121 protein-coding genes, 1 other RNA gene, 2 pseudogenes and 1 riboswitch (2 of these 125 cut by a window edge) are annotated in these 112,690 nt (G+C 45.7%); of the genes and pseudogenes, 59 read left to right on the top strand and 65 right to left on the bottom strand.

Features of this window, described 5'->3' with window-relative positions:
- The 4 genes from BM293_RS08210 to BM293_RS08195 all read left to right on the top strand — a co-directional run.
- Positions 1-392: the 3' portion of a SapC family protein gene (locus BM293_RS08210; RefSeq protein ID WP_093448312.1), read on the top strand. It extends 319 nt beyond the left edge of the window; 392 of the gene's 711 nt are visible here — the last part of the coding sequence; its start codon lies off the left edge, out of view; the stop codon is at positions 390-392.
- A 3-nt stretch (positions 393-395) separates the two neighbouring features.
- Positions 396-2,033, top strand: coding sequence for a ShlB/FhaC/HecB family hemolysin secretion/activation protein (locus BM293_RS08205; RefSeq protein ID WP_093448310.1), 1,638 nt, complete (start codon positions 396-398; stop codon positions 2,031-2,033).
- Between the two features lie 22 nt (positions 2,034-2,055).
- Positions 2,056-2,610, top strand: a complete 555-nt coding sequence (locus tag BM293_RS08200) for an invasion associated locus B family protein (RefSeq protein WP_093448308.1) — start codon at positions 2,056-2,058, stop codon at positions 2,608-2,610.
- Between the two features lie 143 nt (positions 2,611-2,753).
- On the top strand, positions 2,754-4,343 hold the full coding sequence (locus BM293_RS08195; RefSeq protein WP_093448306.1) for an ATP-binding protein: 1,590 nt from the start codon (positions 2,754-2,756) through the stop codon (positions 4,341-4,343).
- On the opposite strand, the gene BM293_RS08190 is transcribed toward BM293_RS08195, so the two are convergent.
- From BM293_RS08190 to metK, 3 genes are all read right to left on the bottom strand, one after another.
- On the bottom strand, positions 4,340-5,098 hold the full coding sequence (locus BM293_RS08190; protein WP_093448304.1) for a 16S rRNA (uracil(1498)-N(3))-methyltransferase: 759 nt from the start codon (positions 5,096-5,098) through the stop codon (positions 4,340-4,342). The genes BM293_RS08195 and BM293_RS08190 overlap by 4 nt on opposite strands.
- A 25-nt stretch (positions 5,099-5,123) precedes the next feature.
- On the bottom strand, positions 5,124-5,993 hold the full coding sequence (gene metF / locus BM293_RS08185) for a methylenetetrahydrofolate reductase [NAD(P)H] (protein ID WP_093448302.1): 870 nt from the start codon (positions 5,991-5,993) through the stop codon (positions 5,124-5,126).
- 185 nt (positions 5,994-6,178) lie between these two features.
- On the bottom strand, positions 6,179-7,336 hold the full coding sequence (metK, locus tag BM293_RS08180) for a methionine adenosyltransferase (RefSeq protein ID WP_093448300.1): 1,158 nt from the start codon (positions 7,334-7,336) through the stop codon (positions 6,179-6,181).
- A gap of 332 nt (positions 7,337-7,668) precedes the next feature.
- Here metK and BM293_RS08175 point away from each other — a divergent pair, with 332 nt between their 5' ends.
- Positions 7,669-9,669, top strand: a complete 2,001-nt coding sequence (locus BM293_RS08175; protein WP_093448298.1) for a TIGR00341 family protein — start codon at positions 7,669-7,671, stop codon at positions 9,667-9,669.
- 26 nt (positions 9,670-9,695) lie between these two features.
- A complete protein-coding gene (locus BM293_RS08170) occupies positions 9,696-10,250 on the top strand; it encodes a thioredoxin family protein (protein WP_093448297.1) in 555 nt (184 codons plus the stop codon).
- Between the two features lie 18 nt (positions 10,251-10,268).
- Here the strand turns inward: BM293_RS08170 and BM293_RS08165 are convergent, their stop codons facing one another.
- Entirely contained in the window at positions 10,269-11,384 is a 1,116-nt protein-coding gene (locus tag BM293_RS08165) for a 5-(carboxyamino)imidazole ribonucleotide synthase (RefSeq protein ID WP_093448295.1), read from the bottom strand.
- An 81-nt stretch (positions 11,385-11,465) separates the two neighbouring features.
- A complete protein-coding gene (gene purE, locus BM293_RS08160; RefSeq protein ID WP_200770623.1) occupies positions 11,466-11,969 on the bottom strand; it encodes a 5-(carboxyamino)imidazole ribonucleotide mutase in 504 nt (167 codons plus the stop codon).
- Between the two features lie 129 nt (positions 11,970-12,098).
- On the opposite strand from purE, the gene BM293_RS08155 reads away from it, so the two are divergent.
- The gene (locus tag BM293_RS08155; protein ID WP_093448293.1) at positions 12,099-13,799 is read left to right on the top strand and encodes an L-lactate permease; all 1,701 of its coding nucleotides are present in this window, start codon (positions 12,099-12,101) and stop codon (positions 13,797-13,799) included.
- A gap of 2 nt (positions 13,800-13,801) precedes the next feature.
- On the opposite strand, the gene BM293_RS08150 is transcribed toward BM293_RS08155, so the two are convergent.
- The 6 genes from BM293_RS08150 to BM293_RS08125 form a co-directional block, all read right to left on the bottom strand.
- The gene (locus BM293_RS08150; RefSeq protein ID WP_093448291.1) at positions 13,802-14,539 is read right to left on the bottom strand and encodes a type II secretion system protein; all 738 of its coding nucleotides are present in this window, start codon (positions 14,537-14,539) and stop codon (positions 13,802-13,804) included.
- Positions 14,502-15,440 (bottom strand): type II secretion system protein, encoded by a 939-nt coding sequence (locus BM293_RS08145; protein WP_234968947.1) that lies wholly within the window; start codon positions 15,438-15,440, stop codon positions 14,502-14,504. The genes BM293_RS08150 and BM293_RS08145 overlap by 38 nt, the downstream gene beginning before the upstream one ends.
- Positions 15,425-16,288, bottom strand: a complete 864-nt coding sequence (locus tag BM293_RS08140; RefSeq protein ID WP_093448289.1) for a hypothetical protein — start codon at positions 16,286-16,288, stop codon at positions 15,425-15,427. Before BM293_RS08140 ends, BM293_RS08145 begins: the two co-directional genes overlap by 16 nt.
- A gap of 80 nt (positions 16,289-16,368) precedes the next feature.
- Positions 16,369-17,736, bottom strand: coding sequence for a 3-deoxy-D-manno-octulosonic acid transferase (locus BM293_RS08135; RefSeq protein ID WP_093448288.1), 1,368 nt, complete (start codon positions 17,734-17,736; stop codon positions 16,369-16,371).
- Positions 17,720-18,664: a KpsF/GutQ family sugar-phosphate isomerase gene (locus BM293_RS08130; protein ID WP_093448286.1), complete on the bottom strand. Its 945-nt coding sequence runs from the start codon at positions 18,662-18,664 to the stop codon at positions 17,720-17,722. The genes BM293_RS08135 and BM293_RS08130 overlap by 17 nt, the downstream gene beginning before the upstream one ends.
- 60 nt (positions 18,665-18,724) lie before the next feature.
- Positions 18,725-19,390 (bottom strand): acyloxyacyl hydrolase, encoded by a 666-nt coding sequence (locus BM293_RS08125; RefSeq protein WP_093448285.1) that lies wholly within the window; start codon positions 19,388-19,390, stop codon positions 18,725-18,727.
- A 193-nt stretch (positions 19,391-19,583) separates the two neighbouring features.
- On the opposite strand from BM293_RS08125, the gene hldE reads away from it, so the two are divergent.
- The 13 genes from hldE (at position 19,584) to recR (ending at position 36,391) form a co-directional block, all read left to right on the top strand.
- Complete coding sequence (gene hldE / locus BM293_RS08120) at positions 19,584-21,008, top strand: bifunctional D-glycero-beta-D-manno-heptose-7-phosphate kinase/D-glycero-beta-D-manno-heptose 1-phosphate adenylyltransferase HldE (RefSeq protein ID WP_093448283.1); 1,425 nt, start codon at positions 19,584-19,586, stop codon at positions 21,006-21,008.
- On the top strand, positions 21,001-21,567 hold the full coding sequence (locus BM293_RS08115; RefSeq protein WP_093448282.1) for a D-sedoheptulose-7-phosphate isomerase: 567 nt from the start codon (positions 21,001-21,003) through the stop codon (positions 21,565-21,567). The genes hldE and BM293_RS08115 overlap by 8 nt, the downstream gene beginning before the upstream one ends.
- Before the next feature lie 28 nt (positions 21,568-21,595).
- The gene (locus tag BM293_RS08110) at positions 21,596-22,615 is read left to right on the top strand and encodes a glucokinase (RefSeq protein ID WP_093448280.1); all 1,020 of its coding nucleotides are present in this window, start codon (positions 21,596-21,598) and stop codon (positions 22,613-22,615) included.
- 32 nt (positions 22,616-22,647) lie between these two features.
- Positions 22,648-23,913 carry a glucose-1-phosphate adenylyltransferase gene (glgC, locus tag BM293_RS08105; RefSeq protein ID WP_093448279.1) on the top strand — a complete coding sequence of 422 codons (1,266 nt, stop codon included), beginning with the start codon at positions 22,648-22,650 and terminating at the stop codon, positions 23,911-23,913.
- A 33-nt stretch (positions 23,914-23,946) separates the two neighbouring features.
- Positions 23,947-25,671, top strand: coding sequence for a glycoside hydrolase family 57 protein (locus tag BM293_RS08100; protein WP_093448277.1), 1,725 nt, complete (start codon positions 23,947-23,949; stop codon positions 25,669-25,671).
- A gap of 63 nt (positions 25,672-25,734) precedes the next feature.
- Positions 25,735-27,066 carry a 4-alpha-glucanotransferase gene (malQ, locus tag BM293_RS08095; protein ID WP_093448275.1) on the top strand — a complete coding sequence of 444 codons (1,332 nt, stop codon included), beginning with the start codon at positions 25,735-25,737 and terminating at the stop codon, positions 27,064-27,066.
- Between the two features lie 14 nt (positions 27,067-27,080).
- A complete protein-coding gene (glgB, locus tag BM293_RS08090; RefSeq protein ID WP_093448274.1) occupies positions 27,081-29,282 on the top strand; it encodes a 1,4-alpha-glucan branching protein GlgB in 2,202 nt (733 codons plus the stop codon).
- Positions 29,283-29,287: 5 nt separating this feature from the next.
- Positions 29,288-30,784, top strand: a complete 1,497-nt coding sequence (glgA, locus tag BM293_RS08085) for a glycogen synthase GlgA (RefSeq protein WP_093448548.1) — start codon at positions 29,288-29,290, stop codon at positions 30,782-30,784.
- A complete protein-coding gene (locus BM293_RS08080) occupies positions 30,774-33,272 on the top strand; it encodes a glycogen/starch/alpha-glucan phosphorylase (protein WP_093448272.1) in 2,499 nt (832 codons plus the stop codon). Before glgA ends, BM293_RS08080 begins: the two co-directional genes overlap by 11 nt.
- Positions 33,273-33,386: 114 nt before the next feature.
- An RNA gene (ffs, locus tag BM293_RS08075) (signal recognition particle sRNA small type) lies at positions 33,387-33,483 on the top strand.
- 101 nt (positions 33,484-33,584) lie between these two features.
- Positions 33,585-35,384 (top strand): DNA polymerase III subunit gamma/tau, encoded by a 1,800-nt coding sequence (gene dnaX, locus BM293_RS08070; RefSeq protein ID WP_093448270.1) that lies wholly within the window; start codon positions 33,585-33,587, stop codon positions 35,382-35,384.
- Between the two features lie 54 nt (positions 35,385-35,438).
- Positions 35,439-35,768 (top strand): YbaB/EbfC family nucleoid-associated protein, encoded by a 330-nt coding sequence (locus tag BM293_RS08065; protein WP_093448269.1) that lies wholly within the window; start codon positions 35,439-35,441, stop codon positions 35,766-35,768.
- A gap of 20 nt (positions 35,769-35,788) precedes the next feature.
- On the top strand, positions 35,789-36,391 hold the full coding sequence (recR, locus tag BM293_RS08060; RefSeq protein WP_093448267.1) for a recombination mediator RecR: 603 nt from the start codon (positions 35,789-35,791) through the stop codon (positions 36,389-36,391).
- A 12-nt stretch (positions 36,392-36,403) separates the two neighbouring features.
- Here recR and argF read toward each other — a convergent pair whose 3' ends face one another.
- Together argF and BM293_RS08050 are read right to left on the bottom strand one after the other, a co-directional pair.
- Positions 36,404-37,321, bottom strand: coding sequence for an ornithine carbamoyltransferase (gene argF, locus BM293_RS08055; RefSeq protein WP_200770622.1), 918 nt, complete (start codon positions 37,319-37,321; stop codon positions 36,404-36,406).
- A 6-nt stretch (positions 37,322-37,327) separates the two neighbouring features.
- The gene (locus tag BM293_RS08050) at positions 37,328-38,500 is read right to left on the bottom strand and encodes an aspartate aminotransferase family protein (RefSeq protein WP_093448266.1); all 1,173 of its coding nucleotides are present in this window, start codon (positions 38,498-38,500) and stop codon (positions 37,328-37,330) included.
- A gap of 222 nt (positions 38,501-38,722) precedes the next feature.
- Between BM293_RS08050 and BM293_RS08045 the strand changes: the two genes are divergently transcribed.
- From BM293_RS08045 to BM293_RS08035, 3 genes are read left to right on the top strand one after another with little or no spacing between them, the layout of a single operon-like run.
- Entirely contained in the window at positions 38,723-39,652 is a 930-nt protein-coding gene (locus BM293_RS08045; RefSeq protein ID WP_093448264.1) for a branched-chain amino acid transaminase, read from the top strand.
- Positions 39,653-39,669: 17 nt separating this feature from the next.
- Positions 39,670-39,876: a zinc-finger domain-containing protein gene (locus BM293_RS08040; RefSeq protein WP_006460746.1), complete on the top strand. Its 207-nt coding sequence runs from the start codon at positions 39,670-39,672 to the stop codon at positions 39,874-39,876.
- A gap of 41 nt (positions 39,877-39,917) precedes the next feature.
- Positions 39,918-40,823, top strand: coding sequence for a hypothetical protein (locus BM293_RS08035; RefSeq protein ID WP_234968946.1), 906 nt, complete (start codon positions 39,918-39,920; stop codon positions 40,821-40,823).
- 10 nt (positions 40,824-40,833) lie between these two features.
- Here BM293_RS08035 and pnuC read toward each other — a convergent pair whose 3' ends face one another.
- The 4 genes from pnuC to BM293_RS08015 form a co-directional block, all read right to left on the bottom strand.
- Complete coding sequence (gene pnuC / locus BM293_RS08030) at positions 40,834-41,484, bottom strand: nicotinamide riboside transporter PnuC (protein WP_093448263.1); 651 nt, start codon at positions 41,482-41,484, stop codon at positions 40,834-40,836.
- Positions 41,485-41,547: 63 nt separating this feature from the next.
- Positions 41,548-41,799: a YkoF family thiamine/hydroxymethylpyrimidine-binding protein gene (locus BM293_RS08025; protein ID WP_093448261.1), complete on the bottom strand. Its 252-nt coding sequence runs from the start codon at positions 41,797-41,799 to the stop codon at positions 41,548-41,550.
- Between the two features lie 161 nt (positions 41,800-41,960).
- The gene (locus BM293_RS08020) at positions 41,961-44,183 is read right to left on the bottom strand and encodes a TonB-dependent receptor (protein WP_093448260.1); all 2,223 of its coding nucleotides are present in this window, start codon (positions 44,181-44,183) and stop codon (positions 41,961-41,963) included.
- A 68-nt stretch (positions 44,184-44,251) separates the two neighbouring features.
- Positions 44,252-44,351, bottom strand: a riboswitch (TPP riboswitch).
- 71 nt (positions 44,352-44,422) lie between these two features.
- Positions 44,423-44,917 carry a DUF302 domain-containing protein gene (locus BM293_RS08015; protein ID WP_093448258.1) on the bottom strand — a complete coding sequence of 165 codons (495 nt, stop codon included), beginning with the start codon at positions 44,915-44,917 and terminating at the stop codon, positions 44,423-44,425.
- Positions 44,918-45,162: 245 nt separating this feature from the next.
- On the opposite strand from BM293_RS08015, the gene BM293_RS08010 reads away from it, so the two are divergent.
- From BM293_RS08010 to BM293_RS08000, 3 genes are read left to right on the top strand one after another with little or no spacing between them, the layout of a single operon-like run.
- Positions 45,163-45,915 (top strand): DUF4197 domain-containing protein, encoded by a 753-nt coding sequence (locus tag BM293_RS08010; RefSeq protein WP_093448257.1) that lies wholly within the window; start codon positions 45,163-45,165, stop codon positions 45,913-45,915.
- 10 nt (positions 45,916-45,925) lie between these two features.
- On the top strand, positions 45,926-46,834 hold the full coding sequence (locus BM293_RS08005) for a diguanylate cyclase domain-containing protein (RefSeq protein WP_093448255.1): 909 nt from the start codon (positions 45,926-45,928) through the stop codon (positions 46,832-46,834).
- A 23-nt stretch (positions 46,835-46,857) separates the two neighbouring features.
- Entirely contained in the window at positions 46,858-47,493 is a 636-nt protein-coding gene (locus tag BM293_RS08000) for a hypothetical protein (RefSeq protein WP_093448254.1), read from the top strand.
- 4 nt (positions 47,494-47,497) lie between these two features.
- Here the strand turns inward: BM293_RS08000 and BM293_RS10290 are convergent, their stop codons facing one another.
- Positions 47,498-48,115 (bottom strand): cupredoxin domain-containing protein, encoded by a 618-nt coding sequence (locus BM293_RS10290; RefSeq protein ID WP_093448252.1) that lies wholly within the window; start codon positions 48,113-48,115, stop codon positions 47,498-47,500.
- Positions 48,116-48,324: 209 nt separating this feature from the next.
- Between BM293_RS10290 and vapB the strand changes: the two genes are divergently transcribed.
- From vapB to nfsB, 5 genes and pseudogenes are all read left to right on the top strand, one after another.
- Positions 48,325-48,558: a type II toxin-antitoxin system VapB family antitoxin gene (gene vapB, locus BM293_RS07990; protein WP_093448251.1), complete on the top strand. Its 234-nt coding sequence runs from the start codon at positions 48,325-48,327 to the stop codon at positions 48,556-48,558.
- Positions 48,533-48,973 (top strand): type II toxin-antitoxin system VapC family toxin, encoded by a 441-nt coding sequence (locus BM293_RS07985; protein WP_304440554.1) that lies wholly within the window; start codon positions 48,533-48,535, stop codon positions 48,971-48,973. The genes vapB and BM293_RS07985 overlap by 26 nt, the downstream gene beginning before the upstream one ends.
- Positions 48,974-49,032: 59 nt before the next feature.
- Positions 49,033-49,107: pseudogene (locus BM293_RS07980) on the top strand (DNA-binding response regulator); the annotation flags it as partial.
- 105 nt (positions 49,108-49,212) lie between these two features.
- Entirely contained in the window at positions 49,213-49,389 is a 177-nt protein-coding gene (locus BM293_RS10200) for a cell wall metabolism sensor histidine kinase WalK (protein WP_143607758.1), read from the top strand.
- 38 nt (positions 49,390-49,427) lie between these two features.
- Positions 49,428-50,081: an oxygen-insensitive NAD(P)H nitroreductase gene (gene nfsB, locus BM293_RS07975; RefSeq protein WP_093448248.1), complete on the top strand. Its 654-nt coding sequence runs from the start codon at positions 49,428-49,430 to the stop codon at positions 50,079-50,081.
- Here nfsB and BM293_RS07970 read toward each other — a convergent pair.
- Genes BM293_RS07970 through BM293_RS07960 form a run of 3 tightly spaced genes read right to left on the bottom strand, consistent with a single transcriptional unit; the run spans position 50,078 to position 51,219 of the window.
- Complete coding sequence (locus tag BM293_RS07970; protein ID WP_093448246.1) at positions 50,078-50,296, bottom strand: GDCCVxC domain-containing (seleno)protein; 219 nt, start codon at positions 50,294-50,296, stop codon at positions 50,078-50,080. The genes nfsB and BM293_RS07970 overlap by 4 nt on opposite strands.
- Positions 50,297-50,320: 24 nt before the next feature.
- Complete coding sequence (locus BM293_RS07965) at positions 50,321-50,800, bottom strand: RES family NAD+ phosphorylase (RefSeq protein ID WP_093448245.1); 480 nt, start codon at positions 50,798-50,800, stop codon at positions 50,321-50,323.
- Positions 50,797-51,219 carry a type II RES/Xre toxin-antitoxin system antitoxin gene (locus BM293_RS07960; RefSeq protein WP_093448243.1) on the bottom strand — a complete coding sequence of 141 codons (423 nt, stop codon included), beginning with the start codon at positions 51,217-51,219 and terminating at the stop codon, positions 50,797-50,799. Before BM293_RS07960 ends, BM293_RS07965 begins: the two co-directional genes overlap by 4 nt.
- A gap of 148 nt (positions 51,220-51,367) precedes the next feature.
- Here BM293_RS07960 and BM293_RS07955 point away from each other — a divergent pair, with 148 nt between their 5' ends.
- The 3 genes from BM293_RS07955 (at position 51,368) to BM293_RS07945 (ending at position 52,513) form a co-directional block, all read left to right on the top strand.
- Positions 51,368-51,631 (top strand): type II toxin-antitoxin system Phd/YefM family antitoxin, encoded by a 264-nt coding sequence (locus tag BM293_RS07955; RefSeq protein WP_093448241.1) that lies wholly within the window; start codon positions 51,368-51,370, stop codon positions 51,629-51,631.
- A gap of 8 nt (positions 51,632-51,639) precedes the next feature.
- Entirely contained in the window at positions 51,640-52,056 is a 417-nt protein-coding gene (locus BM293_RS07950) for a type II toxin-antitoxin system VapC family toxin (protein ID WP_093448240.1), read from the top strand.
- 163 nt (positions 52,057-52,219) lie between these two features.
- Positions 52,220-52,513 carry a helix-turn-helix transcriptional regulator gene (locus BM293_RS07945; RefSeq protein WP_093448238.1) on the top strand — a complete coding sequence of 98 codons (294 nt, stop codon included), beginning with the start codon at positions 52,220-52,222 and terminating at the stop codon, positions 52,511-52,513.
- A gap of 433 nt (positions 52,514-52,946) precedes the next feature.
- Here BM293_RS07945 and BM293_RS07940 read toward each other — a convergent pair whose 3' ends face one another.
- Positions 52,947-54,782 (bottom strand): methyl-accepting chemotaxis protein, encoded by a 1,836-nt coding sequence (locus tag BM293_RS07940; protein WP_093448237.1) that lies wholly within the window; start codon positions 54,780-54,782, stop codon positions 52,947-52,949.
- A 520-nt stretch (positions 54,783-55,302) separates the two neighbouring features.
- On the opposite strand from BM293_RS07940, the gene BM293_RS07935 reads away from it, so the two are divergent.
- On the top strand, positions 55,303-55,596 hold the full coding sequence (locus BM293_RS07935; RefSeq protein WP_200770620.1) for a helix-turn-helix domain-containing protein: 294 nt from the start codon (positions 55,303-55,305) through the stop codon (positions 55,594-55,596).
- Positions 55,597-55,745: 149 nt separating this feature from the next.
- Here the strand turns inward: BM293_RS07935 and BM293_RS07930 are convergent, their stop codons facing one another.
- The 5 genes from BM293_RS07930 to BM293_RS07910 are packed head-to-tail and all read right to left on the bottom strand — an operon-like array spanning position 55,746 to position 59,440.
- Complete coding sequence (locus BM293_RS07930) at positions 55,746-56,006, bottom strand: hypothetical protein (RefSeq protein ID WP_234968945.1); 261 nt, start codon at positions 56,004-56,006, stop codon at positions 55,746-55,748.
- A 4-nt stretch (positions 56,007-56,010) separates the two neighbouring features.
- Complete coding sequence (gene modC, locus BM293_RS07925; protein WP_093448234.1) at positions 56,011-57,087, bottom strand: molybdenum ABC transporter ATP-binding protein; 1,077 nt, start codon at positions 57,085-57,087, stop codon at positions 56,011-56,013.
- 4 nt (positions 57,088-57,091) lie between these two features.
- A complete protein-coding gene (gene modB, locus BM293_RS07920; RefSeq protein ID WP_093448232.1) occupies positions 57,092-57,787 on the bottom strand; it encodes a molybdate ABC transporter permease subunit in 696 nt (231 codons plus the stop codon).
- 33 nt (positions 57,788-57,820) lie between these two features.
- Positions 57,821-58,585: a molybdate ABC transporter substrate-binding protein gene (modA, locus tag BM293_RS07915; RefSeq protein ID WP_093448231.1), complete on the bottom strand. Its 765-nt coding sequence runs from the start codon at positions 58,583-58,585 to the stop codon at positions 57,821-57,823.
- 54 nt (positions 58,586-58,639) lie between these two features.
- Complete coding sequence (locus BM293_RS07910; RefSeq protein ID WP_093448229.1) at positions 58,640-59,440, bottom strand: TOBE domain-containing protein; 801 nt, start codon at positions 59,438-59,440, stop codon at positions 58,640-58,642.
- A 162-nt stretch (positions 59,441-59,602) separates the two neighbouring features.
- Here BM293_RS07910 and BM293_RS07905 point away from each other — a divergent pair, with 162 nt between their 5' ends.
- Positions 59,603-59,860 carry a helix-turn-helix transcriptional regulator gene (locus tag BM293_RS07905; protein ID WP_200770619.1) on the top strand — a complete coding sequence of 86 codons (258 nt, stop codon included), beginning with the start codon at positions 59,603-59,605 and terminating at the stop codon, positions 59,858-59,860.
- A 16-nt stretch (positions 59,861-59,876) separates the two neighbouring features.
- Positions 59,877-61,079, top strand: coding sequence for a type II toxin-antitoxin system HipA family toxin (locus BM293_RS07900; protein WP_159428470.1), 1,203 nt, complete (start codon positions 59,877-59,879; stop codon positions 61,077-61,079).
- 49 nt (positions 61,080-61,128) lie between these two features.
- Here BM293_RS07900 and arsB read toward each other — a convergent pair whose 3' ends face one another.
- The 12 genes from arsB to yrfG form a co-directional block, all read right to left on the bottom strand.
- On the bottom strand, positions 61,129-62,253 hold the full coding sequence (gene arsB, locus BM293_RS07895; RefSeq protein ID WP_369793725.1) for an ACR3 family arsenite efflux transporter: 1,125 nt from the start codon (positions 62,251-62,253) through the stop codon (positions 61,129-61,131).
- A 49-nt stretch (positions 62,254-62,302) separates the two neighbouring features.
- Positions 62,303-62,968, bottom strand: a complete 666-nt coding sequence (locus tag BM293_RS10410; RefSeq protein WP_255360091.1) for a sigma 54-interacting transcriptional regulator — start codon at positions 62,966-62,968, stop codon at positions 62,303-62,305.
- 41 nt (positions 62,969-63,009) lie between these two features.
- Positions 63,010-63,675 carry a sigma-54-dependent transcriptional regulator gene (locus BM293_RS10405; protein WP_255360089.1) on the bottom strand — a complete coding sequence of 222 codons (666 nt, stop codon included), beginning with the start codon at positions 63,673-63,675 and terminating at the stop codon, positions 63,010-63,012.
- Entirely contained in the window at positions 63,672-65,093 is a 1,422-nt protein-coding gene (locus BM293_RS07885; RefSeq protein ID WP_093448225.1) for a sensor histidine kinase, read from the bottom strand. Before BM293_RS07885 ends, BM293_RS10405 begins: the two co-directional genes overlap by 4 nt.
- Before the next feature lie 31 nt (positions 65,094-65,124).
- Complete coding sequence (locus BM293_RS07880) at positions 65,125-66,045, bottom strand: MBL fold metallo-hydrolase (protein ID WP_093448223.1); 921 nt, start codon at positions 66,043-66,045, stop codon at positions 65,125-65,127.
- A gap of 173 nt (positions 66,046-66,218) precedes the next feature.
- Positions 66,219-67,325, bottom strand: coding sequence for a porin (locus BM293_RS07875; RefSeq protein ID WP_093448222.1), 1,107 nt, complete (start codon positions 67,323-67,325; stop codon positions 66,219-66,221).
- 202 nt (positions 67,326-67,527) lie between these two features.
- Positions 67,528-68,397 carry a PhnD/SsuA/transferrin family substrate-binding protein gene (locus BM293_RS07870; protein ID WP_234968944.1) on the bottom strand — a complete coding sequence of 290 codons (870 nt, stop codon included), beginning with the start codon at positions 68,395-68,397 and terminating at the stop codon, positions 67,528-67,530.
- A gap of 16 nt (positions 68,398-68,413) precedes the next feature.
- Positions 68,414-68,821 carry a PIN domain-containing protein gene (locus BM293_RS07865; RefSeq protein WP_093448219.1) on the bottom strand — a complete coding sequence of 136 codons (408 nt, stop codon included), beginning with the start codon at positions 68,819-68,821 and terminating at the stop codon, positions 68,414-68,416.
- Positions 68,811-69,044 carry a hypothetical protein gene (locus BM293_RS07860; RefSeq protein ID WP_093448217.1) on the bottom strand — a complete coding sequence of 78 codons (234 nt, stop codon included), beginning with the start codon at positions 69,042-69,044 and terminating at the stop codon, positions 68,811-68,813. Before BM293_RS07860 ends, BM293_RS07865 begins: the two co-directional genes overlap by 11 nt.
- Positions 69,045-69,104: 60 nt before the next feature.
- Entirely contained in the window at positions 69,105-70,982 is a 1,878-nt protein-coding gene (locus BM293_RS07855; protein WP_093448216.1) for an ATP-binding cassette domain-containing protein, read from the bottom strand.
- A 27-nt stretch (positions 70,983-71,009) separates the two neighbouring features.
- A complete protein-coding gene (locus BM293_RS07850; protein WP_093448214.1) occupies positions 71,010-71,570 on the bottom strand; it encodes a protein disulfide oxidoreductase in 561 nt (186 codons plus the stop codon).
- Positions 71,567-72,250, bottom strand: a complete 684-nt coding sequence (yrfG, locus tag BM293_RS07845; protein WP_093448212.1) for a GMP/IMP nucleotidase — start codon at positions 72,248-72,250, stop codon at positions 71,567-71,569. The genes BM293_RS07850 and yrfG overlap by 4 nt, the downstream gene beginning before the upstream one ends.
- Before the next feature lie 119 nt (positions 72,251-72,369).
- On the opposite strand from yrfG, the gene nudE reads away from it, so the two are divergent.
- Positions 72,370-72,951 carry an ADP compounds hydrolase NudE gene (nudE, locus tag BM293_RS07840; protein ID WP_093448211.1) on the top strand — a complete coding sequence of 194 codons (582 nt, stop codon included), beginning with the start codon at positions 72,370-72,372 and terminating at the stop codon, positions 72,949-72,951.
- Entirely contained in the window at positions 72,948-73,772 is an 825-nt protein-coding gene (gene cysQ / locus BM293_RS07835) for a 3'(2'),5'-bisphosphate nucleotidase CysQ (RefSeq protein WP_093448209.1), read from the top strand. Before nudE ends, cysQ begins: the two co-directional genes overlap by 4 nt.
- Here the strand turns inward: cysQ and BM293_RS07830 are convergent.
- The 4 genes from BM293_RS07830 to flgA all read right to left on the bottom strand — a co-directional run bounded on the left by BM293_RS07830 (position 73,769) and on the right by flgA (position 76,004).
- Complete coding sequence (locus BM293_RS07830) at positions 73,769-74,329, bottom strand: PilZ domain-containing protein (protein ID WP_093448207.1); 561 nt, start codon at positions 74,327-74,329, stop codon at positions 73,769-73,771. The two genes, cysQ and BM293_RS07830, sit on opposite strands and share 4 nt — an antisense overlap.
- An 89-nt stretch (positions 74,330-74,418) precedes the next feature.
- Positions 74,419-74,862 carry a hypothetical protein gene (locus tag BM293_RS07825; protein ID WP_093448206.1) on the bottom strand — a complete coding sequence of 148 codons (444 nt, stop codon included), beginning with the start codon at positions 74,860-74,862 and terminating at the stop codon, positions 74,419-74,421.
- Between the two features lie 4 nt (positions 74,863-74,866).
- Positions 74,867-75,175: a flagellar biosynthesis anti-sigma factor FlgM gene (gene flgM, locus BM293_RS07820; RefSeq protein ID WP_093448204.1), complete on the bottom strand. Its 309-nt coding sequence runs from the start codon at positions 75,173-75,175 to the stop codon at positions 74,867-74,869.
- A gap of 85 nt (positions 75,176-75,260) precedes the next feature.
- Positions 75,261-76,004, bottom strand: a complete 744-nt coding sequence (gene flgA, locus BM293_RS07815; protein ID WP_159428469.1) for a flagellar basal body P-ring formation chaperone FlgA — start codon at positions 76,002-76,004, stop codon at positions 75,261-75,263.
- A 109-nt stretch (positions 76,005-76,113) separates the two neighbouring features.
- Between flgA and BM293_RS07810 the strand changes: the two genes are divergently transcribed.
- Entirely contained in the window at positions 76,114-77,070 is a 957-nt protein-coding gene (locus BM293_RS07810) for a chemotaxis protein (RefSeq protein WP_093448201.1), read from the top strand.
- On the top strand, positions 77,067-78,302 hold the full coding sequence (locus tag BM293_RS07805; RefSeq protein ID WP_093448200.1) for a flagellar assembly protein T N-terminal domain-containing protein: 1,236 nt from the start codon (positions 77,067-77,069) through the stop codon (positions 78,300-78,302). The genes BM293_RS07810 and BM293_RS07805 overlap by 4 nt, the downstream gene beginning before the upstream one ends.
- Before the next feature lie 25 nt (positions 78,303-78,327).
- Here the strand turns inward: BM293_RS07805 and hemL are convergent, their stop codons facing one another.
- The 4 genes from hemL to rpiA are packed head-to-tail and all read right to left on the bottom strand — an operon-like array spanning position 78,328 to position 81,254.
- Positions 78,328-79,608 (bottom strand): glutamate-1-semialdehyde 2,1-aminomutase, encoded by a 1,281-nt coding sequence (gene hemL, locus BM293_RS07800; RefSeq protein WP_093448198.1) that lies wholly within the window; start codon positions 79,606-79,608, stop codon positions 78,328-78,330.
- 15 nt (positions 79,609-79,623) lie between these two features.
- On the bottom strand, positions 79,624-80,007 hold the full coding sequence (locus BM293_RS07795) for a rhodanese-like domain-containing protein (RefSeq protein ID WP_234968943.1): 384 nt from the start codon (positions 80,005-80,007) through the stop codon (positions 79,624-79,626).
- A gap of 48 nt (positions 80,008-80,055) precedes the next feature.
- Positions 80,056-80,556, bottom strand: coding sequence for a TlpA family protein disulfide reductase (locus BM293_RS07790; protein ID WP_093448195.1), 501 nt, complete (start codon positions 80,554-80,556; stop codon positions 80,056-80,058).
- 32 nt (positions 80,557-80,588) lie between these two features.
- Complete coding sequence (gene rpiA / locus BM293_RS07785; protein WP_093448194.1) at positions 80,589-81,254, bottom strand: ribose-5-phosphate isomerase RpiA; 666 nt, start codon at positions 81,252-81,254, stop codon at positions 80,589-80,591.
- 137 nt (positions 81,255-81,391) lie between these two features.
- Between rpiA and BM293_RS07780 the strand changes: the two genes are divergently transcribed.
- Entirely contained in the window at positions 81,392-81,826 is a 435-nt protein-coding gene (locus BM293_RS07780; RefSeq protein ID WP_093448192.1) for a hypothetical protein, read from the top strand.
- Positions 81,827-81,839: 13 nt separating this feature from the next.
- On the opposite strand, the pseudogene lon reads toward BM293_RS07780, so the two are convergent.
- A pseudogene (lon, locus tag BM293_RS10460) lies at positions 81,840-84,203 on the bottom strand (endopeptidase La).
- Between the two features lie 147 nt (positions 84,204-84,350).
- Between lon and mog the strand changes: the two are divergent.
- From mog to BM293_RS07740, 7 genes are read left to right on the top strand one after another with little or no spacing between them, the layout of a single operon-like run.
- Positions 84,351-84,902 (top strand): molybdopterin adenylyltransferase, encoded by a 552-nt coding sequence (gene mog / locus BM293_RS07770; RefSeq protein ID WP_200770618.1) that lies wholly within the window; start codon positions 84,351-84,353, stop codon positions 84,900-84,902.
- Positions 84,895-85,854: a 50S ribosomal protein L3 N(5)-glutamine methyltransferase gene (prmB, locus tag BM293_RS07765; RefSeq protein ID WP_093448190.1), complete on the top strand. Its 960-nt coding sequence runs from the start codon at positions 84,895-84,897 to the stop codon at positions 85,852-85,854. The genes mog and prmB overlap by 8 nt, the downstream gene beginning before the upstream one ends.
- A 38-nt stretch (positions 85,855-85,892) precedes the next feature.
- Positions 85,893-86,942, top strand: coding sequence for a carbonic anhydrase (locus BM293_RS07760; protein WP_093448189.1), 1,050 nt, complete (start codon positions 85,893-85,895; stop codon positions 86,940-86,942).
- A gap of 24 nt (positions 86,943-86,966) precedes the next feature.
- A complete protein-coding gene (aroC, locus tag BM293_RS07755) occupies positions 86,967-88,076 on the top strand; it encodes a chorismate synthase (protein ID WP_093448187.1) in 1,110 nt (369 codons plus the stop codon).
- A complete protein-coding gene (locus BM293_RS07750) occupies positions 88,060-89,262 on the top strand; it encodes an MFS transporter (protein ID WP_093448185.1) in 1,203 nt (400 codons plus the stop codon). Before aroC ends, BM293_RS07750 begins: the two co-directional genes overlap by 17 nt.
- A 46-nt stretch (positions 89,263-89,308) precedes the next feature.
- The gene (gene gloA / locus BM293_RS07745; protein WP_093448184.1) at positions 89,309-89,704 is read left to right on the top strand and encodes a lactoylglutathione lyase; all 396 of its coding nucleotides are present in this window, start codon (positions 89,309-89,311) and stop codon (positions 89,702-89,704) included.
- Between the two features lie 52 nt (positions 89,705-89,756).
- On the top strand, positions 89,757-90,068 hold the full coding sequence (locus tag BM293_RS07740; protein ID WP_093448182.1) for a pyrimidine/purine nucleoside phosphorylase: 312 nt from the start codon (positions 89,757-89,759) through the stop codon (positions 90,066-90,068).
- Positions 90,069-90,082: 14 nt separating this feature from the next.
- Here the strand turns inward: BM293_RS07740 and trpS are convergent, their stop codons facing one another.
- The 4 genes from trpS to exbB are packed head-to-tail and all read right to left on the bottom strand — an operon-like array spanning position 90,083 to position 92,803.
- The gene (trpS, locus tag BM293_RS07735; protein ID WP_093448181.1) at positions 90,083-91,087 is read right to left on the bottom strand and encodes a tryptophan--tRNA ligase; all 1,005 of its coding nucleotides are present in this window, start codon (positions 91,085-91,087) and stop codon (positions 90,083-90,085) included.
- 37 nt (positions 91,088-91,124) lie between these two features.
- Positions 91,125-91,961, bottom strand: coding sequence for an energy transducer TonB (locus BM293_RS07730; protein WP_093448179.1), 837 nt, complete (start codon positions 91,959-91,961; stop codon positions 91,125-91,127).
- Positions 91,961-92,344: a biopolymer transporter ExbD gene (locus BM293_RS07725; protein ID WP_093448177.1), complete on the bottom strand. Its 384-nt coding sequence runs from the start codon at positions 92,342-92,344 to the stop codon at positions 91,961-91,963. Before BM293_RS07725 ends, BM293_RS07730 begins: the two co-directional genes overlap by 1 nt.
- 3 nt (positions 92,345-92,347) lie before the next feature.
- On the bottom strand, positions 92,348-92,803 hold the full coding sequence (gene exbB, locus BM293_RS07720; protein ID WP_093448175.1) for a TonB-system energizer ExbB: 456 nt from the start codon (positions 92,801-92,803) through the stop codon (positions 92,348-92,350).
- 194 nt (positions 92,804-92,997) lie between these two features.
- On the opposite strand from exbB, the gene BM293_RS07715 reads away from it, so the two are divergent.
- On the top strand, positions 92,998-94,005 hold the full coding sequence (locus BM293_RS07715; RefSeq protein ID WP_093448174.1) for an MBL fold metallo-hydrolase: 1,008 nt from the start codon (positions 92,998-93,000) through the stop codon (positions 94,003-94,005).
- 75 nt (positions 94,006-94,080) lie between these two features.
- Here the strand turns inward: BM293_RS07715 and serB are convergent, their stop codons facing one another.
- Together serB and BM293_RS07705 are read right to left on the bottom strand one after the other, a co-directional pair.
- Positions 94,081-94,917 (bottom strand): phosphoserine phosphatase SerB, encoded by an 837-nt coding sequence (serB, locus tag BM293_RS07710; RefSeq protein ID WP_093448172.1) that lies wholly within the window; start codon positions 94,915-94,917, stop codon positions 94,081-94,083.
- Between the two features lie 15 nt (positions 94,918-94,932).
- On the bottom strand, positions 94,933-95,352 hold the full coding sequence (locus BM293_RS07705; protein WP_093448171.1) for an RDD family protein: 420 nt from the start codon (positions 95,350-95,352) through the stop codon (positions 94,933-94,935).
- Between the two features lie 63 nt (positions 95,353-95,415).
- Between BM293_RS07705 and BM293_RS07700 the strand changes: the two genes are divergently transcribed.
- A complete protein-coding gene (locus BM293_RS07700) occupies positions 95,416-96,084 on the top strand; it encodes an energy-coupling factor ABC transporter permease (protein ID WP_093448169.1) in 669 nt (222 codons plus the stop codon).
- A gap of 70 nt (positions 96,085-96,154) precedes the next feature.
- Here BM293_RS07700 and BM293_RS07695 read toward each other — a convergent pair whose 3' ends face one another.
- Positions 96,155-96,481, bottom strand: a complete 327-nt coding sequence (locus tag BM293_RS07695) for a hypothetical protein (RefSeq protein WP_093448167.1) — start codon at positions 96,479-96,481, stop codon at positions 96,155-96,157.
- A 321-nt stretch (positions 96,482-96,802) separates the two neighbouring features.
- On the opposite strand from BM293_RS07695, the gene guaB reads away from it, so the two are divergent.
- The 7 genes from guaB (at position 96,803) to htpG (ending at position 105,928) form a co-directional block, all read left to right on the top strand.
- Positions 96,803-98,263: an IMP dehydrogenase gene (gene guaB / locus BM293_RS07690; RefSeq protein ID WP_093448165.1), complete on the top strand. Its 1,461-nt coding sequence runs from the start codon at positions 96,803-96,805 to the stop codon at positions 98,261-98,263.
- 67 nt (positions 98,264-98,330) lie between these two features.
- On the top strand, positions 98,331-99,911 hold the full coding sequence (gene guaA / locus BM293_RS07685; protein ID WP_093448164.1) for a glutamine-hydrolyzing GMP synthase: 1,581 nt from the start codon (positions 98,331-98,333) through the stop codon (positions 99,909-99,911).
- Complete coding sequence (gene tadA, locus BM293_RS07680; protein ID WP_200770617.1) at positions 99,902-100,435, top strand: tRNA adenosine(34) deaminase TadA; 534 nt, start codon at positions 99,902-99,904, stop codon at positions 100,433-100,435. Before guaA ends, tadA begins: the two co-directional genes overlap by 10 nt.
- A gap of 28 nt (positions 100,436-100,463) precedes the next feature.
- The gene (cheD, locus tag BM293_RS07675) at positions 100,464-101,105 is read left to right on the top strand and encodes a chemoreceptor glutamine deamidase CheD (protein ID WP_234968942.1); all 642 of its coding nucleotides are present in this window, start codon (positions 100,464-100,466) and stop codon (positions 101,103-101,105) included.
- 45 nt (positions 101,106-101,150) lie between these two features.
- Complete coding sequence (locus BM293_RS07670; protein WP_093448162.1) at positions 101,151-103,268, top strand: chemotaxis protein CheA; 2,118 nt, start codon at positions 101,151-101,153, stop codon at positions 103,266-103,268.
- Between the two features lie 13 nt (positions 103,269-103,281).
- The gene (locus tag BM293_RS07665) at positions 103,282-103,872 is read left to right on the top strand and encodes a hypothetical protein (protein WP_093448160.1); all 591 of its coding nucleotides are present in this window, start codon (positions 103,282-103,284) and stop codon (positions 103,870-103,872) included.
- Positions 103,873-104,002: 130 nt separating this feature from the next.
- Complete coding sequence (gene htpG, locus BM293_RS07660; protein WP_093448158.1) at positions 104,003-105,928, top strand: molecular chaperone HtpG; 1,926 nt, start codon at positions 104,003-104,005, stop codon at positions 105,926-105,928.
- Between the two features lie 192 nt (positions 105,929-106,120).
- On the opposite strand, the gene BM293_RS07655 is transcribed toward htpG, so the two are convergent.
- From BM293_RS07655 to BM293_RS07640, 4 genes are read right to left on the bottom strand one after another with little or no spacing between them, the layout of a single operon-like run.
- Entirely contained in the window at positions 106,121-106,813 is a 693-nt protein-coding gene (locus BM293_RS07655) for an FKBP-type peptidyl-prolyl cis-trans isomerase N-terminal domain-containing protein (protein ID WP_093448157.1), read from the bottom strand.
- 11 nt (positions 106,814-106,824) lie between these two features.
- Positions 106,825-107,721: a hypothetical protein gene (locus tag BM293_RS07650; RefSeq protein WP_093448155.1), complete on the bottom strand. Its 897-nt coding sequence runs from the start codon at positions 107,719-107,721 to the stop codon at positions 106,825-106,827.
- A gap of 20 nt (positions 107,722-107,741) precedes the next feature.
- On the bottom strand, positions 107,742-108,065 hold the full coding sequence (locus BM293_RS07645; protein WP_143607755.1) for a hypothetical protein: 324 nt from the start codon (positions 108,063-108,065) through the stop codon (positions 107,742-107,744).
- A gap of 53 nt (positions 108,066-108,118) precedes the next feature.
- Complete coding sequence (locus BM293_RS07640) at positions 108,119-108,778, bottom strand: RluA family pseudouridine synthase (RefSeq protein WP_093448152.1); 660 nt, start codon at positions 108,776-108,778, stop codon at positions 108,119-108,121.
- A 122-nt stretch (positions 108,779-108,900) separates the two neighbouring features.
- On the opposite strand from BM293_RS07640, the gene BM293_RS07635 reads away from it, so the two are divergent.
- Entirely contained in the window at positions 108,901-109,392 is a 492-nt protein-coding gene (locus BM293_RS07635) for a low molecular weight protein-tyrosine-phosphatase (RefSeq protein ID WP_093448151.1), read from the top strand.
- Positions 109,393-109,471: 79 nt separating this feature from the next.
- On the opposite strand, the gene hpf is transcribed toward BM293_RS07635, so the two are convergent.
- From hpf to BM293_RS07605, 6 genes are all read right to left on the bottom strand, one after another.
- Positions 109,472-109,801, bottom strand: coding sequence for a ribosome hibernation-promoting factor, HPF/YfiA family (gene hpf / locus BM293_RS07630; RefSeq protein ID WP_093448149.1), 330 nt, complete (start codon positions 109,799-109,801; stop codon positions 109,472-109,474).
- Positions 109,802-109,889: 88 nt separating this feature from the next.
- Complete coding sequence (gene lptB, locus BM293_RS07625; RefSeq protein WP_093448147.1) at positions 109,890-110,615, bottom strand: LPS export ABC transporter ATP-binding protein; 726 nt, start codon at positions 110,613-110,615, stop codon at positions 109,890-109,892.
- Entirely contained in the window at positions 110,615-111,097 is a 483-nt protein-coding gene (lptA, locus tag BM293_RS07620; protein WP_234968941.1) for a lipopolysaccharide transport periplasmic protein LptA, read from the bottom strand. The genes lptB and lptA overlap by 1 nt, the downstream gene beginning before the upstream one ends.
- Before the next feature lie 34 nt (positions 111,098-111,131).
- On the bottom strand, positions 111,132-111,728 hold the full coding sequence (gene lptC, locus BM293_RS07615; RefSeq protein WP_143607753.1) for an LPS export ABC transporter periplasmic protein LptC: 597 nt from the start codon (positions 111,726-111,728) through the stop codon (positions 111,132-111,134).
- Complete coding sequence (locus BM293_RS07610; RefSeq protein ID WP_093448142.1) at positions 111,709-112,230, bottom strand: KdsC family phosphatase; 522 nt, start codon at positions 112,228-112,230, stop codon at positions 111,709-111,711. Before BM293_RS07610 ends, lptC begins: the two co-directional genes overlap by 20 nt.
- Positions 112,231-112,248: 18 nt before the next feature.
- Positions 112,249-112,690, bottom strand: partial view of a calcium/sodium antiporter gene (locus tag BM293_RS07605; RefSeq protein WP_093448140.1) — the 3' end only. It continues 548 nt past the right edge of the window; the window shows 442 of its 990 coding nt (coding positions 549-990); its start codon lies off the right edge, out of view; it ends in the stop codon at positions 112,249-112,251.

Genomic DNA, 112,690 nt, shown 5'->3' with positions numbered 1-112,690 from the left:
TAGTTGTATGTTTTGATGAATCTTCTGGTCGTTTATCAGCGACTAGTCAGGATGAGGGTGCTCAAGCATTATTCATTGATGGACAACCATCAGATACATTAATTAGTGTTCAAAATTTTTTGGGCGAAATTAATATAATTGAAAGTAATACTGATAGTTTTGTTGCTGATCTTGTTGCAAAAAATCTTTTGAAGCCAATAGATATAAACTATAACGAAAGTGAATCCAATAAAACAATACGCGGTGCTTTTGTGATTAATGAAGAGAGACTGAATAATTTGCCAAATGAAACTTTTATTGATTTTAAAAATAAAGGCTACTTGGTTGCTATATATGCACACCTTATCTCTTTACAAGCAGTAAGCAAATTGATTAATAAGAAAGAGACGTAACCAATGCTTACAAAACATTTATTTTTGATGCCACTAAGTGTAGCGACGTTTTTCTTGAGCACATCGCTAGTTGTGGTTGCGCAAACGGTACCAGATTCAGGAAGAATTTTTCAAGATAGCATGCCACAATCAGTTCAGCCACTTGATTCTTCAACGGCTATAGACTTTGATTCTCGTCCACTCACTGAAACACAACCAGGTGGACCTAAGGTTCTTCTGAATGATATTAAATTTTTAGATAATACGGTATTTAGTGATGTTGAGTTATTAGTCGTCTTAGGGGATGTTTTAGGTCAACATTATGATTTGGCAGGACTGCGTGACTTAGCTAATAAAGTAAGTTCACATTATCGTATTAATTTCTATCCGTTCGCAAGTGCAATTATTCCTGCACAAGATATGAGTAAGGGAATACTTGTCATTCAAGTTATTGAAGGGCGATATGGCAATATTAATGCTACTGGTAAGCAAGAGCTCGCTGATTTTGCACTTCCTTATATTCGTGGCTTAAATACAGGTGATGTAATTGAATCTAGGTCACTAGAAAGGAAATTGCTTATCATTGGAGATATTCCTGGTATAGCAGTAGTTCCAGTGATGCGTCCAAGCGAAATAGTGGGGGCCGGTGATTTAGATTTACGGGTAGGTGAAGCTCCAAGAATGCAAAGATCAATTGGTGTTGATAATCATGGCAGTCGCTTTAGTGGTGAGTACCGAATTAAAGCGGATTTTAGTTATGCGAGACTATTTACTGTTGGTGACGAAGTTTCTTTAACGGCTCTATACTCTAATGAAGAATTGGTTCTTGGGCAAATAAGCTACAGTATCCCTATAGGCTATTCAGGATTGAAGGGATACACCAGTTATTCTCAAACAGAATATGAGTTAGGTGCTGACTTTGCTGCTCTTGGGGCAACTGGTATAGCTAAGGTATCAAGTTTGGGGTTAAGTTACCCTGTGTTGCGAAGTCAACAAACCAATGTTGTTGCATCGGTAAGCTATAGCTACAAAGAGTTAAAGGATGAGCGAAAAAGTTTTAATTTCATAGAAAACAAAACTGTAAAGTCTATTCCATTAGCAATTCAGTTTGATAACAGAGACAACTTTTTGGGTGGGGGTATTCTGTTTGGTAGCGTGCAGTTCACAACTGGAAGGTTACGGCAGAATAACAGTGAAGGATTTGAGGTGCTTGACTCTTTTTCCAAAACAAATTTGAACTTATCTAGAGTTCAAAGGTTGTCAAATAACACTAATTTTTTTGGTGTTTTTATCACTCAAGATACGCCTGATAGAAATCTTGATAGTTCTGAATCCTTTTCCTTAGGTGGTGTAAATGGTGTACGAGCCTTCCCTAGTGGTGAAGGTGCTGATTCAACAGGCTGGCTTACCAAGCTTGAATTACGGCACACCTTAAATCACTATCTAAGTCCTTATCTATTTTATGATTTAGGGTCTACACCAAGAGGTGGTTTAGATGATGAGAGACGTACTATTTCAGGAGCTGGGCTAGGACTTCGTTATAATTTAAACGGGTTTAATGTTGATTTTAGTTCAGCATGGAAAGTAACTGGTGGTAATGCAAATTCCGATAATAAGCAAGCTGATCCAAGGCTGTGGTTTAGTGCAAGCTATTTATTTTGAGTGTTGAATAGTGGAGATTATCTTGAAAAAATTAGTACTTTTTATGGCAGCAGGCCTGCTAAGTTTGGTGTCAGTAGGGCAAGTTTATGCTGTGAATCCTTCAACTCACATCGCCGTACCTAGCCAAGGTGCAGCGTGGACGTTGGCCAATACTTTTGGCGACTGGCAATTGGTATGCACTGAGCAGGGTGATAAGTCTTGTCGAGCACTGCAAACGTTAGATCTTGAACAGGGTGAGCAAAGTATGCGATTGCTCGAGGTGATGGTTTTTTATGCTGGTGATCAAGCTCGCATGAACATGACTTTTCCCTTGGGACTTGATTTATTGGCAGGAATCGTACTTAAGGTTGATGAGAATGATGAAATTGGCCTACCTTTTAGTACCTGTTTGGCCGATGGTTGTCGCGTAATAGGTAATATTGGTGACGATGTGATGGCGCAATTAATGGCAGGCAACGTCATGAAGGTGGGTTTCCGAGGCTTTGGTGAAGAGCAAACTTTGGTATTAGATGTATCCTTAAGAGGTTCTGCTAGTGCATTTAGAGCCGCTGAAGCGCGTCCGGTCGCTGTCAATTAAAGCCTTTTGGAGGGTTTAGGGTGTGAGGTGTGCCACTATCCTAAGGTCTAGAGTGTGATAAACACGGCCCAGGCCTGGTGAATTGGTTGTCGGGCATTGTGTTAGAATGTTGGCATTAGCTTCGCTTTATCTGGACACTTGCGATGGAAGATACTCTCAAAAAACTACCGATTGGTATTCAAACCTTTAGCGCGATTCGTGAAGACAATTATGTTTACATCGATAAAACGCCATTGGTTCATCAAATGGTGACCAGTGCCGGGCGGTTTTTTTTGTCGCGTCCGCGTCGTTTTGGTAAAAGTTTGCTGGTCGATACCCTCAAAGAACTGTTTGAAGGCAATAAGGCCTTGTTTAAAGGCTTGTATATTGAAGACAAATGGGATTTCTCTAAAACCCATCCGGTGATCCATCTTAATTTCGCTAACGGTGTTATTGAATCGCGTGCCGAACTCGACCAGGCGATTTATAACCTGCTGCGCGAAAACCAAATTCGCTTAAATATTGAATGCGCAGAGTTTACAGTTCAAGACCCGGCAGGCTGTCTGGCGCAATTGATTCAACTAGCCGCTCAACACTATGGACAAAAAGTGGCGGTGTTGGTCGATGAATACGACAAGCCGATTTTGGATAACATCGACCAACCCGAATTGGCCGCGACAATGCGTGAAGGCTTAAAAAACATTTACTCCGTGCTCAAGGCGCAAGACGCGCATTTGCGATTTGTGTTTATGACCGGTGTGACGAAGTTTTCTAAGGTCAGTTTGTTTAGTGGCATGAATCAACTCGAAGATATCACGCTTGATCGACGCTTTGCTGCTATTTGTGGCTACACTCAACATGATTTAGAGACTGACTTTGCTGAACATTTAGCCGGTGTGGATTGGGCTAAACTCAAAGACTGGTATAACGGTTATCAGTTTTTAGGCGAACCGGTGTATAACCCTTTCGATATTTTATTGTTTATCAACAAAAACAAAACCTATCGTAATTACTGGTTTGAAACCGGCAACCCCGGTTTTCTACTCAAGCTGTTTCGTAAACAGCGTTATTTTTTACCGGATTTGTCCAATCTTGAAGTGGGTGAGGATGTGTTGGATTCGTTCGATGTCGAGCAGATTAATCCAATTACCTTATTATTCCAAGCCGGGTATTTAACGATCGCTAAAACCAGTGAAAAACGTCAACGGCTACGTTTCCATTTAAAAGTACCGAATTTTGAAGTTCAGCAGGCACTAGCGGATCACTTTGCGAGTCTGTACAGTCAAACGCAATCGGAACAGCGTTTGCATCGACAAGATAGTCTTTTTGATGCCTTTGAGTCCGCCGACTTTTCTGCGATTCAACAGCAAATAGAATCCTTGTTTGCCGCGATTCCCTGGCGCAATTTTACTCAAAACGATTTGCCGGATGCCGAAGGCTATTACGCGTCCGTCTTGTATGCCTGGTTATGCAGCATTAACGCCACCATTATCCCCGAAGATATAACCCATCATGGTCAAGCGGATATAACGATTAAGCTGGGTGATCAGATTTACGTGACAGAAATCAAGCTCGACAAAAGCGAAAGCTTTCAACCGCAAACACCCAACCCGGCGCTGGCGCAGATCCAAGCTAAGCACTATGCACAAAAATATCTGGCCGAACAACAAAACGGCAAACAGATTCACCAACTGGGCTTAGTGTTCAATAAGCACGCGCGTAATCTGGTGCAAATGGATTGGCAATCGTTTTAAAAAAAATCGCCCCAGCGCGCTTGCAGTAAACTGAGGATGACCGGGGCGGCGGTTTCGGTGCGCAGAATGCGTGGTCCAAGTCGTATGCCTTGTAAACCCTGCGCTTGTGCTTGCTCGACTTCCTGGTCGGTCAAGCCGCCTTCGGGGCCGATGAGTAATGCGAGGCTTTGCGTTAAATTTGGCTTTTCGACTTCATTGAGGGTTTTTGTGCTGTAAGGATCAAGCACCAGGCCCCGCGTGCCCTTGGGGTATGGTTGGTGTGGGTTTTCAGCAAACCAGTGTTCGAGGGTAATCAGCGGTTTGACTTCCGGCACCACACAGCGGCCGGATTGTTCACAGGCGCTAATCACCAAAGCCTGCCACTGTTGGCGGCGTTTTTCAGCCTTGTCTTCATCAAGTCGGACCTCGCAGCGTTCGGTAAACACCGGTTGAATTGCGCTGACACCCAATTCCACTGCTTTTTGCAAACTATAATCCATGCGTTCGCCACGTGAAATGCCTTGCACTAACAAGGTGTTGAGCGGGGATTCGCAACCAGGCCTGGTTAGGGTGTCACCTAGCACCACTTGCGCATCACGCCGACCTATCACCTGCAGGCGAGCATCGGCTTGTTGGCCTTGGCCATCAAACACTTGAATTTGATGGCCATTTTTTAGCCGCAACACGGTCAGCGCATAGTGCGCTTGATCCTTGTCTAGCTCAATCACCAGGCCTGGTTGATAGCTCGCTGCTAAATAAAACCGTGGAATACGCATCGCTTGGCTCGATTAGATTGCAGACTTACAGCTGCATGTTGTCGTTGCGCCAGTTGAGATCGCGCACTATATCGAGTGTTGGCTGGGTTTTATTCATGCTGTAGAAATGCAGGCCGGGCGCGCCGTTATCGAGCAAGCGCTGACAAAGGCGGGTAACATAGTCCTGACCAAAGGCACGCAAACCGGCCGTGTCTTCATCAAAGCTTTCTAAACGACATTTCAACCAACGCGGCACTTCGGCGCCACACATGGCGGAAAATCGAATCAACTGCTCGTAATTGGTAATCGGCATAATGCCCGGCACAATCGGCAGATCAATGCCCGCTTTTTCGCACGAATCAATAAAGTAGAAATAGCTGTCGGCATTAAAGAAATACTGGGTAATCGCGGCATCGGCACCTTGATCGACCTTGTGTTTAAAGTGTTTGATGCCTTGGTCGCAATTGCGCGCTTGCGGATGGGTTTCCGGGTAGGCAGCGACTTCGAGTATGAACTGATCACCGGTTTCTTGGCGAATAAAGGCAACCAAATCAGCCGCGTATTTAAACTCGCCCGGGTCCATCATGCCGGAGGGCATATCACCGCGCAGCGCAACAATGCGTTTAATGCCGAGGTCTTGATAGGTTTTTAATAACGCACGAATACTGTCCTTGGTCGCGCCAATGCAGGTTAAATGTGGCACGGCGTCAAAGCGGGTGTTTTGCTGAATGTGGGTGACGGTTTCAAGGGTTTTTTCTTGGGTGGTGCCACCTGCACCGTAAGTGACGGAGATATACTCAGGGTTGAGCACACTTAACTCATCAATCACTTGGTTAAGCTTGTCACTGCCTTCTGCCGTGCGTGGCGGAAAACATTCTAGGCTAAAGCCTTGTGGGTATTGTTGTTGTGATTTCATGACTTACGTCCTGTTTTGTATGTTGCACGCCAAGTGCTCTCGGTTTATCTTTTATTTGCACACAAGGTTCTGCACCCGTCGCGTTTCACCTCTACACCAGCGACGCCTCTTTTGCGCAGCAAAATCGAAGGAGTCGGTGTAGTGGGTGAACGCGTACATCAGCCGATGACTAAACCCTTGTCAATTTATAAACCTGCGTCGGCGCGTAGGGCGTCGGCTTTATCGGTTTTTTCCCAGGTGAACTCAGGCAGTTCACGACCAAAGTGACCGTACGCGGCGGTTTTTTGGTAAATCGGGCGATAAAGATCCAGCATCGCAATCAAGCCTTTTGGGCGCAGGTCAAAGTGTTGACGCACCAACTGCTCGATTTTTTCGACCGCCATTTTTTCGGTGCCGAAGGTGTCGATGCTAATCGACGTCGGTTCGGCGACACCAATCGCATAAGACACTTGGATTTCGCACTTGTCCGCCAGGCCTGCTGCGACAATATTTTTCGCTACATAACGTCCGGCATAAGCGGCAGAACGATCCACTTTAGACGGGTCTTTGCCGGAGAAGGCACCGCCACCGTGACGCGCCATACCCCCATAGGTGTCCACAATGATTTTACGCCCGGTTAAGCCGGCATCACCCACTGGGCCGCCAATCACAAAACGCCCGGTCGGGTTGATGTGATATTGGGTTTTAGTGTGCAACCATTCGGCGGGCAGTGTCGGCTTGATGATTAACTCCATCACGGCTTCACGCAATGCCGCGTTTTCAATATCGGGGCCGTGCTGGGTGGACAAAACCACCGCATCAATTGCTACCGGTTGGCCGTTTTCATAACGCAGAGTCACTTGGCTTTTCGCATCTGGGCGCAACCAAGGCAATTCGCCGGATTTACGCACTTGCGCTTGGCGCTCCATCAAACGATGGGCATAGTAAATCGGTGCCGGCATCAACACTTCGGTTTCATTCGAGGCATAACCAAACATCAGGCCTTGGTCACCGGCACCTTGTTCGTGGTCGTCATACTCATCGACGCCCATCGCAATTTCAGCCGACTGTTTACCAATTGCGGTTAACACCGCACAGGTGTCGCCGTCAAAACCCAGGTCGGCGCTGTCATAGCCAATATCCTTGACGACTTTGCGCACCAATTCTTCTTGGTCAACCCAAGCGCTGGTGGTGATTTCGCCACCGATTAACACCATGCCGGTTTTCACAAAGGTTTCGCAGGCGACGCGCGCACGCGGGTCTTGCTGCATAATCGCATCCAGCATGGCGTCGGAAATTTGGTCGGCAATTTTATCAGGATGGCCTTCAGAAACAGATTCAGATGTAAAAACAGTGGTAGTCATGTGCAACCTCGCAATTCAAAAAATCAAAAGTGAGGTACGGAAAGAGGCGGGAAAACTCCTCGCTTTAGCCGTACTTAGTAACGCGCCCGCAAGCTGATTATCAAATCGGCGCAAAGGACGTATTATCGCAGAAAAACCGAGTCTGTCAAACTGGTGCTAATGTGTGGTTAGGCGTCACCTAAGTCCCAGCACACAAGGTAAAAGCTTAAGATCAGTGGGTTAAGATGACAGGTCGGTTACAGAAAACTCACATTAGTTGCATAAAGACTATAATGAGCGCATTTGTATCTGGCTGGTTAGCAGATGGATTGAAGACTTAACGGAGCGCATGGATGATTTCGGACCAACAAATTGATCAAGTGGTGAGTGAGAGTATTGCGAGGGCGATGACGCGCCCAAAAGATTGGGTGCTCATTGATGCGGCCTGTGCGCAAACTGAGCGCGAGGAATTAGCAGGCCTGCTCGTTGCGCAGGGGCTTGAAGTGGCGTTTTTTGACTTGGACTTTAGTGCGGATGAGTCGATCGTGAGTTTGGAAAGTCTGCCAGAAGCGCGTCGCTATTGGTTGTATTTGAGTGATGTGCAAATTGCACAATTATTACCTAGGTTGGCGCTGTCCAGTCAGGATGATCAGCAACAGACACCGCTGGCCTTGTTGCCTAATGAGCGAAATAAACATGCGCAGCGCTATTTTGGTGTCACCAAACGCTTGGCCGAAGCGATTGTTGATGGCGTCGAGACGGATCAGGCGGTGATGGGCGATTTGCTCTATTGCAATGATGAACTCGTGCTGTCGGGTGTGGCCTTAGGCGATATGGTTCATGCACGACAAACATCGCTTAAAACTGGCTTAGCAGCATGGCAGCAGGCCTGGTTGGATTGGCGTGAGACTTATCAAGAAATTAAAACCTCTACACCGAGCTTATTTAAATTGGTTACTGCCAAAAAACAGCAGCTGCAAACGGCCGCCTTGGGTATTCTAGTGGTGCCGCATTCGAGTTCGGATGCGTTAACGCGCAGTTTGGAAGAAAACTTCAATTTTAACGATGGTCGTTTAAATGCGGTTGTTTTTGCACCAGGTTCCTTGATGGGCTACGGCTGGCATTGGTTTAAGTCGCATGTACTTGGCCAAAAACAGTTGAGCTTATTAGCCGATACCTTTGGTTTAGTCCAAACCCACGAATTAACTATTAGTACGGCGAAGCCGGTCGATTATGTGATTGATGATCAAACTCGACAGGCGGCACAGATTCGGTTTGATGTGCATCCACAAGAGTTGCTAATGATTCCAGGTCGGTTGATTCGTGATGATGATATGACCTCAAAAGCCACTAAAGAAGTATTTCGTGTCCAAGGTTTAGCTCATGATGATGACGCAAAGCTCAAAGCCAATAAACCCTTACCCTTGTTTGACCAAGCGCATGAAGAAGATTACAAACATGTATTTGTAGAGTTGCGTCAAAGTGCGCTTACCACCTCGCCTTATGTTACGCTGATGATCTTATCAACATTATTGGCGACCTTTGGTTTAATGGCCAATTCGACCTCGGTGGTGATTGGCGCGATGATATTAGCGCCACTGATGGCCCCAATTGTGTCCTTGGCTATGGGATTGGCGCGCGGAGAATCGAGTTTAACGATGACCTCATCAAAAACCTTGTTAATTGGGTTAGTGTTGGGCCTGTTAAGTGCGATGGTCGCCACCTGGATTGTTGGGATTCATCATATCACTCCTGAGATTGCCGGTCGCTTGAATCCCACCCTGTTAGATTTAGGGGTGGCAGTGGTGTCGGGGATTGCCGGTGCCTATGCCTATGCTAAATCTGAAGTGGCAAAAACCTTGGCTGGCGTGGCGATTGCAGTAGCATTGGTACCGCCATTGGCGGTGACCGGTATTGGTTTGGGTTGGATGGATTGGTCAGTAATTTATGGCTCTTTTTTATTGTTCATTACCAACTTGTTTGGTATTGCGGCGGCCGCAGCGATAACTTTCTGGGTAATGGGTTACACCAACTTCGCCCGTGCGCGCAAAGGCTTTAGTGTTTCGATGGTGATAGTCGGTCTGATTACGATTCCGCTGGCGTTTTCATTTTGGCAAATGGGCCAGCAAAGTCGTTTAATCAACAATATTCAAGGCGTGGAGTTAATGGTTGAATCGGTGCCGGTGAAGCTGGAGCGCGTCAGTGTAAAATGGGGGCGCGAGCCATTGGTGCAAGTTCATGTCGTGAGTAATCAATTTTTGCCCGATGCGGGCTATGATGCATTAGTTGAGCAACTTGAAGCTATAACAGGTGTGTCGGCACAATATCGCTTTAGTCCAGAGCTGGTGCGTTAGTAAATAATCTTAAAGGAGAGAATCAGATGGTGAGTTTAACTACCCCGGTATGTGATTTTGGGCAGGCGGCAATTGATTTTGCCTTGCCCGGTGTGGATGATCAGATTTGGACGCTCGACAAAGCCAAAGGTGAGAAGGGCTTGCTGGTGATGTTTATCTGCAACCATTGCCCCTATGTGAAAGCGATTCAAGACCGCTTGGTGCGCGACTGTGCCGAGTTAAAGGCGATGGGCATGAATGCAATTGCGATTATGTCGAACGACCCGAACGAGTATGAAGAAGATTCGTTTGAGAATATGCAGGCCGTGGCGGAAAAGTGGCAATTTCCTTTTCCCTATGTGCTCGATGAAACTCAGGCGGTTGCTAAGGCGTATGGCGCGGTTTGTACGCCGGACTTTTTCGGTTATAACGCGGATTTGCAACTGCAATATCGTGGGCGTTTGGATGCATCGCGCAAGCAGGCAGCGGATGCCAATGTGCGCCGAGATTTATTTGAAGCCATGAAGCAAGTCGCCCAAACCGGCCAAGGCCCGCTCGAACAAATTCCGTCTATGGGTTGCTCAATTAAGTGGAAAGGCTAACAATTTGGTAAGCCGAGTTTAGTTCAACCAGGCCTGGAGTTGCTCAAGGGTCTGGTTAAGCGCGTCTTGACTGTCTGCTAATGCATTAATATGGCCGAGTTTGCGACCCGGGCGCTCGGCCTTGTCATACAAGTGGACATAAACATTCGGCAGTTTGAGCGCAGACGCAATATCACGGTGTTCGCCGATAATATTTACCATCGCCGCAAAGGCTTGGCGCGGTGCGGTCGCGCCGAGTGGCAGGCCGGTAATGGCACGAACATGATTTTCAAACTGGGACGTTTGCGCACCTTCCATTGTCCAATGACCTGAATTATGCACCCTCGGTGCCATTTCATTCGCCACTAGGCCTGTTTCGGTTTCAAATAACTCCAGCGTCAAGACACCAATATGATCCATCTTATCCAGTAGAGCTTGCATATAGCCTTCGGCTTGCGCTTGAATCTGCGGCGCAATGGCTTGTGCGGGCGCTAGGGTCAAACGCAAAATGCCGTCGCGGTGCTGGTTTTCCACCAGTGGATAATAAACATGCTCGTTATGGGCGTTGCGCACCGCAATAATCGACAGCTCGCGTTTGAAATGGACAAAGCCTTCCAAGATCGCCGGGCGTTCACCAATCGACAACCAGGCCTGGTGGATCTGTTCAGGCTGTTTAATGACAAACTGGCCTTTGCCGTCATAGCCTTCGGTGGTGGTTTTGAGCACCGCAGGCAAACCAATAGCGGTCACGGCCGTTTCCAGTTCAGCGAGGCTATTGACCAGTGCATAGGGTGCGCAGGGGATAGCCAGCTGATTAAACAATGCTTTTTCGCGGCCACGATCTTGGGCGTAATAGAGTGAGGTGGCGCTGGGATAGACTTGCGTGGTTTGGCTAATCTGTTTGACCAGTTCGACCGAGGTGTTTTCACTTTCAAAGGTGATGACATCGGCGAACTTAACTAGCTTGTCGAGATTCGCGGTGTCATCGGTGCTATGGGCATCAGGGGTGTGCATTTGTCCGAGCATGGCGGCGGGCTCGTCATGGTTTAGGCCGTAGAAACCAAATTTATGCCCCAAGGGATAACCTGCCATGGCGAGCATGCGGCCGAGTTGACCTGCGCCTAACACGCCAATGCGACGACTAAATGGAGTCATGGTCAGAATTCCTATGCGAATACGAAAGCGTTAGTTTACCCGAAAGCCTGCATGATATTGAACTGGATTGCGTTGGCTTGTTTAGCCTAACTGCGGATCGGGGTTGGCGAGCACATCGTCAGTTTGCGCTTGTCGCCAAGCACGTACCGCATCGCGCACTGCCGGGTTGTGATTGCCGACAATTTGCGCCGCCAAAATACCGGCGTTTTTGGCACCGGCATCACCAATCGCTAAGGTGCCGACCGGAATACCGCCCGGCATTTGCACGATGGAGAGCAGTGAGTCCTGACCGTTTAGCGCACGTGATTTAACCGGTACGCCCAACACCGGAATCAGGGTTTTGGCCGCCACCATGCCGGGCAGATGGGCCGCACCGCCCGCACCAGCGATAATCACCTGTAAGCCGCGCGCTTCAGCTGTTTGCGCGTATTCAAACATCAAATCCGGAGTGCGGTGTGCGGACACCACTTTGACTTCGTGCGGCACGTTAAATTGTGTCAGCATATCGACGGCATGTTGCATGGTCGGCCAATCACTTTTTGACCCCATAATCACCCCAACAACCGGCTGTTCAGAAACTGGCATGGCTTTGCCCTCACAGATTTGAAAAAACCGTGAATTATACCCTGCTCAATCTTGCTGTCAAGTAAAGATAAGTCGCTGATTTTTGATACAATTTAGGTTTGTCACCCTAATTCATTTGAGAAGCCTATCATGACCCTTTTTCAAGGTTTAACCGCGGCCATGCCGATTCTAGCCGTGTTGCTTTTTTTGGTGATATTGCGCATGCCCGCCAGTCGTGCAATGGGCTTGAGCATGGTGTTGGTGGCGGGTTTGGCCTGGTGGGTATGGCAGGTGCCGGGGATTCAAATTGCCGCGTCGATTTTAGAAGGCTGGGTGATTTCAGCGTCGATTTTAATTATCGTGTTTGGCGCGATTGTGTTGTTAAACACCCTTAAAGTCAGTGGCGCGGTGGAGGTGATTCGCAGCGGCTTCACCCAAATTTCGCCTGATCGCCGGGTGCAAACGGTGATTGTCGGGTGGTTGTTTGTTGCCTTTTTGGAGGGTGCGAGTGGTTTTGGCACCCCGGCGGCGATTGTCGCGCCGCTATTATTGGCGTTGGGTTTTCCGGCCATGGCGGCGGTGGTGTTGGCGTTGATTGCCGACAGCGCGGCGGTGTCTTATGGCGCAGTCGGTACGCCGGTGATTGTCGGTATCGGGCAGGGGTTGGCCGATCCGACCTATGATGAAATTATGCAAATCGCGGTGACCGCCAGCACGATTGATTTATTTGTCGCCAGTTTTTTGCCCTTGATTATGGTGCTGATTCTAACCCGATTTTTTGGCGAAAATAAAAGCTGGCGCGAAGGTTTGGGTGCGTGGAAGTTTGCCTTGTTGGGCGGGTTTTCTTTTACCATTCCGGCCTTATTGGTGGCAAAAACTTTAGGGCCGGAGTTTCCGGCGATTCTAGGCGGGTTAGCAGGCCTGGTGATTACGGTTACCGCGGCAAAAAAAGGTTTTTTAACCCCGAAAGACGTATGGCTGTTTAAAACCGATCGGTCGGAATTTTCCGCCAATGCGCTGCATGAGCAAGCACCCGACTTGGTGAAAATTCAGGGCTGCGAAAAATCACCTGCGTTATCCTGTCTCGCGGTTGAACCTAAAAAACATTCTCAACATCATGGACTGTCGCTGTACCAGGCCTGGTTGCCTTATGTATTGGTTGCGTTGGTGTTGGTATTAAGTCGGTTGGACTTTCTGCCGTTTAAAGGCTGGCTCAATAGTGTGAGTTTGGAGTTTAACGCGATTTTGGCCACCGAAATTTCGGCCAAATTGGTGCCGTTTTATTTGCCCGGCGCGCTGTTTATTTTAGTGGCCTTGGTCACTTTGGCTCTGCATAAAGTCCCGCTTAAACAAGCAGGCCTGGCGTGGGGGCGCTCGGCAAAAGTGATGTTGCCGACCATTATTGCCCTGGGGGCGTCGGTGCCGATGGTGCGGATTTTCTTAAACTCCGGCATAAATGAAGCGGAATTGCTGTCGATGCCGATGGAACTGGCGAGTTTAGCCGCCAGCACCTTCGATAGCAGTTGGCCGCTTGCCGCGCCGTTTGTCGGTGCGCTGGGCAGTTTTATTGCCGGTTCAGCAACCTTTTCCAATATGATGTTTGCCCAATTTCAAGAATCCACGGCGCTCGCCACCGGCTTGCCCACCCACTGGATTTTAGCGCTACAAATGCTCGGCGCGAATGCTGGGAATATGATTTGTGTGGTGAATGTGGTCGCCGCCGCCTCGGTAGTCAATCTGGTTGGCAAAGAAGGGCAAATTATCCGCTACACCCTGATGCCGATGTTGTTCTATGTGATCAGTGTTGGGAGTATCGTATGGCTAGGCTTGTGGTTTGGGTTAATCAGTTAGATTTAATGTGTTAAATGCCCCGTTGCTTGCAGTAGGTGCATGGCATGTAAGCTGTGCCAACTAATCAGATGTTGTGCGGGTAGGTGGATTTGGTTTTGCTTAATTAAGCAGGCCTGACGTGCTGGCCAGTGAGTGAAGTCGCATAACTGGGCAGTAGGGTGGCCCAGCCAGATTAATTGTCCCTGTGCGATCAGCTCGCCATTTTGATGTATTTGATAGCTTTGTTCGTTCGCTAAAGCTTGCGCCGGAGTATGGCGGTTAAAGCAATGGTGTTGGGGCTGATCATAGCAGGGCTGGTGATTCCAAAAACTGGCTGAGCTGGCGGGATTGTGCAGTTCATGATATTGACGCGTGCTGGCTGGCACGGCATACCAGATTTTTTGATGACTGCTCAAGCCGAGCGCTTGAGTCGGTAGGTAGCCGAGTTGCAGTTGGCAGCGCCCATCATTTTCGCGGGCTTCAGCCGCGTTTGGCGTTAGGCTAGGGCAGGGCAAATGCCCTTGCTGGCGCAGATAAAATAATAGATGGTCTTGCGCTAAATTAAGTGCGCGTTCTTGCTGCAAGTGTTGATGCTGGGTTTGTAGTTGATGCACCATCGGCCACAAGCTCAGCATCAATAATCCGATGATAGCCAGTACAACCATCATTTCAACTAGGCTGATGCCTTGTTGCTTAGCAGGCCTGCTCATTTTGCTGATGCGGTTATTGCGGCGTTGTTTGATGCCAATCAAGCTGGTCATACAATAGATCCTTAATACGATGAATATTCAGCCAGCGTAGCTGGTCGTCAAAGGTGGCGCTGATGGGGTCGAGTTGAAAGTAAGCATTGTGGTTGCAGTTCTGTTGCTCGCGTGGGTTGCGTGCAGCGCAGTTCTGCCAAGCTGTCTGTCCATTGCTGCCAAAACTGACTAATACTGCGACAACCTGATTGCCCGCGTGCTGGCTGCGAGGGGTGTTAGACCGACATTCATTGGGGTTATCTGTACAGACACGTAAGCTGCCAAGAAGTGCGGTGCTGGTGCCAAGGGGTGGTGTAAGCCGATTAAAGTAGGGTGGTTCATCGCGTGCTTGGCTAGTAGCTTGGCACCAGGCCTGGTCATTGTGTTCCTCTGGGTTATAGTGTTGTGGTTGCGTATGGTCACATTGCGCGGCGGTGCAAAACATCGCACCGGTCGGGTTTTGATAAAAGGTGTTGTTGATGGCACCTTGCTTGGCAAACACACTCGCACTCGCGCAGGCTAAGCGATGGTTGTTGGCAGCTGTGTCACTGTTGGCACGTTGATGAACGGCATAATAAATAGGCTGACCAAAACCATCATTCGCTGTCGTTAGCATCAAGGTTAAAAAGGGCAGGCGGCCATGCCTTCCTAAACAACGTCCGGTTGCATGGCGATTTTCTAAGCCATCGCCGGTGGTGTCGGGGCAGGGTAGGTGCGCATTGCGTAGTAAATAAAATTCTAATGCGCTGAGCGATTGATCTAATCGCTTTGCGGACTCTGACAGCTGGTGTTGATAGTGTTGTTGCATGCTAAATTGCCAGCCGAATTTAACCAAAATCCCCGCTAAGGCCAGTGCTAAGACCAGATCAATCAAGCTCAACCCTTGTTGCTTTTTTCGCTTAAACTTTAATTGCCGGGACATAGCAGTGCGCGCCAGTCACTGCCGGTGGGGTTGGCAGGGAGTTGATTAGGACAATCGGCTGTTGGTTGTTGTGGATTACTGCAGGCATTAAACCAGTGGGGTTGGTCAGCAGGCAGGGCGCAAAATGTGTTGGCAAGCGGCGCGATGTGCTTGTGCATTCGTTGCTGCCAATCAGCAAGTGTTAAGGCCTGTTGTAGCGGAAAGCGTTGATTAAAGGTTTGGCGTTCAGGATGCTGTGGCGCTTGTTTAAGTGCATGACGCCAAGTGTCGTTTTCGAACAGCTGATCGTTTGGAATAATGAACACGAGCGCGACACTAGCTTGTCCTTGCCAGTCGCGCAGTGCCGCTTCACCTGGCTGAGTAGGGTTGAGCGGCGCATAACGTTGAATCGGTGGGTTATGGTAATCGGCATTTTGAATGACATAACGACTATCGATAGCAAAACCTATGGTCATCGGTGCTGCATGATAAGGCGTTAAATTAAAGCTACGCGTGGCAATTTGTTGTGGCAACAGACCGATTGCAATGGCTTGGCCTTGGCCGCAGGGCGCATTGCTTTGACCATTATGATTGGTATCAGGGCAGGGAAAATAACCCGGACTGGGAATGCGGTCCGCATCATAAAAACGGCCACTGGTATTGGTTGCATAGAGTTGTGGGGTCTGTTGACTGAACTGCCAAAGCTGTTGTGCGACCCAATCAAGGTATTGACGTTGTTGATTATGCCCCTGCCATGCTCGCTCAGCTGCGGTCGGTTTTAAGCTAAGCAGTAACAGCAGGCTGACTAAGATGAGCCAAAATAGCATCAGGCTGATTATTAAGCCCTGTTGCTTGTAGGTTACAGGCATGAGGTGATTACTCGCAAAATAATAAGATATTTTACGTATATTTTTATATTTGTAAAGGTCTGGTCAATTAGCCTAAAGGGTTAGTTCAAGTAATGGCGAATCTGTTCATAATGGCGGGCTAAGGAACCCGTTTGATTGTGCAGGGCATGGAGAGCTTGCTGCCCCCAATAGGCTTGCTGTGCGGGTGAATCGGCGAGTTGAATCAGCGTCTGGGCGAGCTCGGTGGGCGATGGGCAAACTTGTAAGCCCTTATCGGCAATAAAACTGTCATAGAGCGAGGTCAGGTTTTGATAATAGGGGCCAGACAGCACCGGTTTGGCGAGGGCGGCCGGTTCTAAAATATTATGGCCACCAAAATTAACCATACTGCCTCCAATAAACGCGGCGTTGGACGCTGCAAACCACAGCAGCAGTTCGCCCATCGTATCGGCTAAATAGACCTGGCAATCTAGGATGCTACTGGAAGCTTGACTGCGCTGTTGCCAGCGGATGTTTGGGTGCTGCTGGCTATAACGGCTTAGCAGGCCTGCTACCTCGTTGAATCGATCAGCATGACGTGGAACCAAAATAAGTAGCGCATCGGGATGCTGTTGTAGCAGTTGCTGATGTGCGGCAAGCATCAGTTGTTCTTCATCATGATGGGTGCTGGCCGCTACCCAAATAAAACGTTCAGGTTGGGCGAGTTGTGCGCGCCAATCGCTGGCCTGTTGTTGAATCTGCTCAGGTAGGTTGATATCAAATTTTAAATTACCCAGCGTCTTAACGCGTTCCGGCGGCGCTCCTAGGGCAATAAATCGGGTACGATCTGCTTCAAATTGCGCCGCAATGAGTTGCGGGTGGGCTAGGGCCTGCTGCATCAAGGGTTTGGCCCAGCGTTGATAAGCCGTAAATGAACCGGCTTTTAGCCGCGCATTAATGAGCATCAGTGGAATCTGTCGTTGCGAGCAGGCCTGGTACAGATTAGGCCAAATCTCGGTTTCTACCATCAACACGAGTTTGGGTTGCAGTCGCTTCAGAAATCGCTTGACCGCAAAGGGATAATCATAGGGAATCATCTGGTGGTAAATCGGCACAGGGCTAAACTCAAGGGCTTGCAGCGCGCCTTGGGTTGAGCCACTGGTCAGCGTAATAGGTAGCGTTGGATGCTGCTGATGCAGATGCTCTAACAGCGGAAAAATCGAGCGGGTTTCCCCCACTGAGACGGCATGAATCCAGATTCCTCCAGTGGGGATAGCGGTAGGCGTGTGACCAAAGCGCGCTCGCCAGCAGGTGCTTGAACTGAGTTTGGCGCTTAGAGTGGGGTTGCGCACTTTACGGCAGCGCCGCCAAGCCGCTACCGCAACAAGTGGTAAAACGAGGAAGAGCAATGCACGATAGACTGTTAATGCAATACGGTCTAACCAGGCCTGCTGACTAACCGGCTTGGGCTGTTTAGCGGTTGAGGTCATAAATTTGAATCACGCCAACCAATTTATTTTCCTCGGTGACCAGTAGGGAGGCAATTTTAGCTTGGTTCATTAGCTCTTCTGCTTGCGAAAGTTTGGCATTGGCATCAATCGTTTTGGGGTTGGGTGTCATAATATCGCCGGCTTGCTTGGTCATCAGTGCCGCCGCATCTTGTTCAAGGTGGCGTCTTAAATCACCATCAGTAATAATGCCTTCGGCATCACCCACAATACACAAACCCAAGCGACCATCACTAATGCTGTGAATAACGTCTTTCATATTGGCATCGGCTGACACAATCGGCAGGGGGCCGCTACGCATTTCATGTTTAACCTTGGTGAGCAGCTTACGCCCTAAACTGCCGCCTGGATGGAAGCGCGCAAAGTCATGGGGTTTAAAGTTGCGTGCTTGCATCAACGCGATGGCCAAGGCATCGCCCATAACCAGTGTGGCTGTGGTCGATGAAGTGGGGGCAAGCTGCAGTGGGCAGGCTTCTTTAGGCACGGCAATATTGAGGTGATGGTTGGCGTTTTTGGCTAGGGTCGAATCGGGGCGGCCGGTCATTGCAATAATCACATTGCCGTTGTCTTTTAAGAAGGGGAGTAGCCGAATCACTTCTTCGGTTTCGCCGGAATTAGAGAGCGCAATAAATACGTCTTCAGGCGACACCATGCCTAGATCGCCATGAAAAGCTTCGCCAGGATGCATGAAGAAACAAGGGGTGCCGGTGCTGGCTAGCGTGGCCATGATTTTTTTGCCAATCAAACCCGATTTGCCCATGCCACAAATGACCACGCGGCCAGTGGAATGCAAAATCGCATCAACGCTCAGCTCAAATTGTTCATCCAGTAATAAGATCAGGTTTTCAATGGCTTGTGCTTCAATTTCAAAAACCTGTTTGGCTATAGTGAGATGGTTAGGGTGTGACATAAATTTTGCCCTGGCTCCGTTTTGACAACTTGATTAGGTGTATCGTTGATTAAGTGTTATTTAATAATTATACCCAATAGTAAGGTTGTAAAACTCGATGCCGTTGTTCTGTTCATAAATATTGTGATTTGAGTGATGCTGTATGCCTATTTGCCACTCCCAGTTTTTACGTTCTGAAAAATAGCCACCAATGGCAAATTGTTCAGAAAATGTAAAATGCCCTCCAAAATCACGGATCGAACCATCTTTGTTTTCCAGCTTGGTGGGAGCCAAAATACTTACGCCAGCACGCACATCAATAAAATCTAGGACATATAAAAAAGTTGGCCATTCAAATCTCGCGCCAGGCGCAATACCGAACACATTGCCTTTATTGGTCATATTGATATCTTCTTGCGTAAACTGCCAAGCAGAGTAGCTAATATCTAAAAAAGGTGTAATGGTGGTTTGACCAAATAGCGGTTTTGTTTCCGTTAAATCATAACGAAGGTTGGCTTCAAATTGGATGGCGTCATGTTCACCATGCGCCCCAACGGTAAAACGAAACGAGTCAGCACCAAACGGATTGGTATAAGCAATAGCAGCGATGGTTGCATAGGTAGCGCCCCGCCATAGTGCTCCACCAATTTCGTCGGCTTTTGCAGCTTGGGGCGCCATAAGCGCCGTAGCGATGATTGAAGAGGCGATAAGGGTGCGCTTAGCTGCGGCTATGGGTTGTAATATCATAAAAAATACCTAGTTATGTCAGTGCAATAATGTGACTATTATAGTGATATCTCTATCATTTTCATTGCATTATTTAGTCTGTATGCCATCGAATCCTGCTAGAATCCATTTATATATAGTTCAATAGTCCCTAATCTCCTTTGCCGTGAGGTGATGATTAGGTGGGTGTTTAAATACAAAAACTTGAAGAGTTATGACTGAAAATTTTTCCCAAGCCAAGGTGTTAGTCGTTGGCGATGTAATGTTAGATCAATATTGGACCGGTAAAGCTGGCCGTATTTCCCCCGAAGCCCCCGTTCCCGTGGTTAAAGTATCTAAAGATGAATATCGTGCTGGCGGGGCCGCCAATGTGGCGTTGAATATCGCCACCCTGGGGGCCCAAGTCCACCTGCTCGGTATTATTGGCCGGGATCGTTCGGGTGAACAGTTACAGCAGGTCTTAGCTAAGCATGAAGTGCATGCCGACTGGGTTTATTGTGACAGTGGCACCATCTGTAAGTTACGTGTGTTAAGCCATCACCAGCAATTGATTCGAATGGATTTTGAACAAACTGTCCCTGGCGCATCGGCGCAGGCGCTAGCCGAGCTGGTCGCGGATAAACTCGCAGGCTTTGATTTATTGGTCATTTCTGATTATGCCAAGGGCGCGTTAGTCGAGGTGGCTCAGATGATTGCGGCAGCGCGTCTGCTCAATATTCCGGTACTGGTGGATCCTAAAGGCTTGAATTTTGAACGCTACCGAGGGGCCACGCTGATTAAGCCTAACCAAAGTGAGTTTGAATTAATTGTTGGCGCTTGCCCTGATGATCAAACACTAATTGATAAAGCGCAGGCGTTAGTAAAGCAACTCGATTTACAAGCCCTACTCGTTACCCGTTCTGAACATGGTATGGCGCTGATTAGTGAACAGGCTAAACCCTATTTATTGTCTTCGGAAGCGCAAGAGGTCTTTGATGTGACCGGTGCCGGTGATACGGTCATGGCGACACTCGCCACGGCGATGGCTGCAGGCCTAAGCTGGTCAAAAGCAGTCTATTTAGCCAATGCGGCAGCGAGTGTGGTGGTGCGTAAAGTCGGCACGTCAACCGTCAGTCGGGCCGAATTAGATGACTATTTACAGCTCCGCCATCGTCATCAGGGCTATGTATCCCCCTCTGAAGCCGATTTGATTGCGCTGATTCAAGCTGCGCAGGCACAGGGCGAGCGGGTGGTCATTACCAATGGTTGTTTTGATATTCTGCATTCTGGGCATGTACGTTATTTAAATGAGGCCGCTAAGTTGGGTGATCGTTTGATTGTGGCGGTGAACAGTGATGCGTCGGTTGCGCGTCTAAAAGGTCTGTCTCGTCCTGTGGTTCCACTGGCTAGTCGCATGGAATTGCTAGCGGCGTTGAGTTGTGTCGATTGGGTGGTGCCGTTTGAAGAAGATACGCCTGAGCGCTTGATTTGTGCGTTGCAACCCGATGTGTTGGTGAAAGGGGGTGATTATCGTCCTGAACAGATTGCGGGGGCAAAATGTGTGTGGGCGCGCGGTGGGCAGGTTGAAGTCTTGTCTTTTTGGGATGGGTTTTCAACTACAGATATTGTGACGCGCATTAAAGGAGCTGAGCATGGTTGATTTTGTACGTGTGCAACAAGCTCATCAGCAAGCGGTTGACTCAGTATTTGCGCAACAAGAAACAATTCGTGCTATCACGACAGCGATGCTAGCCGCGTTGCAAACAGGCCATAAGGTGTTGTGGTGTGGCAATGGCGGTAGTGCGGCGGAGGCGCAGCATATGTCGGCAGAATTAATGGTGCGCTATGTACTAAACCGTCGTCCATTAGCTTCGATTGCCTTAACCACAGACACGTCGTTATTGACGGCGCATAGCAATGATTTTGAATTTGAATCCATTTTTGCTAGACAAATTGAAGCGCTGGGACAGAGTGGTGATCTGCTAATGGCGATGTCTACGTCCGGGCACAGTGCCAATATTCTGCAGGCGGTGCAACAAGCAAAACAGCAAGGTCTCACTACGGTGGCCTTAACAGGGCAAGCGCCTAATCCGTTGGCCGAGATGGCTGATTGGGTTATTTGTATTAACTCGGCGACCACCGCGCGTATTCAGGAGGCACACACCCTAGTAAATCATCTGATTTGTGAAGGATTGGACGCGCATTTTAAGCCGAATTAAAATTGACCAATACTAAAGGTGGTCTGGGATGAAGCAACAGGTATTAGTCGCTGATATTGGTGGAACAAACTGCCGTTTTCAAATTTGGCAATATGATGTTAATGCTGCTTTGCCAGCGGAGCAGGCCTGGTCATGTTTATTTAAGCAGCGATACGCTAGCGTTAATTATGCTCGCTTTGATCAACTCCTTGAACAGGTCGAATCTGCTTCTGATATCACATGTTTTGATGCGATTGTGATCGGTGTAGCAGGGCCAGTCCAAAATCAACAGGTTCAATTCACCAACCTTCACTGGTCGTTATCTCAAGCCCAGTTGCAAGCGCGCTATCCTAAAGCACTCGTCGCACTATTAAATGACTTTACTATCGCTGCCTATGCGCTTGATGGTTTAACCAAAGAGCAATATCGACCCCTTTATCAACCTGAAAAGCTGATCGCTTCTGGCAATAAACAGCGCTTACTGGTTGGAGCGGGTACAGGGTTAGGTGTCGCCCTGTTAGATGATTGTGGAGCGAATCTATCTGTTGTTGCTACAGAAGCTGGGCATGTTGATTTTGCGCCCCTCAACGATTTTGACGCACAGTTGCAGGCCTGGTTAATGCAGTCGTGGGATCATGTCTCATTTGAGCGGTTGGTATCGGGCGATGGTCTGGTGGCTATCTATCAGTTTTTGACACAGCAAGCGTGTTTTGATCCGACGCATGGGCCAACAGCTGCCACCGTGGCCGAGTTAGCTGCATCAGACGATAAAATGGCTATTCAGGCTATTCGGTTATTTTGGAGCTATTATGGCCAATTTATTGGTAATATGATCTTGTGTTGGCCGGCTTTTGGCGGGGTGTTTATCGCTGGAGGGATAGCGCCAAAACTGTTAAGCTGGATTGAAAGTTCCGCATTTTTTACGCGTTTATATCAGAAGGGTCGGATGCGAGGTATAGTTGCAAGCTGTCCACTGAATCTCATCTTAACGGATGATTTAGGTTTGTTGGGTGCACGCAATTATGCCAGCTATCAAATCCAGCAGGCCTTGAAGCAACCTACAACATAATGATTACAATGGCGACATCGCACGAGGGTACTATGAAAAACTATACAGAAACAAAAAGCAGTAATGATTTAACTCGCAAAACACTGGCCCTTGTTTTAGCCGGTGGCGAAGGCAGCCGCTTAAAAAATCTGACTGAATGGCGCGCCAAACCGGCCGTGCCTTTTGGGGGTAAGTATCGAATTATCGATTTTGTGTTGTCAAACTGTGTCAACTCAGGCATTCGCAAAATTGGCGTGTTGACGCAATATAAGTCGCACTCGCTGATTCGTCATGTGCAACGTGCTTGGAGTTTTATGCGGTATGAAGAGGGCGAATTTGTTGAACTTTTGCCGGCTCAGCAACGTATTGATAAAGAGTGGTACAAGGGCACGGCGGATGCTTTGTATCAAAACCTAGATATCGTGCGTCGTCATACCCCTGAATATGTGATGGTGTTAGGTGGCGATCATATTTATTCGATGGACTACTCCAAAATGCTCTACACCCATGCCCAGTCTGGTGCCGATGTGACGATTGGTTGTATTGAAGTGCCGCGCATGGAAGCCACTGGCTTTGGTGTGATGTCGGTTAATGATCAGTTTAAGATCACCAAATTTACTGAAAAACCAGCGGATCCTGAAGCTATGCCCGGAAAACCCGATAAAGCGCTGGCCTCAATGGGTATTTATATCTTCTCAACCGAGTTTTTATTCCAAAAGCTTATTGAAGATCATGACAACCCAGATTCTTCTAATGATTTTGGAAAGGATATTATCCCATCGATCATTAGTGAGTTTAATGTGCAGGCCTATCCCTTTGTGGATGACAAAGATCAGCCTGCTTATTGGCGTGATGTCGGAACCTTGGAGTCCTATTGGCAGGCGAGCTTAGATTTATGTTCAATAACGCCTGAGTTAAACCTATACAATCGTGATTGGCCGATTTGGACGTATCAAGCGCAAATGCCACCAGCAAAATTTGCGTTCGATGATGAAGGGCGTAGAGGACAAGCAATTGACTCAATGATTTCGGCTGGCTGTATTTTGTCTGGCGCCAAGGTGAAACGCTCGGTGATTTCAAGTGGCTGTTTTCTACATAGCTACACCATGGTTAAAGACTCGGTGTTACTGCCGCGTGTTGAAGTGGGGCGTAATTGCCGTATTCAAAATGCCATTATCGATAAAGGTTGCCATATTCCTGAAGGTACCGTGATTGGTGAAGATCCCGTTGAGGACGCAAAACGTTTTTATGTCGATGAAAAAGGGTTGGTGTTAGTGACACCAAAGATGTTAGGACAAACACTGCACTTCACCCGATAACTGGGTGAGGGTAGGATTAAAGGGGAATGTAAGGTGAGTGATTCGCCGAAAGTAAAAGTCGTGCTATGTTGGCACATGCATCAACCGCATTATCGTGATGGTCTTGATGGGCAATATCGTTTGCCTTGGGTTTATCTACATGCCATTAAAGATTACACCGATATGGCTGCATTACTTGAGCAAAACCCAGCTGCGCGGGTCGTGGTTAATTTTGCACCAGTATTGCTTGAGCAGTTAGATGATTATGCCGAGCAGCTTAAACAATGGCGGCAGGGTCAGCACCTTATGCAGGATAATTTGCTCAATTTATTGGCTGGTGCTAAACCTATCCCTTCGAGCGTTGATGCGCGTATTGAGTTAGTGCGAGCCTGTCGGCGAGCTTATGCGCCGACTATGATTGCGGCCCTCCCAGCGTTTGAACGATTACTGCATTTACTAGACGGATTGGATGAAACCTCGCCGCTCTATCGTGAAAAAATGGCTTATCTAAACGATGGTTATTTTCGTGATCTATTAGTTTGGTATCATCTGGCGTGGATGGGCGCCAGCCTGCGCACTCGTGATGAGCGCATTAAGCTGCTAATCGATAAAGAACGTGGTTACGATTCACACGACCAGGCCTGCTTGATCGCAGTTATTGAAGAAGCTATCACGGATATTATCCCGCGCTATAAAGCTTTATGGCAGTCGGGTCAGATTGAGTTGTCGATGACGCCTTATGGACACCCTATAGTTCCCTTGTTAATTGATTTTAAAAGTCTTGAGGATGCGATGCCGGATGCGGCGAAGCCGCAAGCCAGTCATTACCCTGACGGCTATACGCGAGCGCGATGGCATCTTGAGCATGGTGTTAAGGTGTTTGAGTCGCATTTTGGGCATCAGCCTAAGGGAGTATGGTTATCTGAGGGTGCGGTCAGCGAAGCAGCGGTCGGATTATTAGATGAAATGAATTTTGCTTGGACGGCATCAGGTGAGGGCGTTTGGCGTCATTCTTGTGAACGTTCGCAAATTGATCCGCATGACTTAGCCTGCAAAAAAGCGCTTTATCAGCCCATGCAGCAGGGATCAAAAAACTGCAAACTGTTTTTTAGGGATGATGGATTATCAGATTTTATTGGCTTTCAATATAAAGATTGGCAGCCGTCGGATGCGGCACAAGACTTCGCTCAGCATATGGCGAATATTGCCAATTTTTTAGGAGACGATGCGAGTGAGCATGTGGTTAGTGTGATCTTGGATGGTGAAAATGCTTGGGAGTATTATCCTAACAACGCGCAGGCATTCTTGACACAACTCTATGCTGAATTGGTTAATCACCCACAAGTTGAATTGACGACCTTTGCTGATGCGCTAGAGACCGGTGCTAAATCACGACATCTGCCCATTTTGAAAGCGGGCAGCTGGGTGTATGGCTCGTTTTCAACCTGGATGGGTGATCCGGATAAAAACCGGGGTTGGGATTTGCTCGTTCATGCCAAACAAGCCTTTGATCAGCAAGTTAGTGCCGGTGTGCTAGATGCCGCAGCTTTGCAAGCGGCAACCCAGCAGCTCGCGATTTGTGAAGGCTCCGATTGGTTTTGGTGGTTTGGCGACTACAATCCATCTGATAGTGTCAGTGACTTTGATCAATTGTATCGACGTCACTTAACCCGTTTGTATCAATTATTGAAATTGACGCCACCTGCTGAACTGGATATCCCTTTATCGAAAGGTGGCGGTAATGCCGAAAATGCCGGTACTATGCGACGTAATATTTAATAGCGCGATTAAAAAGCGCACGCAGCTGCGTGAAATTGGCTCAAGCCTAAAGTGAGGCCGTAAATGACATCAAACGCAGGACTGTTACTTCATCCCACTTCACTGCCCAGTGGTGTGCTGGATACGGATGTAGAGCAATTATTAGATTGGATGGTGCAAGCGGGTTTAACTGTCTGGCAAATGTTGCCTCTTACTCCGCCGCATGGCGATTTATCGCCCTATCAAAGCTTATCTGCCTTTGCATTGAATCCGGCTTTGTTGCCGCAGAATTGGGCGGATGATTTTAATGAACTCGCCTTTGCTGCTTACCTTGAGTCGGCGCCTAGTTGGCTGGATGATTTCGCCCTGTTTTGTGTGTTAAAAGCGCAACATCAGCAGGCCTGCTGGTCGGATTGGCCAGATCCTTTTAAGTACCGAGATGCATCGGCACTTGAAGAATTTGCACAGCAGCAGCATCAAGCAATCATTAGTATTAAACGCGAGCAGTTTGCTTTGCAGCAGCGTTGGCAAGCGATTAAAGACTATGCACAGTCTAGGAATATTCAGTTGTTTGGTGATATGCCGATATTTGTAGCCTATGACAGCGCGGATGTATGGGCGAATCCGCAGGCGTTTTTGCTCGATGAGCAGTTGCAGCCGACTTATGTAACTGGGGTGCCTCCGGATTATTTTTCGGAAACCGGTCAACGCTGGGGTAATCCGCACTACAACTGGCCAGCCATGCAACAAAATGGCTTTAAGTGGTGGTTAGATCGAATAGGTGAAAGTTTTAAGCTGTTTGATCTGGTGCGCATTGATCATTTTCGTGGTTTGGAGGCAAGCTGGTATATTCCGGCGAGTGAGTCTACGGCGATCAATGGAGAGTGGCGCCAGGTTCCAGGGCAGGCGCTGTTAACTCAGGTTGCTCAGGCTTATCCAGAAGGTTTATTAGTGGCTGAGGATTTAGGGATTATCACGCCAGAAGTCGTGGCGCTAAAAGAGGCTTTTAATTTGCCCGGTATGGCGGTACTGCAGTTTGGCTTTAGTGGACTGCCTGATAATCCTCACTCGCCATCAAGCCTAATCGCCAAATCGGTTGTTTATACCGGCACTCACGATAATGATACCAGTTTGGGCTGGTTTAATAGTTTGGCTCCTGACACCCAACACTGGGTATTGAGTCAGTTGCCCGAAGCGGGAGAGATGCCATGGCCATTAATTGCTGGAGCCATTGCATCACCGGCTGAGCGGGTGATTGTGCCGATGCAGGATTTTTTGGGCTTAAACAGTGATGCCCGCATGAATACACCCGGTACAACTGAGCATAATTGGCGATGGCGTTTTGATTGGGCCGATTTGCCTGCTGATTTAGCCAGCCGAATTCGTGGTTTGGTGGCGGCGCAGGGTCGAATTTAGATAAGGATAGGAATGTGACAGAATTAAATCCCGCGATACAAGCAGGCCTGGTTAAGTTGCACGAAGGGCGGTTACACGATCCCTTCGAATTACTCGGTTGGCACCCTTTAAATGAAATGGGTGACAGCTGGCAGCTGCGGATCTGGTTGCCTACCGCACTAGAGGTTCGGATAGGTCAGCAGTTGTGTGAACCTTTGGGCGGTCAGCATAGTGGCTTGTTCGGGTTAACCTATTCAAAGCAGCAGTATCAGCAGCAACTTAAACAAACAGCGCATCCGGTTGTTGAATGGCAAGAAGCCGATGGACGCACGCATCAGGCCGTTTTGCCCTATACCTTTGCACCACTTCTAGGTGAGTTGGATTTGCATTTATTTGCGCAGGGGCAGCATTGGCAAATTTATGATCATCTCGGTGCGCATCTAACGGAGGTCGATGGCATTCAGGGCGTGCGCTTTGCGGTGTGGGCGCCCGCGGCTGAGCGAGTGTCTGTGGTCGGCGATTTTAACGGTTGGCATGGTTTGCGCCACCCGATGCGCTGTCGTGGTTCGAGTGGTTTGTGGGAGTTATTTATCCCAGGCCTGGTAGCTCAAGACTGCTACAAGTATGAAATTCGCAATGCTCAAACCGGTGCGGTGTTTACTAAAACCGATCCCTATGCACGGGCGATGGAGTTACGTCCGGCTACTGCATCCCTGGTTTATCAGAGTGATTATCAGTGGCAGGACCAGGCCTGGCTAACTGAGCGTCAGCAAGATCAATGGGCGGCGAAGCCGATGAGTATTTATGAAGTGCATTTGGGGTCTTGGCAGCAGGATGAGCAGGGACAGTTTTTAAATTATCGAGAGCTTGCCCACCGCTTAGTGCCCTATGTGCAGTGGTTAGGGTTTAGTCATATCGAACTCTTGCCGATTACTGAACATCCTTTTGATGGCTCCTGGGGCTATCAAACATCAGGTTATTATGCGCCTACTAGTCGTTTTGGTAGCCCGGACGATTTCCGTTATTTTGTGGATTATTGTCATCAACATAACATCGGTGTCTATTTAGATTGGGTGCCGGCGCATTTTCCAAAAGACGGTTTTGCTTTGGCGCGCTTTGATGGTACGGCACTCTATGAACATGAAGACCCGCGTTTAGGTGAGCACCGCGACTGGGGTACTTATATTTTTAACTACAGTCGCAATGAAGTGCGTAATTTTCTGATAGCTAACGCGCTTTATTGGTTGGATGAGTTTCATTTAGATGGCTTACGGGTCGATGCCGTTGCGTCGATGTTGTATTTGGATTACTCGCGTAATGAAGGCGAGTGGATTCCTAATGAACATGGCGGCCGAGAGAATTTAGCGGCGATTGCTTTTATGCAACAACTAAATGCCGAAGTCCATGCTCAGCATCCCGGTGCCGTGGTGATGGCAGAAGAATCAACGTCTTGGCCGATGGTATCTCGTCCCACCTGGATGGGTGGTTTAGGCTTTTCGATGAAATGGAATATGGGCTGGATGAACGATACCCTCGATTATTTTGCCAAGGATCCTATTTATCGTCCTTATCACCATAATCAACTGACCTTTAGTCAAGTCTATGCCTATACTGAAAATTTTATTTTGCCCATTTCACATGATGAAGTCGTGCATTTAAAAGGTTCCTTGTTAACCAAAATGCCTGGCGACAGCTGGCAAAAGTTCGCGAATTTACGATTATTGTTAGGTTATCAGTGGTTGCAGCCGGGTAAAAAACTCTTATTTATGGGCTGTGAGTTCGCGCCTTGGGACGAGTGGACGGAAACCACCAGCTTACCCTGGCATTTGGAGCATCAACCCGCGCACCGGGGTGTGCAGCTGTTACTTAAGTCCTTGAATGAACTCTACCAACAGAGTAGCGCGTTGCATCAGCGAGATTTTGAGCAACAAGGCTTCGCCTGGCTTGACTGCCATGATTACCAACAATCGGTGATCAGTTTTGAGCGTCATAGTGACCAGGGGTCGCTGGTAGTTATTTTTAATTTTACCCCAGTGGTGCGTGAGCACTATCGTATTGGTTTGGCGCATCATGGCATTTATCGTGAAATTCTTAATTCGGATTCAAGTTTATTTGGTGGCAGTAATCAGGGTAATTTAGGTCAAGTGGTCAGTGAAGCTCAGCCTTGGATGGATCGTCCTGCTTCGGCTGAAATTGTGTTACCGCCTTTAGGGTTTATCGTCTTACAACAGGAATAGTGAAGTTGGCCAAGAAACAACGTATTTTATTTGCAAGTTCTGAGGTTTATCCGCTGATTAAAACCGGTGGTTTAGCAGATGTGTCAGGTGGGTTGCCAGACGCACTAGTCTCTTTGGGTCAAGATGTGCGTATCATTATGCCGGCCTATCAACAGGTGATGGATCACCTGAATAAAGTCAGTGTGTTAAGTCAGTTTGATATTGGGGCCTGTGATCGAACATTAAGAGTGAGGGTACTGCAAGCTAAAGTTGCAGATTTGAAAGCACCGGTCTGGCTAATTGATATTCCCGAACTATTCAACCGCCCTGGCAACCCTTATTTGGCGCCAGATGGTCGCGATTGGTGGGACAATGGCGAGCGATTCGGCGTTTTTTCAAAAGCCGTGGTAGAAGTGGCGATGAATCGTGCTGGTTTGCATTGGCAAGCAGATGTGGTGCATGCCAATGATTGGCAAACAGGCCTGGTACCCGCATTGCTTACCTTAGAAACGGCGGCACCTCGTTCAGTCTTTACGGTTCATAACATGGCCTATGCGGGGTTATTCCCTAAAAGCTTTTTTGATGCGATGTGGCTGCCGTGGGATTGGTGGCAGCCCGATGGCATTGAATTCTATGGCTATATGTCGATGCTTAAAGCCGGCATTCGCTATGCCGATTGGGTGACTACCGTCAGTCCAACCTATGCAAAAGAAATGTGTTATCCCGAATTTGCCTATGGATTAGAAGGTGTGCTGCAACAGCGCAGTGAACAGGGGCGCTTGCGAGGGATTCTAAACGGTATTGACGATCATGAGTGGAACCCGGCGACCGATAAATATATTTCCTATAACTACTCGGCAGCGAAAGGCCGTGTGGTCGCCAAGGCTAAAAACAAAACCCTCTTGTTAACCCTGCTAGGGCACGCAGAACCTGAAGCGATGGATAAGGTACCGCTGGTAGGCTTAGTCGGTCGGTTGGTTGACCAAAAAGGGATTGATTTAGTGTTGGATCAATTACCGCACTGGCTTGCAAAACATCAGATGATGATGGTTGTGGTCGGCACGGGGATGGCGCATTATGAGCAAGCGTTTTTAGCTTTGGCGCAGCGTTTTCCAGAGCGTCTTTTTGTGCATTTGGGTTATTCTGAAACCCTAGCGCATCAGGTCGAAGCCGGTGCGGATATGTTTTTAATGCCCTCACGCTTTGAGCCTTGCGGATTAAACCAAATGTATAGTTTGGCCTATGGTACGCCGCCGATAGTGCATCACACTGGTGGCTTGGCCGATACCGTCGTGAATGCGACCGCTGCGCATATTGCCGATAAAACCGCAAATGGGTTTGTGTTTTATGATCCAAATCCGCACGCGCTGACGGCGGCGCTAGAACATGCTATTGAACTTTATAATAAGCCAAAAACTTGGCAACAAATTCAAAAAACGGGGATGAATCGCGCGTCTGGTTGGCAAACCAGTGCGCAGGCGTATTTAAATCTATACCTTCAGGAGTTATCACATGGTCACTAAAACAAGCAAAGCCCCGTCAAAAGCTAAAAAGGCGGCTGTTAAGCAACCTGCTTTACCTAACGATAAGGCAGGATTAGAACAGGCGTTTTTGCATTATTTAGAAAACAACTTGGGGCGCGAATTGCCCTCAAGTCCCGAATACCAACTTAACGCCTTGGCGTATGTGGTGCGGGATCGTTTGATGCAAAACTGGAAAAAAACCTGGCAAACCTACAATCAAAACCCGACCAAGCGCGCCTATTATTTGTCGATGGAGTTTTTAATGGGGCGCTCATTGCGCAACAACTTGTTGAATCTGGGTTTAGATCACCCTGTTAAAGAAGCACTGGATGATTTGGGTCTGGCCTATGAAGAAATTGAGCAACAGGAAATTGATGCTGGCTTAGGCAACGGCGGGCTAGGGCGTTTAGCGGCTTGCTTTGTGGATAGTTGTGCAACCCTAGGTTTACCGGTGATGGGCTATGGTCTGCGCTATGAGTATGGTATGTTTCGCCAAATGATTGAGCAGGGCTTCCAAATTGAAGCACCTGATCATTGGTTAGGTCATGGTGATTATCCGTGGGAGTCGCAACGTCGTGAATATGCCAGAACGATTAAATTTGGGGGTAATTGTCATACCCATCATCTCGAAAATGGCGAATTAAGAGTGCATTGGGACGGTTATGAAGAAATCCTCGCGGTGCCTTTTGATGTGCCAGTACCTGGCTACAAAAATCATGTCGTCAATTCGTTACGTTTATGGCATGCTGAAGCGCCAGAAGCATTTAAGCTCAGTGCATTCAATGCTGGCTCCTATTTTGAGGCGGTGGCCGAAAAGCAGGCGGCCGAAAACCTGACGATGGTACTCTACCCTAATGACTCGAGCGAGAACGGTAAAGAGTTGCGTTTACGCCAGCAATATTTCTTAGTTTCAGCCTCCTTGCAAGATGTGGTTGCTCAATGGACTTATTCACACGGCAATGATTTTACTGAGTTTGCTAAGTTTAATGTTTTCCAGCTTAATGATACCCATCCTAGTTTAGCGGTGGCTGAGTTAATGCGCTTGTTGTTAGACGAGCATCATTTGTCTTGGGAGCAGGCTTGGTCCATCACTACGCAAACTATGGCCTACACCAACCATACCTTATTACCAGAGGCCTTAGAGAAATGGTCGCGGCATCTAATGGCGCGGTTATTACCGCGTCCGCTACAGATCATTGAAGAGATTAATCGTCGTTTTCTAATTGAAGTCGCCAATAAGTGGCCGGGTCGTACCGACAAAGTTCGTGACCTTTCATTGTTTGATGAGCATGGCATGGTTCGCATGGCCTATCTAGCCATAGTCGGTAGCTTTTCGGTCAATGGTGTGGCCGCATTGCACTCTGAATTGCTGAAAGAAGGCTTGTTTAATGATTTTTATCAGCTCTGGCCGCATAAGTTTAATAACAAAACCAATGGGGTAACGCAGCGTCGTTGGTTGGCCGCCTGCAATCCTGGTTTGAGTGGTTTGATTACCAAAACATTAGGCAGTGAAGACTGGATTACGGATTTAAACCAATTGTCTGCGCTTGAAAAACAGGTCGATAATCCCGTGTTTCAGCAGGCCTGGTTTGAGATTAAACAGGCCAATAAACAGCGTTTTGCGGACTTGATTGCCAAAGAAGTGGGCGTTCATGTGAGTAGCAACGCGTTATTTGATGTTCAAGTAAAACGTATTCATGAATACAAGCGTCAGTTGCTAAATGCGCTGCATGCGATTCATTTATATCGCCAGTTAAAAATGGGCACTACTCAAAACTGGACCAATCGGGTGATTATCTTTGGTGGTAAAGCCGCGCCGGGTTATGCGATGGCGAAAACGATTATTAAATTAATCAACAATATTGCCATGATGGTCAATAACGATCCTGATATCGGCGATAAATTAAAAGTGGTGTTTATTCCCAACTACCGCGTATCGACGATGGAAGTGATTTGTCCAGCGGCGGATTTGTCGGAGCAGATTTCAACCGCAGGTAAAGAAGCGTCAGGTACGGGCAACATGAAATTTATGATGAACGGCGCGATTACCATTGGTACTCTGGATGGCGCGAACGTTGAAATCCGTGAAGCCGTTGGAGATGATAATTTCTTCTTGTTTGGTTTACGTGCGCATGAGGTACAAGCCAATTTGGGCGAGTATTACCCGCAAAGTTATATCGACGCGGATGCTGAGTTAGCTGGGGTGGTTGAACTCTTGCGTTCAGGCCATTTTAACCCACTTGAGCCAGGTTTGTTTGATGGGTTAATAGCCAGTTTCATGGCACCGCATGATCCTTGGATGACCTTGGCAGATTTCCGTAGCTATGTCGATGCGCAAGCGCGCGTGGCACAGGCTTATCAAGATCAGCAGGCCTGGGTGAAAATGAGTATCGTTAACTCTGCGCGCAGCGGGATGTTCTCTACGGACCGTACCATGCAGCAGTATAACGACGATATTTGGCATTTAACGCCCGTAACAATAAGTTAATCGCTGTAGCTGGTCCTGTTGCGATTGCATTGGACAAGGTGTCAAATTCTGCTACAATGGCGCGCAAGTTAGGTGACTAACTTTGCGCCTCAGCGTATTTCAATATGGTAGTGCTATTCGTCCCCTCGCGACGCTAAGCTGGGAACCCCGCCAGGTCCGGAAGGAAGCAACGGTACCAGTGGCTGCGGGTGCCGAGGTCAGGCGGGTAGTGCTGCCACCTCCTTATTTTCTATATTATTTTTTCTGTTGTTCTTCTGCCTAGTATCGGTTCTAGCATGCTAAAATTCCACTCTAAATAAAAAAGAGTATGGCATGTCGTATCAAGTTCTTGCCCGAAAGTGGCGACCTAAAAAATTTAGTGAATTGGTGGGACAAACCCATGTGATGCAAGCATTAAGTAATGCACTTGAGCAGCAACGTGTCCATCATGCTTATCTGTTTACTGGTACGCGCGGCGTGGGAAAAACCACTATTGCCCGTATTTTTGCCAAGGCACTCAATTGCGAGCAGGGCCCAACCGCGCATCCTTGTGGCCAATGCTCGGCGTGTGTAGCGATTGACCAAGGCCGTTTTGTGGATTTAATTGAAGTGGATGCGGCCTCGCGTACCAAGGTTGAAGATACCCGTGAGATTTTGGATAATGTCCAATATGCGCCGACTCAAGGTCGTTTTAAGGTCTACTTGATCGACGAAGTGCACATGCTCTCAAAAAGCAGTTTCAATGCCTTGTTAAAAACGTTGGAAGAGCCGCCATCCCACGTCAAGTTTTTATTAGCGACAACCGAGCCTCATAAACTCCCAATCACCGTGTTATCTCGCTGTTTACAATTTAATTTATTGCGTTTAACTACAGTACAGCTTGAACAGCATTTAGCCATGATTTTAAGCGCAGAGCAAATCGAGTTTGAGCCGGGCGCGCTGGCGCTGATTGCCAAAGCCGCCGATGGGTCGGCGCGTGATGCCTTGAGTTTGTTAGATCAGGCGATTGCCTATTGTGCGGGTCAGTTAACTCAGCAAGCCGTGCAGGCGATGCTGGGGTTAGTCAGTCCACACCAGGTCCAGGAAGTGCTCAGCGTACTAGAGTCTAGTGATGCTAGCGCTCTTAAAACGCTGTTGGTTAACTTAGCTGCTATGGGTGTAGACTATCTAGCCTTGTTGAATCAATTGTTAGCCAGTTTTCATCAGCTCGCGCAAACTCAGTTTTTGGGTGAAGCCTTGGATAGTGGCGATTTAACCACTACGCAGTTGCAGGACTGGGCGGCACAAATTGATCCGGCCAAGCTTCAGGTTTGGTATCAAATTGGACTGCGTGCGCAACAGGATATTCGCTTGGCACCCGATTTTCGCATGGGCTTTGAAATGATGCTGTTGCGGATGTTTGCGTTTAAACCTGTTGACCCTAGTGCTCAATCTGGTCAGTCAGCGTCCAGCCAGCCAGAACCGAGTCATTCACAGCCCAGTCAGATACAAACCAGACCGTTATCAAGTCATGTTAAGGAGGTTCCAGAGGCTGAAGTGCCAATAAACAGACCGCCGCAAATCACTGAGCCGAGGCCCGCGTTGGAATTGGATGCTTTTCCAGCGCTAAAAGCCCGCATGGCTAAGATTCAGCAGCGACAAGGTTTGGCGGATGAAACCAGCGCGACTCCAAAACCAAAAATGGATGATGCCGCTATTGAGCCGCTTATTGCTCAACCGCAGCCACTAGAGGATGATTCAACCCTAGTCGCAGATCTAGACAGTTGGATGGCGATGATTACTCAGTTGCAGCCTACCGGTATGACGCTTGCGCTAGCGCAGCAGGCCTGCTGGATTAAGCGAGATGCACAGGGTTGGTGGCTTGCATTAGATGCCATGCAATTGCAGGCCAACAATCAAGTGGCATGGCAGAATCTGCAAAAATTGGTGCATGATAAGATTAACCCTAATATTACGCTTTATCGGGTTGATGAGCCTTGGCAGGGTAAAACGCCTGCTCAGCTCGCGCAGGATCAGCAGCAACAACAACAAGCTGCATTAACAGATGAATTAATGCATGATCCATCGGTATCATTTTTAGAACAGACGATTGGTATGACGCGTTTACCCAAAACATTAAAAGTGACTTATTAATTAAAGTCAGCATTTTAAATAGATTTAAACATTAACTTACAAGAGGACATGACTATGTTTGGTGGCAAAGCCGGTTTAGGAAATTTGATGAAGCAAGCGCAGGAAATGCAAAAGAACATGGAGCAAGCGCAAGCAGAAATCGCCAAAATGGAAGTGGTGGGTGAAGCGGGTGGCGGCCTAGTCAGTGTCACGATGACTGGCAAACACGAGTTAGTTGCCGTCAATATTGATGAAACCCTGATGGATGACCGTGAAATGTTAGAAGACCTTATTGCCGCTGCGGTTAACTCAGCGGTACGTCGTGTAGAAGACACTTCGCAGGAAAAAATGGGTGGGCTAACCCAGGGCATGAATTTGCCAGGCGGTATGAAGTTTCCGTTTTAAGCAGGTTAAGTGATTGAGCCATGCACTATTCACCCTTGATCCAAAATTTAATTGATAGCCTACGTGCCCTGCCGGGTGTGGGTCCCAAATCAGCGCAGCGTATGGCATTACACCTGCTTGAACGCAATCCCGATGCGGCGCGACAATTGGAGCAAAGTTTGCATCAAGCGCGTGAAAAAGTAGGGCGTTGCCAGTCCTGTCGAACTCTCACTGAGGAACCTATTTGCCACTTGTGTCGTTCAGCGCGGCGACAACGTCACCAATTGTGTGTTGTGGAGTCGCCTAGTGACCTGATGTCAATTGAACAAACCGGGGTTTACCAGGGTTTGTACTTTGTATTAATGGGGCATTTATCACCCATTGATGGTATTGGCCCCAAAGAATTAGGCTTAGAACAATTAACCGCGCGATTAGCAGAAGGCGAGGTCACCGAGCTCATATTGGCGACGAACCCTACCTTGGAAGGCCGCACCACAGCGGACTATATAGCACAGCTTGCGGCACAGCAAGGTGTCGCGGTAAGTCGATTAGCTCAGGGGTTACCAATGGGCGGCGAGTTAGAGTATGTGGATAGTGCGACCCTATCATTTGCATTTAGTGGCCGCAAAACTATTGAAGAATAAGCCTAGATAGCCCTAATGGGTTTTGGGGTTTGCCATCAAGGTTTCAAGCAGGGCTTTTTGGGCGTGTAGGCGATTTTCTGCCTCTTGCCAAACGATACTCTGCTGTCCATCAATCACTTCTGCGGTCACTTCTTCGCCGCGATGTGCCGGCAAGCAGTGCATAAAGAGTGCATCCTTATCTGCACGGTCCATTATGGCTTGGGTTACGCGGTAGCGGGATAGCGCTTGTTTTCTTAAACGCTGTTCATCTTCCTGCCCCATGCTTGCCCAAACATCCGTCACAATCAAATCGGCATTTTCTGCGGCATCCATTGGGTCACGAATAATTTCAACGCGATCTTTTGCCATCGCTAATAAATCAGCACGGGGTTCAAAACCTTTTGGGCAGGCAACACGTAATTTAAAGTCATAAAGTTGTGCGGCATTGATATAAGACTGGCACATATTATTACCATCACCAATCCATACCACGGTTTTACCTTGGATGGAGCCGCGTGCTTCATAATAGGTTTGCATGTCAGCCAGCAGTTGACAAGGATGGAAATCATCGGTAAGAGCATTAATAACCGGTACCGATGAAAACTCCGCCATGGTTTCGACAATGCTATGCTCAAAGGTTCTAACCATAATGCCATCGACCATACTGGAAATGACTCGCGCACTGTCTTCAATTGGCTCACCACGACCGAGTTGGGTATCGCGCGGAGACAGAAATAACGCGTGGCCACCGAGCTGCGTCATCCCAATTTCAAACGAGATACGTGTGCGAGTCGAAGCTTTTTCAAAAATCATCGCTAGGGTTTTATTTTTTAGCGGCTCATGAATTTCGCCTGCGTGTTGCATGGCTTTGAGTTCAATGCCACGCAAAAGTAAAGCATGAAGTTGTTCGGCATTGAAACTTTGCAGCGTTAGGAAATGTTGAATAGTCATAAATAATTATTGAGTTAGAAAAGCCTTGATGAGTTTGGTTAGGCCATTTACCAGTTGTTCGGATTGCGAATGCGTCATCACAAAAGTGGGTAGCAAACGCACGGTGTCACCGCGTGTGACATTAATGAGTAGTTTTTCGGCAAGTGCCATTTTTACCAGATCGCCACAAGGTCGATCGAGTTGAATACCGATCATATAGCCTTTGCCGCGGATATCGACTACGCCAGAGGTGTCAGCTAATGCAGTTTTAAACGCCGCTAATAATTCAGCGCCTTGTTTAGCGACTAAATCAATATAGTTGTGATATTCAAGCGTCTCTATTACGGCCAGGCCAGCTGCACAAGCAAGTGGATTACCGCCAAAGGTTGTACCGTGATTACCCGGTTCAAGAATCTCAGCTGCTTTGCCACGAGCTAAGCTTGCGCCAATAGGAACGCCATTGCCGAGTGCCTTAGCTAAACTCAGCACGTCAGGTAAGATGCCTTCATGTTGGAAGGCAAACCATTTACCGGTGCGGCCCATTCCCGCTTGAATTTCATCGATCATCAACAGTAAATCATGTTGGTCACACAGCGCGCGCAAAGCCTTAAGATAGCCAGTCTTGGGTACATGAACGCCACCCTCACCTTGGACGGGTTCAACCAAAATAGCGACCACATTGGGGTGTGCCGCAATCGCTTGCTCAACGGCATTAACATTGTCAAACGGCACTCGAACAAAGCCTTCTACCAGTGGATAAAAGCCATCATGTACTTTTGAATTGCCCGTTGCACTTAGGGTCGCCATGGTACGGCCATGGAAACTGTTTTCCATCACAATAATTTGTGCTTGGCTAATGTCTTTACTATGACCAAATTTGCGCGCTATTTTGATAGCCGCTTCATTGGCTTCGGCACCAGAGTTGCCAAAAAAGACCTTATCCATACCACTAATGGCAACAAGCTTGTCGCCTAGCTGCTGTTGTTTGGCTACGTGATAAAGGTTAGATGTGTGGATCAGGGTTTTACTTTGTTCACAGAGTGCTTGCGATATGGCGGGATGTGAATGACCTAGGCTACAAACAGCAATGCCACTTACGGCATCTAAATAGGCCTGATCCTGGTCATCAAATAGCAGCGCGCCTTCGCCATATTGGAAAGTAACCGGTAAACGACCATAGGTATTCATTAAGCTGCTCATGCTAAACCCTCAGTGGTAAAAACAAAAAAGAGCAACCGCAGGGGATTGCTCTTTTACTATAATCCTGTAAATGATTTTAGCCGAAATACGCCAAAATTCAAGTATTTGACTATATTAGCATAAAATAAGTTGTTGAGCGAAGCTAGGATTTGCAGGCAGCTTGCGCTAGAATAAATTTCTTTTTTACTAACGAATTGAATGAACAAGTAGGAGCCTAGTTGCATGCGAACCATGTCTGATCGTGATGGCCTCATCTGGAAGGATGGCAAAATGGTCCCTTGGCGTGAAGCCAATACCCATGTACTTACCCATACATTGCACTATGGCATGGGCGTATTTGAAGGGGTGCGTGCCTATGATGCCAAAGGTGGTACGGCAATTTTTCGTTTAGAAGCCCATACTGATCGTTTGTTCAATTCGGCCAAAATTATGAATATGGCTATGCCATTTGACAAGGACACCCTAAATGAAGCACAGCGTGCAGCGGTGCGAGAAAACGGTTTAAAATCAGCCTATATTCGTCCGATGGTTTATTACGGTTCAGAAGGTATGGGGTTACGTGCTGATAACCTTAAAACCCACGTGATCATCGCGGCTTGGGAGTGGGGCGCCTATATGGGTGAAGAAAATTTGACCAAGGGTATTAAAGTAGCAACCTCTTCATACACCCGTCATCATCCTAACATTACCATGACCAAAGCCAAGGCCAATGGTGCCTACATGAATTCTATGCTTGCTTTGCAAGAAGCGGTATCTCATGGTTGTGATGAAGCATTATTGTTAGACCCACAAGGCTTTGTCGCTGAAGGCAGTGGTGAAAACTTCTTTATGATTAAGGATGGCGTGATTTATACGCCAGATTTATCGGCCGCGCTCGATGGTATTACCCGTAAAACCGTGTTCCAACTCGCCAAGGAATTGGGTTACGACGTGATCGAAAGACGCATTACACGTGATGAAGTCTATATCGCTGATGAAGCTTTCTTCACCGGTACGGCTGCGGAAGTTACGCCGATTCGTGAACTTGACAACCGTCCAATTGGCAGTGGTACGCGTGGACCGATAACCGAAAAAATTCAAGCGCTTTATTTCGATGTGGTGCATGGTCGCTCACCGGCACACCAGGCCTGGTTAAGCCGCGTTGCCAATTAATTCTGAAGGGAGAAACTATGAGTCAGCAACAGTCTTGTGCGCAACGTCAAGTTGAAGTGACCTATGACGATTTGCCACTATATTGCCCAATGCCCGGTGAAACAGCTTGGGATGCACACCCGAAAGTTTTCTTGCCGATTGAAGAAACCGGTTTTGCTAAGTGTCCTTATTGCGGCACAGAATATGTACTAAAAGATTGGGATCCGTCTCGCAAAGGACATTAATCCCGTTATCGTCAGCGCGTTGGTCAAAATTGGCTAAAGCGTTGGCGTTTCCTCTTCCTCATCCTGCCATTGCTGAACCCATTGAGCAGGTATCTTGGCTAATCTCTGCCTACCCCGATGCCAGTCACCAATTGCTCTATTTACAAACCGCCCATGCCGCGTACTATTTAAAATGGCCTAAAAAGCAGGTTAAACATCAGATTTTTTGGCGGATCAGCCAGGCCTGGTTAGCGCTCGAACCGCACACTAATTATCAAACTAATTATCAAACCACGGCCTCGTCCAAGTCGATCTGGTCACAGCTTGCTAGCCTAACGCCATTGCATTGGATCGAGCCGCTAGATGTTAGCCCAGTTACTCGTCCAATCGCTTCATCAACCGCAAGGCTTTATCTGCTCACGCCTGCGCTAGCCAATGAAGGAGCACCTGAAAATTTATCTAAGCAGACATTAGCCAAACTACGCGCGCATTACCAAGCTATGCAAGGCTTAACAAGAAGTCAGTTTGGTAGCTTGGTGGATCCTTTATTTGCCATCGAACAGTGGTATGGGCGTTTGAAAAACTGTTTAGAGGCCACCAACTTGCCGGTTCATTTAGTCACAGCTGCGTTAGTCAAAGCGGTTGATTATCCGGAAACAGCCTGCGTGCCACTCATGTTGGATTGGCGCTGGGATCAGTTAACTTGGCAACAGGGCCTGCCGGACACCATTATTGATTTGGATGCCTGGATTTGGGCACCCGATACGCTTAATTGGGTGATGCTGGAATACCTATTAGCAGAACAGTCTGCGGCTGACATATCCTGCTGGGTGCGGGATTTAAATGTGGATCAAGTCCAGCTTAATGCTTGGCGTGATGCTTATAGATTGTTGTTGTTTGCGATGAACTGGCAGGGTGCGACAGACTTGCAGGCCTGGTTAAACGCGCCCCGGTTATTTCAGTGCTAACAATACTAACTTAAGCGGCTGTTGCGGTGTTCGTTTGTGCTCGAAAGCGCAACTGCCATTTAATCATGCCGTACCAAGCTAAGCCCATATAGGCAACAAACATCATTGCGGTAAGTGGGTAACCGGTTTGCCAATAGAGTGCGACTGCGAAGGTGTTAATCACAATCCAATAAAACCAGCTTTCCAAAACCTTGCGAGCCATTAAAAAGGTGGTCATCATCGAAAAGACCATGACGCCCGCATCCAAATAAGGCATTTGGCTGGCTTCAAAAAGCGTGAGTAGGCCACCAAAACTGAAGGTCAGTAGGATGCCCAAACCAATCCACAAGGCATGACGTCCCATGCCCCAGGTATGAATAGCCAGTGGCTGCACATCGGTATTATTTGCGGCGGCTTCACGACTGGGCTGTACCTGCCACAACCACCAACCATAGGCGGCCATACCCATATAGAAGAGATTAAGCGCCGACTGCATCGGCAAGTTGCCTTCCCAAAATATAATCATATAGATAGCGGTACTGACAAAGGCCGCTGGCCAAGCCCAAACAATTTCCTTGGCGGCCATCAGTACATAGGCTAAACCTAGCGCCACCGCGATGGCTTCCCAAATTGAAAAATGCTGTAGTTGTAGGTTAAACAGTTCGGCCAATTGTCCGTCCATAATGGCTGTCCTTTGTATTGTTAGCGTTTAGTCAGATAAGAATCATATCAGATTAATTAAGATTTATGCGGGCGCACGATTTTGTCCGACTAATTTTAATACAAATACCGATTCAGGTTGTTCACTAAATACCTGGGCGATTTCTTTGGTCATCAGTTGCATAATCTGATGGAAGTCACCAAAGACTTGGGTGCTGAGGGTGTTGCGTACCACTTTAATGCAGGGTTCGGCTTCGAGCTGGCTGATAAAGGTCAGGATAGCTTGAGCATAGTCAGCTTTAAGGGGGTAGAGACTGATATCGAGTGAAACCTGCATAATGATCCTTTTTTAGGCTTGGATTTTGAGGAAAAAATGCCAATTTATGCATCGACTCCTTCGGCTTTTTTCTGCGAAAAAAGAGGTGTCGCTGATGCATAAGTTGGCATCTAGGGTCGTTAAATTATGTGTCTCTTTTTAAACTTTGACACGCGTTGCCACTAAAAAAGCAGTCGGGTGGTGATGCCCAGTTGTCTCGGATCACCGAGGCGAACATATTGGCGCTTACCATCGCCATCAGCGTGGTCAAAGAAATAACCGCGAGTGGCGTAGCGTTCATCGGTCAGGTTTTTGGCCCAAACATAGACTTCGAAGTTACCTGTTTCATAACCAACTCGGCTATTGACTAGGGTATAGGCGCCTGATCGTTCGTTATGGACGTTATCAAAGTAAAATGCATCCATTCCTTGCACTTCTAGGCGCGCAAACCAACCATTACCATGACGATATTGTCCGCCTACGAGGTATTGATAGTTGGGGGCGTGCGCCGCTTCGCGGCCATCAAGGGCAAAGTTAGCAGCTTGTGGGGTACCTGAAATGTCGGTTTTTAGTAGGCCTAGATGGGCAAATAAATCTAGCTTGGGGTGGGCTTGCCAATCGAGCTGGGTTTCTACACCGTAGTGATGTGCTGCATCGAAGTTTTCAGTAAAAAATACAAATAGCTCGTTAATTTCGTCATAACCATCAAACTGCGGATTTTGGCGATCCATATAAAACAAAGTCGTTGCTGTTCGAAGGTTACCGTAGTTTGAGCGCAAGCCGATCTCATAGTTATAAAGGGTTTCGGCATCAAATTGCGTGTTCTCATTGTCACCCAGACCGGTATTGAAGCCACCCGCTTTAAAGCCACGAGTTACGCTAGCAAATGCGGTATGGCGCTCATTGTAGCGATGGGTATAGGTGATTGAACCACCCCAAAGGGTTTCAGTAGGGGAGAATCTGTCATTGATGTCAAAATTGTAGGGTGCATGAGAACCTGGAATTCGGTTGCCATCAGCGTCATATTCAAATGCAGCACCAAATTCGCGTTTAGTTTGGCGGAAGTTTTTACGATTTTGTTCAACTCGCAGTGCATAGGTTAGAGTTTTGTTTGCCGTGATAGATTGGTCTAATTGTCCGTAAAGACCTAGTTTTTGGTTGGTAAATTGACTTGTGGTATCGGCATTGAAAATGTCCGGCCCCTCGGTAGGACATGGTCCATAAAAATGGACGTAACAACTTTGAAAGCGCTCCTGTCGTTTATTATCCTCTTCTAAATAAGCCAGGTTTAATCCAACTAACCACGCAGTGGTGTTGTTGAATAATTGACTTGCCTCCGTTGATTGCCAGCGAAAATCTTGATTAAAATTTTGCCGTTGCTGGTTACTTTGATAAGAGGCAATACTATTCTGTTCAATATTATTGACTAACCAATCACCATCATAATCATAATTAGCATCGGTATCGGCATAGCTAGTAATGCTGGTTAACTGGTAACTCGGGTTGCCTGTCCAAGTCACCTTAAACGCACCGGCCAGGGTTTTTTGCGTGTCACGGCCCGGTTCGTCAGAGCGCGTGGTGAAACTATTGTCACGCGAGAAGGCATCATAGCCATTGTTTAAATTGGCGTAGAGCAAGTTCAGGTCAAATTGGGTGTCGCTATTAGCCCACCAGCGCAAAGCACCACGCGCTTGGGTTTCATCTCGGCCATTGGTGTCGGTACGATTCAGGGTTTTATTGGTCCGAAAGCCATCGCTGTCATGTTTAAACAGACTAAAGCGATAGAGCGGGGTTAGATCACCTCGGTCAATGGCGCTCAAGGCACCACTATTGGCCAAACCGATTTCTCTTAGTCGATCGCTACCTAAGGTGGTTTCTAATAGGGTTTCGCCAGCTGCGGTTGGCTCGTTGGATTGGATGTTCACCAGGCCTGCTATGGCGCTTGCTCCGTAGCGGGTGCTTTGTGGGCCACGCAAAATTTCAACCTGTTTCACATCAAACAGACTGCCCGCCATGCCAATACCGCTTAAATCAATGCCATCAATCGCAAAACCAACACTGGGATTGGGCGCACCGGTGTATTCATCACGCTCACCCATGCCGCGAATTTGTAGATGGCGCGGACGCGATGATTGACCCGAAAAATTGACGTTTGGCGTTTGTAGCAGCACATCGCCAAAATGGGTGGCACCGCGATCTTGCAGCTCCATTTCATCAAGAATAGTTGCGCTAGCAGTTAGCTGTTGCTGATCGACTTGGCGAAGATCGGCATTAACCGTAATCGGCGCAAGGGTAGATGGGGTGTCTGCTGCGAAGCCTAGTGGGGTAAGCAGCAGGCCTGGTAGGCTGCTCAGTAGCGCCAGCTGCAGCGGTTTAATCTTAAAGCGTGATGATGGGTAAGACATGGTGTTTCCTTTTTCAAGCCAATTTCATTGTCAATGGGTTGTAAAAAGGACAGGAGTGCAGTGCAAATTTTGCAGTTTGGCGCCTGTCCCTACGCTGGTATGATCCAGATCAGGTTCAAAGGGTTTTGCATACGCAATCTCAGGCCGAAGCCACCCCTTGGCAAGGTTGTTGAATGTTCGTAATTCAACAAGGGTACAGATTGTAGCATAAGGTGTTGATTAAGAAGGTTTAGTAACCGTTATTTGAGCAAGTCAGCAAGGATTACTTCTGTATCTGTGGCTGCTTTTTGCATAACCTGATTAATCACGCCACCAAAGGGTATAGCCATCAGGTTGCTGTTCATACGTCCAACATAGGTCACGCCATCACTTTTTTCGTAGAAGGCAATTCGGCAAGGCATCATGGGTGAAACTATGCGTGCATCATCAAGCTTTAAAATTTTGGCTGAATACTGTGATGAGCATAGCTCGTAAATTTTGACCGGCATCACATCGTGGCCATGACTTTTTAGAATAGCTTGCATGTCATGGACGGTTACCACTGACCAGCCGGCATCTTCAACCTTTTGTTCAAACAACTCAATGGTGGTGTCAAAGTCATGCGGGCTCGCATCTTCAAGCATCATCAAGCTTGGAAGGCTATAAAAACCAATAATGCCGGTGAGGATAACACCCACAATAAAAGCAGAGATACTACTGCCACTAAGTATTTTTTTATTTTGTTTGTCTGTCATAGCGTTACCCCTTGGTTGTGTATTAGAGTTTTATTATATGACAAAACGCAAACTTTCTGGGCATTTGAAATGTTTGAGTTTGACATGTTTAGTCTGTTTAATGGGGTTAAAGACAGCGTGATTTAATAAGAGTGTACTGCTGATAACGAGGTTGACCAGGCCTGTTTAGTTTTTTATTTTGTGCCAGTGGTTTTGTTAGCCATGTATAATCAAAGGAGCAGGTGGCTATTTAAAAGGAACTGAGGATGATTAGTAACGTTAAGCTGGTTTTGATCGTTGGGTTGACTAGCTTTGCGATGACTGCACAAGCTAATTGGTGGTCGAAAGCAAAAGAAGCAGCCTCAGAGTTAATTCAACCTCAAGACAGCAGCCAAGCGGCCAGTCAGTTAACCGGTTTTTCGAATGAAGAATTGGCGCAAGCATTTCGTCAAGCCTTGAATATCGGCTCAGAAAAAGTGGTCGCGCAACTCGGTACGGCAGGGGGTTATACCCATGATAGCCTGGTTCGGATTCCGTTACCTGATCAAATGAAGCGCGTTGACAGTGTGCTTTCAAGGGTTGGAATGGGGCGTTATACCGAAGAGTTGGAGCTTAAGCTGAATGAAGCGGCGGAGTTAGCCGCGCCACAAGCTAAGGCCTTGTTTGTTAATGCCATCTCGTTGATGACATTTGAGGATGTGCAGGCGCTTTATCATGGCCCGAATGACTCAGCAACTCGGTTTCTACGAGAAAAAACCAGTGATGACTTGCAACAGCAGATGCGCCCGATTATTGAACAAACGCTAAACGAAGTAGGTGCGGTCAGGGCGTATGACCAAGCGATGGCGCAATATAAAAAGTCACCGTTCGTGCCGGATATTAAAGCGGATTTAATTGGCCACACCACCGAAAAAGGCATGGAGGGTTTGTTTTATTATCTTGGACAAAAAGAGGCCGAGATTCGTGAAAATCCGCTTGAGCAAACAACCGATTTGTTAAAAAAAGTGTTTGGCCGTTGAGGTATTAATTATGTATTTAGAAAAAAAACCAGTCATTTTGATTGTGGATGACGAGGCTGCCAATGCTACCCTGCTTGCTAATGCGTTTGAGCAAGAAAATTTAGTACTCATTGCTCATTCTGGAACTAAAGCGCTCAGCATTGTTAATGAACGAGATGATATCGATATTATTATCCTAGACATAATGATGCCTGATATAGACGGTTTTGAAGTTTGTAAGCGTATTAAGAACAACCCGCACAGGTCGGATATTCCTATTGTATTTGTTAGCGCCCTAAGTGAAACAGTAGATGAAGAAAAAGGCCTCAACCTAGGTGCATTAGACTATATTGCTAAACCTTTTTACTTGCCTGTGGTGAGGTCTCGGATCAAAAACCACCTTGCACTAAAACGTAAAAATGATTTGCTAGCAGAAATGTCGCAAATTGATGGTTTAACCCACATTGCAAACAGACGCTTATTTGATGAAACACTCGCTCGTGAAGCCTTGCGTTTAATGAGAGGCAATGCTCAGCTTAGTTTAGTTATGCTTGATATTGATAGTTTTAAATCTTACAACGATTATTATGGACACGGGTTGGGTGACATTTGTTTGCAAAAAGTTGCCAGTGTTTTTGGTTCGGTTATAAAACGTCCCAGTGATTTACTAGCAAGGTATGGCGGTGAAGAGTTTGCAGTCATATTGCCTGAAACGGATAAGTTGGGTGCGCAGGTGGTGGCCGGTAAATTACTCGAGTCTGTCGCTGCATTGCAGATTAAGCATGAACACTCTGTGGTTGCTAAACACGTCACTGTGAGCGCAGGAGTGGCATCCGGCTCAATCAAATCGTATGATGATGCGTTACCCCTACTTCAACGCGCTGATGAAGCCCTTTATCTTGCAAAAAAACAGGGTAAAAATTGTGTTGCGGCAGTGTAATTTAAATTTTGATTGGGTTGGATATGAAAGACTTTAAGTATGGTAAAAAACGCGTCGAGTTCTGGCAGGTTACGGGTGAAGTGTTAGGGAGTGACAAATATAGTGAAACCTATGTTTCCTCCAGTGGTGGTGGGCCTGATTATGCACCTTCAATCCATTCAGAAACAGTAACAAATCATGAGTTTTGGATTAAAACCGAAGAGGGTCTTGAAAAAGACATTAAATTGCGTGGCATTGATGTGCCATTGCGGGTAGGTCAGAAAATAACCCTTGTGTCGGCTGGTTTAAAAGGCAAGGATAATGGTTGGTATAGCTTGTTAATAAACCATAGTGCGGGCAAGCACTGGTTTATTAATAATGGCGTGGATTTAAACAATAAACTAAAACTAGAAAAATACACTGGCATAGGTTTGTTGTGGGCCATTGTCATTTATCTAGGTGTTGCGATTTACACCATGCCGATGAGTATTGCTAACTTTGATATTGCGTTCTTGGACTGGTATTTGAGCCATGCGAATTTACAAATGGCAACAACAGCAGCTACGGCCTATTTAGTGTTGGCATTTTTTTGGAAACGTTCTAAAAAAGCACGGGTGGCTAAAAAGCTAAAACAGCATCTTGAGGATATAGCTCAAGATGCTTATCAAGTTCAGAAGTAATTTTTTAGTTACTGACAATTATTTTGCCAATCATTCCGGCTTCGTAGTGGCCGGGTTCTAAACAGCCGTAATAGTAGGTGCCGGGTTGATCGAAATGCCAAATCACCGCGCCGCGTTGACGTGGGTTTAGGCTAATCATATTCGGTTCACTGTGATCCATGTGCGGATGATGCTGATGGCCTTGGTGCCCATGATTGCCGTGCGAGCCATGACCACCATGATTACTGTGGCCGTGATGATGCCCTTCGCCGTGACCGCCATGACTATGAGTATGCGCCCAACTAGCGGCGGGTAATAAAGCCAAGGCACTGGCGCCAAATATAAATTGTCTGCGTGATAAATTTTTCATGTTCATACGCCTGGTATTCCTTTGCTGTAGACTAAAACCAAAAACTAATCCCCGCCACCCACTTTGTTGTGTGGGTTGACGCGGTTGACTGATGATTTGCCTTGGCCATATCGGCCGTTTCGCTGAATCAAGCTGTGATACACGGCGAGAATGGTCGTGCGCGTGTGTATTAGCGTGAGCAGATGCAGCCTGAGTCGGCATCCAAGGTGCCAAGGCCACGGACGAACTAGACGCAGCCCCGGCCTGTAAAAATTGACGACGTGTTAAAGCCATGTTGAACCCCTTTATCTGTGAGCTACCTTAAAGACAGGTTCAGAATAAAAAGGACGTCCTAACCACAAGCTGACAGCCAAATTACAAATTTGTAATCTAAGTGGGGGATGGAATAAAGTGGCTCATATATGCATCTATACATATGCTTGACATATGCCTGCAGCATTGGGTAGTAAATTAAACATAATACCTAATTGGGATAGCCTGTTATGAGAACCGTTGCAATATTTAAAAATGCCAAGAATCAAGCGATACGTTTACCGAAAGATATGGAATATGAAGGGATTAGTCAGCTTGAAATCATCAAGAATGGTGATGAGATTATCCTTCGTCCTGTGCGCCCTAACTGGTTATCCTTTTCTGAGGTTGAAAAAGCCGATGATGACTTTATGCTAGAACGCCAGCGTTTTGTGGTTGATGAGGGGCGTTTTAACTTTGAGTAAAAAAAACGATTACATGTTGGATACCTGTATCTGTTCGTTCATTATGCGAGAACAACCCCGCTCTGTGCTTGAGAAGCTACAAGCTGTTGTTATGAATGGACATAGGGTGGTGATTTCAGCGATCACTTATCAGGAAATGCATTATGGTTTGCTGGGCAAAAAAGCATCGCCTAAACATGCTTTACTGGTTGCCGAATTTCTAAAACGAATTGATGAGATACTGGCTTGGGATAAGCAAGCGGTTGATGCGACGGTTCTCGTTCAAAAACAGCTTATGGCCGAGAGCCTGATGATTGGACACAATGACACAGCCATTGCAGGTCATGCCATCTCAACGGGCAGCATTCTTTTCACAAATAATACTCGCGAGTTTGTTAGACTGGCTGGGCTAACTTTTGAAGATTGGGTTCGTTAAATCCATCTAGCGTCATGATCTCATTATGCTGACACTCCCATATAAACCTGGATACTCCGATGAAAATTCTGCTGGTTGAAGACGAAACAAAAACAGGCGATTATCTTAAGCAGGGCTTGAGTGAGGCGGGCTTTAATGTCAGGTTGGCGCAGACCTTAATCGCGTATCAAGCTGATTCATACCGTTCGCGGCATGGGTTATATACTTGAAGCAGCACCCCAAACTGAGCGTGCAAAACCATGAATCTGTCGATTGCCAGTCGGTTAATTGGGTTTTTTACGCTAATCAGTCTGTTGGTGTTGTTGCGTGGGTTGTTGGCAATCAGCCGTGCTATTGTTCACGCCTATCACGGTACCATTCGCGCCACATCTCAGGACAATCATACCTGTTTTAAGATTAGTCTAAATAAGCTATAGTGCCATAAAATTTTGGTTTTTAGTTTACGGGGAAATAGATGAATATTATAGAAACTGCTATGCGACGTTATTCGACTAAAAAGTTTGATGCCAGTCGTGTGCTGACGCCTGCACAATTGTCGGACGTGAAAGCTTTGTTGCGTTTAAGCCCATCCAGTGTCAATTCACAACCTTGGCATTTTGTGATTTCAGATACCCCGGAAGGCAAGGCACGGATTGCCAAAGCGGCCGGGGGACAATATGTTGCGAATGAAAGCAAGATTTTAGATGCCGCTTTCTCGGTGGTGTTCTGTGTTAAAACTGATTTCACCGACGAGTATTTGGAGGCCTTGCTGGAGCAAGAACAGCAGGATGGTCGGATTGACTCGGAAGAGATGAAGGCCAAGGTTAGAAAAGTACGCGCATTTTATGCCGATTTGCATCGAGTTGAATGGCAGGATACTCAGTGCTGGATGGAAAAGCAGGTTTACCTCAATATCGGTGCTTTTTTACTCGGTGTCGGCGCGATGGGGTTAGATGCGGTGCCGATTGAGGGGGTGGATACCGCGATTTTGGATGCCGAGTTTGGCTTAACCGAACAAGGTTATAAAGCCTTGGCGGTGGTTGCGGTCGGTTACCAAGCTGAGAATGATTTTAACGCCAAGCTGCCAAAATCGCGTTGGCCGGAATCCATGCTATTCAGCGAAGTTTAACCGCAGCAAGATCCTTGTGCGCCGCTTAACTGAATCGGCGGGCAAGGCACATCCCCATAAGAACAATAAACACAACAATCACCCGCTAGAGGTTTAAGTAATGCGCCACAAAAAGTGCATTCATAAAAATACTGACAGGCATCCGTCGGCATTTGCTCGGTTTTACGTTGACCGCAGTTTGGGCAGGTCAAGGTCGATTCCAGTTTTATGTCCATTGGTGCCTCCGCTATTCAATAAATCTAATGTTTAAGTCGCTGGTCAAATCTAAAATCAAATGATTTCGCAGCCGTCACGACTTCTTGAAATCGTAAATGGTTTGGATTGAGAAGGTAGTTGGTTTCGATTTTGTATGGGCTTATTACACTGGGTATGGCAAGAGCCAGGCCTGAATTGACATCCTTAAGCCACTTATCCCCTATATCCGCCAATTCGACCGGGGCAGGATATTCCTCCCAATTATCAGGGAGTTGTTGGTCAGCGAGCTTGTCTATTTGGTCAATCGGTATGCTTACCTCAAACAAGGTGTAAGCCAGTATGAGGGCCTCTTTATTGAGGTGAACCAGCATTTCCAGTTGTGCCAAGGAGGGTGAATTAGCGAGATAGACACAGGCCTGTCCCACTGAGTTCCAACGACCCCCATTGATTTTAGCGCCTTGTCCATTGAAAGCGGTTTCAGCACGTTTGGTTTTGACGATGCGATAGGCCTTGATGTGACTCAAGTGAATACTCCATCCTCAAGACGACCGATAAGGCGCAATACCATTTCAGAGCCGGCTTGCGTTTTAATCAAGTCAATAGGTGCGCGATCCCCCAAGCCTTTTACCGGCGATTGCAGCCAGTTTTTAGCGGCGAGTTTATCACCTTCAAAGAGCTCAATCGCGCTCGACAAAACCTCGGTGAAACGATATAGCCTGTCGCTTTCATCTTGATTTAGCCTGCCGACACTCGCACGCCTGTTATAAGTCGACCGATTTAATCCTAAGCTTTCTATCAGTGACTGTTGAGACACACCGGAATATTCAGCCACGCGTTTTAGCGTGCTATGCTTGAATCCGCGTTCAACTTCATTCAGTAAGCGAAGCCCGCCGCGCGGGATGTCCGCAACAGACCAAACGCTTGTATCAATAACTGTACCCATAAGCCTGCTCCAAATAAAACAACTACATGTTTCAAATGATATACCTGTGCACGCAATAGTTCAAGCACGGGGCTATTAACTTAGTCACCAAGGCACCTGAATTTAATAATGCGTAAACTGGTCATTAATCTAGTCAGAAGGGGGTTTTATGCACACTTGGCCGGTACAGGACGCCAAAGCGCGTTTTAGTGAGTTTTTAGAAACTTGTTTACATGATGGTCCGCAAATGGTGTCAAAACGAGGCCGTGAAGCGGCGGTTTTGGTGCCGATTGAAATGTGGCGTCAACTACAAGCTTCCGCTAAACCCAGTTTAAAAAGCTTACTTTTGACTGATGAAGCGCGGGGGGATTTGATTTTGCCGCAACGTGGACAAGCGCGTCGTCGTGAAGTGACGCCGTTAGAGAGCGAGTGAGGGATCTTATGTACCTTCTCGACACCAATGTTATTTATGAATTACGCCGAGTTAAACCGCATGGCGCGGTGGTTGAATGGATTCAAGGGGTTGAAGATCATCAGCTTTTTATTTCGGCGGTCAGTTTAGGCGAAATTCAGGCTGGTATTGAATTAACGCGACAACAAGACCCGCAAATGGCAAAGGAAATTGAGGCTTGGTTAAACCGAGTGGCGGAAAGTTACAACATTCTAGCGCTAGACGGCAAGGTGTTTAGGCAGTGGGCTAAATTGATGCACGGCACGTCCAATACGCTATACGAAGATGCCATGATTGCCGCCACCGAAAAAGTCCATCGTCTAACCGTGGTAACGCGCAATGTCGCCGATTTTAAAACGCTCGAAGTTGACTGGCTAAACCCGTTTGACGGAACGCGTTCGGAATAACGCATAAATTAAATTAACTTTAGTACCAATTGTTTGCACCAGGCCTGGTTGTAAGTCTAAAGCGCGAATGTTCTCTTTTGTCGGATGACGAGTCTAGCTTAAAGTGCTATTTTATACACATTAACTCGTTTTATTAGGCTTAGTGTGAACTATTGAGGACTTTATGGGGTTTGAAGCTAAATCAGCTGCGGCGGTTGCAGAAGCATTGGGTGAGCGTTTAAAACAAGCGCGTTTAAACCAAAATAGGACTCAAGCAGAAGTTGCAATGTTCGTGGGGGTTTCGAAAAAAACCATCCTGAACGCTGAAAAAGGCAAAGCCCAGCTAGATGTGTTTGTGGCCATTTTACAAGCGCTGGATTTGGTCGAACAGCTCGATCGTTTTTTACCGCCACAACTTATTTCCCCGATTCAACTTGCGAAACTGCAAGGCCAACAAAGACAACGCGCCTCCGGTTAACGAAGCCAACATGACAAGGATAAGCTCGAATGGTAATGGAAGTTGTTAATCTAAGGACCGACCTCGATTTCACCAGAGACGACTATTATTCGAGGGAAAAAACAGTGTCATTTTTTTCTGCAACAAAACCACTGCGACAAAAGGTTGACTTAGGTCGCTTTTAAAGTTTGTCTGACTTGTAGATGGTTTTATAATTTATGCGAGGTTAATAGTGATACACATCACAAAATTTTGAATGGAGGGAGTGGTAGTGCAGGATATCGAGATTAAAGGGTGGTTTATAGCCGTAACGATTATAAGCATTATCATTGCATTTGTGATGAGCTATATTAGTGGCTCTAGACAATTTGGCGATCGCTATATGGCGGTTATTATGGGTAGCTGGGTTTACCGGTAGGGCTGGTATTTACCTCGGCATTGTCTGGAACACCATTTAAAAATCCTCCCATTCGTTTACGGATTTTTTGTCTTTTGTGCTTGGAATGTTCATTACAATTGGTTTCGGTAAAGCCTTGTTGTTTTTAACCGGTTTCTGTTCAATTTGATTGAGTTCAGTCCCTGTTTTAAAAAAGTGCATTTCTTGTTGCATCGTTACGGCTTGCTGACTTAATGCATCGGCGGCGGCGCTGGTTTGTTCAACAAAGGCCGCGTTTTGTTGGGTCGCGCTATCAATTTGGTGGATAGCTTCCTTGACCTGTTTAACGCCTTCAGCTTGTTCTTCAGCCGCAGAAGCGATTTCGTTAATCATGTTCGTAACTTGATCAACTGCAACTTGAATTCGATCAAGTGTTTTGCCTGTTTGATTGGCAAGTTCAGAACCATTTTTAACGCGCTGGTTTGTTTCATCAATCAGCGTTTTAATTTCTTTTGCGGCTTGGGCTGACTTTTGTGCTAAGGCACGCACTTCTCCTGCAACAACAGCAAAGCCTCGTCCATGCTCTCCAGCTCTTGCGGCTTCAACGGCGGCGTTTAACGCAAGTAGATTTGTTTGAAATGCAATGCCATCAATCAGACTCACGATTTCGACAATTTTTCGGCTTGATTCCTCAATTGATCCCATGGCTGTTATGGTGTTGCTCATAACACTCATGGTGTCTTTTGCTTGGGTGTTTACATCATTTGAAAGCTTCGCCGCCTGGTTTGCATTGGTGGTTGTACTTTCTAGTTGGCTAGTCATTTGTTCCATTGTTGCCGAGGTTTCTTCAATTGTGGCCGCTTGTTCTTGAATTCGCTGACTTAATCCTCTGGCGCCATCAGCCACTTCATTGGCTGAGGTGCGGACACTGTTCGAAGACATTTTCACCACGGTAACTTTGCTGGTAAGTTCTTTGGTTAAGCGTTCCAGTGTTGTTTTGATGTCCGCCGTTAATGAGTCAAACATGGTTTCATAATTAACAGTGACCCAGTTAGGTGACGAAATCAAATCCCCTTTCGAAAGGTTGGTCATGGCCGTAAGGGTTGAGTTCACAACAGACTGTAGCTGATTGATGCTCGGGTTAGAGCCCAGGTCAACCGCGAACTTAATCACCTTTATGACTTTGCCCGTATCATCAAATATAGGGTTATAACTTGCTTCAATCCAAAGAAGATCGCCGGATTTCTTAATGCGTTTAAATGTGCCGGTGTTAAACCGACCACTGGCTAAGTTAGGCCAAAAGGTTTTGTATTCAGCGGAGTTTTGATAATTTGGGTCAAGAAAGATGCGGTGGTGTTTTCCAATGATCTCAGGTTCTTGATAGCCTACCGCGTCACAAAAGTTTTTATTTGCTTTGATAATCGTGCCGTCAGGCTGAAACTCAATGATTGCCATGGTTTTATCGAGTGCACTGATTTTTCCGGTCGCATCTAGTTCAAACGCGACTTTGTCCGTGATATTCGTTGCCGCTTTGATCACGCGCACTACCTTTCCACGACTGTCTAAAATGGGGTTGTAGTTTGCTTCAATCCACACCGTCTCACCTTGTTTGGTGATGCGTTTGAAGCGGCCTTGAAATATTTCACCCTGCGCGAGTTTTGACCAGTGTGATTGGTACTCGGTAGAACGCTTTATTTCCTCGGGAAGAAACATCGAATGATGTTTGCCTACAATTTCTTCAAGTTGATAACCCAAGGTGACCAAAAAGTTTTTGTTAGCTTGAATGATCGTGCCGTCCGGTTCAAATTCAATAATCGCCATCGAACGATCAAGCGCATCATATATAGATTGAATTTCACCAAGTTTTTGTTCAGTGGCGTAGAGTTTATCCTTGAGTTTTTTGCTTTGAAACACGGCATCCCCCTAAAAAAAATAGCATACAATTAATGCAAGCTAGCATAGTGTTCGAAATTGAAATCAGTATTAAATTCCTGCCGCTGCTCATTGCTCATTGCTCATTGCTCATTACATGATAGAAAAGTTTATTAAATTATTCATTTTATATTAATTGCGTGTATTAGACCCTTTACTCAAAGACGAGTGCATCAGAAAACGAGAAGCACTAGTGAAATACAGCGTAACTAAAAAAGCCAAGAAATAAAGTTAATTCAAAATACACTCTAATTAATCATTTCGTGATTAAGTGCCGTTTTACAAAGAATGTAAAAAGGGAACCTCGATTAACCCATCTTTACTGAAAAAATCGAGTTGTAACTTATTGATTTTACTTGGTAGTAAATTTTTAAAACTAGGTTAATCGAAGAGCCCAAAAGATAAAATTCAGGCTTTAGCTGCTTACCTACCTATGGATAGGTGAATGAAAATGATTTTAGCACAACTATAACTACCTATGGGTAGTTTTTATGAGGGTTGTGTGGCTCAAAAATTAAAAAAAGATAACGCTGAATGGGTTCGTCAGGTTTACCTTCAGATCGGTCAAAATGTTAAAAAATATCGTAAGGAGAAAGGACTTTCGCAGGTTTCGCTTGCGCATGAGTTAGGACATGAGTCGGTAGGTGTTGTATCTACGGCAGAAATAGGTCTTAACGGAAAGCATTTTAATATTGAGCATTTAGCGCATATTGCTCGAATTCTAGATGTTGATGTGTGTTGTCTTCTTGAGGGGGTTAATGAAATTTGCAACCCAAAGAGTCAGCCAAAAAAATAGTCGATTTCTATTCAAGAATGGTTACGTAAAAAAGAGAGACTTGATTTAATTATTGAGACTTGGTTTAAAATCCAATGCTGGCGATGGTCATTTTTACGCAACCGTTAAACCTCCATGTCGTGTTGCGATAAATAAATCATACGCCAGCCTTAATGTTTAAACACTTTCCAAGCGGAAATTAGCAGTAAGACCGCTAAAAACAAGCCGAGCCATTGTGCGGGAACAAGACCGAGCATCAAGCCGCCGACGAGCGCGCCAGCCACCAGGCCTGCTAATAGGCCGACTAAGGCGTGTAACCAGGCCTGGTGGAATAATGCGGAACCTGCATCGCCGAAACCGGCCCAGTGTTCCCAGAACATAATCAGAGCGCCGAGCACCGCCGCTAGCCAGAGTTTTTGTAATTCACTCATCGAGTTATTCCGCCAGCGCCACCGATTTAATTAGCGCATAGACCACCAGGCCTTGTTGTAGCTTGAGGCGTTGGGTGGAGTGTTGGGTGAGTTCGGCGAATAGGTGCTGGCCGTTTTGCAGTTTTAGGCGTGCTAATACGCGGTGTTCGCCTTGTGGGATTAGTTCGTCAATGGTGACTTGCAGATGATTGGTTATGCTTAAATCCGCCGGGTCGGACAGTGCGAGGCTGACATCGCGCGCCAACACCCGAACACGCACCGTGTGAGTGTGAATATCATGGGTTTGGCTGAGGTAAAGTCGATCATCGCCGAGTTTGATTTCACGTAACCCATCCTCAACCAGGCCTGGTTGGCCGATTAATACCGACACCGCACCCTGTTCGTCAAACAAGGGTGAGTCAGGGCGTTTTAGTGATTGTTGCAGGGTTTCAATGGTTTCGATCTGACCCTCTTGCATAAACACGATCTGGTTCGCCAAGCGTTCGACCTCTACCGGTGCATGAGTGATATAAAGCACCGGCAGTTTAAACTCTTCAACCAGTTCTTCAATCAAGCCCAATAACTCGGCTTTTGAGCGCCAATCGAGTGCTGAAAGTGGTTCATCCATGCAAAGCAGTTTGGGCGACATAAGTAAGGCGCGCGCAATCGCGACCCGTTGTTTTTCGCCACCGGATAAAAAAGTGACGTCGCGGTCGAGTTTGTCTTCAATGCCCACCCGGCGCACAATCTTGTCAAAATCCGCCTTTGGGTGGTTTTTGGGCAAGCGGTTGATACCGTACATTAGGTTTTGGCGCACCGTCATGTGCGGAAACAAGGCGGCATCTTGAAACACAAAGCCAATATGCCGCTGTTCGGTCGCTAGACGTTTTGAACCCGCCTGCCAAACCTCTCCGTCCATGCTGAGTTGACCATGGGTGCGTTTATCTAGGCCTGCTATGGCGCGCAATAGCGTACTTTTTCCGCTACCGGAGCGACCGAATAACACGGTCACGCCTTCAAGTGGCAGTGCAAACTCGCCGCTATTAAGCTTAAACCCGCCCAGGTCGAGTTGCAGATTGCCTTTTAAAATATTTTTTGTCATCGCGCTAACCTACCTTTACGCCAAAACGGCGGTTTAAACCATATACCAGCATTAATACAAATAATGAGAACACCAACATTATTGCCGACAGAATATGGGCTTGAGTGTATTCCATGGCTTCAACATGGTCGAAAATATCAATCGACACCATGCGCGTTTCGCCTGGAATATTGCCGCCGACCATCAAGACCACACCAAACTCACCGACCGTATGGGCAAAGCTTAGGGTGGCGGCGGTTAAAAAACCACGACGCGAGAGCGGCAGGATAATGGTGCGAAAGCGATCTAGAAAACTGGCGCGCAGCGTTGCAGCGGCATCCAATAGCCGATGTGGAATCGCTTCAAATGCGTGCATCAGTGGTTGTACCGCAAACGGCAAAGAATAAAACACCGAGCCAATCACCAGACCTGTTTTGCTAAAGGTCAATTGACCTTCAAAACCAAAAAAGCGTAAAAACTCGGTAATTGGACCGGTGGGATTCATGGCAATTAATAAATAAAAGCCTAGCACCGTTGGTGGAAGCACCAGAGGAAGAGCCACAATGGCTTCTAGCAATACTTTGCTAGAAGATTTCATTTGCGACATCCACCAGGCGAGTGGTGTGCCGAGTACTAATAAAATAATTGTGGTATAGGTTGCGATTTCGAGTGTTAACCAGATGGGTTGCAAATCGACCGCCGCACCGAAAAGTTCGATCATAATGCTGTCCGTTTCAGTTGGATTAAAAAATACTTATTCAGGCAGCTTATAGCCATAGCGTTGAATAATCTCAATGGCACGTGGTGATTTCATATAGTCCATAAAGGCGATGGCGGCTTCATTTTTTTCACCGCGCTTGGTGATCACCGCACCTTGATTGATGGGGTTGTATAGCTCAGCAGGTAACTCCCAATATTCGCCGTTGTTATAAGCCGGGCTGGCCGGATCAACCACTTGGGATTTGGCAACAAACCCCAGTTGGGCGTTTTGGGTCACCACATATTGAAAGGCGTGTGCAATCGATTCGCCGTTGACGAGTTTTCTGCGCAAGGTTTGGTGCAACCCTACATTCTGTAAAAAGCGTTCCGCTTCGGTGCCATAGGGGGCGGTGCGCGGGTTGGCCATCGACAGAAAACGAAAATCGCCCTGTTCTAAAATCGCCATCGCATTATTGGCGACGGGCAGGGTGGGGCTATAGAGCACCAATACGCCTTGGGAATAGACAAAATAACTGTCCTCCATCGCTAGGCCATGTTCAATTGCCGCTTTCGGCGCGGCTTCGTTGGCGGAGAAAAACAAATCAAACGGTGCGCCATTGCGAATTTGCGCAAACAATTTGCCGGATGGCCCAAATGAAAAACGAATGGTGTGACCGGTGTCTTCAGTAAAGGCTTGACCGATTTCTTCGATGGTTTTGGTGAAGTTGGCGGCGACAGCGGCGGTCACGGTTGCGGCTTTGACCGAAGTTGTGGCGGCAAATGCCAATACCAGGCCTGCTAGTAAAGTATTAAGGTTCATAACAACATCCTTTATGAGCATAAAAACCCGTTTGCACGGGCTGACAGCTAAAAACTACTCATCCACGCCAATCAATACGTGTGAGGCTTTAATCAGTGCGCAGATGGGTTCGCCTTGTTTTAACGCTAATTCTTCCAATGCGCTGTGGGTAATAATCGACGACAAGGTATTGCCGCCTTGGAGTGCGACCACCACCTCGACATTCACCGGCCCTTCGGTAATGCGGCTGACGTGGCCGCATAAAAAATTACGCGCGCTAATCAATCCTTTTGCTTGCTCTTTGGCTAATACCACCCAGCTGGCTTTGACGAGTGCCCAAGCCGTGACGCCGGGTTTTAAACCCATGCGCCTCACGCTATCAGTGGTCACCGTAGCCACAATGCGATCATCGCCTTGCAGTTTTAGCGTGACTTCTGCGTTTACTTCACCGGTTTTGACGGTTTCCACCGTGCCGTAAAAGCTATTGCGTGCGCTGGTTTGCATTTTGATTCTCCGCATTAAGGGCAAAATATCGGCATCGGTGTTTTCCAACGAGGCCATCCAGATCGCCTGCATGGCTGAAAGCCGTTCGTGCATGGTGACGATTTGCAGGCCGGTTTGCGTTAGGGTTGCGCCACCACCGCCTTTGCCGCCGTGTTGTCGATTCACCAACGGCACGCCCGCCAGATTGTTCATAATCTCCACCGCGTCCCAGGCGGCTTTGTAGGTCATGCCGACTTGTTTGGCGGCTTGCGACACACTGCCGGTCGCCTCAATCGCTTGCAGTAAATGCAAACGACGCGGACTGATGTCGCCGCTGCCTAAATGCACGTGCCAAGGGGCAAAAAATTCGGGTTGATTCGACGAACTTGACATCAAGTTATACTCAAGTAAATAACGAGTTTCGAACTATACTTAACACTATATTGCTTGTCAAACGAATTGTGCGTCGATTATTCCCTTACGGTAATTTTTTGTTTTATTTATTAAGTAGGAAGGTGTATTATTCCCGAAAGGGAATAAATTTGAGGTTCAATTATGATGAATGCTAAAAAATTCCCTGACGGGAGTATTGATGGACTGCATAATACTGTATTGGATTCGGGTCAGCTGGGTAATCGTGTACGTGATAAACGACGAAAAGACGGTTTAACGCAGCAGGATTTAGCCGCTGTTGCCGGTGTGGGTGTGCGTTTTGTTTCTGAACTAGAAAATGGCAAACCGACTGTTCAGCTTAATGCCGTGTTAGCGGTATTGGCGGCGCTGGGGTTGCAGCTAGTGGTTGTTGAAAAATAGCAAAATAGGGGGCGGTGTGCAGCAGCTTTATGTGTTTTATCAACAAAGTAGGGTGGGCGAACTAGTTAAGCTTAATGCAAGGCAAATGCGCTTTCAATATGACCAGGCCTGGTTGGCCAGTCCAGAAGCTTTTGCCTTGTCGATAAGTTTACCGTTACGAAGCGAACCGTTTGAACAGGCTGAAACGTTTTTTGCAAATGTATTGCCAGAGGGTGATGTCCGCGCGGCGCTGTGCAAAAAACTTGGCCTGTCTGAAAAAAATGATTTTGGGTTGTTGGCTGAAATCGGTGGTGAAGTGGCTGGCGCGATTTCTATCTATTCGACAGCGCAGCTTCCCGACTATGAAAGTCAGTTGTTACCGCTTTCAGAGTCAAGCCTAGCAGAACTGTTGCAGGCATTAGAAAAAACGCCGTTTAAAGCGATCGACGGTGATATTCGTTTATCACTGGCGGGGGCGCAAAATAAGTTACCGGTTATGAAGTTAGATAAGACTTCTAGCTCTTTTGCTTTGCCGATTTCGCCTGACTTGGCGACCACGCATATTATCAAATTAGCGAATGCGCATTTTAAAGACTTGGTCCTCAATGAAGTTACCACTATGCGCTTAGCTAAAGCGTTGGGTTTAAACGTGCCGGAAGTCGATTTTTTGTCAGTGGCGGGTAAAACGCATTTTATTATTCAGCGTTATGACCGGTCTGGTGGCGAACGCTTACATCAAGAAGACTTTTGTCAGGCGCTTGCGATTGATGCTGCCAATAAGTATGAAGTCGAAGGTGGTCCTAGTTTAAATCAATGTGCTGATTTAATTCGGGGATATAGCCACAAACCTGCGGCAGATTTGTTGCAGTTTGTTCGTTGGGTGTTGTTTAATCTCTTGGTCGGTAATTGTGACGCACATGGCAAAAATATCGCATTTTTGTATGCACCAAAGTGCGAGCTGGCTCCATTTTACGATCTAATTTCAACCCAGTGTTATGAAGCCTTGAGTCAAAAATTTAGTATGAAAATCGGTGGAGAGAATCGTTTAGACTGGATACAGAAGCGTCATTTGCAGGCTTTTTCTGAAAGTATTGGTGTTAAGTTCACACTCGTTCTTAAGGAGTTTAATAAGATGGTGGCTTTAATTGAGCAGCACCAAAGCGTGTTAGAGCCCTATTTACCTTTAAAAAGGGTGGTAAATAATAATGTACAGAAATTGAGCCGGCGGTTTGAAGTTTAGAAATTCTCCAACCAGGCCTGATGGTAAGCTGTGTAGCCTACCTTCTTACCTAGAAGTGATTATTCTGTTGTTTGCTGTCTGGCTGAGCAGAAACACATTGCAAGTCAAATCCCGCTTTAGTGCGATTGGCATAACGTACCAACGCAAGCATCAGCGGTACCTCAACTAACACCCCTACAACGGTGGCCAGGGCCGCGCCCGATTGCAGACCAAAAAGTGCGATTGCCGCCGCCACAGCGAGTTCAAAAAAGTTACTGGCACCAATCATGGCGCCAGGAGCGGCAATGCAATGAGGTACGCGCCATTTTTTCGCCCAATAGTACGCTAACGCAAAAATGAGTATGGTTTGGATAATCAGCGGTATCGCAATTAAGCCAATATGCAGCGGATTGTTAAGAATCACATCGCCTTGAAAGGCAAAAAGAAGGACTAGTGTAATAATTAAGGCGACTGGCGTGACCGAACCAATAGCGGGCATAAACACCTTGTCAAACCAGATTTTTCCTTTACGTTTAATAATCATGGTGCGGGTGAGATAGCCGGCAACCAGTGGTACGACGATATAGAGAAAAACGGATAAGGCGACGGTATCCCAGGGCACTTGAATATTGGAGACACCTAATAAAAAAATGACAATCGGCGCAAAAGCGAACAACATAATAATGTCATTGAGCGCGACTTGAACAATGGTATAAGCCGCATCCCCACGGGTCAGATAACTCCACACAAACACCATTGCAGTACAGGGCGCAGCCCCTAAAAGAATGGCTCCGGCTAAATATTCGTAAGCGAGGTCTTCGGGGATAAAAGGTTTGAATAAAATAATCAGGAAAAACCAACTGATTAAAAACATTGTGAAAGGCTTGATCAACCAGTTCACGCTAGTGGTGATAAACAAGCCTTTGGGTTGTTTGCGAACCCCTAAAATCGCTGAAAAATCGATTTGCACCATCATTGGGAAAATCATCCCCCAAATCAAAATAGCTACCGGAATCGATACGCTGGCATATTCAAAGCCTGCGAGCGTTTCGGGGATAAAGGCCGCATATTGACCGAGTAAAATGCCGGCCACAATCGCCAAGGCTACCCAGATAGTTAAATAGCGTCCGAACACGCCCATTGTTTCAGTGGAGGGTTCGGGGGTGGTTTGGGTAGGCTGCATGGCAATATCCATAGGTAACGTAATGGATATTCATTATATCTGTCTATGCAGATATGTAAAGCTAGTTTAACCTTGCCAGTTTGCGATGCAGGGTGGAGGCATCAATGCCGAGTTCGCGTGCCGCTTGAGATTTATTGCCCTGACAGCGTTCGAGCGTATAGTTAATCCACAGGGTTTCCAGTTGATCCAGCGGCGTATTTTCGGCGACCACCAGGCCTGGTGCTAATTCAATATGACTTGGCGCAGGGCGTAATTCTTGCGGCAGTTGGTTGACTTCAGTCTGTTCGCTTTGCGTTAACACCACCGCGCGTTGAATAATATTTTCCAATTCACGAATATTGCCCGGCCAATCATAGGTCTTTAATTGTTCCAATGCATCGGCGCTCAAGCTGTTCACGGGTTTATTGAACTTTTGACTAAACCGGTTGAGAAAAAGTTCAGCCAAGGCTTGAATATCCTCCGGCCTTTCACGTAAAGGGGGCAACACCACCGGAAATACGTTAATTCGATAAAACAAATCTTGGCGAAAATCACCCGCTTGCACCAAGCTTTGCAGGTTTTGGTTGCTGGCAAAAATTAAACGCACATCGACTTGAATAGTGGTTTGTCCACCCACCCGAATCAGGGTTTGGTTTTGTAAAAAATGCAGCAGCTTAGCTTGTACCTCCGCGCTCATGCTATTGATTTCATCAAGCAATAAAGTGCCACCGTCAGCGAGTTCGAGCAGACCGAGTTTGCGGGCTTGTGCGCCGGTAAACGCGCCTTTTTTTAGTGACCGAAGAGTTCCGATTCAATTAAGTTGGCTGGCACGGCGGCGCAGTTAATCTCAAAATACGCGCCTTGCGCGCGCGGACTGTGCTGGTGAATGTATTTAGCCAACACGCCTTTACCTACGCCGGTTTCGCCTTCAATCAGCACCGGCACATCCATTTGGCAGACCTGCTGCACTAGCTGATATACCTGCTTGATTTTTGGACTTTGGCAGATAGGCTGAAGTTGTGGGTCGTCGAGTTGTGCTAAGCGCGTTTTAAGTTTTAACATCGATTTTCGGTGTTGAACTTGTTCCATTAATCGTTGCAGTAAAGCGGTCATTTGCGCAATATCAAAAGGCTTCGTGATGAGGTCATATAAACCCATCTTAAAACCTTGTATCGCGTCATCAAGTGTGGCGTAACCCGTAATAAGAACTGTATAGGTGTCAAGACTGGATCGTTTGACGCAATGAAGTACGCTGAGACCATCACCATCCGGCAGGCGTAAATCAGTCAGTACAATCGCAGGTGGGTTGAGATGAATAGCCTGTTTGGCTTGTTCGGTTGTTAAAAATATCTTAGTGTCAAAACCTGTTGTCTTGGCTAATTCGGCAAGCAGCTCAGCCATGTCAGGATCATCCTCAACAACGAAGAGAACGGGTTTTAAGCGTGGTTCAATCATATATTGGATTTCTCGTTGAGTGGTAAGGTCAGTTTAAAGGCAGTATGCCCATGATGTGAGCTATCTAGTTCGATGTTTGCTTGCATCGTCAATAGCATAGTTTTGGCCATATACAAACCTAATCCAGTGCCTTTATTGGATGGTTTGGTGGTCACAAATGCTTTAAAGATGGTGGCTTTTAAATCATCGTCTATACCGTGACCATTATCGGTGATGACAAGGCAGGCCTGGTTAACTTGGGTAGTTAAGCTCAACTTAATTTCGCTGGCCTGTGCATCCACAGCATTGTTAAATAGGTTAAACAACACCTGTTCAAGAAGTCCGGGGTCTGTGTTCACTATGCAATCAACTTTTGGCAACTCTATTGATCTAAGGCCTTTTGGCTTCAATATTGGCATAATGAGGGCACAAAAATGGTGTAAAAATGGCTGCAGTGATGTGATGGTCATTTCTGCTTTGGGTAAGCGTGACGCATTAAGTAAGCTTGTAACTACTTCAGCACTAATGCGTGCTTGGCGTGCGATGATCGAAGCACGTTTCTGAGTGTCTTGATCATCACTCGTTTCAAGCATTTGTGCATAACCTAAAATGGTAGCCAGAGGTGTATTGAGATTGTGTGCTAATCCTGCAGCCATCTGTCCAATAGCTGCTAAACGCTGGCCATCATTTAACCGTTCGGTCATTGCACTAGACATTTTATGAGCCTGTTCTAATTGCTCAATGTAGTTTTTAATCTTGGTTTGTTGATCTTTAAATTGTTGCTCTAATGCTTGAAACTCTTGTGGTGGTTGCTTTGTGAAGGATTTTCCGACTATTTTATCAGTAGCGATAAGGCTGTTTTGATTGAGCAACATTATTAGGGGTTGAATAAATTGACTGGCCAATAAACGTTTAACGATCATAAATTGAAGCGCAAGTAATGCTATCAATCCTATAAGGCCAAACACCATAATCTGAAAAAAAGTATGTTTGATGACATCAGTGGAGTAAACCATTTGAATATCACCTATATGTCGATTCATAAACAGGATCGGCGTTTGTTGACTGTGCCAATGATGGTTTAGCTCGTTAGCATATTCTGTTTTGCCCGCTTGGGCTAAAAGCTGGGGTCCCAAACTGGTTGGGTTGTGACTGGTTATTTCTAAATATAAGATGTCCCGTGATTGTTTAACAACCTCTTCAGCATAGCGCTCGATGATTGCATAGTCACGCATCAGTAGTGCATCAAGTGAAACCACTGCAAGTTGTTCAGCTAGCGCTGTGGTTTTATCTTTCAGGGTTTGTTCAATGGCGTGGCTAACCGTGTGATAGAGGACTAAGCTGGCCACCAAGGTAAAGATGACCAGTCCACTACTTAAATATAGGGTTATTTGACCAGACAAGGTTTTAGGTTTTAACCAAGATAATTTGATTGTCACTTGACGCCCTTGTCTGTTAAATGCGTGTGGATTACTCCATTTCTAAGCGCATGAAGGTATTGCTTACATTGCGGCCATGCCAGCCATCAAAGTGACGCAAATGTTGGAATTGCGACCAATCACGAGAAGGGGTGACTTCATCGAGTGCACCAAAGTTTTCTTGCACCTTTTTAATGGCTTCTACCAGTTGTTTGAGATAATCACCAGTTTCAGCTTGAACTTTTGCTTTGTCCGACACCGCGCCATGCCCTGGCACAATATATTTTGCCGGCAATTGAATCATCTGCTCAAAGGCGTCTAACCATTTAACGGCATGCGTATGAGGGTGAACACCCAATAAGCGATCTACATAGACATGGTCGCCGCTGAATAAGACTTCTGACTGGGGTAACCAAATCACTACATCACCAGGGAAATGGGCGTCGTTAAAGTACTTGACTTCAAAGGTGGTGCCACCAATAGTGATACTGGCGTGTTTACCGGTTAAGGGTTCACTCGCGTGAACAGGCGTTTGATCATGAAAAATGTCGTCTACGGCCATAATTCTATTTAAGATTGAATCAAGCATGTTTTGTTGGGTAGCCACTGTGGTATCCATCGCATAGATGGTCGCACCTTGTTGCGCAAAGTAGTTATTGCCTAACCAACGATGATCTTGTGACCCGGTATTAAACACGGCAACGATTTTTTGATCAGTGATTTTTTTGGCAGCTTGAGCAATGGCTTCGGCCGAGCGCGGCCCCGCACCCGTATCAATGATAACCGCACCGGCATCCGTTACAACTAAACCAATATTCGCATTCAGGCCTAGATTGGCTTTGGTGCGATCATCGATTTCGCCAATAAAGGCATAGACATTGTCCGTGACCTTTTCAAATTTCACTACATCGGCCAAAGCAGGGGCGCTGATTACACAGGCCAACACAGCTGAGCTAAACCAATTTAATTTCATTTTGTATTTCTCCGTTAGTTATATTTAATTTATGTTTTTTTAGTATATCAAAATCGGCTTTATACAAGTGTGCCTCTATAAATTCGACTTAAAAAAAGACCGGAGCATCGCCCCGGTAAAAACAGCATTCAACATTGCAGTTGCAAAGTTTGCAAGCCTTAGCAGCGGGTTATTTAATAACCAAATTTCGCGTCAATCCCGACGGTAAAGGTGCTCGCTTGGCGGCTTAAGCCTGCGTTGTTATCGCGCTCATGCACTGTGTAGCCTGCGATAATATCTGAGCGCTGGTTGAGTTTGTATTTGTAACCTACCCCCATGGTTGTAGCGTCTTTTGTACCAAAGGTGTTTTTTGAGTCACCTTGGTTAACACCATAACTCGCTGTAAAAGTAGAGTGGCCAAGGTAATAACTACCTACAGCAAAAATATTGGTGCCTTGGTTAATACCGGTGGCATCTTCATAATGTGCTGCTAGCGCATATTGCTTTGTCTTATATTCAGCTGTCAGTTTGTTAGCGTTGCCGTTTTTAACATTGACGCCGCCTACTCCACCAGGAGCGATGGTATCAGCGTCAATATTAATCGTGTCTAATGCAAGGCGAATTCCGTCTTTCATATAACGAATACCTACACCAGATGCATTGCCACCAAGGTAACGAGCCATAGCCCCAGCGTTATGCATTCTTTGATCAGACTTATCATGCATTATGGAGTAAAAACCGCTAAAGCTAATACCATTGAAGTTAGGTGAGCGGTACTCAATCGCGTTATTAAAATAGTTGGCATTTAAGCTTGAAGCGCCCTGTTGGCCACCAGCACGCGCTTGTAAAACATGGTCTGTCCAAGGGTCAATGGCGGCATAGTTGGCTTTGTACATCGGGGTTAAACGTCCCATGCGGATAAAACCATAAGTTTTGCTATTTAAGCCAACAGTGGCTTCGCGACCAAAAACTTGCGAATCATCTTTTGAGCCTGCATCACCCACTGTGGTGTATTCAAGTTCGGCAACATAGGTTAGGCGCGCATCACCGAGATTAGTCGCCATATTGCCCATCAAACCAATACGTGAAGCATTCGACTTAAAGCCCGTGCCTTTATTACGACCAACAAATGCGGCAGAGCCATCTTTTTGCCCCGCACTTAAACCCTTGCCACTGACTGAGGTGCTATCCACCGAAATATTGACTTGTCCAAAAACCTTATGTACATCATCAGCGATGGCTAGGGGTGAAGCTAAAATTGCGGCGACGGCGCTCGCCATAGCTGTTGCTCTTAATTTCATGGTAAAACCCTCTTTTAGTTAGCCTTAATTGCAGCTATTGCTAATTTTTAATTATTATTAATCGTCGTGTAACGATGGCACTTACTTAGAAATAAATGTGCCAATTTATAAGTTATTGATTTTTAGGTTATTTATGAGTTTTGGTGTTTTTGATAGGGGTGTGAAATGCAATAGGTGTTGCATTGTGCAAGAGGTGTGGTTTCTAACGTTCTAGTTTATGAAGGATGCGCGCCACTTCGACAAATTCTTCATCTGCAACATCATAAAAGTTAAATTCCAGGTCTGGTGCGGGATTAAAGAGTAATGCTTCTATCAGCTTTTCCCGTTGTGTAATTGGCAGTTGGTCACTTGCAACTATGACCGTAGGCGCCAAAAACTCTGAAGTGCGAATAATTTTGATAGGGTATCCATTATTAATAAATCGCTGGGCAATACCTTCAGTTGTTGCTGCGGCATCAAACTCTTGATGCACGACACTCATAATTGCGCGTTCATGGCGTCCTAAAAAACTATAAAATTGCAGGTCGTTAAGATAAATACCATCTAAGCGCAACAATTGACGAATAATAAAGTGACCGCTATAGGAGTGATAGGATCCAAATGCAATGGAACGATTGATGAGGTCAGGTAAATAGGTAATATCACTGTTTTCATGAACAATAACCGCGGCACGATATGGTGCTTCTGCAGCAATAAGTTGCAATGGTTGGCCTGCAGTTGCAGCCGCTTTTTGTGCCTTTAGGTAAGATACTGGTCCGATGTAGGCTAAATCTACCTCGCCATTGACTAACCTTTTTATCTGGTCTTCGTAGCTGTGGGTGATATAGAGCGATACGGGTTGGTTTAGTACTTCGCTTAAGTAGTGCACCAAGGGTTCGAAACGCTGCTGAATGCGCGATGGCATTTCATAGGGCGGCACCGCCAGCACCAGGCCTGGTGCTGGTGCGTGATCAAGTGAGTGTGTGCTAGGTTCAACAGAAGCGTCTTGCTGACAACCCGCAAATAACAACACCATAACCAGCAGGCCTGCTTGTTTAAATAACTGCCGTATGTGGTTGTATATTACTGACATTCGATGTTCAAACAAGTTAGTCTAGCCGAAATGGATTGATAACTTGAAGTTGGTTGTCAATGATCAGGCCATGCTGTAAATCTTCTGAGTAGAGGGTGTCACATTTTGCGCCCAATGCGGTAGCAACAATTAAACTATCGTAATACTGTAGTTTGTAGCGTTGTTTGAGTTCGATGGCATGGCGTATTGTTTGGGTATTAAAGTCCAAAATATCGGCCATCCTTTCAAGAAGGTCAATAATGGAAAGAATTTGATTGGGTTGTAGTTTTAATTTTTTAAAACATACACTAGCAAACTCGTTCAGAACCTGAATCGAAATATGGTGGCCTTGTGCAATTAAGTGCATCGCACATTGCTTTTTGATCTGATCCTGATCAAGGGCATAAATCAAGATATTGGTATCAAGAAAAGCCTTAGCGCTCATTAGCTTGCTCGCGATCAAATTTAAACTCGCTTAGGTCAAGATTGATCTCGCCAAAAACCTTTTTAAGTTCGGCATAATTCAGCTCGATGTGTGAAGGTTGGGCTTCATTGTTTTCGTCTAAGCGCACTGTGATTTTGACCGGCTTCTTAAAAAGGGACTTAAATTTTTCAGGGATATCAATATGTTCACCCAGTGCGGTTGTTTTAAATTCAATAGCAGCCATGGCGATTTCCTTTTTTGAACTCAAAAATACATGCTAGCAAACTTGTCTTATTAGCCAAGTTTATAATTGGCTCTCTAACATTTCCCAGCGTTCAAACGCCTGTTCGAGTTGGGATTCTTTATGTTGTATTTTAGCTAGGGTTTTGTCAATGGCGTTTTGGTCTTGTTGATAAAACGCCGGGTCAGCCACTTTTGCGCCTAGTGCTTCGAGTTCGGTTTCGAGCTGTTCAATCAAGCCGGGCAGGGCGTCGTATTCGCGCTGGTCTTTATAACTGAGTTTTTTGGCGGGCTTGTCGTCCAGCTTGGTGTCTACTTTTGCGTCGCTTTTAGTGAGTGATTTAGTTTTGGCACTTGATGTTTCAAGATTCGGGCGTTGGCGCAACCAGTCGTCATAACCGCCGACATATTCATTCACCAGGCCTGGTGCATCAAATACGATTGAGCTGGTCACTACATTGTTTAAAAAGGCGCGGTCATGGCTAACAATCAGCACGGTGCCTTGATAGTTAAGCAAAAGATCTTCAAGCAACTCAAGGGTTTCGACATCGAGATCGTTGGTGGGTTCGTCAAGAATCAGCAAGTTGGACGGTTTGGCAAACACTTGTGCCAATAACAGACGGTTACGTTCACCACCGGACAGCGATTTGACCGGTTGGCGCGCGCGATCGGGGGCGAATAGGAAATCACTTAAATAGCCGATAATGTGTTTACGTTGGCCGTTGATTTCGACATAGTCACTCGAATCCATCACGTTTTCCGCCACAGATAGTTCTTCATTCAGTTTGGCGCGGTGTTGGTCAAAATAGGCGATTTGTAAATTGGTGCCGAGTTCAACAGTGCCTTGCTGCGGTGTTTCTTGGCCGAGCAGCAGTTTGAGCAGCGTGGATTTACCACAGCCGTTCGGGCCGATCAGACCGACCTTATCACCACGCACAATAAGTGTGGAGAAGTCTTTGACAATGACCTTATCTGGCCAAGCAAAACTGAGGTCTTTAATTTCGATGACCTTTTTGCCGGAGGTATCGGCGACATTGACCTGTAGATTGGCACTGCCTTGTTGACTACGACGCGCCTGACGTTCCAAGCGCAATTTTTCCAGCGCACGCACGCGGCCTTCGTTGCGGGTGCGGCGGGCTTTAATGCCTTGACGTATCCAGACTTCTTCTTGCGCCAGTTTTTTATCAAACTCGGCATTGGTTTTAGCTTCGGATTCAAGTTGGGCTTGTTTGCGTTCTAAATAGGTGGCGTAATCGCAATCCCAACTGTATAAATGGCCGCGATCAACCTCGACAATCCGCGTAGCAAGGGCTTGTAAAAAAGCCCGGTCATGGGTGATAAACACCAGCGCACAGCGCAAACCTTTAATAAAACCTTCCAGCCATTGAATAGAGGGAATATCCAAATGGTTAGTCGGCTCGTCGAGCAATAGAATATCCGGTTTTTGCACCAGCGCTTGCGCCAATAATACCCGGCGCTTCATGCCGCCGGACAGGGCAGAAAATTCGTCATCGGCAGGCAGATCGAGTTTGGATAAAATCGTGTCCACCTGTTGATTCATTTCCCAGCCGTTTTGTGCTTCGATTTTGTGTTGCAGTTTTTCAAGCTGATCCATATCGCCTTCCAGCGCGGCATGGTGATAGGCCTTGAGGGTTTCGCCTATGTCACCTAAACCTAGCGCCACCACATCAAAAATGGAGCCTTCAATATCATGCGGCACATCCTGGCGCAATTTGGCGATTTTAACCCCGTCTTGCACAATGCGACTGCCATCATCAGCAGGCTGGATGCCTTCGATGACTTTAAGCAGGGTGGATTTGCCTTCACCGTTACGCCCAACGATACAGACGCGTTCGCCGCTGTCGACTTGGAAATGGATTTTATCGAGTAGTGCAGCGGCACCAAAACTAAGGGAAATATCGCGTAAAAATAATAAAGCCATGGTTTAGTTAAATTCCAAAAAGGGTCATTAGGCGGGATGAGGTGAGGTCTGCTTGCTAAAACGCTGCGCCCACCAGAGACGCATACGCAAGCCCCAGGTGGAGGTGACGCCAACTTCAACAAATTGTACATCGCCATGAGGGTTAATAATAAAATCAGCCGGCACGGCTTTTGCGCCATAACGGCGGAACAGCTGGCCATCTTGGTCGTTGATGATCCAGGCCGGATTCATGCCATGTTCTTGTGCATAAGCTAAAAGTTCGGCATCGCTGCCCGACTGGGTCGCAATGCTTAATACTCGGTAATCGCGGCCAATATTTTCGACGCCATCGCGTGAAAAGGTACAGATTGGGCACCAGGTGGCCCAAAAGTGGATGAGCACCGCTTCGCCCCGCAACTCACTCAGGCTAATGGGGTCACCGCTCAGGCTATATACTTGAAAATCTGGTGCTTGGTCACGCACTACATCGCCCTGAAAATAAGGGCGGAGCATCAGATAAATAATCACAGCGGCTAAAATCCAAACGCCGTTATTAATCCAAGGGTTGCGCCAGGCCTGCTTAATCCGCTGTTGCCAGTTATGGGTCATAGCGTGCCTTGTGGTGATGCAGTTGGAGGCATGATTTCACTGAAGAATTCAAAAAAATCAAAGCCTTGTGGGTCGATTTTGTCGAGGTGCGGGCTGACATGAATGGCCGCTAATAAATATTTAATCCCAAAGGATTCGGCGGTCTGTAGTGCGCGAATATTGTCATCAATTAACAGTGTGCGTTCAGGATCAAAGGGCACATCTTGTTGAATTTTAGCCCAGAGTGAGGGGTCTTCTTTTGGACAGCGATAATCATGCGCAGAAATCATCTGATCAAAATAGGGGGCAATCTGCGTCATTTCTAGCTTTAGGGCCAGGGCATCGCGATGCGCATTGGTGACCATAATCACCTGTTTATGGTTTTTTTTCAGTGCATCTAGGAAATTGAGCACATCGGGGTGGGCGCGAATGAGATGTTTAATATCCTGTTTTAAATCCGCAACAGACAGCTCAAAACGTTCGCTCCAATAATCTAAACAATACCAATTAAGTGTGCCGGTTTGCTCTGCAATAGCGGTTCTGACGGTATGTTGCGCTTGCTTTAGTGGCAGATGATGATGTTCGGCATAGGCTTTGGGTAAATAGTCCATCCAAAACGTCCAGTCAAAATGCAAATCAAGCAGCGTGCCATCCATATCGAGTAACACGGTATCTATTTGTTGCCAGTGTTCTGGTTGCATCAATGCTCCTGTTGGTTGCTCAATGACGGGCTTTAATTTATGATGCACTGATTATAACGGTATTTCTTTACTACTTAAACCGAATGCATGCCGAATGGATGGCCAAGGTTGTTTAAATCATGAAGGCAAATTTAGATTTACCAATAATTGAACCCTTACAAGGTCCTCAAGTCATAGCCACGCAGCCCTTGCTTAAAACACGGTTGTTTAATATTGAGCAGCAGTCCTTGTGTTTTAGTAATGGGGTGACGGCAGACTATGAGCGCTTGGTCTCTAAGAGTGACGGTGCGGTGCTGGTGGTGCCTATCATCAATGATGCATTTGTGCTTATTCGTGAATGGAGTGCTGGTGTTGGGCGTTATGAGCTAGGCTTTCCAAAGGGCAAAGTTGATCCGGGTGAAACCTGGCAAGATGCGGCGGTTCGAGAATGCCAAGAGGAAATTGGTTTTCGGCCCCGTCGTCTCCATTTGCTTGATAAGGTGTGTCTTGCGGCCAGTTACATGGATCACCATACGCATTTGGTGCTAGCGCAATATTTGGATGTCTCCGTATCTGATGCGGGAGATGAACCCGAGCCGCTACAAACGCTGCAATGGCCTATTGCACGTTGGCCTGAATTGCTGGCGCAAGCAGAATTTAGTGAAGGGCGTGCCTATGCCGCATTATTCTTAACTCTAACTCATTTAGGGAAAATTGTGTGACCCCTACTCATCAAGATTACCAGGCCTGGTTGCCCAGTGTGTGTCATCTAGCCAGGCAAGCAGGCCTGGTTATTATGGATATTTATCAGTGTCCCAATTGCTATGTCGAGCAGAAGCAAGACGGTTCGCCTGTTACGGAAGCGGATCGCTCGGCCGATCAACTCATTCGTGAGGGATTAGCAAAATTAACACCGTCTATTCCTGTGGTCAGTGAAGAAAATCTTGCCAATACGCCTTTTATGCAGCGCCAAGCCTGGTCATGCTTTTGGTTGGTGGATCCGTTAGATGGCACGAAAGAGTTTGTCGAACGTACCGATGAGTTTTGTGTCAATATTGCATTGGTTGTTGATGGCATTGCGCGGTTAGGCGTTATTTTTGCCCCGGTAACGAATCAAATGTTTAGCGCCTACGAGGGCAGCGATGCGACCTTGGCGCGAGATGGCCGTCTGCAAACCATGCGCACGCGGATACCGGTGCAGGCTCCTATCAAGGTTACGGCAAGTCGTCGGCATGGCCGCCGTTTAGATAGCGTGCTAGAGCGATTAAAAGAGGAAGGGGTCGAGTATCTTCCGATGGGGTCGGCGCTTAAATCGTGTTTAGTGGCGACAGGACAAGCAGATATTTATCCACGCTTTGGCCCCACCTCTCATTGGGATACAGCCGCATCGCAGGTTATTGTAGAGGCGGCAGGCGGCGCGTTGCTAGATATGTCATTGCAACCACTGCGCTACTTTCCATCAGAGGATATTCTAAATCCACATTTTGTGGTGGTTGGGGATATTGCTTGGTTGCAGCAGCAAGCAGGCCTGCTGATGGCTTAAATTCTAGATTTTTGTAGCAGCTCTATTTCTTTATTTTGTAAAAAGTAGACGATTTCACGTTGTTGTTTTTCACAAATAGAGTCGAAAGAAAGCGATACTTTTTGCTTCCCATCCTCTTGATAGATATTAACAACGGAACAGCGCGTTAAGATAGGGTCGACATCGGGGTAAGTTTGAAACATCACATCAACCTTGTTGGCTGTGGTTATTTTGTCCTTGATGGAGAGTTTCATGCCATTACCGCTGAGATTAATTCCTTTAATCGGAAGGGTGCTCGAAAAATTTGAAAACTGGACTCTTTCATGAATGGTGTCAAGTTTTCGATTTAAAAGCCTGAGTGTTTCAGCTAAGAGAGGTGATTTTTCTTCGATCAGGCTAATATTATTGCTAATTTCTCCATCCAACCGTGTGAAGTCGGGCAAAAAGTGTTTTGCGATAAATTTTGCGTCAGGTATCTCTGGTAGCGGTTCTTCAGCCGCCTCTTCTTGCGTAATGACTTGATAGATGCACGGAATTGTTACATCAAAGCGAAAAAACTGGCGTTTGTTTTGTTCCATCAAGCATCCCTCATTTATTTTTCTCCATTTTAGCTGCAACTCACTTTTTTGCAATCACCGTTAAAAAGATTACTGTAAGTTAAAGAAAATTATGCCTTACCTAAAGAGCGGTTGGCATTGTTGCTTTTGGGGAGGCCTGTCTGCGAGTAGCCTTGAAATGGCATAGTTTGATGTTGATTAAGTTGATTAAGTAGTTGTGAGTTTAGTTTATAAAGTGTCGCTAACAATACTTGATTACGCTCATTGTGTTGGGCGGCTTGTTCAGATAGTGTTAAGACATTGTTGATTAATATCAGCTGATTAGAAGTGTTTGCTGCATGCCTGATATCATCAAAAGAAAAAGGGTATAGCTCGGCAACCAAGGTATTAATTTTTTCGACGGAGGCATTTTTCTGCTCAGCGACTTGAATTATGTCATCAATTTTCTGATGAGACAGAGCATCCTTCTCGATGGTTAATAAATCATTAAAGTCGGTAATGGCTTGTTGTAATTTTTCTACAACGAGCCAATTAACAAATGGAGCGTTTTGCATGAAATCAATTTAAACCAGCAAACATACGTTCGGTTTCAATCAATTTTGATGCAATTTTGTCTGGATTAATGGGGTACTCTCCAGCAGCAATAGCCGCTTTAATCTGATCAATTTTTGCTTGCCGATCGTCCGGTGTTTCAGATGCAACAGACACTTGTGCTAACTTTTGTGACACATTTGTTAATGTAACTTGGTCAGTTTGTTGGCTAGCTGGGCTAGGTTTTGAATTTTGCTCAGCAAGTGTTCGCTCTTGACTACGTGTGTCAATGGGTTTTGAGCCATTAAGACTGGCTGCTACTGTTTTAATATCCATGGCATTTATACCTTAAAAATTATATAGTCTGTATAACGGCAATCTTTTACTTAACTTTAGACCTTTTTCAAAATTTTGTTGCTCATTATGGCACTAAAACGGTGTTAGGTGCTACTACAATCCCATTTACAATTCTATCAGATCTGGTGTTTCGAACAGGGATTTGTTCCTGAGCTAAGCCATTACTGAGTGCAACACCGGGTGTGCGAATTTCTAGGCTACCAATCTGTGTGATGATTGTAACATCATGGTTATTGATAACGAGATAGGGTGGGTCAAGCATTTGAACGCTTATCAAGGTATTAGGACTAATGGGTCTTCTGGCACGGTGTCCAACAACTTGTTCAAGGTCGTGTAAATGCTGTTTACGTATTTGTCCTAGAGGTCTCAATTCTAGTTTAACGGCATGGCTACTAATCATTGCATCACGCAGTATGGGTTGTGATGCGACCACGACTGGGGTTTCGGCATAAAGTTCAGCGGTAACAAAAAGTCTCCACACCGGTTCATGACACTGCACAGAAACCGTAGTGCGCGGTGAAAATCGGTTATTCAAACGATGCTCAATATTCAAAGGCTGATTGCATGCTGCCAATGAAAGTCGATCAGGGAGGGGTCTGACTTGAATCTTAATATTTTGTAATGGGTAGCTAGCAAAGTTTTTTAGCGCGCTCAGCAAGTGAGCTTCTACTTCCTGGTAGACTTGGCTCATGTCTTGCTGGCTAGCTTGATTTGAGGTTGAGTTGCTCTGTGCCCATGTTGTTTGAGATAGAATCAAGCTCAACACTAATGTAAGACTGCCTAACAGTCGTTTGTGGGAGTTAATCATATTGTTAAGCAGTTTATTATTTATCATCTGACTAGATCTAAATGTGGCTTGTTGTATTGGTGCTAAACTGGAATAATTAGGTTTAATTGTAATATAAGGACTATTGGCTATGTCGAGTTTTCTGAAAAGTGTTGATCAGCGCACATCTCTTGCCGGTATGAACCGTATGGAGCTGTTGCTGTTTAATATTAAAGGACAGCAGTTGTTCGGCATTAACGTCTTTAAAGTCCGTGAGGTTATCCGCACGCCTGAGATATCGCCCGTTCCCAAAGCAGATTATCGAGTCATTGGTGTATCTGATATTCGCGGTCAAACCATGCCGATGATCGATTTGGCTCTAGCATTAGATCTTCCCAAAGTGCCAAGCGAAAAGCTCGCTGAAAGCTTAACGATCGTCACAGAGTTCAACAGTTCTGTGCAGGGTTTTATTGTTGAGGATGTCGATCGTATCATTCATTTGCGCTGGGAAGATATCTTGCCACCACCGGATTCGTTGCACCAGGTAAGTTACCTAACCGGTATTACGCGTGTTAATCAACAGATTGTTGAAATTGTGGATGTTGAAAAGGTCTTATCAGAAGTATCTGGTCTAGTATCTGCCACCCCAGATCCATTTATTGCTGAAAATGCCGATAAGCTAAAAGGTAAGCAATACTTTATCTTAGGTGCCGATGATTCCGCCGTCGCTCGGACTCAATTAAAAAACATTTTGGGTGGCTTGGGTGTTCGCCACCAAATTGTTAATAATGGTAAAAAGGCGCTCGATCTATTACAGAGTTGGGCTGACGAGGCCGAGCAAGGCAGTGGGTTACCCGTTGCAGAACGCGTGTTAATGGTCATTTCTGATATTGAGATGCCGGAAATGGATGGCTACACACTAACGGCTAAAATTCGTAAAGATGATCGTTTAAAGGATTTGTACGTCATTTTAAACTCCTCATTGAGTGGCGGCTTCAACGATAAGCTGACGGAAAAAGTTGGTGCGAATCGATTCCTATCTAAATGGCATGCGGATGAATTGGCGAAAGAAATTTTAAAACGTATTGAGCAGGTAACTGAATCATGATTTGGCGAAACAAAGCTAGCTTGTTAGTCATCTGTTTACTGATGACGAGTCCCTTTCAGATGGTGATCGCCCAGTGTCAAAAAAGTGTAGTAGGCATGGCCAATATGAGCGAAGGTGATTTGGTCTATGTACGTCAAATGGCTATTCGTAATGCGCTGGAACAAGCGGTAATGCAGGCTGGGGTGTCCGTTGAGCTTGACCAAACACTCGATATGCGTCAGGGATTATCGCAGCAGCAAAGCCGGTTTCGCAGTAATGCTAGAGTAACCAGTTTTCAAGTGATAAGCGAAGAGCTGGATGACGAAACGGGGGTTCTACGAGTAGGACTGGGCGTGTGTGTTGAAGCACTGGATGTAACGGATAATGGCAATCAGCAAAAGGCATCATGCGATTTACCTATTGATATGGGCTATCAAAATAGAGTAACTATTCTGCCACCACTGGTCGAATTTCCCGAACAAACACGTGATATTGCTAATTTGGTTCATGGCCTGCAAACTGATATCTTGCGTAAGTTACACCTCCAGGGTTGGCAAAATGTTGCTAGCTATGATGTTGGCCAGACGCGGCAACCAGGCCTGCTGATTACCCCCAACTTATCCCCTGAAGCGCTGTTGCCTATTCAGGAACAAACGGGCGCTCAATTTGCCTTATTCACTGTTGTACGTTCAATGGCGGCGCACAACACCGATTCCAGGATTTTAAATCATATTAGACGTAGCTACGATTTTGAGGTACGTCCAAATCATCGTTTTGTTGAATTAGAATGGTATTTAGTTGAATTGGATCAGCAGCAAATTCGTCATCAACAACGTGGCGGGTCTCAGTTTGCCGGTTCAGCACGGGTTGGACGCGATAAGCCTGTCGGTACAGCCGCTTTTTTGGCGACGCCAACAGGTAAAGCCCTAGATCAAGTTGTTAATGAGTTAGTTGATAGTGTGACTGACTGGCTGTCTTGCCTGCCGCTTGATGTGCCAGTGCTAGAGGTTCGAGGCGATGATGTAGTTGTATATCTCCATCAGCAATCTGGGGTAAGAGTCGGTGATCAGCTTGCTTGGTATAGTATTGATGGGGCGCCAGTTCGATTTCAAGGTCAAAACCTTGGTTTTGATGCGCAGCCAGCTGGTTTTGTTGAGGTGGAACGCCTTGCGGGTCAGTTTGCAGTGGTGAGAGTAGTGGGGGAGCGTGAAGGCGCAAGAATTGCCTTAGGGGATCGCCTCCGCAGCTGGTAGCTGAGAGGCTCGTGCTAGTCAGCTTTTATAAGTTAGCCATGACTTTGTCGGCGGCATCAATTGTTGCAGCGATATCATCATCAGAATGCATGATTGAAATAAAGCCAGCTTCATACGCTGAAGGAGCCAAATAGACGCCCTCATGTAACATGCCATGGTAAAACTTTTTAAACCTGTCCATGTTGCCTTTTGCAACCTGAGCAAATCGGCTGATGGCTTTTTCTTCACTAAAGAAAAAGCCAAACATGCCGCCAGCATGGTTAGTGGTAAAGGGGATGTTATGCTTGTCAGCGGCCTGTTGAAGCCCTTGCACAAGTTGAAGTGTTTTTGCTTCTAGTTGATCGTAAAAGCCAGGCTCTTTTAGCATGTGAAGGGTGGTAAGACCTGCGGCCATAGCTATTGGGTTGCCTGATAGGGTACCCGCTTGATAGACCGGGCCCAAGGGCGCAATATGACTCATGATCTCTTTTTTACCGCCAAAAGCACCAACAGGCATGCCACCACCGATAACCTTACCGTAAGTCGTTAAGTCGGCCTGAACACCATAGCGGCCTTGAGCACCCTGTAAACCCACTCTAAAACCACACATGACTTCATCAAAAATCAGCACACTACCATGCTCATCACAAACTTCACGCAATGTTTCTAAGAAGCCTGGTTCTGGCAGGATACAATTCATATTACCCGCAACTGGCTCCACAATAATGCAGGCAATTTGGTCGCCGATTTCACTAAATACTTTGCGTACTTCATCGGCATCGTTGTGCGTCAGCGTCAGCGTATGGTTAGCAAGTGAATCAGGTACCCCTGGTGAGGAGGGTACGCCCAGCGTTAATGCGCCTGAGCCTGCTTTAACAAGTAGTGAATCTGAGTGGCCATGGTAACAACCCTCAAATTTAACAATTTTGTCGCGACCTGTGTAGCCACGTGCTAGGCGTATAGCAGTCATGGTTGCTTCTGTGCCAGAGCTGACCATTCTGACCATTTCGATGCTCGGTATTAATTCGCAAACGAGATCGGCCATAGTGGTTTCCATAACTGTTGGAGCACCAAAGCTTAACCCAAATTCGGCTTGACGTTGTACCGCTGCAATAACATCAGGATGCGCATGTCCTAAAATGGCAGGCCCCCAGGATCCAACATAGTCAATATATTGCTTTTCATCTTCGTCGGTTAAGTAAGCGCCTTTCGCGGCTTTAAAAAATACTGGATCCCCTCCAACGCTCTTGAAAGCGCGGACAGGTGAGTTAACACCACCAGGGATATGCTTTTGTGCTGCAATAAATAAATCGTGAGAACGTGACATAATTTCCTTTAAAACTTATTCAGACCATGAGCCATAACCGTTAAATAATACGCGTGCTTGATCGTAGCCAACCAAACGCAGAGCCATGTGAGCTTTAGACGATAGAATACCGGTATCACAATAAACAACGACCATCTTATCATCAGGTATCTGATCTAGTTCACTGAGAACAAAGCGCCAATCAATATTAACTGCACCGGGTATATGGCTTTGGTTATAGTCTTGTTCCATACGCGCGTCGATAATAAATATTTCTTGTTCGTTCATCATGGCACGAAGTTGATCTGCGGTAATCACACCATCACCAAAGGCGGCCATTTCCATGTAGTCTTGAAGAACGGCTGTTAGATCATCAAGGTCAACGGCTTTTGCTGGCTGGGCGATGCTAAATGAAACCATAGAGGCTAATAATAAAGGTTTGATTAGTTTTTTCATTGTTACCTACTCTTAGTTAAATTGTGGGCTTAGTTGATCGATGCGGGTGTGCAGGAAGTCCATGTCAGCATCACCAATTTTGCGATATACAATATTGCCATTAGGTGCAATTAAAAAAGTGGTTGGCGTAAGACGAATATTGCCAAAAGCTTCACTTAGCGCCCCATCTGTGTCTTGAATGAAGTTAAAAGGGTAAGGGTTGGCGGCAATAAAGTTAGCGACGTGCTGTGGTGGGTCATAGTCCATTGAAATGGCTAACAATTCAAACCTATCACCGTACTCTTCCTTCAGTTTTGCGAGTTCGGGCATTTTGGTAATACAGCTTGGACAAGAAGTAGCCCAGAAATTAACTAACACGGGTTTTTTAGGTAAATTAAGATTTATCGTCTGGCCATCACTCGCTGTAACGGTGACAGCAGGCGCTTTTTCTCCGCCAGAAATTGTAAAGTAGCCTAAGAAGCCAATCAGTATAGCTACTAGAACACCAAGCGATACAACAGGGAGATTTTTCATTTCCAAGCTCCTAATAAACTATTCCTAGTCAGTTAATTTGCAAGCAGTGTTTCAACGCCATTTTTACCGCCACACAAGAAAATATCTGCTTTGCGGCAAGCAAATAAACCGTTGGTAACGACACCGACTATTTGATTAATTTCGGTTTCGAGTGCAACTGGATCGGTAATCTTTAACCCATGCACATCTAGGATGATATTTCCGTTGTCAGTGGTAAAGCCATCGCGCAATACGGGTTCACCACCAAAGCGTTTGACAATTTCGCGGGCAACATAGCTTCTTGCCATCGGAATCACCTCAATGGGTAATGGAAATTTACCAAGATGGGCTACCTTTTTACTTTCATCAGCTATGCAAACAAACTTTTGAGCAACGGCAAGTACAATTTTTTCGCGGGTCAATGCACCACCACCACCTTTAGTTAAATGTAGGCCAGGATCAGCTTCATCGGCACCATCGATGTAAACAGAAATTTCACTTACACTGTTTAAATCTAAAACTGGAATGCCGTGTTCACGCAAACGTGCGGCTGATGCTTCTGAACTCGCTACGGTACCTTCAATGGTATGTTTGATTTTGGCAAGCTCATCAATGAAAAAGTTGGCAGTAGAGCCTGTTCCTACACCAATAATAGTTTCTGGAACGACATACTCAATGGCGGCTTGTGCAACGAGTTGTTTTAATTCATCTTGCGTCATAACGATTGTCACACCTTTTTTAATTAATCTAAAATAATCAACACAACATCTTATCAAATATCAATACACAAGAGTATGTTGATTAACTGAATTAATTGATAGACTAGACAATTATTAACTAAAGTTGGGGCAAAAAAATGAGAAAGTTTGCTTGGTTTAGTTTACTGGTAACAAGTTTATTGGTAACAGGTTGTTTAAAAAGCCAACCATCTAATCTGGCGGTAGAAGTAATGGCTAAACGCTATTGGCATGACCAGCTAGCAATGCAACCGCATTTCCCAATTGATAGAGTTCGCATTGTGAGCCAGTTTCACGAAGCCTCAGATCGTTATATTGCCGTGGTTGAATATTTTGTAACCAGTCAATTAGACGAGCAGCAACTAATTAATCATATTCAGCAAGCGGACGCTGAAGGGCGCCCTTCAGCATTTGATCAACAAGGGGTCAGGCAAGTCATTGAAACCTTGCCTAATCGCTTTACTGTAAATCAGTCGATTAGTTTTACTAAAACCCTCGCATTTGCTGATGGGTCTAGGGGCTGGTTATTAGCTGAAGAGCTTACCCGACCCTAGATTTAGCGATACTTTAAGATAGCATAAAGCAAAGCGATGCGACCTCATCAAAATGTTTGACGTAATGGATAGTCATGTCGGCAACGAGATAATCGGGTAATTCTGCCACGTCGCGTTGATTTTGTGCCGGTAGGATGACTTCAAATATTTTCGCACGTTTTGCTGCAACTAACTTTTCTCGAATGCCACCAACAGGCATCACTCTGCCTACCAAGCTGAGTTCACCGGTCATAGCGAGGTCATGTTGGATGGCTTGCTGTGTAGCGAGTGATACGAGTGCACAGGCCATGGTAATCCCCGCACTGGGGCCATCTTTAGGTGTGGCGCCATCAGGAACATGCAGATGCACTTGGGTATTTTCAAAAAAGTCGTCGCTAATGTTGAGTTGTTTGGCGCGGCTTTGCACGAAGCTGTAGGCTAGTTCTGCTGATTCTTGCATCACCTTACCAAGCTGGCCAGAAAGTTTGATACCGTGTCCGTGACCATGCACTCTTGATGCTTCAATGTTGAGTGTGGCGCCGCCCATTGAAGTCCATGCTAATCCCGTAACGGTGCCTATCTCACCGCTATCTCGATGTTCATTGAACAGTGCTGGCCCTAAAAAACTTGCTAAATTTTTGGTATTGATCTTAACCGGTAGGTCTGGCTCTTTGACGCGCTTCATTGCGGCTTTGCGCAGCAACTTAGCGAGTTGTTTTTTAAGGTTGCGTACGCCGGCTTCGCGAGCATATTCTTCAATTACTTTTACAACGGTGGGTTTGTTAAGTTGCACGGCTTGTTTGTTTAGTCCCGCTTCTTTTAGCAAACTCGGCCATAAATATTTGCTTGCAATGGCTGTTTTCTCTTCAGTGATGTAACCACTTAATCGAATGACCTCCATCCGGTCAAGCAAAGGAGTGGGTATCGTATCAAGTTGGTTAGCGGTACAGATAAAGAGCACCTGTGACAAATCAACGCGAAGGTCTAAAAAATGATCCAAGAATTGGTGGTTTTGTTCAGGATCTAACACTTCAAGTAAAGCAGATGCCGGATCGCCTTGGTATGACGCACCCATCTTGTCAATTTCATCAATCAGGATAACGGGATTGGCGGTTTTTCACTCTTTTAGCGCCTGAATGAATTTGCCTGGCAGCGCGCCGATATAAGTGCGGCGGTGACCTTTAATCTCCGCTTCATCTCGCATACCACCCACAGAAAAGCGAAAAAATTGGCGACCGAGTGCCTCTGCAATACTTTTTCCAATAGAGGTTTTCCCAACGCCTGGTGGACCAACAAAGCAAATAATTGAACCAGCAACCTTGCCGCGAATTTGTGATAAAGCTAAAAACTCTAAAATGCGTTCTTTTACATCATCTAAGCCATAGTGGGCACGGTTTAATAACCGTTCGGCACGCTTTAAGTCCAGCTTATCATGGCTGGCATGTTGCCAAGGAAGTTGTGTCGCCCAATCAAGCCAGTTGCGAGTTACACTGTATTCAGATGACTGCTGATCTAGGTTGCGGAGTTTGTTAATTTCATCAAGTATTTTTTGTGCGGGCTCATCAGCAATGTTGAGTGCCTCAAGGCGCTCCTCAAACCGCTCGATGTCTTCGCTGTGGCTGTCTTGTTGAATGCCAAGTTCTTTTTGAATTTCTTTGAGTTGTTGACGCAAAAAAAACTGTTTTTGATGTTCTGACATGTTTTCTTCTACGCGCTCGCGAATGCTGAATTGTAAACGGGTCACATCAATTTCATGTTTAAAGAGTGCCAGCACCTTTTCGAGGCGTTCTACTAAGTCGAGGGTTTCAAGAACGTCCTGTAGTGATTCTGCTTTAGCCGTCGTGATAGCGGCGGCAAAGTCGGCCAGTTGCTGCGGGTCTTCAGGGTTATAGCGGTTAAGAAAAAATCGCAATTCTTCACTGTATAGCGGATTAAGTGGCAATAGTTCTCTAAAGGCATTCATGATTGCTAAGCCATAGGCTTTGTATTCTTTTGGTGTGCCAGTTTTGATGTCGCTTGGATAGGAAACTTGGCTAGCATAGGGGCTTTTTTCGTTAACCCACGTTTCAATCTGAAAGCGACAAATCCCTTCCGCTATAAACTGTATGTAGTCGTCTTTGGTTTTAATATCGGTCATTTTGACCAGCGTACCGATTCTGCGAAACTCTTCTGGTTCAGCATTTTGATGATCGTCGTTATCCACATAGACGACACCCACAAAGTCCGCATAAGAAGACTTTTGAATCGCGTTGAAGGTTTTAAGCCAAGCTTTTTTATTTAACACAACGGGTAGGGTTTGACCTGGAAAAAATGGTCGGTCTTTGATGGGAATCAAATAAAGTGTTGAGGGATACCTAGGTTGTTCGCTCGCAGAGTCCAATGCAATGGGTAATTCCATGTTTGCATCTTGGTCAGTTGTTATGGCTGCGTTAAGCGATGTTTTATTATTTTGGTTGCTCATAGCGTCCTTAGTATCAGTATTTAATATCTCGTTATAATTAAGGTATGATATGGCGACATAAAGTTCAAATTTCAAGAGGTTGTCATGCAAATGATTAAAATTGGGCTCGTGACTATATCGGATCGTGCTAGCTCGGGCGTGTATGAAGACCTTGGTGGCCCTGCCATGTTTGATTGGTTAACTAGTGCACTAAGCTGTCCTTGGCAAGCATCCAAACATATCATTGCAGATGAGCAGGCTACAATTGAGCAAACATTAACGACATTATCCGATGAGGAAGGCTGTTGCTTAATTCTTACAACTGGCGGAACGGGCCCGGCTAAACGTGATGTTACACCAGAGGCCACTTTGGCTGTAGCGGACAAAGTTTTAGATGGGTTTGCGGAACAAATGCGTGCGGTGTCCTTGCAGTATGTACCGACGGCAATCTTATCGCGTCAGGTGGCTGTTATTCGTAACCAAACCTTGATCATAAATTTGCCAGGCAAGCCTTCGGCTATTGCAGAGTGCTTAGATGCGGTCTTCCCTGCGGTGCCTTATTGTATTGACTTGATAGAGGGGCCATTTATAACGACGCATGCGGATCGAGTGCAGTCTTTTAGACCTAAACATGCAAAGCGGACTTCAGATGAATAAAGTTGCTGCCCTTTATACGGGCCTTAACTATCAACATGATGGCTTAGAAAGTGTGATAGATTTTGTACGCTGGGGGGCGGCACTGTTTTCCCAAGCAAACCTTGTTTTTGGCCATGGCACTGATAATGCGTTTGACGAAGCATTGATTTTGACATGCCATAAGCTGATGATTCCTACAGATCGAGTTGATCATTACCTCAGTGCTCGCCTTACTCATACTGAGCGCCATGAATTAACAGAGCTATATCGTCAACGAATTGAAACACGTCAGCCTGCTGCGTATTTGACTGGACAAGCACGTTTTGCAGGGTTGGATTTTTATGTTAATGAACATACGCTAGTGCCTCGTTCACCCATTGCCGAATTGATTGAAAAAGGCTTCCACGGTTGGGTAGTAGCGTCTGAAGTTGAGCAGGTATTAGACTTGTGTACGGGTTCAGGGTGCATCGGTATTGCATCTTTGCAAGCATTTGATAACGCACAGGTTGATTTAGTTGATATCTCGGCCAAGGCATTGGAGGTCGCTCAAAAAAATATAGCGCGCTATGCACTAGAGGGCCAAGTTCGTACCATTGAATCTGACTTGTTTGCTGCGTTGGAAGGGAAAAAATATGATTTGATTTTATCAAACCCGCCTTATGTAGACGCGATTGAAATGGCTGCCTTGCCACCTGAGTATCAAGCAGAGCCGGCATTAGGGTTGGCGGCAGGTGTTGATGGTTTAGACTTAGTTCGCCGCATTCTCGCTCATGCAGCCGATCATCTAACTGACAAAGGGGTGCTGGTTGTTGAGGTAGGGGTCAGTCAATACTTTGTTGAACAAGTGTACGAAGAGTTGCCCTTATATTGGTTTGACTTTGAACATGGTGGTGAGGGCGTCTTTGCAATCAGTCGTGAAGAGCTGATTCTTTTTGACGATATTTTGCAAGCGCGATTGGCAGAGGTCGATTAGGTTTTGCATTGTGAATACGGCATAGGAGCATACAAGTTATGGGGCTAAAGCAATGGCTGCTTTCTGGGGCGTTGGGGCCATGCATTTTGTTTTATGCGATGTCTTCTTATGCCAACTTGCTTGATCTGGAGTCCGAGTTTGAGGCTTTTCAAGCTCAGAATCCTGAATTGGTTGCTGAAGAGCCAACTGGTTCGGCTGAATCGACTAATAACGCGCGACAGACTGTACAAGAAAACAACCCTAGTGAACAAGCTGAAAATGCTGAGCAGACGGGTGAAGCGCTAACGGCCGCCACTGATAAAACAGAGCAAGATAAGTCCGTGCCCAGCTGGAGCTACCAAGGTGATTCAGGACCAAAAGCCTGGGGCGATTTGCATAATACATTTAGAGTATGTAAGCATGGGCGAGTACAGTCACCGGTAAATATTATAGCAGATCAAGCCGTTAGTGCGCCGGGTTTGAGTGATCTCAGCACTGATTATCGTGCGATGCCTTTACGTCTTCAAAAATCAACAACAAGTCTAATCAGCTCCATTCCCCTTGGTAGTCCGCTAGTAAAAGCGGGCGTCGCTTATCAGTTAATTGAAGTGCAGTTTAAAACGCCAAGTGAACATCAGTTAGATGGTTTTGACTATCCGCTTGAAATTCAGTTTCATCATCGAGATAGCCATGGCCAAGCATTAGTCGTGAGTGTGCTAGTTAGAGAGGGTGATAGTCATGCTCAGTTGGAACAAGTCTTAAACCATTTACCCCGCGAAGCAGATCGTCTGCGAATCTATGAAGGCGTGCCTTTTCAGCCGCGTAATCTATGGCCAGACTCGCAAGATTATTTTCGTTATTTAGGCTCTCAGACCCAGCCACCCTGTGAAGAAGGCGTGATATGGGTGGTGATGCGTGAGCCGATCGAAGCGTCGATTCGGCAGTTATTGGGCTTCCAAAACCTACTTGGCCGTAATGCGCGTCCTATACAACCCTTGAATGGGCGGTTGCCGCTTAAATCTTGGCAAGATGCGTCGAGTCAGCCTACTCAAACCCAGCAAGATAATCGTCGTTTAGATGAGTATCGTGGTTATTTTTTTAGTTTTTAATATTAATGATAGAGAGAAGCATAGATGGCCGGTAATAGCCTCGGACAAGTATTTCGTGTGACCACATTTGGTGAAAGTCACGGTATTGCATTAGGGTGTGTTGTAGACGGTTGTCCACCAGGCCTGCCACTCACTGAGGCAGATATTCAACAGGAGTTGGATCGACGCAAACCGGGGACCTCTAAATTCACCACGGCACGACGTGAACCCGATCAAGCCAAAATTCTCTCGGGGGTTTTTGAAGGGGTGACTACTGGCACACCGATTGGGTTATTAATTGAAAACACTGACCAGCGTTCGCAAGACTACTCCAAAATTGCTGAAGTGTTTCGTCCAGCGCATGCCGACTATACCTATACCCAAAAATATGGTCTGCGTGATTACCGTGGCGGTGGGCGTTCTTCTGCGCGCGAAACGGCTATGCGTGTGGCAGCGGGCGCAATTGCAAAAAAATATCTGCGTGAGCGGTTAGGGGTAGAGGTTAGAGGTTATTTATCACAGCTTGGGCCAGTAAGTATTGAACAGGTTGATTTTAATGTTATTGATACCAATCCATTCTTTTGCCCTGATGTTAATAAAATTGCCGAGATGGAGGCGTATATGACCGCGTTGAAAAAAACCGGTGATTCAATCGGTGCGAAAATTACCATCGTGGCCTCTGGCGTGCCAGTTGGATTAGGTGAGCCTGTGTTTGATCGTTTAGATGCCGATTTAGCTCATGCACTGATGAGCATTAATGCTGTTAAAGGCGTTGAAATTGGCGATGGCTTTGCTGTGGTTAATCAAAAGGGGACCGAACATCGTGATGAAATGTCGCCAGAGCAAGGGTTTTTATCGAATCATGCTGGCGGCATAGTGGGCGGGATTTCATCCGGTCAAGATATTATTGCTCATATCGCGTTAAAACCGACCTCGAGTGTGACGGTGCCAGGTAAGAGTATCAATATGCACGGCGAAGCGGTGGATATGATTACTAAGGGGCGGCATGACCCCTGTGTGGGGATTCGGGCTACCCCGATTGCTGAGGCACAAATGGCGATTGTGCTGTTGGATCATTTTATGCGTCATCGAGCGCAGAATGCCGATGTCGTGCCGCCCGTTATGGATTTATCTAAACTTGCCAAATCAACCTGAGCGGGTTGCTCACCCGTCTAACCTAGCTACGCCGACAGGGATTCCTCGTCGGCGTTTGTCGTTGTACTACTTTTTTTATTTCACCTTGTTTGGTACCTTTTTACCCTTTTTTGGCCTTTACATGCAGGGGTTGGGGCTCAATGCATTAGAAATCGGTCAAGTGATGGCGGCGCTGATTGGCACCAAGATTATTGCGCCTTATTTTTGGGGTTGGTTAGCTGATCATTCCGGCAAAATGATGCTCTGGATTCGTATTGCGATGGCACTAGCGACCCTTACGGCAGCAGGCCTGCTATGGGCAGCAGATTTTTGGTCGTTGTTATTGGTCGTGCTGTTGTTTAGTTTCTTTTGGCACGGCGGTTTGCCCTTATTTGAAGCCTACACCTTTAGCCAACTAGGCACTAAAAAAGTAGACTATGGCAAGATTAGGTTGTGGGGTTCATTAGGTTTTATTGCGGCGGTGTTGCTGTTAGGTTGGCTGTTTAGTCATTGGGGGCTGGCGGGTTTTCCTTGGGTTATTTTAGCGTTGTTTCTGTTGCTAAGTTTGGTAACCTTTACGCTGGTGGATCAGCCAGATTCGGCTGGTCAGCAAGCCAATACCGCTAAGACATCGCTTTGGCCGGTGTTGTTATCGCCCGTCGTGTTGGCCTTGCTTACAGTCAGTTTTTTGATTCAGTTTTCCCATGGCACCTACTATAATTTTTTCTCCATTCATTTAAGTGAATACGGCTACTCTACTCAGACCATTGCAGGCTTATGGACGCTAGGCGTCGTGGCTGAAATCTTTGTATTTTTAGCTATGGGATGGCTGTTGCGCCATCTTTCTATTATGCTATTACTCATGTGTAGCTTAGGTTTAACCTTGCTTAGGTGGCAGTTAAGTTTATGGGGTGTCGAAAGCCTGAGTGCCTTATTGGTCGCACAATTATTTCATGCGGCGAGCTTTGGCTTATACCATGCTGTAGCACTGCATTTAATAGACAGTCTGTTTAATGGTGCGTTACGTAGTCGTGGTCAAGCGGTTTATGCGGCGACCAGTCAAGGCTTGGGAGGCGCAATGGGTGCGCTAGTCGCCGGGCTTACCTGGTCAATCGGTGGCGCCTTGTTATCCTATATGCTATCGTCGCTAGCGGTGTTATTGGCCATCATAATTGCGTGGTTTGGACTAAGACGTTTACAGGTTTAAGGTGAGACTTAGACTAAATTTAATTATCAACCCAGGAGGATTACAGATGCGAATGTTGCATACTATGTTACGAGTCGGTGATTTACAACGCTCAATTGATTTTTATACCCAAGTAATGGGGATGTCGTTGTTGCGACAAAAGGACTATCCAAAAGGCGAGTTTACCCTCGCATTTTTAGGTTATGGCGACGAATCAGACCACACGGTATTAGAATTAACCTATAACTGGGGTGTCAGTGAATATGAAATGGGCACCGCTTATGGTCATATTGCGCTAGAAGTACCGGATGTCTATGAAGCGGCCGCCACGGCCAAAGCGAAGGGTGCTAAAATTCTGCGCGAGGCCGGTCCCATGAATGCCGGCACAACGATTATTGCGTTTATTGAAGATCCTGACGGCTACCCGATTGAATTGATTGGTGCTGATCATGTTCGTACTTGAAATATCTAACTTTTAATTTTTTAACTGATAACCTTTTAACAAGGAAAACTGAATGAGTCAATTTGATAATGTCACCGTAATTAAAGCCGCCAATATTTATTTTGATGGCAAGGTAACCAGTCGTGTTGTTAAATTTGCGGATGGTTCGCGCAAAACCCTAGGGATTATGATGCCGGGTGACTATGAGTTTGGTACGGATGAAGATGAGTTAATGGAAATTATGGCGGGTGAAGTCGAGGTGTTGTTGCCTGGGTCAAGTGCTTGGCAGACGATCAAAGCCGGTGAGTCTTTTGAGGTGCCAGCCAATGCTAAGTTCGGAATTAAAGTAAAATCAGTCACCGATTACTGCTGTTCTTATTCTTAATGACATTTTTATGTTCAAGGCAAAACAAAGCCAATGGTTTGTTGAACATCGTGAAGCGTTTTTTGTGCTTGCGCGCGTGCGTTGTCTGCGCCTTGTTTTAAAATGGCGTTTAGTGCGGTTTCATCTTCGCGGATTTGGTGAAAACGCTGTTGAATCGGGGTAAGGTAATCGACGATCAGTTCACCAAGTTCAACTTTTAAATGGCCATACATTTTGCCTTCAAAGTGTTTAACCACCTGTTCAATTGTTTGGCCACTAATCACCGAATAGATGGTGAGTAGGTTTGACACTCCGGGTTTATTTTCAAGATCATATTCAATGACATCACCGGAGTCGGTGACTGCTTTTTTACATTTTTTTAGAATGGTCTTGGGATCGTCGAGCAGGGCAATAAAGTTATTTTTATTGTCGTCGGATTTCGACATTTTGCTGGTCGGGTCTTGTAAACTCATAATTCGGCCGCCTGAGGTTGCTGGCGCAATAAAGGGTTCGGGCACTTTAAAAATGTCTCGACCAAAACGGTTATTGTAGCGATGGGCGAGGTCACGCGTGAGTTCTAAATGCTGTTTTTGATCGGCACCGACGGGTACCAGTTCCGTTTGATAAAGCAGAATATCAGCCGCCATGAGTACAGGATAATTAAATAACCCCGCATTAATATTGTGTTCGTGTTTTTGTGATTTATCTTTAAATTGCGTCATGCGATTGAGTTCACCCATATAGGTTGCGCAATTCAGAATCCAGGCAAGTTCAGCGTGCTCCGGTACTTGTGATTGAATAAATACGGTACTTTTTTGCGGGTCGATGCCAGAGGCGAGGTACAGTGCTACAAAGTCAAGGCTACGTTTAATGAGGTCTTGTGGATTTTGCTCGACAGTAATAGCGTGCATATTGACCAGTGAAAACAGGCATTGATAGTCATCTTGTAGCTTCACCCAATTTTTTATTGAGCCAATGTAATTGCCAATCATCAAATCGCCGGATGGCTGAATGCCGCTAAACAATATCGGTTTACTCATGCTGTTCTCGAAGTTTTATAATCTAAAGTTCGATATTTTAGCGCAATTTGTATTCAATCGGTACGCTGTGTGTCCAGCGATCGCGTGTTATTTCAGGCGGAAAAGCCATAAAACGTCGTTGCATTCGGTCGATAAAAATACTCATGGCGGCATCATCTAAAATCCGACGACCCGATGAATCGATGATTTCGATGTCGATCATCCGCCCATCAGGCAGTAGGGTGAAGGTTACGGTGACTTGGCCTTCCAAGCGACGGCGCTGCGCCATAAGCGGGTAGCTTTCTTGCGCATGACGAATGAGCGTGTTGCTGAGTTCGTTTAGATAACGTTGTTCAACCGCTTCAATTTGTTGTTGGCTTATTTGTGGTTCTTGAATGATCGGTTCGGAGACCTGTTCGACAATAGGCTGCTCTTGGATGGCTTCCTGCACAGGCTCAGGCTCCGGAATCGGTTCAGGCTCTGGAATTGGCTCAGGCTCTGGCATTGGTTCAGGCTCTGGCATCGGCTCAGGTTCTGGCATCGGTTCAGGCTCTGGCATTGGCTCAGGCTCTGGCATTGGCTCAGGTTCTGGCATTGGCTCAGGTTCTGGCATTGGCTCAGGTTCTGGCATTGGCTCAGGTTCTGGCATTGGCTCAGGTTCTGGAATTGGCTCAGGTTCTGGAATTGGCTCAGGTTCTGGAATTGGCTCAGGTTCTGGCATCGGCTCAGGTTCTGGCGGCGGCGCGAACATGGCTAGGGTAACGGGCACAGCGCGTTCTGGCGTGGCGGGTGGCTCAGCGGGTCTTTGCCAAAACCAAGCGGCTAGCGCAATGGCGATAGAGAAATAAATAGTGAATGCAAGGATAAATCCTTTGCCGGAGTCCGAGCGCAACATTAGCTTTTGCGTTCCGTCAGAATGGTGATATTGTCATGTTGATATTTTTTAACAATATCCATCAAAGTAACAAAAAAATGAAACTCAACAGCCTGGTCAACGCGAAGTTGAATAAGGGTATTGCGATCTAATTGTGCCATTTTTTGGTTTAATCCATCCGTTTGAATCGGTTCACCGTCCCAATAAAGTTGGCCGCTATTATCAAGCGATAGATTTAATTTTTCGCGGTCTTCAGGATTAAAACTGGCGGTATTTTCAGTTTGTGGCAATTTAATATCGATTTTGTCATGCACAATAAACGAAGCCGTTAACAGTACAATCGCCAGTAAAACCAACATCACATCAATCAGCGGGATGACATTCATCGAATCAAAGCGTTTCATGGCTTAATCCTTGTTTAGTGTCTGGGCTTGAGGTGATAGGTCCTGATAAACACGGTATTTGGCTTGCAGTTCTTCGACTTTACGCAGCAGGCCGTTATAAAACATCAAAGCGGGAATGGCCACGGCGATACCGGCAGCGGTCAATTTTAACGCCAGCGCCAAGCCCGTCATTATAACAGAGGTTTCTAGGCTGTCATTCATCCCAATTTCATAAAAGGTAATAAGGATGCCAATGACCGTGCCTAATAGACCAACATAGGGCGCATTGGCACCAATGGTCGAAAGGGTGGTCAGGTTTTTAGTAATGTCGATATTGAGCAGTTCAATATGCGCATAGCTTTCAATGTTGATGCGTTTAAATAAAAACAAACGTTCAAAGGTAATCCAAAGCGCGATAAACATCATCAAACCAAGAATCGTAAAAAAGGTAAGGTCGAGGTAAAGGTGAATATTGTTCATAAATACTTTGCTTTAATGGGTTAGTTTTTGAAATAGTATGACGATGAATTTTTTCGATGTCAAACGATAATGAAAATTATTATTAAATTTTGTTTAGGTTTTACCGTGAAAATTGTGCCTTGGTTTTTTGTAATTAACTAAGGTAAACTTAACCTGTTAACCTTTAAATATAAGCATTTAAAAGAGGATGTGAAATGAAGACGAATATGAAGCGTCGTGATCTATTTAAGTCAGCTATGGGTATTGGTGCCGGTCTAGCCAGTTTTTCAGTACTTAAACCCCTTTATGCAGGCGATAATTGGGAGGTTCGTGGCCCAGATGTCCCTGATGTTCCTATCACCAAGGTTAATGAGCGTTGCTATTATTTTTTAGCCGTTGACCCTGAGCCGAGCCCGGCTAATTATGGTTTTTTTAGCAATCCAGGCTTTGTTGTGACCTCTGAAGGGGTATTGGTTGTGGATACGGGTGGTTCAGTTCAGATTGGTGAAATGTTGATCCGTCAAATTAAAACGGTGACCGATAAGCCTGTTACCAAAATTATTAACACACATATTCATGGCGACCATTGGTTAGGCAATCATGCCTTTGTTGACGCCTACCCTGATGTAGAAATTTATTCGCATCCGAATGTGATTAATCAAGTTAAAGCTGGGGCAGGTGCTGTATGGACCGGTTTCATGAGCCGTAATACCAATGATGCTACCGCTGGTACGGTTGTTACACCGCCTACTAAAACCTTGGAAGGTAGTGAAACTATTCAGATGGGCGATACTACCATTAAGATCCACTTTATGGGGCATGTTCATACCGATTCGGATTTAGCTGTGGAAGTCGTTGAAGAAAAAACCTTGTTTATTGGTGATATGGCGATGCGGCGTGTGGCTAATATTTCTGATGGTACTTTCTTAGGTACTATCGAAGCAATGAAACAAATGGAAGCAATGGATATTGATGTGTTTATCCCGGGTCATGGTGATCATGAAGGTAAAGATTTGCCCCGTTTACAGCGTGAATTCTTTGAGGTTATCTATTCAGAAATTGAAAAATACTATGATGAAGGTTTGTCGGACTTTGAGATACGTCCAAAACTAGACGAGCATCCATTTATGGTTAATGAAGCTAAAAACTGGCCGGGCTATGACACGACCTTTGGTCGTTTTGTGAGTGAGGCCTATCAGGAGTTTGAAGCTAATCTGTTTTAATGCTTAACGCCAGGATTATCTTAAGCAATAAAAAAGCGGGATATGCCCGCTTTTTTATTGCCAATATATAGTAGGTTATTCAAGTAAATCTAGCATGGCATCTAGTCCACTATAATTTAGCACACAGTTAGCCTTGGCCTGAACAGTAGGCTTGGCACGGAACGCGACACTCAGGCCTGCTGCTTGCATCATTAATAAATCATTAGCACCATCACCAATCGCAATCACCTGCTCAGGTGTGATAGCGAGTTTTTGACATAGTTCATGTAAAAAATCAGCTTTAGCTTGCGCACCGATAATGGAGCCGATGACTGAGCCGGTTAATACACCTTGCTCTATGGCGAGCTTATTGGCGCGACTAAAATCAAGTTCTAAGCGTTTTTGCAGTCTTGAGGTGAAAACATCAAAGCCGCCTGATACGAGTGCAAATTTAATGTCACGGCTTTTTAAGCCTGTTATCCAAGCTTCTGCTCCCGGGTTTAAGGTTAGTCGTTGATTGTAAACACGGTCGAGTGCCTGCTCATCAAGCCCTGATAAGAGTGCAACACGCTGCGTTAGCGACTGTTCAAAGTTCAGTTCGCCACGCATTGCGGCTTCTGTAATAGCGGCTACCTGAGGTTTGATGTTGAACATATCGGCAATTTCATCAATACATTCAATGCCAATAAGCGTTGAATCCATATCGCTAATAACCAGTTTAGTTGCGTTAGGGTTAAACGCTGTTGGTAAGATATTGATATCCAGCTGTAAGCTGTTTCGAAGCTTGATGAGTTGTTCTTGGTTGACCTCAGAGTCGGTTGCTATTCGCCAATGGTTGTTTTTTTGAACGGGTTCCCCAAAGGAATCGATTAAGGTGGTTTGTTGTGTTTCAGTAAGTCGAGGTGTGTGAATGACAAGCGTGTTTTGTGTCATGGGGAATCCTGGTATTTAGTTCTGTGGGGTGTTTTTAACGGCAATGATTTGTGTGTGTGACATCATGTCGTGAAGACTTTGATGGCGGTTGTTAAATAATACCCAGAGCCAACCTAGTCCAAGTGTGGCAACAGAAATTAAGCTGAATAAAAATCTGACATAGGAATCTCGGCGGGTCAGGATGTATCCATCTGTTCTAATTAACTGTAACCGCCAGGTTCGAAGTCCGGGGGTTTGTCCGGTTTGTAACCAAAAGTAACTTAGATAAATATAGGTGGTGCCTATTAAATAGACTTGGAATGCAAACAAGGTTGCGGGACTGGTTTGGATGTTTTCTCCTTGCCACAATACAAATGGGATGGCAACAAAAAACCAAACAGCTAGAAGCAGTAAAAGATCATACAAAAGCGCAAAAATAATTTTTGTTTTATGCATCTTAACAAGCCTGTTTATAAAAGCGTTATTATACGGATAAGAATATAGATATAAAGGACAGCTATGAATTTAACGGACGGTTTGCTTGGAAATGGATGGGCAATCTTTGGTGCAGTGGCTTTCATACTTATGCTGGGGTGGGCCGTCTTTACCGCGCCTTGGGCGAAGATAAAAGGCGATGTTGCTGCCCAAAGTGTATTTTTAGGTGCAGTGCTCGTAATTGTTGTGTTGTGGCAGCTAAGCGCAAGTATTAACCCGGGTATCAGTTTTCATTTTTTATTGATGACGGTATTTACCCTAATGTTTGGGCCGCAGTTTGCCATTCTAGCGATGACTTTGGCACTACTGGTACTAACCTTTAACGGCGATGCAGGTTGGACGATGTTTGGCCTTAATGCACTTATTATGGGTTGGATACCTATTATGATTACCTGGTGGTTGTATAAATTGGCATATCGATTTTTGGATCGAAACTTTTTCGTTTATATATTTTTGAATGGTTTTTTAGCAGGTGGTGTGGGCGCACTGGTTGCGTTAGTTGTGGCGGGGTTGATTTTATTGTTTGGGGGTGCGTACAGCGCTGATTATCTTGCTTACAACTTCTTTCCGTTTATCCCATTAGTTGCTGCACCGGAAGCTTTTTTAAATGGGTTTATCATGGCTGCGCTGGTGGTGATGAAGCCAGAGTGGGTGGCTACTTTTAGTGATGTAGATTACTTAAAGGGTAAGTGACAAAATTTAATTAAGTGGCGAGGATAAAAAAGCCAGCATGAGCTGGCTTTTGTTTGATTAATTGTGCAAATTAATCTCGGTCACTGTACCAACCAGGACGAAGATCCGCAGCATACTTAGATTGTGCAATCTGTGCATTAGCTGATTTAACTGCTTCTTTTGCAAGGCGAATGGACTCTTGACGCGCTTTTTCTGCTTCTGCTAGGTAATGATCAACATAAGGCAATCTCATGTTACGTTGTTGCCATACGTTACCAAGCTCGTGTGATTTAGCTTGTTTTTCTTTTGCTTCCGCAACAAGCGCTGCATAATTGTCTGTAGGCATAGCTTGGTTGTGATTACAGGCTGCCAAAGATAGGGTTGCAAGAACCGTTGCACCAACTAGTATTTTTTTCATGAACTCCTCCAAAGGTATTGAGCTTTTATTTTATTTGTCTTTAGACGTTTAAGATTGTAATAGAATCAACCAAAAAGCAAAAGTACGAAGCAACATTTTTTGTTATTTTCGTAACAAGCTATAAGTTATTCAGTTTACCCCATGGCTGTCAAACTTTATAATAGACTAAATTCTAGAGATATGTGACTTAAAATAGTGGTCTGATATGTTTTATTGTTGCTAAAGTGTTGAAAATAAAGGCGCTGTGAAGGTTTTAGGTATGAAAACTGACTTAGCAATGAAAAATCTAATCGACCCATAAATATTTACAAGGTGGTAAAAGTGAGAGTTTTACAAGAAGCGTTAACCTTCGATGATGTGTTATTAGTGCCAGCCCACTCCACGGTGCTACCTAAGGATGTGTCTTTAAAAACACAGTTAACGCGCAACATTAGTTTGAATATTCCCTTTGTTTCCTCTGCAATGGATACTGTTACTGAAGCACGTTTGGCGATTTCGTTAGCGCAGGAAGGGGGTATAGGTATCATTCATAAGAATATGACTATTGACGAGCAGGCGGCTGAAGTTAGTAAAGTCAAAAAGTATGAACACGGCGTCATTCTTGACCCAATTTGTGTCGAAGTAACCGCGACGGTGGCAGATGTGGTTAGAATTACTGAAGAAAATAATATTTCTAGCGTCCCAGTTATGGATCAAGGTCGTCTGGTAGGTTTGGTCACGGGACGAGATTTGAGATTTTTGACTGATTATAGTTTGCCGATTCATACTGTGATGACCCCTAAAGACAAGTTGGTTACCGTGCCAGAGAAGTTCGATCGTGAAAAGGTACTCGATTTGCTTCACGAGCATCGAATAGAACGTGTATTGGTGGTGAATGATAATTTTGACTTGAAGGGGATGATCACAGTTATTGACATCCTAAAGTCTGATGAACACCCATTAGCGACCAAGGATTCCAATGGACGCCTGGTGGTTGGGGCGGCAGTGGGTACAGGAGCCGATACAGAAGAACGGGTTAGCGCACTTATTAAAGCGGGTGTGGATGTGATCGTAGTCGACACCGCTCATGGTCATTCGCAGGGCGTATTGGATCGTGTGGCTTGGGTTAAGCAAATGTTTCCTGAAGTGGATGTAATCGGTGGCAATATTGCGACTGCTGAAGCAGCATTGGACTTAGTTAAAGCCGGTGCGGATGCGGTGAAGGTTGGTATCGGTCCAGGTTCGATTTGTACTACACGTATTGTGGCTGGCGTGGGTGTACCACAAATTTCAGCAATTTCAAATGTTGCCAAAGCATTACAGGGCAGTGGCGTGCCACTTATTGCAGACGGTGGCATTCGCTTTTCTGGCGACGTGGCAAAAGCCTTAGTTGCGGGCGCATCTGCTATTATGTTAGGTAGTATGTTTGCGGGCACAGAAGAGTCGCCAGGTGAGGTGGAGTATTTTCAAGGTCGAGCATACAAAGCCTACCGTGGTATGGGTTCACTGGGCGCCATGTCTCAGAAACAGGGTTCAAGTGATCGCTATTTTCAGTCATCCAATGCGGAAGATAAGTTAGTGCCAGAGGGTATCGAGGGTCGTGTACCTTACAAAGGGCCCTTGTCACCTATTATTCATCAGCTAGTTGGTGGTGTCCGTTCAAGCATGGGTTATACAGGGTGCAAAGATATCAAAGAAATGAACGAGAAGCCTTGGTTTGTGAGAGTAACCAATGCGGGAATGGTCGAAAGTCATGTGCATGATGTTATGATCACTAAAGAAGCACCTAACTACCGTGTCTAATCACACGCTTTAATAGTCGATTTGATGTTCTATCAGTTCGGCGTTACTTTTTATATTTGGAAGACCTATGACGCAGCACTCTATTCATGACCACCGTATTCTTATTCTTGATTTTGGTTCGCAATATACCCAGTTGATTGCACGACGCATTCGTGAAATTGGGGTTTATTGTGAGATTGAACCCTGGGATGTCGATCCGCAGTTTATTCAGGATTTTGGTGCTAAGGGCATTATTTTATCTGGCGGTCCAGAAACGGTAATTGGCGATGATGCGCCAAAAGCACCAGGCCTGGTATTTGAACTAGGTGTGCCTGTATTGGGTATTTGTTATGGCATGCAAACCATGGCGCAGCAGTTGGGTGGTCAGGTAATTAATGCCGCGGAACATGAATACGGTTATGCTCAAGTGCGTGCGCATGGTCACACCAAATTGTTTCTTGATATCGAAGATCATGTTAATGCCCAAGGTCATGGTTTGTTAGATGTTTGGATGTCACATGGCGATCGTGTTGACCAAATACCGGAAGGCTTTAAATTAATGGCCAGCACTGAGAGTTGTCCTGTCGCGGGCATGGCCGATGAAGCGAGACGTTTTTATGGCATTCAGTTTCATCCTGAAGTGACCCACACCAAGCAAGGCTTGCGGATTCTAGAGCGCTTTGTGTCACAGATTTGTGGGTGTGAAAAGCTTTGGACTACTGCCAATATTGTTGAAGACTCGATTGAGCGCATTCGTGAACAGGTCGGTAGCGATGAAGTGTTGCTTGGTTTGTCAGGCGGGGTAGATTCTTCAGTGGTGGCGGCTTTGTTGCACAAGGCGATTGGTGATCAGCTAACCTGTGTATTTGTTGACCATGGTTTATTGCGTCACCAAGAAGGTGATCAGGTGATGGCGATGTTTGCACAAAACATGGGGGTCAAAGTGATCCGAGTCGATGCCGAACAACGTTTTATGGACAAACTGGCTGGTGAGGCCGACCCAGAAAAGAAACGCAAAATTATTGGTCATACCTTTATTGAAGTGTTTGATGAAGAGTCATCAAAGTTAATCAATGTTAAGTGGTTGGCGCAGGGCACAATTTATCCTGATGTGATTGAGTCGGCAGGTTCTAAAACCGGCAAGGCGAAGGTTATTAAATCGCACCACAATGTCGGTGGCTTACCGGAAGATATGGAGCTTAAACTGCTGGAACCCTTGCGAGAGTTGTTTAAGGATGAGGTGCGTAAGCTAGGTGTGGAATTAGGCTTGCCCGCCGATATGGTTTATCGTCATCCTTTCCCAGGACCAGGCCTGGGGGTGCGTATTTTGGGTGAAGTGAAAAAAGAATACGCCGATATTTTGCGTCTGGCTGACCATATTTTTATCGAAGAACTGCGTAAAGCTGATTTGTACAACAAAACCTCACAAGCCTTTACCGTGTTTTTGCCGGTCAAGTCGGTCGGTGTTGTAGGTGATGCGCGTCGTTATGATTATGTGGTCAGTTTGCGTGCAGTTGAAACCATTGACTTTATGACCGCACGTTGGGCGCACTTGCCCTATGACTTTCTTGAAAAAGTGTCGAATCGGATTATAAATGAAATCCCGCGTATCTCGCGGGTGACCTATGATATTTCCAGCAAACCACCTGCTACGATTGAATGGGAGTAGAGTTTTACAATCCGCAGGATCTGGTGGGGCTTGTCTGTCCACCAGGCCTGGTTCAGGCAGAGCAGGATGTGTTTTGGATGCAGCAAGCTTTGGCGCTGGCCGATTATGCGCAACAACAGGGCGAAGTGCCTGTTGGTGCGTTGGTTGTGCTGGAACAGCAGTGTGTAGGCGTGGGTTTCAATCAGTCTATTTTGACTCATGACCCTACTGCGCATGCTGAAATCATGGCGTTGCGTCACGCAGGAATAACCTTACAAAATTATCGATTACCTGGTGTTTCTTTTTATGTCACGCTTGAACCTTGTGCTATGTGTGCAACAGCCATGGTGCATGCCAGAATCGCCCGCTTGGTTTATGGCGCAACGGATCCTAAATCGGGTGCGGTCGGCTCACGAATTAACTTAGCCGCAAGTGATTTTCTTAATCATCAATATCAAGTGGTCAATGGCGTTTGTGCAGAGCAGGCCTCCGCGCTGCTGTCTAATTTTTTTAAGCAACGCCGTGCAGCTAAGAAGTTAAAATAATAGCTAATTGTTGGTTAAATATACTAGAATGAATAAAAGGTTAATTTGTTATTCTAGTTTTAAAGAATCACTTGAGATTAAAAAAGAAACTATGCAAAAAAGTATCGATCCTGCAGAAGGGATTGCAACAGTCAAAATTTTGCCTGGCGAGTTTTATGTTACTCAGCAGCAAGAAAGAATAGAGACGGTACTAGGATCATGTATCGCGGCTTGCGTTCATGATCCCGTTGCTAAACTCGGTGGTATGAACCACTTTATGTTACCAATGGACAAATCTTCTGCAAGTCGTGATTTTGAACTCTCAGATGCCAACAGATATGGCAACTATGCTATGGAAAACATGGTAAATAGCTTGTTGCGTGCAGGCGCTAAGCGTGACCGCTTAGAATTCAAGGTATTTGGTGGCGGTCGTATAATGAGCTCTATGACCAATATTGGTTGGTATAACATAGGTTTTGTATTTGACTACATTTATACTGAGGGGTTTAAAGTTATTTCTCAGGATATAGGTGATGTTTTTCCTCGCAAGGTAATCTTCTATCCCTTTGATGGGCGAGCTCGGGTTCGCAGGCTAAATGCTATGCATAATGAGTCGCTATGTGAGCAAGAAAATCAGTATGTTAGAACAATCGATAAAAAGCCGGTGGAAGGTGATGTTGAGCTGTTTTAATGGTTATTTTAAAGACGTGATTACAAAAATTACAGGGTGCATGCCATGGATATGATGGAAGTGTTTCGCCAAACCTACTTGGAAGAAAGTTTTGAGGGTCTGCAGGTTATGGAAGCAGGGCTGCTGGAGTTGCCAGAAGGCACGCCAGATGCTGAAAAAATAAACGAAATTTTTCGTGCTGCTCATTCTATCAAGGGCGGAAGTGGCACCTTTGGTTTCTCTGAAATAGCCGGCTTTACTCATGTCCTAGAAACCTTGCTAGATGAAATGCGTGATTTTAAGCGTGATGTTACCCAACATTCAATTCGAGTCATGCTTGATGCAGTTGATGTGCTTCGCGATATGCTGACTAAGTTGCAAGATCATGAACCAATTGACCAAGAGCGCTCAGATAGTGTTCAAGCTCAAATGGAAAAACTTTTAGCAGGTGATGTGGCCGAAGTGACGACTAGCGCATCTCAGCCCGAATCTACTGAAGCGGATGAGAGTAACAATGATGAGGATAATAACGCTTGGCATATTATGTTACATCCAGAGCGTCATCTACTTCAAACGGGTAACGAACCGTTGCGCATCTTTAGGGAATTACAGACATTGGGTCATCTTGATGTTTCCGCTGAAATTGAAGAAATGGTAGGTTGGGAAAGTTTTAACCCAGAAGAGTTGTATTTAAAGTGGAATCTCATGTTGTCTGGCGATGTATCTGAGGATGATATCAGTGAGGTTTTTGAGTGGATTGATGGTGACGGCGCCCACATTCAAGTTTTGCCTGTTAAAGCGGCAGGTTTAGCCTCAGGTTCTGAGCAGACAGTGAGTGTTCAAGATACTGTAGCAGTACCACCTGCTAAAGCAGCTTCTGGCGAGGCTGATACAAACCCCGTAATACCTGAAAAGAAACCCATTACTAAAGCAAATGCGGCTCAACCGAAAAAAACAGCGCAGGCAGATGGTTCTATTCGAGTTAATTTGAATAAGATTGACCAGATGGTTAACTTAGTTGGAGAGCTGGTTATTACCCAGTCAATGCTGAGTCAATTTGGCGAACAGGCTGAGCAGGAACCTGATTCGACTGAATGGATTGACAAGCTTAAAGAAGGCTTATCTCACCTTGAGAGACATACGCGTGAGTTGCAGGAAAGTGTCATGAACATACGCATGCTGCCGGTGAGTTTTGCGTTTAACCGCATGCCGCGTATCGTTCATGATGTGAGCCAAAAGCTAGGTAAGTCGATCGAGTTAGTCATGGAGGGTGAGAACACTGAGCTTGATAAAACGATGCTTGAGCAACTGACCGATCCACTGGTCCATATTGTGCGTAATTCTATTGATCATGGCATTGAGTCACCAGAAAAACGCCTTGCCGCAGGTAAGCCAGAAAAGGGTACTGTGAAGATGGCTGCGTTTCACCAAGGCGGCAACATTGTCATTCAGATTACAGATGATGGTGCCGGAATAAATGCTGAACGAATCTATCAAAAAGCTATTGAAAAGGGGGTTGTCGATCCAGACAATCATTTAACCGAAGATGAAATCGTTGATTTAATTTTTCACCCCGGGTTTTCAACAGCTGAGGTTGTCAGTGATGTGTCGGGCCGCGGTGTGGGTATGGACGTAGTGCGTCGTAATATTCGAGGTTTAGGGGGTTCCGTTGAGGTTGAAACAACCGCAGGAAAGGGCAGTGTTTTTACAATACGTCTACCATTAACCCTGGCTATTCTGGATGGCCAATTAGCATCGGTTGGGTCGCAAACCTATGTATTCCCGTTAGTCTCTATTGTGGAGTCTATTCAGGTTGATCCTAAACTGGTTAAAGGAATTGCGGGCCAAACTGAGCTTTATAAGTTGCGTGATCAATATATTCCTGTCATTCGTTTGCACTCATTATTTGGTGTAGATCAAGCACAAACCGAGTTAAGTGAGGGCTTGCTTGTTGTCGTGGAAGAGGGCGGTAAACGTGCAGGATTATTTGTTGATGATTTAATGGGACAACAGCAAGTGGTTATAAAAAGCCTTGAAAATAATTTTATGAAAATTTTTGGCATCGCGGGTGCAACTATCCTAGGTGATGGTAAGGTCGCGCTCATTATAGATGTAGCAGGTGTTGTATCATCTCATAAAAGTGCTGCCAAAGATAAACTTGCTTCTGTTAAACGTGTTGCCTAAAAATGAGATAAGTATGAATAACGAAGTAAACTATCCTTTTGCGTTGGGCGCAAAGGAAGTACAAGAAACAATTTTGATTTTGAATTTGTCAATTGCACAGATTGAATTAACGATCACCGAAGGTGATCATTCAGTGAATGCGTTGATTGATACCTTTAGGTTCATGACGCAACATATTGAAGAAATTCAATCTGTTTCAGATATGTTGAAACCGGTATTAGAGTCGAATCCTCAATTTGCTGACCACCATGACCTTTTAGCTTCTCAAGCTGCTGAGTTGGCTGATAAGATGCAGCAGGCTATTATTGCCTTCCAATTCTACGATAAGCTGTCACAACGTTTGCAACATGTGTCTAAAGGATTAACCGGATTATCTGAAATTGTTTCGCATGAGATGCGCGTTAAAAATGAAGAAGAATGGCAGTCTTTCAAGGACTCTGTTCGTAAAGGCACCTCGATGCGTGAAGAAGAAGAATTGTTTGAGTTGATTTTTGACCAACATAAAACGACCCATGATGCCATTGCAATTATGCGTGAACGTATGACACAGCGTTTGGCTAGCAAGCAATCAGTGGCACCCGAGGATGATATCGAATTCTTTTAATTGTCGTCGTTAGTATTAAGTAGGCTAGAAAAGGTCACAATGTGGCCTTTTTTTAATTCTGCTATTGAAAATCACGATTTGAGCCTTATTAAAGTGGAACGATTTACTTAATTAACTTGGGGCAAAATACATGCAAAAAGAAACACATGTTTTTCAAACGGAAGTTAAGCAGCTACTTCAACTAATGATTCATGCACTATACAGCAATAAAGAAATTTTCCTGCGTGAGTTAGTGTCAAATGCGTCAGATGCCTTAGATAAGTTGCGTTTTGAAATGGTTTCGAATGATCAATTAAGTGAAGGGGAGTCAGCGCTCAAAATTCAGTTAGCCTTTGATGAAAAAGCAAAAACGATTACCCTAAGTGATAATGGTATTGGTATGACCCGTGATGAGGTCATCGAAAACATTGGTACTATCGCTAATTCTGGCACTAAAAAGTTTCTAGAAAAATTGACCGGCGATCAAGCGAAAGATAGTCATTTGATTGGTCAGTTTGGGGTGGGTTTTTATTCTGCTTTTATTGTCGCTGATCAAGTGACGTTAAGAACACGTAAAGCTGGTGTAGCAATAGATCAAGCCGTAGAGTGGCAGTCGAAAGGTGATGGTGAGTTTACGCTTGAAACAATTAGTAAACCAAATAAAGGTACCGAGATTGTATTGCATCTAAAAGATGGAATGGATGAGTTTTTATCATCTCACCGCCTTAAAAATATTATAACCACCTATTCGGACCATATTAGTTTTCCGATAGAGATGTTAGAAGAAAAGCCGATACCCCAAGAATCGGGTGAGCAAGAACAGGAAAGCAAAGAGGATAGCAAGTCTGATGCGCCACAAACTGAGATGGTTTGGACGCAGATAAATAAGGCCACTGCACTTTGGACTCAGGCTAAATCAGAGATTAGCGATGAAGACTATGCGAACTTTTATCAAACCTTATCCCATGATTTTGAAAAGCCGTTGGCAACTTTACATAACAAAGTAGAGGGAACCCTAGAGTATACCTCGCTGTTGTACATCCCAACCAAAGCGCCATTTGATCTTTATGATCGTGATCGACGTTATGGGCTTAAGCTCTATGTAAAACGCGTATTTATAATGGATGATGCTGAGCATTTAATGCCAAATTATCTTCGTTTTGTACGTGGTGTCATTGATTCGAATGATCTGCCATTAAACGTTTCTCGTGAAATTTTGCAGAGCAATCATGTGGTTGATAAGATTCGTTCAGCATCGGTTAAACGCATATTAGACCATTTGATTAAATTATCAAAAAATGATGATGCAAGCATTTACCAAGGCTTTTGGGATACCTTCGGTCAAGTCATCAAGGAAGGCATAATTGAAGATTATGCTAACCGTGAAAAATTGGCCGGTCTGATGCGTTTTAGTTCAACACATAACCAGGATGCGAAGCAGACGGTAAGCCTTGCTGATTATCAAGCGCGAATGAGTGAAGGGCAAGAAAGTATTTATTATTTGATTGCAGACAGCTATGCAGCCGCTTTAGGAAGCCCGCACCTAGAGGGTTTGCGTAAAAAAGGTATTGAAGTACTACTTCTAACAGATCGCATTGATGAGTGGTTAGTTGCGCATCTCACTGAGTTTGAAGGCAAAGCACTTAAATCGATTAACCAAGGTGATATTGCTGAATTAGCGGATGAAGATGAAGCGGTTACTGAGGAAGAGCAACAGGCGCGTACAAGTCTTGTAGAAAAGCTCCAAGATGCATTAGGGGATAAGGTTGCTGATGTTAAAATAACCCACCGTTTAACCGATTCACCAGCGTGTATAGTGGCTCAAGAAGGTGCCATGACGCCTCACATGATTCGCTTAATGGAGCAGATGGGGCAAGCATTGCCCAAAAGTGCACCGATATTGGAGGTGAACTCAGAGCACCCAGTACTGAAAAAAGTAGCGGCTCTTACAGAGCAAACAAGTGTTGAACCCTGGGCATTGTTCTTGTTAGAGCAAGCCCAACTTGCAGATGGCGATACCCTTGCAGAGCCAGCAGCATTTATTAAGCGTGTTAACCAATTACTGACCTCAAACTAATTGGTGTTTGGTCGAAAATGTGGTGAAAAAATGAATTAACAAACGTTAATATTAGTAAAGCTTGATATTGGGAGTTTTTTAAACTAACATTGAAATCGTTGTTTACAACAACTCCTCTTAAAGAGCTTTAATTGTCTTTATGGCAAAGCCCAAGTTGACCGACTTGGGTTTTTTTTTGCCGAGCAATTTTATTTAATCTGCTGCAGTAGTAATGAAATGAATTTCAAAGATAAGTGTTTCATTGGGTCCGATCATATTGCCAGCCCCCTGTAAGCCATAAGCTAGCTGGCTTGGTATAAACACCTGCCATTTTGCGCCAGGTTGCATCAATTGAATAATTTCCTGCCATCCAGGGATAACATTAGCCAATGAAAATTGAATAGGCGTACCCCGGTTAAAAGAACTGTCAAATTCAGTGCCATCTATTAGTTCACCTCTATAGTGAGCAATGATGACATCATCTTTAGTTGGTTTAGGGCCTTCGCCTTGCTCAATAATGCGATATTGCAAGCCACTATCAAGCGTAACAACGCCTTCTTTTTTGGCGTTTTCGGCTAAAAAAGCTTCACCCTTGGCAAGGTTTTCTTCGGCCAAGGCCTGTAACTCTGAGTTACGGCTTATTTCAAGTTCATCTTGAAATCGCGTGAGCGCAGATTGCATTTGCTCAGGAGTCAGTTTAAGTGCTTGTCCAGTAAGGCTATCTCGCAATCCAGTTAAAAAAGCGTCTGTGTCTAAGTTAATGCCCTGTGCTTGTAAATTGTTGGCTAAATCGACACCAACGGCATAGCTTGCTTGCTCTGAAGTTGTAGTAAGTGAGCTGGCGTGACCACTGGATAGGCCCAGGCTAATGAAAGCAGTAATAAGCAGTTTAGTTTTAACACGCATGAAAATTTTCCTTATGGGTTAAATTGCTGTGGATTGCGATAAATATAATCTTTTCTGACGGGTGATTCAGACAAAACTTCATTTAATTGTTTAAAGTTTAAATTTATCCTCTCTTCAAGTTGATCTAGACGCTGGTGTATGTTGTTAATATTTTGAGTGTTTTGATTACCCAGCTCATTGAGTGCACCACTAAGCTGTCTCATCGCCGTTTGAATCTGTTCTAGTCGTTGTTGTTGTGCGTTAATTTGTCTGTTGATCGGACTCAGGTCGACTTCACTCGGCGCAGTCTTAACGCTAAGCTCTGACTGCATTGTTGTAATGGATTTGGAAACAAGGTCTATTGATTCGCTGAGTTGTGCATAATGTTGTTCAAAATAGGTGTGCAGTTGCTGTAAAGATTCGTCATGTTCTGCATAGTGAAGCGTCATTAAGCGGCTAAGTTGAGTAATTTGTGTTGCATTTTGATTATTCTGCGTTGATGTTTCAGTACTTAGTGATGCTTGATCTGGAATCGATGGTGTAGTTGGCATAGCCGCACTGCTTGGTAGGGCTTGCTGCTCAATGTGTTCTAGTTGCTGTGCTAGATAGTTTAATTGTATTTTTTGTTGCTGATTCTGCTGGTGTATTTGATAGGTTAGCCAACTAAATGCGCCAATTCCAATAATCAATGTCGCCAAGCCGATGACAAATAAACCAACGACCATCTTATTGCTTCTCTGGATGCTAGACTCAAGCTCTCGTTGTTGATGACGTTGTTGCTGTAGTTGTTCTTTAAAAGATTGTAGTTGTTCGGTTTGTTGCTCTGCTAGGTGGAGTGTAAACTCAGTCGCCTGTTGATTGGTTTTAATGCCATCCTGAAGCAATAGTGTTGTTTCGTTGTAAACCTGTGTTAAGTCAGGGTTATTCATGTATATCTACCTTGAACTAATTATTTTAGGGTTGACTGCCAGTTAGGTGCCGTTTTCTTACAAAGTTCCGAGAAGTGTTTTTGTTGTAATTGATGTTGATGTTGCATGTCGGCAAGCTTCTTGGATAAAAATGACACTTCGCTTTGGTCTGATGACATGTCAAGATTATGAGCATGTTCGTCGGTATATTGGCTTGATTCAAGATCTAATTCGATTGAATTGATGTCGTCTAACAAAGCATCTTCTATACTAAATATGTCATTATCAATCTCGTCAACAATGGATTCTACGGCTGCTTTTTCATCATCTGTATCAAACATGTCTAGGTAATCTTGATTTGTCATTGGCAAACACTCAATTGTACATTTTACTTTCTAATGATTGAATTAAATCATATTTAACTTGATATTGTTAAATTAAAGCTTGATGGGCAGGTTAATGCAACATTATTCAACGATTCTGGGTGGATAAAGTTGAGTTGGCTTGCATGAAGGCAAAGTCTATCAGCCTGCTGGCAGGCCGTCTGATCTGCATATAGGGTATCGCCCAAAATAGGGTGGCCTAGCATTTTCATGTGCAAGCGCAACTGATGAGAGCGTCCTGTAATGGGGTAAAGGTTAACTGCGCAGTAGTCTGGATGTTGTTTAGTAAGGTGCCAATATGTTTGAGCATGACGACCTTGTGTAAAGTCAATACATTGCCGAGGGCGGCTGTCCCAGTCACAACGCATAGGTAGTTGAATACGGCCTTGCTTTTGTAATAGCGTGCCAGCACACAGTGCATCATATGTTTTTTTGGTTTGGCGGTTTTGAAAAGCAATACTGAGGGCACGATGTGCTGCTTTGGTTTTGGCTAACAACAAAATACCCGACGTGTCCATATCCAGTCGATGTATTGTTAGCAACCCAGATTGATGGTTAGGGTAGTAATCTTGCACACAGGGGGTTGGGTTAGGCGGTTTACCAGGTACGGACAGAATGCCGCTAGGCTTGTTAATGGCTAATAGGGCATCATCTTCAAAAATGATCCAATCATTGAAAGGGGTAGATGAGGGCATAGTAGTTAGGTTATAGTTCAAAACAAATATTTTACCTGTTAGAAGGATTGTTGGCATCCTCGATAGTCAGCTTTCTATTATGCGGGTGGGCAATTTGATTATATGTATTGAATAGGTGAGTTATGGAACGAGATAAGTCAGTTGGTGTGTTATTTATTTGCATGGGTAATATTTGTCGTTCCCCTACGGCCCATGCTGTGTTTCGTAAGCTCGTAAATGAGGCTGGCTTAGCGGATAGAATTGTAATTGACTCAGCGGGTACGCATGCTTACCACATTGGCAACCCTCCTGATGAGCGCTCAATGGCAACGGCTGCAAAGCGGAGTATTCCAATGGCTGATCTGCGTGCGCGTAAAGTTGACTTTAGTGATTTTTATGAGTTCGACTACTTGTTAGTAATGGATGAGTATAATCACCAGCTTGTAACTGAATTGGGGCCGCGTGAAGAATTGCACCGAGTCAGCTATTTACTTGATTATGCACCTGAAGTCAGGCGAAAAGATGTGCCCGATCCTTATTATGGTGGTTCAAAAGGTTTCGAGCAGGTGTTTGATATGGTCGAAAAAGCGTGTCAAAATTTATTAGCTGAGATTAAACGGCGACAGGGCTGGTAATGTTTTCTTTAATTGCACCGCTGCTAAGAAAATAAGCAGCGGGTTCTATCTTTCATGCAATGCGGGTTTGAATGAAAGATTAAGCATCGATGGCCATGCTTTTAACACCACCCGATTTCTGATTGTGATCACTGATTTTTTCTTTGTGCTTAATGATTTGGCGATCTAGTTTGTCAATTAAGCCGTCAATCGACGCGTACATGTCTTGTGTTTCACTTTGTGCAAATAGATCTTGTCCTGATACATGAACAGTCGCTTCTGCTTTTTGGTTTTGTTTTTCAATCGTTAAAATTACGTGCACATTGGTAACATGGTCAAAATGACGTTCTAATTTTGCCATTTTTTCGTGGACATAGTCTCGTAACGCATCGGTTAGTTCTACATGGTGACCTGTGATATTGATTTGCATTCTGTAATCTCCTTATGCAAAGTTATTTTTATATATGGCCCAACACGAGTATAACACAAGGTAGGTTAGTACGAATCCAAACTAAGCGCTAGAGGCTAAAGTTGTCGCCCAGATATACTGCGCGAACATCTTGATTTTCTAATAGCTCGTGGGGCGCGCCTGAGGCGAGAATATGTCCTGCATGAAGAATGTAGGCGTAATCACAAACGCCAAGGGTTTCTCGCACATTGTGGTCGGTGATTAATATGCCAATATGTTTGTTTTTTAAGTGATTAATGATGGCTTGGATGTCCTTAACGGATATGGGGTCAACGCCGGCAAAAGGTTCATCAAGCAGGATGAATTTTGGCTCCATAGCCAGCGCTCGTGCAATTTCAACACGTCTGCGTTCGCCACCGGATAAGGCTTGGCCGAGTTGTTTTACAATGTGGTGAATATTAAGGTCGGTTAAAAGCTCGTTTAATTTAGTATTACGTTGCTCAGATGTAAGCTCTGGTCGCATTTCTAGAATGGCCATAATATTATCGTAGACAGTGAGTTTGCGAAAGATTGACGCTTCTTGGGGTAGGTAGCCAATACCGAGCCTAGCACGTTGATCAATCGAGAGATCACTGATGTCTTGATCATCAAGAAAAATATGTCCGGCATTATGGGGTACCAAGCCAGTCATCATGTAAAAGGTGGTGGTTTTTCCGGCACCATTTGGCCCTAACAACCCGACCACTTGACCACTTTGCACATCGAGATCGACCGACTCAACTACACGATATTTTTTATAGCTTTTTGCCAGGTTGCGAGCATAGAAATGTGCCATTAGTTTTGATTTCCAGGAGTGAAAATCATTTCTACGCGCCCTTGCTTTTCCGGTGTTTGGTCGGTGGCGTGTGTGTTACCACTGGCCTGCATTGTCATGGTGTTTAAATCGATTATTATTAGGCCTGCGCGAATGGATTGGCTACTATCTTGGTCAACAAAAGCATTGCCAATTAAATGTGCTATTTCTTGGTCAACGTAATAAACAATTTGTTCCGCTTGGCCTTTAATCTGCCCTTGATCGTTGTTTTGCATTTCAAATTGAGCCGGTTGTCCGTTGGTCACTAAGCGGTTGATAACTCGCTGCGGGTGAAAAACGACAAGATTTTCGCCGCGAATGGTTATATTACCGCGCTGCGCTAAAACCTCACCTTGGTAGTGGCTCTCTCCAATTTGGTCGAAGGCATCAAGTTGATTCGCTTCAATGGTAATTGGCTGTTGATTTGTGGACTGGGCGTATAAGGACGGTGCCAGAGTGATCAACAATATTAAGCCAAAAAATGTGGTGAGAAAATGTTTAAGGAGTCGAGTCATAATAAGTTATTACGTCATGTTTGAGGGTTAAATGGTCTTGTGTCAAATTATAAACATAATCTCTCCCTGTTTGGCGCAGAGTCGCATGGGTAAAGCTTACAGCCCCTTCACCATAAGCTTTATCAGTATCGCTGCTATAATATAACTCATCGCTGTTCATAATCCACGATTGCTCCATTTGTGCTGGATGATTGGTTAATTCAACCTGGTGAAGTAGCCGAAGTTGGTTATTTTTTAGTTTGCCTTCGCGCGCGCGCGCACTAATTATTTGCTCACCAAAGCGAATAAATAACGGATTGTTTAAATGCGTAGCTTGGTTTGAGTGATAGGTAAGAGGGCTGATAAGAAGCTGGCTTTGGTTGGGCTGTTTGTAGTCTATGCGCCAGGTTTGGCTAGATTGCAATGTCCATTGGTGATCTGCTGGAAGTGTCAGCGTTAACTCAGTGTAGGGTTGGTGGGTGTGCTGGGTATTGATTAAGAGGGTAAGCAGGCCTGCTAGTATTAAAGCCAGCAACACCATTAGGGTTTTGTTGGCTTTTTTTAGCGTGATAGCCCACATCTTAACGAAGATAGAAGTCAAGATGGGTTTGCCAGCGACCTTGAGCTTTTAAAATCATTTCAATCAGCTCACGAACAGCACCTTGTCCCCCAACTTTTTCACTGACAAAGTGAACACGATTAATCACTTCTGGGTCGGCATCTTTGGGGCAGCTAGCGAGGCCGACTCGGGTGAGAATAGGTAGGTCTAAAATATCATCTCCCATGTAGGCGATCTCGTCAGCGTGCAAGCCTTCGTCTTGTAACAGTTGCTCAAAAACAGGTAACTTGTCTGGCACGCCTTGAAATAGATATTTTACCTTTAGATCGGTCATGCGTTGCGTGACCAGTTGCGATTTGCGTCCGGTGATCACACCTAAATTCAGGCCGCTTTTGCGCCATAAAACCATGGCATGGCCGTCGCGAGTATAGAAGCTTTTGTACTCTACTCCGTTATCACCATAGAACAAGCGGTTGTCTGTTAGTACGCCATCGACATCTAGAATGAGTAGTTTTATTTTAGTGGCACGTGTGGCTAAGTCCATTAAGCTATTCTCTTAAATTTAGATCATTTTAATAGAATAGTATAACAGACCTAGGTAGCCAACAAACAGGGTAAGAAGGAGGCCGCCTTCAGCACGTGAAATAGCTGCGTTACCTTTACGAGGCAGGGCTACAAGCAACATGGCTACGGTAAAGAGAAGCATAATAGGGTAGTCGCGTTTGAGCACTTCAATATCAATCAGAGAGGGTGCTAGAATCGATGGAACGGCAAGTACGGCAAGGATATTAAATAAATTTGAGCCTAGAATGTTGCCTATCATTAAGTCCACTTCATTTTTTAGTGCGGCTGTTATGGCGGCAGCCAATTCAGGCAGGCTCGTGCCAATTGCAATGATAGTTAGACCGATAATCAGGTCGGGTACACCAAAAAACTCGGCAATTTCTACGGCCCCCCATACCATCATGCGTGCGCTGATAATCAAGAAAACAAGCCCTATACCA

This window comes from Thiomicrospira sp. ALE5 (assembly GCF_900112445.1).
GTDB lineage: Bacteria > Pseudomonadota > Gammaproteobacteria > Thiomicrospirales > Thiomicrospiraceae > Thiomicrospira.
The sequence above is the reverse complement of the archived record's forward strand: the minus strand, read 5'-3'. Positions and strand labels throughout refer to the sequence as shown.

What these genes read in the sequence shown, in the direction of transcription:
- BM293_RS08205 (WP_093448310.1), top strand. Translation starts at nt 396, where the DNA reads ATGCTTACAAAACATTTATTTTTGATGCCACTAAGTGTAGCGACGTTT.
- BM293_RS08195 (WP_093448306.1), top strand. Translation starts at nt 2,754, where the DNA reads ATGGAAGATACTCTCAAAAAACTACCGATTGGTATTCAAACCTTTAGC.
- BM293_RS08190 (WP_093448304.1), bottom strand. Translation starts at nt 5,098, where the DNA reads ATGCGTATTCCACGGTTTTATTTAGCAGCGAGCTATCAACCAGGCCTG.
- metF (WP_093448302.1), bottom strand. Translation starts at nt 5,993, where the DNA reads ATGAAATCACAACAACAATACCCACAAGGCTTTAGCCTAGAATGTTTT.
- metK (WP_093448300.1), bottom strand. Translation starts at nt 7,336, where the DNA reads ATGACTACCACTGTTTTTACATCTGAATCTGTTTCTGAAGGCCATCCT.
- BM293_RS08175 (WP_093448298.1), top strand. Translation starts at nt 7,669, where the DNA reads ATGATTTCGGACCAACAAATTGATCAAGTGGTGAGTGAGAGTATTGCG.
- BM293_RS08170 (WP_093448297.1), top strand. Translation starts at nt 9,696, where the DNA reads ATGGTGAGTTTAACTACCCCGGTATGTGATTTTGGGCAGGCGGCAATT.
- BM293_RS08165 (WP_093448295.1), bottom strand. Translation starts at nt 11,384, where the DNA reads ATGACTCCATTTAGTCGTCGCATTGGCGTGTTAGGCGCAGGTCAACTC.
- purE (WP_200770623.1), bottom strand. Translation starts at nt 11,969, where the DNA reads ATGCCAGTTTCTGAACAGCCGGTTGTTGGGGTGATTATGGGGTCAAAA.
- BM293_RS08155 (WP_093448293.1), top strand. Translation starts at nt 12,099, where the DNA reads ATGACCCTTTTTCAAGGTTTAACCGCGGCCATGCCGATTCTAGCCGTG.
- BM293_RS08150 (WP_093448291.1), bottom strand. Translation starts at nt 14,539, where the DNA reads ATGACCAGCTTGATTGGCATCAAACAACGCCGCAATAACCGCATCAGC.
- BM293_RS08145 (WP_234968947.1), bottom strand. Translation starts at nt 15,440, where the DNA reads ATGTCCCGGCAATTAAAGTTTAAGCGAAAAAAGCAACAAGGGTTGAGC.
- BM293_RS08140 (WP_093448289.1), bottom strand. Translation starts at nt 16,288, where the DNA reads ATGCCTGTAACCTACAAGCAACAGGGCTTAATAATCAGCCTGATGCTA.
- BM293_RS08135 (WP_093448288.1), bottom strand. Translation starts at nt 17,736, where the DNA reads ATGACCTCAACCGCTAAACAGCCCAAGCCGGTTAGTCAGCAGGCCTGG.
- BM293_RS08130 (WP_093448286.1), bottom strand. Translation starts at nt 18,664, where the DNA reads ATGTCACACCCTAACCATCTCACTATAGCCAAACAGGTTTTTGAAATT.
- BM293_RS08125 (WP_093448285.1), bottom strand. Translation starts at nt 19,390, where the DNA reads ATGATATTACAACCCATAGCCGCAGCTAAGCGCACCCTTATCGCCTCT.
- hldE (WP_093448283.1), top strand. Translation starts at nt 19,584, where the DNA reads ATGACTGAAAATTTTTCCCAAGCCAAGGTGTTAGTCGTTGGCGATGTA.
- BM293_RS08115 (WP_093448282.1), top strand. Translation starts at nt 21,001, where the DNA reads ATGGTTGATTTTGTACGTGTGCAACAAGCTCATCAGCAAGCGGTTGAC.
- BM293_RS08110 (WP_093448280.1), top strand. Translation starts at nt 21,596, where the DNA reads ATGAAGCAACAGGTATTAGTCGCTGATATTGGTGGAACAAACTGCCGT.
- glgC (WP_093448279.1), top strand. Translation starts at nt 22,648, where the DNA reads ATGAAAAACTATACAGAAACAAAAAGCAGTAATGATTTAACTCGCAAA.
- malQ (WP_093448275.1), top strand. Translation starts at nt 25,735, where the DNA reads ATGACATCAAACGCAGGACTGTTACTTCATCCCACTTCACTGCCCAGT.
- BM293_RS08080 (WP_093448272.1), top strand. Translation starts at nt 30,774, where the DNA reads ATGGTCACTAAAACAAGCAAAGCCCCGTCAAAAGCTAAAAAGGCGGCT.
- dnaX (WP_093448270.1), top strand. Translation starts at nt 33,585, where the DNA reads ATGTCGTATCAAGTTCTTGCCCGAAAGTGGCGACCTAAAAAATTTAGT.
- BM293_RS08065 (WP_093448269.1), top strand. Translation starts at nt 35,439, where the DNA reads ATGTTTGGTGGCAAAGCCGGTTTAGGAAATTTGATGAAGCAAGCGCAG.
- recR (WP_093448267.1), top strand. Translation starts at nt 35,789, where the DNA reads ATGCACTATTCACCCTTGATCCAAAATTTAATTGATAGCCTACGTGCC.
- argF (WP_200770622.1), bottom strand. Translation starts at nt 37,321, where the DNA reads ATGACTATTCAACATTTCCTAACGCTGCAAAGTTTCAATGCCGAACAA.
- BM293_RS08050 (WP_093448266.1), bottom strand. Translation starts at nt 38,500, where the DNA reads ATGAGCAGCTTAATGAATACCTATGGTCGTTTACCGGTTACTTTCCAA.
- BM293_RS08045 (WP_093448264.1), top strand. Translation starts at nt 38,723, where the DNA reads ATGCGAACCATGTCTGATCGTGATGGCCTCATCTGGAAGGATGGCAAA.
- BM293_RS08040 (WP_006460746.1), top strand. Translation starts at nt 39,670, where the DNA reads ATGAGTCAGCAACAGTCTTGTGCGCAACGTCAAGTTGAAGTGACCTAT.
- pnuC (WP_093448263.1), bottom strand. Translation starts at nt 41,484, where the DNA reads ATGGACGGACAATTGGCCGAACTGTTTAACCTACAACTACAGCATTTT.
- BM293_RS08025 (WP_093448261.1), bottom strand. Translation starts at nt 41,799, where the DNA reads ATGCAGGTTTCACTCGATATCAGTCTCTACCCCCTTAAAGCTGACTAT.
- BM293_RS08020 (WP_093448260.1), bottom strand. Translation starts at nt 44,183, where the DNA reads ATGTCTTACCCATCATCACGCTTTAAGATTAAACCGCTGCAGCTGGCG.
- BM293_RS08015 (WP_093448258.1), bottom strand. Translation starts at nt 44,917, where the DNA reads ATGACAGACAAACAAAATAAAAAAATACTTAGTGGCAGTAGTATCTCT.
- BM293_RS08010 (WP_093448257.1), top strand. Translation starts at nt 45,163, where the DNA reads ATGATTAGTAACGTTAAGCTGGTTTTGATCGTTGGGTTGACTAGCTTT.
- BM293_RS08005 (WP_093448255.1), top strand. Translation starts at nt 45,926, where the DNA reads ATGTATTTAGAAAAAAAACCAGTCATTTTGATTGTGGATGACGAGGCT.
- BM293_RS08000 (WP_093448254.1), top strand. Translation starts at nt 46,858, where the DNA reads ATGAAAGACTTTAAGTATGGTAAAAAACGCGTCGAGTTCTGGCAGGTT.
- BM293_RS10290 (WP_093448252.1), bottom strand. Translation starts at nt 48,115, where the DNA reads ATGGCTTTAACACGTCGTCAATTTTTACAGGCCGGGGCTGCGTCTAGT.
- vapB (WP_093448251.1), top strand. Translation starts at nt 48,325, where the DNA reads ATGAGAACCGTTGCAATATTTAAAAATGCCAAGAATCAAGCGATACGT.
- BM293_RS07985 (WP_304440554.1), top strand. Translation starts at nt 48,533, where the DNA reads ATGAGGGGCGTTTTAACTTTGAGTAAAAAAAACGATTACATGTTGGAT.
- BM293_RS10200 (WP_143607758.1), top strand. Translation starts at nt 49,213, where the DNA reads ATGAATCTGTCGATTGCCAGTCGGTTAATTGGGTTTTTTACGCTAATC.
- nfsB (WP_093448248.1), top strand. Translation starts at nt 49,428, where the DNA reads ATGAATATTATAGAAACTGCTATGCGACGTTATTCGACTAAAAAGTTT.
- BM293_RS07970 (WP_093448246.1), bottom strand. Translation starts at nt 50,296, where the DNA reads ATGGACATAAAACTGGAATCGACCTTGACCTGCCCAAACTGCGGTCAA.
- BM293_RS07960 (WP_093448243.1), bottom strand. Translation starts at nt 51,219, where the DNA reads ATGGGTACAGTTATTGATACAAGCGTTTGGTCTGTTGCGGACATCCCG.
- BM293_RS07955 (WP_093448241.1), top strand. Translation starts at nt 51,368, where the DNA reads ATGCACACTTGGCCGGTACAGGACGCCAAAGCGCGTTTTAGTGAGTTT.
- BM293_RS07950 (WP_093448240.1), top strand. Translation starts at nt 51,640, where the DNA reads ATGTACCTTCTCGACACCAATGTTATTTATGAATTACGCCGAGTTAAA.
- BM293_RS07945 (WP_093448238.1), top strand. Translation starts at nt 52,220, where the DNA reads ATGGGGTTTGAAGCTAAATCAGCTGCGGCGGTTGCAGAAGCATTGGGT.
- BM293_RS07930 (WP_234968945.1), bottom strand. Translation starts at nt 56,006, where the DNA reads ATGAGTGAATTACAAAAACTCTGGCTAGCGGCGGTGCTCGGCGCTCTG.
- modC (WP_093448234.1), bottom strand. Translation starts at nt 57,087, where the DNA reads ATGACAAAAAATATTTTAAAAGGCAATCTGCAACTCGACCTGGGCGGG.
- modB (WP_093448232.1), bottom strand. Translation starts at nt 57,787, where the DNA reads ATGATCGAACTTTTCGGTGCGGCGGTCGATTTGCAACCCATCTGGTTA.
- modA (WP_093448231.1), bottom strand. Translation starts at nt 58,585, where the DNA reads ATGAACCTTAATACTTTACTAGCAGGCCTGGTATTGGCATTTGCCGCC.
- BM293_RS07910 (WP_093448229.1), bottom strand. Translation starts at nt 59,440, where the DNA reads ATGTCAAGTTCGTCGAATCAACCCGAATTTTTTGCCCCTTGGCACGTG.
- BM293_RS07905 (WP_200770619.1), top strand. Translation starts at nt 59,603, where the DNA reads ATGATGAATGCTAAAAAATTCCCTGACGGGAGTATTGATGGACTGCAT.
- arsB (WP_369793725.1), bottom strand. Translation starts at nt 62,253, where the DNA reads ATGGATATTGCCATGCAGCCTACCCAAACCACCCCCGAACCCTCCACT.
- BM293_RS10405 (WP_255360089.1), bottom strand. Translation starts at nt 63,675, where the DNA reads ATGATTGAACCACGCTTAAAACCCGTTCTCTTCGTTGTTGAGGATGAT.
- BM293_RS07880 (WP_093448223.1), bottom strand. Translation starts at nt 66,045, where the DNA reads ATGAAATTAAATTGGTTTAGCTCAGCTGTGTTGGCCTGTGTAATCAGC.
- BM293_RS07875 (WP_093448222.1), bottom strand. Translation starts at nt 67,325, where the DNA reads ATGAAATTAAGAGCAACAGCTATGGCGAGCGCCGTCGCCGCAATTTTA.
- BM293_RS07870 (WP_234968944.1), bottom strand. Translation starts at nt 68,397, where the DNA reads ATGTCAGTAATATACAACCACATACGGCAGTTATTTAAACAAGCAGGC.
- BM293_RS07865 (WP_093448219.1), bottom strand. Translation starts at nt 68,821, where the DNA reads ATGAGCGCTAAGGCTTTTCTTGATACCAATATCTTGATTTATGCCCTT.
- BM293_RS07860 (WP_093448217.1), bottom strand. Translation starts at nt 69,044, where the DNA reads ATGGCTGCTATTGAATTTAAAACAACCGCACTGGGTGAACATATTGAT.
- BM293_RS07855 (WP_093448216.1), bottom strand. Translation starts at nt 70,982, where the DNA reads ATGGCTTTATTATTTTTACGCGATATTTCCCTTAGTTTTGGTGCCGCT.
- BM293_RS07850 (WP_093448214.1), bottom strand. Translation starts at nt 71,570, where the DNA reads ATGACCCATAACTGGCAACAGCGGATTAAGCAGGCCTGGCGCAACCCT.
- yrfG (WP_093448212.1), bottom strand. Translation starts at nt 72,250, where the DNA reads ATGCAACCAGAACACTGGCAACAAATAGATACCGTGTTACTCGATATG.
- nudE (WP_093448211.1), top strand. Translation starts at nt 72,370, where the DNA reads ATGAAGGCAAATTTAGATTTACCAATAATTGAACCCTTACAAGGTCCT.
- BM293_RS07830 (WP_093448207.1), bottom strand. Translation starts at nt 74,329, where the DNA reads ATGGAACAAAACAAACGCCAGTTTTTTCGCTTTGATGTAACAATTCCG.
- BM293_RS07825 (WP_093448206.1), bottom strand. Translation starts at nt 74,862, where the DNA reads ATGCAAAACGCTCCATTTGTTAATTGGCTCGTTGTAGAAAAATTACAA.
- flgM (WP_093448204.1), bottom strand. Translation starts at nt 75,175, where the DNA reads ATGGATATTAAAACAGTAGCAGCCAGTCTTAATGGCTCAAAACCCATT.
- flgA (WP_159428469.1), bottom strand. Translation starts at nt 76,004, where the DNA reads ATGATTAACTCCCACAAACGACTGTTAGGCAGTCTTACATTAGTGTTG.
- BM293_RS07810 (WP_093448201.1), top strand. Translation starts at nt 76,114, where the DNA reads ATGTCGAGTTTTCTGAAAAGTGTTGATCAGCGCACATCTCTTGCCGGT.
- BM293_RS07805 (WP_093448200.1), top strand. Translation starts at nt 77,067, where the DNA reads ATGATTTGGCGAAACAAAGCTAGCTTGTTAGTCATCTGTTTACTGATG.
- hemL (WP_093448198.1), bottom strand. Translation starts at nt 79,608, where the DNA reads ATGTCACGTTCTCACGATTTATTTATTGCAGCACAAAAGCATATCCCT.
- BM293_RS07795 (WP_234968943.1), bottom strand. Translation starts at nt 80,007, where the DNA reads ATGGTTTCATTTAGCATCGCCCAGCCAGCAAAAGCCGTTGACCTTGAT.
- BM293_RS07790 (WP_093448195.1), bottom strand. Translation starts at nt 80,556, where the DNA reads ATGAAAAATCTCCCTGTTGTATCGCTTGGTGTTCTAGTAGCTATACTG.
- rpiA (WP_093448194.1), bottom strand. Translation starts at nt 81,254, where the DNA reads ATGACGCAAGATGAATTAAAACAACTCGTTGCACAAGCCGCCATTGAG.
- BM293_RS07780 (WP_093448192.1), top strand. Translation starts at nt 81,392, where the DNA reads ATGAGAAAGTTTGCTTGGTTTAGTTTACTGGTAACAAGTTTATTGGTA.
- mog (WP_200770618.1), top strand. Translation starts at nt 84,351, where the DNA reads ATGCAAATGATTAAAATTGGGCTCGTGACTATATCGGATCGTGCTAGC.
- prmB (WP_093448190.1), top strand. Translation starts at nt 84,895, where the DNA reads ATGAATAAAGTTGCTGCCCTTTATACGGGCCTTAACTATCAACATGAT.
- BM293_RS07760 (WP_093448189.1), top strand. Translation starts at nt 85,893, where the DNA reads ATGGGGCTAAAGCAATGGCTGCTTTCTGGGGCGTTGGGGCCATGCATT.
- aroC (WP_093448187.1), top strand. Translation starts at nt 86,967, where the DNA reads ATGGCCGGTAATAGCCTCGGACAAGTATTTCGTGTGACCACATTTGGT.
- gloA (WP_093448184.1), top strand. Translation starts at nt 89,309, where the DNA reads ATGCGAATGTTGCATACTATGTTACGAGTCGGTGATTTACAACGCTCA.
- BM293_RS07740 (WP_093448182.1), top strand. Translation starts at nt 89,757, where the DNA reads ATGAGTCAATTTGATAATGTCACCGTAATTAAAGCCGCCAATATTTAT.
- trpS (WP_093448181.1), bottom strand. Translation starts at nt 91,087, where the DNA reads ATGAGTAAACCGATATTGTTTAGCGGCATTCAGCCATCCGGCGATTTG.
- BM293_RS07730 (WP_093448179.1), bottom strand. Translation starts at nt 91,961, where the DNA reads ATGTTGCGCTCGGACTCCGGCAAAGGATTTATCCTTGCATTCACTATT.
- BM293_RS07725 (WP_093448177.1), bottom strand. Translation starts at nt 92,344, where the DNA reads ATGAAACGCTTTGATTCGATGAATGTCATCCCGCTGATTGATGTGATG.
- exbB (WP_093448175.1), bottom strand. Translation starts at nt 92,803, where the DNA reads ATGAACAATATTCACCTTTACCTCGACCTTACCTTTTTTACGATTCTT.
- BM293_RS07715 (WP_093448174.1), top strand. Translation starts at nt 92,998, where the DNA reads ATGAAGACGAATATGAAGCGTCGTGATCTATTTAAGTCAGCTATGGGT.
- serB (WP_093448172.1), bottom strand. Translation starts at nt 94,917, where the DNA reads ATGACACAAAACACGCTTGTCATTCACACACCTCGACTTACTGAAACA.
- BM293_RS07705 (WP_093448171.1), bottom strand. Translation starts at nt 95,352, where the DNA reads ATGCATAAAACAAAAATTATTTTTGCGCTTTTGTATGATCTTTTACTG.
- BM293_RS07700 (WP_093448169.1), top strand. Translation starts at nt 95,416, where the DNA reads ATGAATTTAACGGACGGTTTGCTTGGAAATGGATGGGCAATCTTTGGT.
- BM293_RS07695 (WP_093448167.1), bottom strand. Translation starts at nt 96,481, where the DNA reads ATGAAAAAAATACTAGTTGGTGCAACGGTTCTTGCAACCCTATCTTTG.
- guaA (WP_093448164.1), top strand. Translation starts at nt 98,331, where the DNA reads ATGACGCAGCACTCTATTCATGACCACCGTATTCTTATTCTTGATTTT.
- tadA (WP_200770617.1), top strand. Translation starts at nt 99,902, where the DNA reads ATGGGAGTAGAGTTTTACAATCCGCAGGATCTGGTGGGGCTTGTCTGT.
- cheD (WP_234968942.1), top strand. Translation starts at nt 100,464, where the DNA reads ATGAATAAAAGGTTAATTTGTTATTCTAGTTTTAAAGAATCACTTGAG.
- BM293_RS07670 (WP_093448162.1), top strand. Translation starts at nt 101,151, where the DNA reads ATGGATATGATGGAAGTGTTTCGCCAAACCTACTTGGAAGAAAGTTTT.
- BM293_RS07665 (WP_093448160.1), top strand. Translation starts at nt 103,282, where the DNA reads ATGAATAACGAAGTAAACTATCCTTTTGCGTTGGGCGCAAAGGAAGTA.
- htpG (WP_093448158.1), top strand. Translation starts at nt 104,003, where the DNA reads ATGCAAAAAGAAACACATGTTTTTCAAACGGAAGTTAAGCAGCTACTT.
- BM293_RS07655 (WP_093448157.1), bottom strand. Translation starts at nt 106,813, where the DNA reads ATGCGTGTTAAAACTAAACTGCTTATTACTGCTTTCATTAGCCTGGGC.
- BM293_RS07650 (WP_093448155.1), bottom strand. Translation starts at nt 107,721, where the DNA reads ATGAATAACCCTGACTTAACACAGGTTTACAACGAAACAACACTATTG.
- BM293_RS07645 (WP_143607755.1), bottom strand. Translation starts at nt 108,065, where the DNA reads ATGACAAATCAAGATTACCTAGACATGTTTGATACAGATGATGAAAAA.
- BM293_RS07640 (WP_093448152.1), bottom strand. Translation starts at nt 108,778, where the DNA reads ATGCCCTCATCTACCCCTTTCAATGATTGGATCATTTTTGAAGATGAT.
- BM293_RS07635 (WP_093448151.1), top strand. Translation starts at nt 108,901, where the DNA reads ATGGAACGAGATAAGTCAGTTGGTGTGTTATTTATTTGCATGGGTAAT.
- hpf (WP_093448149.1), bottom strand. Translation starts at nt 109,801, where the DNA reads ATGCAAATCAATATCACAGGTCACCATGTAGAACTAACCGATGCGTTA.
- lptB (WP_093448147.1), bottom strand. Translation starts at nt 110,615, where the DNA reads ATGGCACATTTCTATGCTCGCAACCTGGCAAAAAGCTATAAAAAATAT.
- BM293_RS07610 (WP_093448142.1), bottom strand. Translation starts at nt 112,230, where the DNA reads ATGGACTTAGCCACACGTGCCACTAAAATAAAACTACTCATTCTAGAT.